This window comes from Pseudochelatococcus sp. (genome assembly GCF_050946405.1).
GTDB lineage: Bacteria > Pseudomonadota > Alphaproteobacteria > Rhizobiales > Beijerinckiaceae > Pseudochelatococcus.
In genome coordinates this window covers 113824-229166 of the sequence record NZ_JBMNUS010000003.1, presented here as the reverse complement: position 1 = coordinate 229166, position 115343 = coordinate 113824, and the positions used below count along the sequence as shown (strand labels likewise).

General features: G+C 67.2%; 98 protein-coding genes (2 of these 98 only partly in view). 33 read left to right on the top strand and 65 right to left on the bottom strand.

Annotated features, from left to right (window positions below; genetic code table 11):
• Both ACOYJQ_RS07405 and grpE read left to right on the top strand, forming a co-directional pair.
• On the top strand, positions 1-2307 hold the 3' portion of the coding sequence (locus ACOYJQ_RS07405; RefSeq protein ID WP_433457503.1) for a [protein-PII] uridylyltransferase. It extends 462 nt beyond the left edge of the window; 2307 of the gene's 2769 nt are visible here — the last part of the coding sequence; its start codon lies off the left edge, out of view; it ends in the stop codon at positions 2305-2307.
• Positions 2308-2607: 300 nt separating this feature from the next.
• The gene (gene grpE / locus ACOYJQ_RS07400) at positions 2608-3216 is read left to right on the top strand and encodes a nucleotide exchange factor GrpE (protein ID WP_433457397.1); all 609 of its coding nucleotides are present in this window, start codon (positions 2608-2610) and stop codon (positions 3214-3216) included.
• Between the two features lie 201 nt (positions 3217-3417).
• On the opposite strand, the gene ACOYJQ_RS07395 is transcribed toward grpE, so the two are convergent.
• From ACOYJQ_RS07395 to dnaK, 8 genes are all read right to left on the bottom strand, one after another.
• Complete coding sequence (locus ACOYJQ_RS07395; protein WP_433457396.1) at positions 3418-4446, bottom strand: hypothetical protein; 1029 nt, start codon at positions 4444-4446, stop codon at positions 3418-3420.
• 50 nt (positions 4447-4496) lie between these two features.
• Positions 4497-5117, bottom strand: coding sequence for a 2,3-bisphosphoglycerate-dependent phosphoglycerate mutase (locus tag ACOYJQ_RS07390; RefSeq protein WP_433457395.1), 621 nt, complete (start codon positions 5115-5117; stop codon positions 4497-4499).
• Positions 5118-5163: 46 nt separating this feature from the next.
• Positions 5164-5979, bottom strand: a complete 816-nt coding sequence (gene dapB / locus ACOYJQ_RS07385; RefSeq protein WP_433457394.1) for a 4-hydroxy-tetrahydrodipicolinate reductase — start codon at positions 5977-5979, stop codon at positions 5164-5166.
• 25 nt (positions 5980-6004) lie between these two features.
• A complete protein-coding gene (locus tag ACOYJQ_RS07380; RefSeq protein ID WP_433457393.1) occupies positions 6005-6295 on the bottom strand; it encodes a DUF1330 domain-containing protein in 291 nt (96 codons plus the stop codon).
• 54 nt (positions 6296-6349) lie between these two features.
• Positions 6350-7078 carry an orotidine-5'-phosphate decarboxylase gene (gene pyrF, locus ACOYJQ_RS07375; protein WP_433457502.1) on the bottom strand — a complete coding sequence of 243 codons (729 nt, stop codon included), beginning with the start codon at positions 7076-7078 and terminating at the stop codon, positions 6350-6352.
• Entirely contained in the window at positions 7062-7658 is a 597-nt protein-coding gene (locus tag ACOYJQ_RS07370) for a class I SAM-dependent methyltransferase (RefSeq protein ID WP_433457501.1), read from the bottom strand. Before ACOYJQ_RS07370 ends, pyrF begins: the two co-directional genes overlap by 17 nt.
• Before the next feature lie 226 nt (positions 7659-7884).
• A complete protein-coding gene (gene dnaJ / locus ACOYJQ_RS07365; protein ID WP_433457392.1) occupies positions 7885-9024 on the bottom strand; it encodes a molecular chaperone DnaJ in 1140 nt (379 codons plus the stop codon).
• Between the two features lie 141 nt (positions 9025-9165).
• Positions 9166-11088: a molecular chaperone DnaK gene (dnaK, locus tag ACOYJQ_RS07360; protein ID WP_433457391.1), complete on the bottom strand. Its 1923-nt coding sequence runs from the start codon at positions 11086-11088 to the stop codon at positions 9166-9168.
• A gap of 632 nt (positions 11089-11720) precedes the next feature.
• Here dnaK and ACOYJQ_RS07355 point away from each other — a divergent pair.
• On the top strand, positions 11721-12620 hold the full coding sequence (locus tag ACOYJQ_RS07355) for a hypothetical protein (protein ID WP_433457390.1): 900 nt from the start codon (positions 11721-11723) through the stop codon (positions 12618-12620).
• 8 nt (positions 12621-12628) lie between these two features.
• Here the strand turns inward: ACOYJQ_RS07355 and ACOYJQ_RS07350 are convergent, their stop codons facing one another.
• The gene (locus ACOYJQ_RS07350; RefSeq protein ID WP_433457389.1) at positions 12629-12946 is read right to left on the bottom strand and encodes a hypothetical protein; all 318 of its coding nucleotides are present in this window, start codon (positions 12944-12946) and stop codon (positions 12629-12631) included.
• Between the two features lie 140 nt (positions 12947-13086).
• Here ACOYJQ_RS07350 and ACOYJQ_RS07345 point away from each other — a divergent pair, with 140 nt between their 5' ends.
• The 3 genes from ACOYJQ_RS07345 to ACOYJQ_RS07335 all read left to right on the top strand — a co-directional run bounded on the left by ACOYJQ_RS07345 (position 13087) and on the right by ACOYJQ_RS07335 (position 18175).
• Positions 13087-15465, top strand: coding sequence for an ATP-dependent helicase (locus ACOYJQ_RS07345; protein ID WP_433457388.1), 2379 nt, complete (start codon positions 13087-13089; stop codon positions 15463-15465).
• A gap of 39 nt (positions 15466-15504) precedes the next feature.
• Entirely contained in the window at positions 15505-16419 is a 915-nt protein-coding gene (locus tag ACOYJQ_RS07340; RefSeq protein ID WP_433457500.1) for a 50S ribosomal protein L11 methyltransferase, read from the top strand.
• Positions 16420-16558: 139 nt separating this feature from the next.
• Complete coding sequence (locus ACOYJQ_RS07335; RefSeq protein WP_433457387.1) at positions 16559-18175, top strand: hypothetical protein; 1617 nt, start codon at positions 16559-16561, stop codon at positions 18173-18175.
• 3 nt (positions 18176-18178) lie between these two features.
• Here the strand turns inward: ACOYJQ_RS07335 and kdsA are convergent, their stop codons facing one another.
• The 12 genes from kdsA to exbB all read right to left on the bottom strand — a co-directional run bounded on the left by kdsA (position 18179) and on the right by exbB (position 32197).
• A complete protein-coding gene (gene kdsA, locus ACOYJQ_RS07330) occupies positions 18179-19036 on the bottom strand; it encodes a 3-deoxy-8-phosphooctulonate synthase (protein ID WP_433457386.1) in 858 nt (285 codons plus the stop codon).
• A gap of 19 nt (positions 19037-19055) precedes the next feature.
• On the bottom strand, positions 19056-19457 hold the full coding sequence (locus ACOYJQ_RS07325) for a DUF350 domain-containing protein (RefSeq protein WP_433457385.1): 402 nt from the start codon (positions 19455-19457) through the stop codon (positions 19056-19058).
• Between the two features lie 81 nt (positions 19458-19538).
• Positions 19539-21167, bottom strand: a complete 1629-nt coding sequence (locus ACOYJQ_RS07320; RefSeq protein WP_433457384.1) for a CTP synthase — start codon at positions 21165-21167, stop codon at positions 19539-19541.
• A gap of 263 nt (positions 21168-21430) precedes the next feature.
• Positions 21431-21832 carry a preprotein translocase subunit SecG gene (secG, locus tag ACOYJQ_RS07315; RefSeq protein WP_433457383.1) on the bottom strand — a complete coding sequence of 134 codons (402 nt, stop codon included), beginning with the start codon at positions 21830-21832 and terminating at the stop codon, positions 21431-21433.
• 260 nt (positions 21833-22092) lie between these two features.
• On the bottom strand, positions 22093-22854 hold the full coding sequence (gene tpiA, locus ACOYJQ_RS07310) for a triose-phosphate isomerase (protein ID WP_433457382.1): 762 nt from the start codon (positions 22852-22854) through the stop codon (positions 22093-22095).
• Positions 22855-23210: 356 nt separating this feature from the next.
• A complete protein-coding gene (locus tag ACOYJQ_RS07305; RefSeq protein WP_433457499.1) occupies positions 23211-24092 on the bottom strand; it encodes a 4-(cytidine 5'-diphospho)-2-C-methyl-D-erythritol kinase in 882 nt (293 codons plus the stop codon).
• Between the two features lie 26 nt (positions 24093-24118).
• On the bottom strand, positions 24119-26149 hold the full coding sequence (locus ACOYJQ_RS07300; protein WP_433457381.1) for a tetratricopeptide repeat protein: 2031 nt from the start codon (positions 26147-26149) through the stop codon (positions 24119-24121).
• A 140-nt stretch (positions 26150-26289) separates the two neighbouring features.
• Positions 26290-27624 carry a glycolate oxidase subunit GlcF gene (gene glcF, locus ACOYJQ_RS07295; RefSeq protein WP_433457380.1) on the bottom strand — a complete coding sequence of 445 codons (1335 nt, stop codon included), beginning with the start codon at positions 27622-27624 and terminating at the stop codon, positions 26290-26292.
• 20 nt (positions 27625-27644) lie between these two features.
• Positions 27645-28844: a glycolate oxidase subunit GlcE gene (gene glcE, locus ACOYJQ_RS07290; protein ID WP_433457379.1), complete on the bottom strand. Its 1200-nt coding sequence runs from the start codon at positions 28842-28844 to the stop codon at positions 27645-27647.
• Between the two features lie 20 nt (positions 28845-28864).
• Complete coding sequence (locus tag ACOYJQ_RS07285) at positions 28865-30304, bottom strand: FAD-linked oxidase C-terminal domain-containing protein (protein ID WP_433457378.1); 1440 nt, start codon at positions 30302-30304, stop codon at positions 28865-28867.
• Between the two features lie 139 nt (positions 30305-30443).
• Positions 30444-30962 carry a TonB system transport protein ExbD gene (exbD, locus tag ACOYJQ_RS07280; protein WP_433457377.1) on the bottom strand — a complete coding sequence of 173 codons (519 nt, stop codon included), beginning with the start codon at positions 30960-30962 and terminating at the stop codon, positions 30444-30446.
• A gap of 5 nt (positions 30963-30967) precedes the next feature.
• The gene (gene exbB / locus ACOYJQ_RS07275; protein ID WP_433457376.1) at positions 30968-32197 is read right to left on the bottom strand and encodes a tonB-system energizer ExbB; all 1230 of its coding nucleotides are present in this window, start codon (positions 32195-32197) and stop codon (positions 30968-30970) included.
• Between the two features lie 506 nt (positions 32198-32703).
• Here exbB and ACOYJQ_RS07270 point away from each other — a divergent pair.
• Positions 32704-32871, top strand: coding sequence for a hypothetical protein (locus ACOYJQ_RS07270; protein ID WP_433457375.1), 168 nt, complete (start codon positions 32704-32706; stop codon positions 32869-32871).
• A gap of 101 nt (positions 32872-32972) precedes the next feature.
• Here the strand turns inward: ACOYJQ_RS07270 and ACOYJQ_RS07265 are convergent, their stop codons facing one another.
• The 4 genes from ACOYJQ_RS07265 to ACOYJQ_RS07250 form a co-directional block, all read right to left on the bottom strand.
• Positions 32973-33557: an NUDIX domain-containing protein gene (locus ACOYJQ_RS07265; protein WP_433457374.1), complete on the bottom strand. Its 585-nt coding sequence runs from the start codon at positions 33555-33557 to the stop codon at positions 32973-32975.
• Between the two features lie 17 nt (positions 33558-33574).
• Complete coding sequence (gene ilvD, locus ACOYJQ_RS07260) at positions 33575-35434, bottom strand: dihydroxy-acid dehydratase (RefSeq protein ID WP_433457373.1); 1860 nt, start codon at positions 35432-35434, stop codon at positions 33575-33577.
• Positions 35435-35612: 178 nt separating this feature from the next.
• Complete coding sequence (locus ACOYJQ_RS07255; protein WP_433457372.1) at positions 35613-36410, bottom strand: SIMPL domain-containing protein; 798 nt, start codon at positions 36408-36410, stop codon at positions 35613-35615.
• Positions 36411-36484: 74 nt separating this feature from the next.
• A complete protein-coding gene (locus tag ACOYJQ_RS07250) occupies positions 36485-36631 on the bottom strand; it encodes a hypothetical protein (RefSeq protein WP_433457371.1) in 147 nt (48 codons plus the stop codon).
• 68 nt (positions 36632-36699) lie between these two features.
• On the opposite strand from ACOYJQ_RS07250, the gene ACOYJQ_RS07245 reads away from it, so the two are divergent.
• The gene (locus ACOYJQ_RS07245) at positions 36700-39402 is read left to right on the top strand and encodes a bifunctional acetate--CoA ligase family protein/GNAT family N-acetyltransferase (RefSeq protein WP_433457370.1); all 2703 of its coding nucleotides are present in this window, start codon (positions 36700-36702) and stop codon (positions 39400-39402) included.
• Between the two features lie 116 nt (positions 39403-39518).
• Here ACOYJQ_RS07245 and ACOYJQ_RS07240 read toward each other — a convergent pair whose 3' ends face one another.
• From ACOYJQ_RS07240 to ACOYJQ_RS07190, 11 genes are all read right to left on the bottom strand, one after another.
• A complete protein-coding gene (locus ACOYJQ_RS07240) occupies positions 39519-40538 on the bottom strand; it encodes a VOC family protein (RefSeq protein WP_433457369.1) in 1020 nt (339 codons plus the stop codon).
• Between the two features lie 42 nt (positions 40539-40580).
• Positions 40581-41453, bottom strand: coding sequence for an alpha/beta fold hydrolase (locus ACOYJQ_RS07235; protein ID WP_433457368.1), 873 nt, complete (start codon positions 41451-41453; stop codon positions 40581-40583).
• Between the two features lie 46 nt (positions 41454-41499).
• Positions 41500-42543, bottom strand: coding sequence for a 4-hydroxy-2-oxovalerate aldolase (gene dmpG, locus ACOYJQ_RS07230; protein WP_433457498.1), 1044 nt, complete (start codon positions 42541-42543; stop codon positions 41500-41502).
• On the bottom strand, positions 42543-43484 hold the full coding sequence (locus tag ACOYJQ_RS07225; protein WP_433457367.1) for an acetaldehyde dehydrogenase (acetylating): 942 nt from the start codon (positions 43482-43484) through the stop codon (positions 42543-42545). Before ACOYJQ_RS07225 ends, dmpG begins: the two co-directional genes overlap by 1 nt.
• 48 nt (positions 43485-43532) lie before the next feature.
• On the bottom strand, positions 43533-44234 hold the full coding sequence (locus tag ACOYJQ_RS07220; RefSeq protein WP_433457366.1) for an ABC transporter ATP-binding protein: 702 nt from the start codon (positions 44232-44234) through the stop codon (positions 43533-43535).
• Positions 44227-45009 carry an ABC transporter ATP-binding protein gene (locus ACOYJQ_RS07215; protein ID WP_433457365.1) on the bottom strand — a complete coding sequence of 261 codons (783 nt, stop codon included), beginning with the start codon at positions 45007-45009 and terminating at the stop codon, positions 44227-44229. Before ACOYJQ_RS07215 ends, ACOYJQ_RS07220 begins: the two co-directional genes overlap by 8 nt.
• Entirely contained in the window at positions 45006-46136 is a 1131-nt protein-coding gene (locus ACOYJQ_RS07210) for a branched-chain amino acid ABC transporter permease (protein WP_433457364.1), read from the bottom strand. Before ACOYJQ_RS07210 ends, ACOYJQ_RS07215 begins: the two co-directional genes overlap by 4 nt.
• Positions 46133-46999, bottom strand: coding sequence for a branched-chain amino acid ABC transporter permease (locus ACOYJQ_RS07205; RefSeq protein WP_433457363.1), 867 nt, complete (start codon positions 46997-46999; stop codon positions 46133-46135). The genes ACOYJQ_RS07210 and ACOYJQ_RS07205 overlap by 4 nt, the downstream gene beginning before the upstream one ends.
• An 85-nt stretch (positions 47000-47084) precedes the next feature.
• Positions 47085-48281: an ABC transporter substrate-binding protein gene (locus tag ACOYJQ_RS07200; protein WP_433457362.1), complete on the bottom strand. Its 1197-nt coding sequence runs from the start codon at positions 48279-48281 to the stop codon at positions 47085-47087.
• Positions 48282-48318: 37 nt separating this feature from the next.
• Positions 48319-49134 (bottom strand): 2-keto-4-pentenoate hydratase, encoded by an 816-nt coding sequence (mhpD, locus tag ACOYJQ_RS07195; RefSeq protein WP_433457361.1) that lies wholly within the window; start codon positions 49132-49134, stop codon positions 48319-48321.
• Positions 49135-49168: 34 nt separating this feature from the next.
• Entirely contained in the window at positions 49169-50908 is a 1740-nt protein-coding gene (locus ACOYJQ_RS07190) for a bifunctional 3-(3-hydroxy-phenyl)propionate/3-hydroxycinnamic acid hydroxylase (protein ID WP_433457360.1), read from the bottom strand.
• Positions 50909-51238: 330 nt separating this feature from the next.
• On the opposite strand from ACOYJQ_RS07190, the gene ACOYJQ_RS07185 reads away from it, so the two are divergent.
• Together ACOYJQ_RS07185 and ACOYJQ_RS07180 are read left to right on the top strand one after the other, a co-directional pair.
• A complete protein-coding gene (locus ACOYJQ_RS07185) occupies positions 51239-52060 on the top strand; it encodes a DNA-binding transcriptional regulator (RefSeq protein WP_433457359.1) in 822 nt (273 codons plus the stop codon).
• Between the two features lie 407 nt (positions 52061-52467).
• The gene (locus tag ACOYJQ_RS07180; RefSeq protein ID WP_433457358.1) at positions 52468-53487 is read left to right on the top strand and encodes a hypothetical protein; all 1020 of its coding nucleotides are present in this window, start codon (positions 52468-52470) and stop codon (positions 53485-53487) included.
• Positions 53488-53682: 195 nt separating this feature from the next.
• On the opposite strand, the gene ilvC is transcribed toward ACOYJQ_RS07180, so the two are convergent.
• Positions 53683-54702, bottom strand: coding sequence for a ketol-acid reductoisomerase (gene ilvC, locus ACOYJQ_RS07175; protein ID WP_433457357.1), 1020 nt, complete (start codon positions 54700-54702; stop codon positions 53683-53685).
• 260 nt (positions 54703-54962) lie between these two features.
• On the opposite strand from ilvC, the gene ACOYJQ_RS07170 reads away from it, so the two are divergent.
• Positions 54963-55520: a DUF924 family protein gene (locus ACOYJQ_RS07170; protein ID WP_433457356.1), complete on the top strand. Its 558-nt coding sequence runs from the start codon at positions 54963-54965 to the stop codon at positions 55518-55520.
• 99 nt (positions 55521-55619) lie between these two features.
• Here ACOYJQ_RS07170 and ilvN read toward each other — a convergent pair whose 3' ends face one another.
• The 4 genes from ilvN to ACOYJQ_RS07150 all read right to left on the bottom strand — a co-directional run bounded on the left by ilvN (position 55620) and on the right by ACOYJQ_RS07150 (position 60227).
• Positions 55620-56153, bottom strand: a complete 534-nt coding sequence (gene ilvN / locus ACOYJQ_RS07165; protein ID WP_433457355.1) for an acetolactate synthase small subunit — start codon at positions 56151-56153, stop codon at positions 55620-55622.
• Between the two features lie 158 nt (positions 56154-56311).
• Positions 56312-58072, bottom strand: a complete 1761-nt coding sequence (locus ACOYJQ_RS07160) for an acetolactate synthase 3 large subunit (RefSeq protein WP_433457354.1) — start codon at positions 58070-58072, stop codon at positions 56312-56314.
• A gap of 251 nt (positions 58073-58323) precedes the next feature.
• On the bottom strand, positions 58324-59073 hold the full coding sequence (locus tag ACOYJQ_RS07155) for an RlmE family RNA methyltransferase (RefSeq protein WP_433457353.1): 750 nt from the start codon (positions 59071-59073) through the stop codon (positions 58324-58326).
• Complete coding sequence (locus tag ACOYJQ_RS07150; RefSeq protein ID WP_433457497.1) at positions 59070-60227, bottom strand: Ppx/GppA phosphatase family protein; 1158 nt, start codon at positions 60225-60227, stop codon at positions 59070-59072. Before ACOYJQ_RS07150 ends, ACOYJQ_RS07155 begins: the two co-directional genes overlap by 4 nt.
• 396 nt (positions 60228-60623) lie before the next feature.
• Here ACOYJQ_RS07150 and ACOYJQ_RS07145 point away from each other — a divergent pair, with 396 nt between their 5' ends.
• The 3 genes from ACOYJQ_RS07145 to ACOYJQ_RS07135 are packed head-to-tail and all read left to right on the top strand — an operon-like array spanning position 60624 to position 68381.
• Positions 60624-61991 (top strand): MdtA/MuxA family multidrug efflux RND transporter periplasmic adaptor subunit, encoded by a 1368-nt coding sequence (locus ACOYJQ_RS07145; protein WP_433457352.1) that lies wholly within the window; start codon positions 60624-60626, stop codon positions 61989-61991.
• A 16-nt stretch (positions 61992-62007) separates the two neighbouring features.
• Entirely contained in the window at positions 62008-65136 is a 3129-nt protein-coding gene (locus tag ACOYJQ_RS07140) for an MdtB/MuxB family multidrug efflux RND transporter permease subunit (protein ID WP_433457351.1), read from the top strand.
• On the top strand, positions 65133-68381 hold the full coding sequence (locus ACOYJQ_RS07135; protein ID WP_433457350.1) for an efflux RND transporter permease subunit: 3249 nt from the start codon (positions 65133-65135) through the stop codon (positions 68379-68381). Before ACOYJQ_RS07140 ends, ACOYJQ_RS07135 begins: the two co-directional genes overlap by 4 nt.
• Here the strand turns inward: ACOYJQ_RS07135 and ACOYJQ_RS07130 are convergent.
• Together ACOYJQ_RS07130 and ACOYJQ_RS07125 are read right to left on the bottom strand one after the other, a co-directional pair.
• Positions 68363-69142, bottom strand: a complete 780-nt coding sequence (locus ACOYJQ_RS07130; RefSeq protein ID WP_433457349.1) for a gamma-glutamyl-gamma-aminobutyrate hydrolase family protein — start codon at positions 69140-69142, stop codon at positions 68363-68365. The genes ACOYJQ_RS07135 and ACOYJQ_RS07130 overlap by 19 nt on opposite strands.
• Positions 69143-69165: 23 nt before the next feature.
• Entirely contained in the window at positions 69166-69816 is a 651-nt protein-coding gene (locus ACOYJQ_RS07125; protein WP_433457348.1) for an exopolysaccharide biosynthesis protein, read from the bottom strand.
• Positions 69817-69937: 121 nt separating this feature from the next.
• On the opposite strand from ACOYJQ_RS07125, the gene ACOYJQ_RS07120 reads away from it, so the two are divergent.
• Positions 69938-71110: an O-antigen ligase family protein gene (locus ACOYJQ_RS07120; protein ID WP_433457347.1), complete on the top strand. Its 1173-nt coding sequence runs from the start codon at positions 69938-69940 to the stop codon at positions 71108-71110.
• Between the two features lie 71 nt (positions 71111-71181).
• On the opposite strand, the gene rpsD is transcribed toward ACOYJQ_RS07120, so the two are convergent.
• From rpsD to ACOYJQ_RS07105, 3 genes are all read right to left on the bottom strand, one after another.
• A complete protein-coding gene (gene rpsD, locus ACOYJQ_RS07115) occupies positions 71182-71799 on the bottom strand; it encodes a 30S ribosomal protein S4 (protein WP_433457346.1) in 618 nt (205 codons plus the stop codon).
• A gap of 175 nt (positions 71800-71974) precedes the next feature.
• Entirely contained in the window at positions 71975-72841 is an 867-nt protein-coding gene (murI, locus tag ACOYJQ_RS07110; protein WP_433457345.1) for a glutamate racemase, read from the bottom strand.
• 137 nt (positions 72842-72978) lie between these two features.
• The gene (locus ACOYJQ_RS07105) at positions 72979-73782 is read right to left on the bottom strand and encodes an RNA methyltransferase (protein WP_433457344.1); all 804 of its coding nucleotides are present in this window, start codon (positions 73780-73782) and stop codon (positions 72979-72981) included.
• A gap of 344 nt (positions 73783-74126) precedes the next feature.
• Here ACOYJQ_RS07105 and ACOYJQ_RS07100 point away from each other — a divergent pair, with 344 nt between their 5' ends.
• Positions 74127-75851, top strand: coding sequence for a glucan biosynthesis protein (locus ACOYJQ_RS07100; RefSeq protein WP_433457343.1), 1725 nt, complete (start codon positions 74127-74129; stop codon positions 75849-75851).
• Between the two features lie 41 nt (positions 75852-75892).
• Positions 75893-78118, top strand: a complete 2226-nt coding sequence (mdoH, locus tag ACOYJQ_RS07095) for a glucans biosynthesis glucosyltransferase MdoH (RefSeq protein ID WP_433457342.1) — start codon at positions 75893-75895, stop codon at positions 78116-78118.
• 86 nt (positions 78119-78204) lie between these two features.
• Here mdoH and ACOYJQ_RS07090 read toward each other — a convergent pair whose 3' ends face one another.
• The gene (locus tag ACOYJQ_RS07090) at positions 78205-78789 is read right to left on the bottom strand and encodes a L,D-transpeptidase (RefSeq protein ID WP_433457496.1); all 585 of its coding nucleotides are present in this window, start codon (positions 78787-78789) and stop codon (positions 78205-78207) included.
• A 505-nt stretch (positions 78790-79294) separates the two neighbouring features.
• Between ACOYJQ_RS07090 and ACOYJQ_RS07085 the strand changes: the two genes are divergently transcribed.
• Positions 79295-80509, top strand: a complete 1215-nt coding sequence (locus ACOYJQ_RS07085) for an NADP-dependent isocitrate dehydrogenase (protein WP_433457341.1) — start codon at positions 79295-79297, stop codon at positions 80507-80509.
• A 356-nt stretch (positions 80510-80865) separates the two neighbouring features.
• Here ACOYJQ_RS07085 and ACOYJQ_RS07080 read toward each other — a convergent pair whose 3' ends face one another.
• Positions 80866-81018 (bottom strand): hypothetical protein, encoded by a 153-nt coding sequence (locus ACOYJQ_RS07080; protein WP_433457340.1) that lies wholly within the window; start codon positions 81016-81018, stop codon positions 80866-80868.
• A gap of 414 nt (positions 81019-81432) precedes the next feature.
• Here ACOYJQ_RS07080 and nudC point away from each other — a divergent pair, with 414 nt between their 5' ends.
• The 4 genes from nudC (at position 81433) to ACOYJQ_RS07060 (ending at position 84977) form a co-directional block, all read left to right on the top strand.
• The gene (gene nudC / locus ACOYJQ_RS07075; protein ID WP_433457339.1) at positions 81433-82410 is read left to right on the top strand and encodes an NAD(+) diphosphatase; all 978 of its coding nucleotides are present in this window, start codon (positions 81433-81435) and stop codon (positions 82408-82410) included.
• Positions 82411-82497: 87 nt separating this feature from the next.
• Positions 82498-83175 (top strand): tetratricopeptide repeat protein, encoded by a 678-nt coding sequence (locus ACOYJQ_RS07070; protein WP_433457338.1) that lies wholly within the window; start codon positions 82498-82500, stop codon positions 83173-83175.
• Positions 83176-83254: 79 nt separating this feature from the next.
• Positions 83255-84634 (top strand): ribosome biogenesis GTPase Der, encoded by a 1380-nt coding sequence (gene der / locus ACOYJQ_RS07065; protein WP_433457337.1) that lies wholly within the window; start codon positions 83255-83257, stop codon positions 84632-84634.
• A 64-nt stretch (positions 84635-84698) separates the two neighbouring features.
• Positions 84699-84977 (top strand): hypothetical protein, encoded by a 279-nt coding sequence (locus ACOYJQ_RS07060; RefSeq protein ID WP_433457336.1) that lies wholly within the window; start codon positions 84699-84701, stop codon positions 84975-84977.
• A 110-nt stretch (positions 84978-85087) separates the two neighbouring features.
• Here the strand turns inward: ACOYJQ_RS07060 and ACOYJQ_RS07055 are convergent, their stop codons facing one another.
• From ACOYJQ_RS07055 to guaB, 3 genes are read right to left on the bottom strand one after another with little or no spacing between them, the layout of a single operon-like run.
• Entirely contained in the window at positions 85088-85594 is a 507-nt protein-coding gene (locus ACOYJQ_RS07055) for a shikimate kinase (RefSeq protein WP_433457335.1), read from the bottom strand.
• Between the two features lie 6 nt (positions 85595-85600).
• On the bottom strand, positions 85601-86923 hold the full coding sequence (locus tag ACOYJQ_RS07050) for an RsmB/NOP family class I SAM-dependent RNA methyltransferase (protein ID WP_433457334.1): 1323 nt from the start codon (positions 86921-86923) through the stop codon (positions 85601-85603).
• A 37-nt stretch (positions 86924-86960) separates the two neighbouring features.
• The gene (gene guaB / locus ACOYJQ_RS07045) at positions 86961-88454 is read right to left on the bottom strand and encodes an IMP dehydrogenase (protein WP_433457333.1); all 1494 of its coding nucleotides are present in this window, start codon (positions 88452-88454) and stop codon (positions 86961-86963) included.
• A 377-nt stretch (positions 88455-88831) separates the two neighbouring features.
• On the opposite strand from guaB, the gene ACOYJQ_RS07040 reads away from it, so the two are divergent.
• Together ACOYJQ_RS07040 and ACOYJQ_RS07035 are read left to right on the top strand one after the other, a co-directional pair.
• Positions 88832-90667 carry a hypothetical protein gene (locus tag ACOYJQ_RS07040; protein ID WP_433457332.1) on the top strand — a complete coding sequence of 612 codons (1836 nt, stop codon included), beginning with the start codon at positions 88832-88834 and terminating at the stop codon, positions 90665-90667.
• 174 nt (positions 90668-90841) lie between these two features.
• A complete protein-coding gene (locus ACOYJQ_RS07035; RefSeq protein WP_433457331.1) occupies positions 90842-91507 on the top strand; it encodes a LuxR C-terminal-related transcriptional regulator in 666 nt (221 codons plus the stop codon).
• Positions 91508-91587: 80 nt separating this feature from the next.
• Here the strand turns inward: ACOYJQ_RS07035 and ACOYJQ_RS07030 are convergent, their stop codons facing one another.
• On the bottom strand, positions 91588-92574 hold the full coding sequence (locus tag ACOYJQ_RS07030) for an alpha/beta hydrolase (protein WP_433457330.1): 987 nt from the start codon (positions 92572-92574) through the stop codon (positions 91588-91590).
• Between the two features lie 207 nt (positions 92575-92781).
• On the opposite strand from ACOYJQ_RS07030, the gene ACOYJQ_RS07025 reads away from it, so the two are divergent.
• Complete coding sequence (locus ACOYJQ_RS07025; protein ID WP_433457329.1) at positions 92782-93057, top strand: DUF6460 domain-containing protein; 276 nt, start codon at positions 92782-92784, stop codon at positions 93055-93057.
• On the opposite strand, the gene ACOYJQ_RS07020 is transcribed toward ACOYJQ_RS07025, so the two are convergent.
• Positions 93051-93926, bottom strand: a complete 876-nt coding sequence (locus ACOYJQ_RS07020) for a transporter substrate-binding domain-containing protein (RefSeq protein WP_433457328.1) — start codon at positions 93924-93926, stop codon at positions 93051-93053. The two genes, ACOYJQ_RS07025 and ACOYJQ_RS07020, sit on opposite strands and share 7 nt — an antisense overlap.
• Positions 93927-94183: 257 nt before the next feature.
• Here ACOYJQ_RS07020 and ACOYJQ_RS07015 point away from each other — a divergent pair, with 257 nt between their 5' ends.
• Positions 94184-96028, top strand: coding sequence for a glycosyltransferase (locus ACOYJQ_RS07015; RefSeq protein WP_433457327.1), 1845 nt, complete (start codon positions 94184-94186; stop codon positions 96026-96028).
• On the opposite strand, the gene ACOYJQ_RS07010 is transcribed toward ACOYJQ_RS07015, so the two are convergent.
• From ACOYJQ_RS07010 to recO, 8 genes are all read right to left on the bottom strand, one after another.
• The gene (locus tag ACOYJQ_RS07010) at positions 96015-96614 is read right to left on the bottom strand and encodes an SCO family protein (RefSeq protein WP_433457326.1); all 600 of its coding nucleotides are present in this window, start codon (positions 96612-96614) and stop codon (positions 96015-96017) included. The two genes, ACOYJQ_RS07015 and ACOYJQ_RS07010, sit on opposite strands and share 14 nt — an antisense overlap.
• Positions 96615-96782: 168 nt before the next feature.
• Positions 96783-97637, bottom strand: coding sequence for a metallophosphoesterase (locus ACOYJQ_RS07005; protein ID WP_433457325.1), 855 nt, complete (start codon positions 97635-97637; stop codon positions 96783-96785).
• A 113-nt stretch (positions 97638-97750) separates the two neighbouring features.
• Positions 97751-99007, bottom strand: a complete 1257-nt coding sequence (locus tag ACOYJQ_RS07000; protein WP_433457324.1) for an FtsX-like permease family protein — start codon at positions 99005-99007, stop codon at positions 97751-97753.
• Complete coding sequence (locus ACOYJQ_RS06995) at positions 99004-99708, bottom strand: ABC transporter ATP-binding protein (protein ID WP_433457323.1); 705 nt, start codon at positions 99706-99708, stop codon at positions 99004-99006. Before ACOYJQ_RS06995 ends, ACOYJQ_RS07000 begins: the two co-directional genes overlap by 4 nt.
• Positions 99708-100193 (bottom strand): hypothetical protein, encoded by a 486-nt coding sequence (locus ACOYJQ_RS06990; RefSeq protein ID WP_433457322.1) that lies wholly within the window; start codon positions 100191-100193, stop codon positions 99708-99710. The genes ACOYJQ_RS06995 and ACOYJQ_RS06990 overlap by 1 nt, the downstream gene beginning before the upstream one ends.
• Before the next feature lie 231 nt (positions 100194-100424).
• Positions 100425-102173, bottom strand: a complete 1749-nt coding sequence (locus tag ACOYJQ_RS06985) for an alkaline phosphatase (protein WP_433457321.1) — start codon at positions 102171-102173, stop codon at positions 100425-100427.
• A 213-nt stretch (positions 102174-102386) separates the two neighbouring features.
• Positions 102387-104648, bottom strand: coding sequence for a DNA topoisomerase IV subunit A (gene parC / locus ACOYJQ_RS06980; RefSeq protein WP_433457320.1), 2262 nt, complete (start codon positions 104646-104648; stop codon positions 102387-102389).
• 174 nt (positions 104649-104822) lie between these two features.
• Positions 104823-105563 carry a DNA repair protein RecO gene (gene recO, locus ACOYJQ_RS06975; RefSeq protein WP_433457319.1) on the bottom strand — a complete coding sequence of 247 codons (741 nt, stop codon included), beginning with the start codon at positions 105561-105563 and terminating at the stop codon, positions 104823-104825.
• Between the two features lie 99 nt (positions 105564-105662).
• On the opposite strand from recO, the gene ACOYJQ_RS06970 reads away from it, so the two are divergent.
• Positions 105663-106904, top strand: a complete 1242-nt coding sequence (locus ACOYJQ_RS06970; protein ID WP_433457318.1) for a TIGR03862 family flavoprotein — start codon at positions 105663-105665, stop codon at positions 106902-106904.
• On the opposite strand, the gene chpT is transcribed toward ACOYJQ_RS06970, so the two are convergent.
• Entirely contained in the window at positions 106905-107555 is a 651-nt protein-coding gene (gene chpT, locus ACOYJQ_RS06965; protein WP_433457317.1) for a histidine phosphotransferase ChpT, read from the bottom strand.
• A 203-nt stretch (positions 107556-107758) separates the two neighbouring features.
• Here chpT and cysQ point away from each other — a divergent pair, with 203 nt between their 5' ends.
• The 3 genes from cysQ to ACOYJQ_RS06950 all read left to right on the top strand — a co-directional run bounded on the left by cysQ (position 107759) and on the right by ACOYJQ_RS06950 (position 110103).
• On the top strand, positions 107759-108691 hold the full coding sequence (gene cysQ / locus ACOYJQ_RS06960) for a 3'(2'),5'-bisphosphate nucleotidase CysQ (RefSeq protein WP_433457316.1): 933 nt from the start codon (positions 107759-107761) through the stop codon (positions 108689-108691).
• A 112-nt stretch (positions 108692-108803) separates the two neighbouring features.
• Complete coding sequence (locus ACOYJQ_RS06955; protein WP_433457315.1) at positions 108804-109487, top strand: DUF1134 domain-containing protein; 684 nt, start codon at positions 108804-108806, stop codon at positions 109485-109487.
• Positions 109488-109515: 28 nt separating this feature from the next.
• Entirely contained in the window at positions 109516-110103 is a 588-nt protein-coding gene (locus tag ACOYJQ_RS06950) for a hypothetical protein (protein ID WP_433457314.1), read from the top strand.
• A 42-nt stretch (positions 110104-110145) separates the two neighbouring features.
• Here the strand turns inward: ACOYJQ_RS06950 and ACOYJQ_RS06945 are convergent, their stop codons facing one another.
• Positions 110146-110565: a methylglyoxal synthase gene (locus ACOYJQ_RS06945; protein ID WP_433457313.1), complete on the bottom strand. Its 420-nt coding sequence runs from the start codon at positions 110563-110565 to the stop codon at positions 110146-110148.
• 254 nt (positions 110566-110819) lie between these two features.
• On the opposite strand from ACOYJQ_RS06945, the gene ACOYJQ_RS06940 reads away from it, so the two are divergent.
• Complete coding sequence (locus ACOYJQ_RS06940) at positions 110820-111866, top strand: CorA family divalent cation transporter (protein WP_433457312.1); 1047 nt, start codon at positions 110820-110822, stop codon at positions 111864-111866.
• Positions 111867-111922: 56 nt separating this feature from the next.
• Here ACOYJQ_RS06940 and cmk read toward each other — a convergent pair whose 3' ends face one another.
• Together cmk and aroA are read right to left on the bottom strand one after the other, a co-directional pair.
• Complete coding sequence (cmk, locus tag ACOYJQ_RS06935) at positions 111923-112546, bottom strand: (d)CMP kinase (protein ID WP_433457311.1); 624 nt, start codon at positions 112544-112546, stop codon at positions 111923-111925.
• Entirely contained in the window at positions 112543-113901 is a 1359-nt protein-coding gene (gene aroA, locus ACOYJQ_RS06930; RefSeq protein WP_433457310.1) for a 3-phosphoshikimate 1-carboxyvinyltransferase, read from the bottom strand. Before aroA ends, cmk begins: the two co-directional genes overlap by 4 nt.
• A gap of 192 nt (positions 113902-114093) precedes the next feature.
• Between aroA and ACOYJQ_RS06925 the strand changes: the two genes are divergently transcribed.
• Positions 114094-115326, top strand: a complete 1233-nt coding sequence (locus ACOYJQ_RS06925) for an argininosuccinate synthase (protein WP_433457309.1) — start codon at positions 114094-114096, stop codon at positions 115324-115326.
• 1 nt (position 115327) lies between these two features.
• A protein-coding gene (locus ACOYJQ_RS06920; protein ID WP_433457308.1) for a YgfZ/GcvT domain-containing protein crosses the window boundary here: on the top strand, positions 115328-115343 show its 5' portion. Its footprint extends 905 nt past the window's final position; 16 of the gene's 921 nt are visible here — the first part of the coding sequence; it begins with the start codon at positions 115328-115330; the stop codon falls past the right edge of the window.

Sequence of the window (115343 nt, the reverse complement as noted above, 5' to 3'; positions counted from 1 at the left end):
GGCCATGCCACCCGCTCCGTGGACGAGTCGCTGCACGAGGCGCGAGGCGACATGACCATCCGCACCTCGCTGCTGGAGATGCGCTTTCTGGCCGGCGAGCGGGCGCTCGTCGACGAATTGACGCGCCGCTTCACGGATGGCGTCGTGGCCGGCACGGAACAGGAGTTCGTCGCGGCCAAGCTCGCCGAGCGCGATGCGCGCCTCGCCCGCGCCGGTGCGTCGCGCTATGTGGTGGAGCCCAACGTCAAGGAAGGCAAGGGCGGGCAGCGCGATCTCAACACGCTGCTGTGGCTGGCGCAATACGTCTACGGCGCGCGCACGCCGGATACGCTGGTCAAGGCGGGGCTGTTCGACAACGCGGAGGCGGCCATGTTCCGCCGCTGCACCGAGTTTCTGTGGCGTGTGCGCTGCCATATGCATTTCGCCGCCGGGCGGGCGGAGGAGCGGCTGTCGTTTGGCCTGCAACCCACCGTGTGCGAGCGCATCGGCTATGCGCCCCGCGACGGCATGTCGTCGGTCGAGCGTTTCATGAAGCGCTATTTCCTCGTCGCGAAGGATGTCGGCGATCTCACGGCGGTGGTCTGCGCCGCGCTGGAGGAGCGTCACGCCAAGCCCGAGCCGGTGCTCGACCGCTTCATGCGCCGCCTGCGCCATCCGCGCGGCGCGCGGCTGGGCGCCGAAGGGTTTCGCGTCGACAACAACCGCATCACCATCACGGGCGACGACGTGTTCAGCCGCGATCCGGTCAACCTGATCCGCCTGTTCCAGCTCTCCGACCGGCATTCCCTCGCCATCCATCCCGACGCCACGCAGCTCGCGCGCCGCTCGCTCAAGCTGATCGACGCCTCGGTGCGTGAGTCGCCGGAGGCCAACCGGCTGTTTCTCGACATCCTGACCTCGCGCAACGCGCCCGAAACGGTCCTGCGGCTGATGAACGAAGCCGGGGTGCTCGGCCGTTTCATCCCCGATTTCGGCCGCATCGTCGCGCTGATGCAGTTCAACATGTACCATCACTATACGGTGGACGAGCACCTCATCCGCACGCTCGGCGTGCTGGCGCGGATCGACGCGGACGAGATGGAGGGCGAGCATCCGCTCTCGCACCAGATCATCCACACCATCCAGCACCGGCGCGCGCTCTACGTCGCCGCGTTCCTGCACGATGTCGCCAAGGGGCGGCCGGAGGACCACTCCATGGCGGGCGCGAAGATCGCGCGCACGCTGGGGCCGCGCCTGGGGCTCGACGCCGCCGAGACGGAGACCGTGGCCTGGCTGATCGAGAATCACCTCGTCATGTCGAATTTCGCGCAAAGCCGCGATCTGGCGGACCCCGAAACGATCCGCACCTTCGCCGCCGGCGTGCAGACGCTGGAACGGCTCAAGCTGCTGTTGCTACTCACCGTCTGCGACATCAAGGCGGTGGGGCCGGGCGTGTGGAACGGCTGGAAAGGCGAACTGCTGCGCACGCTCTATTATGAGACCGAGCCGCAGCTTACCGGCGGCCATTCGGCCATTTCCTCCCACCAGCGCGTCGCGCACGCGCAGGCCGAATTGCGGCGTGCGCTGGAAGATTGGGACGACGCCGCATTCGACGCCTACAAGGCACGCCACTATCCGCCCTACTGGCTGAAGGTCGACGTCTCGCGCAAGATCAAGCACGCCCGCTTTATTCGCGATACGGAGGCGTCGGGGCAGACGCTCGCCGTCGCCGCCGAGACGAACCGGTTCCGGGGCGTCACGGAGCTGACGGTGCTCGCGCCCGACCATCCCCGCCTGCTGGCGGTGATGACGGGAGCCTGCGCGGCCGCGGGCGCCAACATCGCGGATGCGCAGATTTTCACCACCACCGACGGTCTCGCGCTCGACGACCTCTACCTGACGCGTGCGTTCGACGACGACGACGATGAATTGCGCCGCGCGCAGAAAATCGCCCGCACCATCGAAAGCGCCCTGAAAGGGCAGTTGAACATCGCTCATGTGGTGAGAGAGCGCCGCCCGCGCACACCCAAGCGCCCCTTCACGGTGCCCACGGAAGTCATCATCGACAACAGCCTGTCGAAAAACTACACCGTGCTCGAAATCTCCGGCCTCGATCGGCCGGGCCTTCTCTACGACCTTACCGCGGCGCTCGGCGGTCTGAGCCTGAACATCGGATCGGCGCACATCGCGACCTTCGGCGAAAAGGCGGTCGACGCGTTCTACGTCACCGATCTTCTCGGCGCCAAGATCAGCCTGCCCGCCAAACAGGAGGCGGTGCGCGCAGCGATCGTGGCCGTATTCGACGGAGCCGGGGACGGGCCGGCGTGATCCGGCCGGCCTCAGGCGGATTTTGTCGAGACGCCGCACGGGCTTCGGGGCGATGCCGCAACCGTTCCCGCTACCCGTCCCTTGCCCTTGATTTTCGTGTCGCACGAGATGATATCGTTGCCTGAAGCGCTTTCGGGATAAAGTGGTATTCGCTTTTCCGATTCGGAAGCGCGATAAACCTTGAGCCGGAGACTTCCGGCCGTGTCGATGACGACCGGCGGGAAGCGTTTCGGCGCTTTCCGTGCGAGCATTCGGAAAGTCCTCCGCTATTGGCCTTGTCACACCTGGTATTGATGGACCATGACACAGAACATCAACGAACCGTCTGCGGACGCAGCGATCCCCGGCGACGCCGCCGGCACAGAAACCGCTTCCGAGCAGACGATTGACGCCGGACAAATCGCCCGGTTCGAGGCGGAGAATGCGGATTTGAAGGACAAGCTTTTGCGCACGCTGGCGGAGATGGAGAACCTGCGCCGGCGCACCGAGCGCGAGGTCGCCGACGCGCGCGCCTACGGCATTACCTCTTTCGCCCGCGACGTTTTGAGCGTCTCCGACAACATTCGCCGCGCCCTCGAGGTCATTCCCGCCGATCAACGCGCCGCGGACGGGGCGCTGAAAGCCTTCGCCGAGGGTATCGAGCTGACCGACCGCGAATTGTTGAAAACACTCGCGCGCCACGGCGTGAAGGAAATTTCGCCGCAGGGCGAGAAGTTCGATCCCAATCTTCACCAGGCGATGTTCGAGGTGCCGGATGCATCGGTGCCCAACGGCACCGTCGTGCAGGTGGTGCAGACGGGGTTCACGATTGGCGAGCGCGTGCTCCGTCCCGCTCTCGTCGGCGTTTCCCGCGGCGGCGCAAAGACCGCGCCCTCGCCGACGCTGGATGACGATACGCCGGTCGTCTGACCGGACCCGCCCCGGCAAACACCGCGACCGATTCGCAAACGACCAATCCCGAACGATATCGGGGTTGGCTCGCCGCGATCGTCAGCGGCGAGACTGGCTCCAGAGCAACTTGCGTTCAAGCCGCTTCATCGACTTGAACGCAAGTTGCGGTAAACCATGGAATTTAGAGCGGGAGGCGGTTCAAGCCGATCGCATCCCGCTCTAATCCGTCGTTTCGGAGCGGGCCTGCACCGTCTCGCGCAAGTGCTTGAAATAGGCCGCCGCTTCATCCCAGGCGCCCTGCCGGGCGACGACGACGAAGCGGATGAAGCGGGTGCGGTCGAAGCGGATGGCCTGCATCACCCGCACGCGGGCGCCGGTTCCCTCGTCCTGCGCGTCGGCCTCGATCTCATGCCACGCGACGCCGCCGTGCGTGACGCCTTCCCCGCGGCGGATCTGCATGTTGCGGATGCTCGTCAGACCCGCGAAAGCCTGCCGGGCGAAACGATCCTGCTCCAGCGCGCCGGCGATGGCCGCCGTGCCGCCGCCGATCACGATCACCGGCTGTTCCGCGCCCTGCACCAGATCTTTCGGCCCCAGCGTCAGCATCGCGGAGTTGTTGGCGATGACGCGCGATACGCGGAACGCGGGACCGTCGGCGGGCGGCTGCCCGATGACGAAAGGCAGCGTGGCAAGTTCCGCCTCCAGGGCGGCCGCATCGCGCAATGCAAGGGAGCGCAGGGTCCGCAACACGACGTCATCCGTGTAGACGTCGCGGGCCTGCTCCGACACCTGAAACGTCACGGCCGCCGCAGCCGCCGCCGTGCCCCGCGCCAGCACCCACTTATACACGGTCTTGCCGTCGATTTCCTGCCGGCCTTCGACCAGCAGGCCCTTGCCACCCTCCACCGGCCAGGCCTCGCGCCGCAGCAGCGTGAAGCCGTCCGGCTCACGTTGGGGATCGCGAAGATCCCTTTCAACGCCGGCATACATTTCGGGCGGCATTTCCACCAGCATGATGGCGGATTCGCGCGCCTCGTCCTCGAAACCGGGAAAGCGCTGCGACAGCGCCATGTCAGCCGGCGGCACGACGCCGATGCCGATGCCCTGCGGAAACACGCGTTCCCGCACCTCCTGCGCCATCGCCGGAGCGGAGGCGAACACGGAGCCCGACACGACGCCCGCGCCGCAAAGGAGCGCCAGCGCCAGCAAGCCCGCAGCGCTCAGGCCCGTTCTTCCTGTCGTCTTCATATGCGCCCCCTTTTCGCGCTCCGATGAACGAGGCGCATCGGCCTTCGACATCACGCGCCCAGAACGGCCTTCGACTCCACCGTGCTGTCCGCCTTGAGATGATAGACCAGCGGCACGCCGGTGGCGAGTTCCACGGTCGGGATGGTTTCCGGCGTCAGCCTGTCGAGCACCATCAGCAGCGCGCGCAGCGAATTGCCATGCGCCGCGACAAGCACGTTCTCGCCGCGCAGCACCGCCGGCAGGATGTTCCGGATGTAATAGGGCAGCACGCGCGCCGCCGTATCCTTCAGGCTTTCGCCGCCGGGCGGCGGCACGTCATACGAGCGGCGCCAGACATGCACCTGCTCCTCGCCCCAGCGCGCGCGCGCATCATCCTTGTTGAGTCCCGAGAGATCGCCGTAGTCGCGCTCGTTCAGCGCCAGATCGCGCGTGACCGGCAGATCGGCCTGCCCGAGTTCCTCCTGGATCAGCGCCAGGGTATGCTGGGCGCGCAGGAGATCGGACGTGAACGCGCGATCGAAGGCGATGCCCTGTTCCTTCAGCCGCTTGCCGGCCGCGCGCGCCTCGGCGACGCCCGCTTCGGTCAGATCGGGATCTTTCCATCCCGTAAACAGATTTTTCAGGTTCCACTCACTCTGACCGTGACGGACGAGGACAAGAAGGCGCGACATCAGCAATCTCCCCAGCAGACAGGAATCGAAAACACGACAAGCCTTATCATATATCTGCAATGCCGAGGACATCGGCCATCGTATAAAGTCCCGGCGGGCGCCCCTTGCCCCAGAGCGCGGCCCGCACCGCGCCGCGCGCGAAGATACCCCTGTCCTCGGCCCTGTGCGACAGCTCGATGCGCTCACCGGCGCCGGCAAAGACGACGCTGTGTTCGCCCACCACCGTGCCGCCGCGCAGCGCGGCGAAACCGATCTCGCCGGGCACGCGCGGGCCGGTATGTCCGTCGCGCACGCGCCGGCCGTGCGTATCGAGCGCCACGCCGCGCCCGGCCGCCGCCGCCTCCCCGAGCAGCAAGGCCGTGCCGGACGGCGCGTCGACCTTTTGCCGGTGGTGCATTTCGAGTATCTCGATGTCGAAATCTTCATCGAGCGTCGCGGCGACGCGCCGCACCAGCGCGGCGAGCAGGTTGACGCCGAGGCTCATGTTGCCGGAGCGCACGATAACCGTCTCGTGCGCGGCCGCGTCGATCGCGGCGAGTTCCTCCGGCGAAAAGCCCGTGGTGCCGATGACATGCACCAGCCCGGCCCGCGCCGCCTCCCGTGCGAAAGCCACCGACGCCTGCGGCGAGGTGAAATCGAGCACGCCGTCCGCGCCGGCGAACGCGGCCGGCACATCGTCCGTAAGACTTATCCCGCAATGGCCGACGCCGGCGAGTTCGCCGGCATCCTGCCCCAGCCCCGCCGCGCCGGAAGGCCCGACGGCGGCGGCCAGCGTCACGCCCTTCGCTTCGAAGATCGCGCGCACGAGCGCGCGGCCCATGCGCCCGCCCGCCCCGACCACGACAAGCCGCAAATCGCCCATCGGTTCACTCCCGCAGTCGACAAGATCAGTCAACGCCCTCGACCACGACGAACTCGGCGACGCCGGCGCCCTCGCGTTCCTTCTTCGCCGCCTGATAATCGTCCGAATGGTAGTAATCGCGCGCCTTCTCGAAGCTGTCGAATTCGAGCACGACATTGCGCTCGCGCTCCTCGCCCTCAAGAATTTCGAAGCGGCCGCCGCGCGCCAGCGGCTTCGCGCCGTGCTTCTGGCTCGCCGCCGCGGCGAGCTTGGCGTAAACGGCGAACTGCGCCGGATCGGTCACCCTGATGCGTGCGATGAGATAGCCCTTGGCCATTGTTTTCTCCCTTTGCCGCCCGCCCCCGACAGCGGCCGGGAGACGCGGCGGCCGTTACGATGCAGGCGACGGCGCGTCAGTGGCGGCCTGGACGATGTCGTCGACGATCGCGACCGCCGCGCGGCGCGGATCCGCCGCCGCCGTCACCGGACGGCCGACGACAAGATAATCCGCCCCCGCCCGGATCGCGTCGGCCGGCGTCACGATACGCTTCTGGTCGTCGGCGTCGGCGCCCGCCGGGCGAATGCCGGGCGTCACCAGCAGCAGATCGGGGCCGAGAAGCGCCCGCAGTTGCGCCGCCTCCGCGGCCGACAGGATGATGCCGTCGGCGCCGGCGGCGAGCGTCTGCCGTGCGCGTCTTTCGACCATCTCGTTCACCCCGGCGATATAGCCGGCAGCCGCGAGATCGCTATTGTCGTAGGAAGTCATCACCGTGACGCCGAGAATCTTCAGCGGCGTCCCCGTCCGGCCGGCAACCGCGGCGGCAAGCGTCTGCGGATAGGCGTGGACGGTAAGGAACGTCGCGCCGAGACGCGCCACCTGCGCCGTGGCCCGCTCCACCGTCGTTGCAATGTCGTGCAACTTGAGATCGAGGAAGACCTGCTTGCCTTCGCCGACCAGCCGACGGGCAAGGTCCAGCCCGCCGCCGTAGACGATTTCCATGCCGAGCTTGTAGAACGACACGCTGTCGCCCAGTTCCGTGACGAGCGCGCGCGCGCGCTCGACATCAGGCACGTCGAGAGCGACGATGAGCCTGCTGCGCGGATCAATGGCCACGGCGATAGACCCAGACGCGTGCCGGCGGCAGGTTCCACCACACGCGGCCGGAAGGCTTCGCGGTGTAGTTGCCGCCGTCCTTCGGGATGGGCGGCACGACGGCATAAGTGAACTGGATGAACGGCGCACCGGGATGCATCAGGGAAAACGCATCCTCAAGCAGCCCCTCCCGCTGCGGCAGCGGCTTGGTAAACAGCGGCAAGCTGGACACGACGCCCGCCGCGGGAGCGCGCACGACGCCGCGCAGCGTCTCGCCGAGACCGTAGGCATCGCCCTGAATGACGTTGACGCCCGGAAAGCGCTGCCGCAGCAGCGCGCAGAAATCAGGATTGAACTCCACCAGCACCAGCCGTTCAGGCGCGATGCCACGCCGCAGCAGCGCCTCGGTCACAGGCCCGGTGCCCGGCCCCAGTTCGACCACCATGCCCGAGAGCGCGGGATCGACGTAGCCCGCCATCGTGCGCGCCAGCGCCCGCCCGGAAGGCTTGACGGCGCCCGTGACGAGCGGATGCTCGACCCACGATTTCAGGAACCGGGCGTCGTCGCCAATGCCCTGCTGCCGGTCGCGCCCGTTCGCGAACGAAATGCCGGATGCGGTCTTCTGCACGGCGGATTTGGGAGAAAGCGGATGGTCGGGAATGGGTTGCTCAGACACGGGTGTGACTTTCCTCACGTGTGGAGGTTACTCGGGCGCACCCGCATGGATACACCCTTCCGCCTTGAAGTTGCATTCTACCGATTCGAAATCCAACAAAAACAGCCGCAAATAACGGCATTTTTGCAGCCGTCACGGCCGTTTTTTTACGGATTCGTCATGAGGCGCCGCCCAACCCTTCGAAAAAATCCTTCACCCGCGCGAGAAAACCGGCGCTTTCGGGATGCGTATCGCGGGAGGATTCCTTGTCGAACTCGGCCAGCAATTCCCTCTGGCGACGCGTCAGGTTCTGGGGGGTCTCGACGACGACCTGGATGTAGAGATCGCCGAAATCGCGCGAGCGCAGCACGGGCATGCCCTTGCTGCGCAGACGGAACTGCTTGCCCGTCTGCGTGCCCTCGGGCACCTGCACGCGCACTTCCTGCCCGCCGAGCGTCGGCACGTCCAGCGCGCCGCCGAGCGCCGCCGTCACCATGGAGATCGGCACCCGGCAGAACAGGTCCGCCCCGTCGCGCTGGTAGAGCTCGTGCGGGCGCACGGACAGGAAGATGTAAAGGTCTCCCGGCGGTCCGCCGCGCAGGCCCGCCTCGCCCTCGCCGGTCAGACGGATACGCGTGCCGTCCTCGACGCCGGGCGGAATGTTGACGGAAAGGGAACGGGTGCGCGTGACCCGGCCGGTGCCGGAGCAAACGCCGCAGGGATCCTCGATGATCTGGCCCCGCCCCTGGCAGGTGGGGCAGGTGCGCTCGATGGCGAAGAAGCCCTGCTGGGCGCGCACGCGGCCCGCGCCGCCGCAGGTCGGGCACTGGCGCGGCTTCGAGCCGGGCTTCGCGCCGGAGCCGCCGCATGCCTCGCACACGATGGAGGACGGCACCTCGATGGTTTCCTCCTTGCCGGAGAAAGCATCCTCAAGCGATATCTCGAGGTTGTAGCGCATGTCCGCGCCACGCTCCCGCCCGCCCGCGCCGCGCTGCCGCGCGCCGCGCGTGTCGCCGAAGAACGTGTCGAAGATATCCGTCATGAAATCGGAAAAATCATTGCCGAAGCCGGGCCCGCCCGGCCCTGCGCCCTGTTCGAAGGCCGCATGGCCGAAACGATCGTAGGCGCCGCGCTTCTGCGGATCCTTCAGGATCTCATAGGCTTCGTTGATTTCCTTGAATTGCGCTTCCGCTTGCACATCACCCGGATTCCGGTCGGGATGACACTGCATGGCCAGTTTGCGAAAAGCCGCCTTGATTTCCGCGTCTCCCGCGCCGCGCGAAAGTCCGAGCGCCTCGTAATAGTCCCGTTTGGCCATCAGTTCCCGCCTTCGATGACCGAACCCTGCCGTTTCGTCGGTCCTGCCCGCCCCGACGAATCAGGGATCTCCTGCAAATCACGTTATCGACAACACGAATGGACGACCGGCCCGGCGCTGCCGCCGGGCCGGTCGTCGCGATCAGGCGCGCTTCTTCTTGTCGTCGTCGACTTCCTGGAAATCGGCGTCGATCACTTCCTCGCCGGCCTGGGCGCCCGCGCCCGTCTCGGCCTGTTCGGCACCGGCGGCGCCGTCGGTCTGGCCCGCCTTGTAGATGGCCTCGCCAAGCTTCAGCGACGCCTGCATCAGGTCGTTGGTGCGCGCCTTGATCGCCTCGGCGTCCTCGCCCTCCACCGCCTTGCGCAGATCGGCGATCGCCGTCTCGATGGCCGTCTTTTCGGCGGCCCCCACCTTGTCGCCGTACTCCTCAAGCGACTTCTGCGTGGAATGGATCAGGCCCTCGGCCTGATTCTTCGCCTCGACCAGATCGCGGCGCTTCTTGTCTTCGGCGGCATGCGCCTCCGCGTCCTTGACCATCTTGTCGATGTCGGCGTCGGACAGGCCGCCCGAAGCCTGGATGCGGATGGTCTGCTCCTTGTTCGTCGCCTTGTCCTTGGCCGACACGTTGACGATGCCGTTGGCGTCGATGTCGAAGGTCACTTCCACCTGCGGCACGCCGCGCGGCGCCGGCGGAATGCCGATCAGGTCGAACTGGCCGAGCAGCTTGTTGTCCGCCGCCATCTCACGCTCGCCCTGGAATACGCGGATGGTGACGGCCGTCTGGTTGTCGTCGGCCGTGGAGAACACCTGGCTCTTCTTGGTCGGGATCGTCGTGTTACGGTCGATCAGGCGCGTGAACACGCCGCCCAGCGTCTCGATACCGAGCGACAGCGGCGTCACGTCGAGCAGCAGCACGTCCTTGACGTCGCCCTGCAACACGCCCGCCTGCACGGCCGCGCCGATGGCGACGACCTCGTCGGGATTGACGCCCTTGTGCGGCTCCTTGCCGAAGAACTGCTTGACGATCTCCTGCACCTTGGGCATGCGCGTCATGCCGCCGACGAGCACCACCTCGTCGATGGCGCCGGCCGCGAGGCCCGCATCCTTGAGCGCCTTGCGGCACGGCTCGATGGTGCGCTCGATGAGATCCTCGACGAGCTGCTCGAACTTGGCGCGCGAGAGCTTGATCGCCAAGTGCTTCGGCCCGGAGGCGTCAGCCGTGATGTAGGGCAGGTTGATTTCCGTCTGCGCCGCCGAGGACAGCTCGATCTTGGCCTTCTCCGCCGCTTCCTTCAGGCGCTGGAGGGCGAGCTTGTCCTTGCGCAGGTCGATGCCCTGCTCGCGCCTGAATTCGTCCGCCAGATATTCCAGCAGGCGGTTGTCGAAGTCCTCGCCGCCGAGGAACGTATCGCCGTTCGTCGACTTCACCTCGAACACGCCGTCGCCGATTTCGAGAATCGACACGTCGAACGTGCCGCCGCCCAGGTCATAGACCGCGATGGTGCCGGAGGATTTCTTGTCGAGGCCGTAGGCGAGCGCCGCCGCCGTGGGCTCGTTGATGATGCGCAGCACCTCCAGCCCGGCGATCTTGCCGGCGTCCTTGGTGGCCTGGCGCTGGGCGTCGTTGAAATACGCGGGGACGGTGATCACCGCCTGCGTGACGGGCTGGCCGAGATGCGCTTCCGCCGTCTCCTTCATCTTCTGGAGCACGAAGGCGGAAATCTGCGACGGCGAGTAATCCTTGCCGTCCGCCTGCACCCAGGCGTCGCCGCTGCCGGCGCGAATGATCTTGTAGGGAACGAGATCGATGTCCTTCTGCGTCAGCGGATCGTCGTATGCACGGCCGATCAGGCGCTTGATGGCGAAGAACGTGCGCTCGGGATTCGTCACCGCCTGGCGCTTGGCCGGCTGGCCGACGAGGCGCTCGCCGTCGTCCGTGAAGGCGACGATGGAAGGCGTCGTCCGCGCGCCTTCCGCGTTTTCGATGACCTTCGGCGTTGTCCCGTCCATGACGGCGACACAGGAATTGGTAGTGCCGAGGTCGATACCGATAACCTTACCCATGGAGATCCCTCAACTTTCAAGCAGACCGCCCACCCGGACCCCGCAGCGATCCGGCCAATGGCTTGACTGAAACCGAACAACCGGCGCGCCCGCGAGGAGCCCGCCGACGCTATGCCTTGCATCGGTGGCGTATATAGAACCGCCCCGACCGGCCCGCAAGTCCGAACCTGTCGCTGCGAATCCGCCGCCCGCCGCGATGGTGGCGCCGCGTCTGTCAGTTCAGGTGGTTCCTTTCCGATCGCTTCGCAAGTGTCCGATGCACTTGCCGCCAAAACATTTTTCGCCCGGCCCGCCTCGCAAGCGCAAACGTTAGCCTAGCGTTTATGGAAGGCTGATAAACTGCCCGGACCTGTTGCGCAAGCTCTGGCATATCGAACCGGAAGATGCGCGCCGTTCCTCGGGACAAGTTTGATGCGAAAACAAACAGCCGAAGCAAGATTCCGGTTCGGATCGAATACACTTTTCTCTGGAGCGCATTCGGTTCAAGCGGAATCGTTTGAACCGAATGCGCTCATTCTGGAGCACTTTCAAGCGGAGCGGATGCCGCTTTTCGTAAAGAAAACATGTTAAATCAAAAAGATAGAGTATTTTTGCGCTTCAACGAAACGTAGGAATTCTCTTGTGGGGGCCGTATGATCGCAGTCTCAATCATCGCAAGGACATCCATCCTGCTGGCGCTGGCGGCTGGCGCCATCTCCGGCGCGCGAGCGCAAACGGCGGGTCCGCTCGTGCTGCCTGGCGCGGTCGGCCGGCCTGCGGAGGAGGCACCGCGTCAACCCGCGAGACCGGTGCAGCGCGTGCCTTCTCCCGCTTCCGATGCACCGGCCGGCGCGCAGCCGGCCGCCCCGCGCGCCGCCAAACCCGCCGCCAAACCCGTGGCCCCCCTTCCCGAAAAGATATTCGGGCAGGATTTCCGCCGCCACGGCAAGCCGCCGCACGAGGGCGGCCGGCTGATCGTCACCGCGCGGCAGCCGGATGTTCCGGGCCTGCAACTCCATGTCTTCGGACATCTGATTTCCGACCGCACGACGCAATGCGCCATCGAACTGGGCGCCGATGAGCCGGTGCCGATGCTGCGCATCGAGGAACCCTACAGCCAATCGCGCTATCGGCTGCAATCGCCCGTCTGTCCGCTTGTGGTGGAGTTCCTGCCCCATTCGGTGCGCGTCTCGCTGCCCGATGGCGAATGCGCCTTTCCGCAAGCCGATTGCCGGCTGGAGCCGGAAGGGCTGTGGGGGCCGGACGGCGACGAACTCATCGGCCGCACCCCCACCATCGAGCGCCAGCGCGGCAGGGCCGACCGCGAGATGCGCGAGGTTTCGCGCAAGCTCCTGCGGCGTCTCTCCGGCGCGGAGCAGCGCGAGGCGGCGGCCGAACAGGCCGCGTTCTCATCGGAACGGACGATGATCTGCCGCGATTACAGCCAGGAAGAGAAACACGGCTTCTGCGCCGCGGAGCTGACGGCGGCGCGCGTGGAGCGACTCGACAACCGCTACGCGCTCACGCCGGAACGCACGACGCGCGGCCGCTGACGTCTTCCTCACCGGCGGGGAGCCGAAGGCGCGACGACGGGCGGGGGCAGCGACGGGAACTGTTGCTGCCGCAATTGCTGGTCGCGCATCTGATTGAGACGGAACTGCAATTGCTGGTCGCGCTGCTGCGTGTCGAGCTGCTGCCGCAGGTCGCGATCGGTATTTTCCATTTGCCGCTGCTGGCGCGTCTGCTGCGCGCCGGCCCCGCTTGCCGCGAGCAAACCGACGGCCACGACGGCGAGCGCCCCGAGGCGGCCCGTTTTACGTTGACGCGCGCGCTTCGCCCGATTACCCGTTGCGCCCATGGCGGCGAACTCCTTCGACAAACGCTTTCCCCAGCGCCTATATTACATATAGGCTGCTGCGCGGCCATGCGCGATCCTTTTCGCGCCGCCGTCATGCCCAGAGACGAAGATTGCGCCGCCCGCCCGAGCGCGGGCCGGCCCCGAAGGTTGAACGCACGTCCGTGAACGATCCGCACTCCGACAAACCAGCCCCCGCCCCCGTTCTGTCGCTCAGCGAACGGGCGAGACGCGCCGCGCGGCCGCAGGCCGGTTCCTATCTCGCCGGTCTGAACGCCGAACAGCGGCGCGCCGTCGAGACGCTCGAAGGGCCGCTGCTCGTGCTCGCGGGCGCGGGCACCGGCAAGACGCGCGTGCTCACCACCCGCATCGCGCATCTCATCGCGACAGGCAGCGCCTTTCCCTCGCAGATTCTCGCCGTCACCTTCACCAACAAGGCGGCGCGGGAAATGAAGGACCGCATCGCCGCTCTCGTCGGCCCGGAGGCGGAGGGCATGCCATGGCTCGGCACCTTCCACGCCATCGGTACGAAGATCCTGCGCCGTCATGCCGAACTCGTCGGCCTGAAAAGCGACTTCACCATTCTCGACACCGACGACCAGATCCGTCTGCTGAAACAGATCGTCCGGGCCGAGAACATCGACGACAAGCGCTGGCCTGCCCGCCAGCTCGCCGCCCTCATCGATGGGTGGAAGAACCGCGCGCTCACGCCCGACAAGGTTTCCGCCGGCGAGGCGCAGGGCTTCGCGGGCGGGCGGGGCGCCGCGCTTTACAAGCTCTATCAGGAGCGCCTCAAGGTGCTCAACGCCGTCGATTTCGGCGATCTGCTGGTCGAGAGCATCCGCCTGTTCCGCGAGAACCCGGACGTGCTGGCCCGCTACCACGAACGCTTCCGCTACATCCTCGTCGACGAGTATCAGGACACCAACGTCGCGCAATACCTGTGGCTGCGCCTGCTGGCGCAAGGACGACCCAGCGGACGGCAGAACCTGTGCTGCGTCGGCGACGACGACCAGTCGATCTACGGCTGGCGCGGGGCGGAGGTCGACAACATCCTGCGCTTCGAGCACGATTTTCCGGGAGCCGCCGTCGTGCGGCTGGAACGCAACTACCGCTCCACGGCGCACATTCTCGGCGCCGCCTCGCATCTTATCGCCCATAACGAGGATCGGCTCGGCAAGACGCTCCACACCGAGGACGCCGCCGGCGAGCGGGTGACGATCACCGGCGCGTGGGATTCGGAGGAGGAAGCGCGCCAGATCGGGCAGGCCATCGAGACGATGCAGGCGGAAGGCCGCCGCCTGTCGCAGGTCGCCGTGCTGGTGCGCATTTCCGCCCAGATGCGCGAAATCGAGGACCGCTTCGTGCAGCTCGGCCTGCCCTATCGCGTCATCGGCGGGCCGCGCTTCTACGAACGGCTCGAAATCCGCGACGCGCTGGCCTATTTCCGCTGCGTCGTCTCGCAGGCCGACGACCTCGCCTTCGAGCGCATCTTCAACACGCCCAAGCGCGGGCTCGGCGACGCCACCCTGCAAACCCTGCACGCCTATGCGCGCCATGCCGGCGTGCCGCTGATGCACGCGGTGCGCGCGCTCGTCGAGACCGAGGAACTGAAGCCCCGCCAGCGCACCGTGCTGCGCGAGCTCATCGGCGCCTTCGACCGCTGGTCGCGGCAACTGGAAAACACGGCGCACACGGAACTGGCCGAGACCGTGCTCGACGAATCGGGCTACACGGCCATGTGGCAGAACGACCGCTCGCCGGAGGCGGCGGGGCGGCTCGACAACCTCAAGGAACTCATCCGCACGCTGGAGGAGTTTCCCGACCTGCCCGCCTTTCTGGAACACGTCTCGCTGGTCATGGACGCCGCCGGCGACGACACCAACGAGCGCGTCTCCATCATGACGCTTCATGCCGCCAAGGGGCTCGAATTCGACACCGTCTTTCTGCCCGGCTGGGAGGAGGGGCTGTTCCCCAACCAGCGCGCGCTCGACGAGCAGGGCCGCGCCGGGCTGGAGGAGGAGCGCCGCCTCGCCTATGTCGGCATCACGCGGGCGCGCAAGTCGGCACGCATCATGTTCGCCTCGAATCGCCGCATTCATGGCCTGTGGAACGCGACCGCGCCGTCGCGCTTCATCGACGAACTGCCCGAGGCCCATGTGGAAGTAACGGAGGCGCCGGCCGCCTTCTCGCAGGGCGGCTCTTTCGGCGGCTACGCCCGCAGCCGGTTCGATCAGGGCGGCCGATCCTTCGGCTCCACCTACGACACGCCCGGCTGGGCCCGCGCGCGCCAGAACAATCCGTCCGGCTTCGCGCCGTCCGGCGGACGCGGCGGCCAGAGTAGCGGCGGCTTCGGCCGCGTCATCGAAGGCGAGATCGTGGCGCGCGCCGCCGCCGCCTCATCCTTCAAGATCGGCGACCGCGTGTTTCACCAGAAGTTCGGCCCCGGCAGCGTGGCGTCGGTCGACGGCAACAAGCTCGCCATCGATTTCGACAAGGCCGGACGCAAGACCGTGGTCGACAGTTTCGTCAAACCCGCGTAAGCGGGACCGCCGATCCGATGTGAGAAGACCGATATGCCGATGTACGAGGGCCTGTTGCCGCCCAACCCCACCCACGTCCTGCGCTTCGATACGAACGAGAACGCCGCCCTGTCCATGACGGCGCTGCTGGGCGAGATGTTCGACCCGACGGAGACGGCCGTCGCCGCCTTCGAGACGGATGACGGCCGGTGGCATGTCGAGGCCTATTTCGCCCATGCCCCGGACGAGGAAGCCGTGCGCGGCCTGCTGCGGCTCGTGATCGGCGCCGACGCCGAGGCGGTGACATTTTCCGCCATCGGAGAGCGCGATTGGGTGAAGGCCAGCCTCGACGGGCTGAAGCCCGTGCGCGCCGGCCGCTTCCTCGTGCATGGCAGCCATGACCGCGACGCGGTGAAGGCGAACGACATCGCCATCGAGATCGACGCCGCGCTCGCCTTCGGCACCGGCCATCACGGCACGACGCTCGGCTGTCTGCTGGCGCTGGTCGACGAGTTGCGCCGCCGCCGCCCGCACCGCATTCTCGATGTCGGCACCGGCACCGGCATTCTGGCGCTGGCCGCCGCGCGCGCCGTGCGCCGCACGGTCGTCGCCGGCGACATCGATCCCGTGGCGGTGGCGGTGGCGAAGGCCAACGCGCGCCTCAACGGCGCGGGCGACCTCATCCGCTATTATGCCGCTCCCGGCACGCGCCATGCGCTTGCCGACAGGGCGCGTCGGTTCGATCTCGTCTTCGCCAATATTCTGGCGAAGCCCCTGCGCCAGCTCGCGCCCGCCATCGCCCGCGTGCTGACGACACGGGGCACGCTCATCCTCTCCGGCCTTTTGCCGCGCGACGTGCCGGGCGTGCTCAGCGCCTATGCCGCGCAGGGCCTGCGCCTGAAGAAGCGCACCGACCGCGAGGGATGGTCGACGCTGGTGCTCGCCCGCGGCGGCATCGCGCCGCGGCCGCGGTGAGCAAGGGTGGCGGAAGCGCCGCCATATTCGTCGCACCGATTGACATGAGAGACATTCGCGCTATACTGCGCCAATAGTTTGATATGCTTTATGGTTATGTATTGTTCGTTTTTTCGATTAATTGTGAAAGGTTATATTGATGGTAGATCTTGGCTCGTCCGTTTCTGCCGCAGGAAGTGGCGCTTCCTCAGCTGCAACCTCGTACAACCCCGTTGCCGATCAGGTTGACGCCGATTTGGAGGACGTGGATGTTCTTTATCGGGTCGTCGCGGCCCTTGACGACGCCGACTGCATTCGCTCGCTCGAGGAAATGGCGACAAGAACGGATGCCGTCGGCGAGAAGGCAAGGAATGCTCTTTGTCGCCTCTCGGCCTCCGACAAGCCTAACGCCAAGAATATTCATACGCACACCATCATTGCGCAGCAAACGGATGCTCTTTGTCAGCGTGCGGCTACCGGCGACGCCGACTGCATTCGCACCCTCGCCGCGGTCGCGACGAGAACGGATGCCATCGGCGAACGGGCTGCGAATACCTTGTTCAGGCTGTTCTCGGGCGCGCATGAGGTTGACGAGACGGTTGGCAAGACAATCGCCGATACAATCGCGGCACAATGCAAGGAAGAGTTCAAGGAGCGCTTCTCGCAGGGAGGTATTCCGAACAACCTCAACCCCAAGTTCGTCTACATGGCGGGAGCGGCCATAAGTCGGACAGATAATTCAGATCTTCACGGGGCCGCGACTGATGCCATAAAGCGGGAGAATGCACTCGGCAGCGCGCTGGATTCGCGTGATGAAGACCCGTGGGACAGGGGAAAGTTTCTGACCGGGGAAGAAGTGGATGCCGGCCTCGAGGCAGTCAGGCGGCAGGCTACGGCGCAGGGAAAGGACATTCTCATCCTGGATGCTGCCGTAGGCACCCTTGCTCTCCAAGTTCCTGAAGCGCTGACGGAAGAGCAACGGAGGGCTTCCATACTGTTCATTCCCTTTCAGATCAACCCTGCCGATCCCGACAACGGTCACTGGCAAAGTCTTGTTATCTACACAGATGCTGATGACGGTAAAAGAAAAGCCGTTCTCTTCGACTCGGACCGACGTACAGGCGGGACATCTTATACGAATCAAAACCTAGACAGATTGCTGGCGCTTGCCGGGGTAGACGAAGGGGAGTTTTCCCGCGTTGAGAGATCCCTGCAAGAGGGCGGCGCCCCCAACGCCTGCGGCGCTTATACGGTAGAAGCGGCCAGGCTTGCGGTTTCGGCTGCCAATCCGAAAACTGCATTGGAGACGTTCGCTGAAGGCCTTGAGGAGCAGAGAGAGGCTCAGGCCATTTTCAACCTCGGCGCACGCCGCCAGCTTCACGGTCATGTGCTCGACCAACAACGGGAAAAACTTGGCCCCGCCGCAGAGCCTGCGGGATTCTCCGACAGGCTCGCCCTGTCGCCCGAATTCCTGATGGTAGAGGAAATCGCCGAAAACGCGGAAAGATTTGCCACGCCTGCCGACAACCTTGCCCCCCTGCCACAGGGAGCCTTGGCGACGGCAGCAGCAACGGAAAGTACAGAGACACTGGAAGAGCCTGCGCCGCCGGAACTCCCGCAAACTGATCGTGCGGAAGAGCCCCAAAGAAACGCGGAAGCTTCAGGATGGAGCGCGGTATGGCGTTCGATCTCGTCTTTTTTCTCTCCCGTGTCCACTCCTGTGGCTTCCTTCTTCTCTTCCGTATTCTCCCGGATTTCCGCGCGCTGGCCGTGGTGAAGCTCACGCCCGTTGCTTGACCACCGCATCGAGCGCCTGCAACTGCCGCAGCAGCGGCTCAAGCTGGCCAAGCGGCACCATGTTCGGCCCGTCCGATGGTGCCGCATCCGGGTTCTCGTGGGTTTCGATGAACACGCCGGCGACGCCGACCGCGACCGCCGCGCGCGCCAGCACCGGCACGAAGCGCCGCTCGCCACCGGACGACGCGCCCTGCCCGCCCGGCTGCTGCACGGAATGGGTGGCGTCGAAAATCACCGGCGCGCCCGTCGTCTCCGCCATGATCGGCAGCGAACGCATGTCGCTGACCAGCGTGTTGTAACCGAAGGAAACGCCCCGCTCCGTCACCAGCACGTTCGGGTTGCCGCTTTGCGTGATCTTGGCGGCGACGTGGCGCATGTCCCACGGTGCGAGGAACTGGCCTTTTTTTACGTTCACCGCCCGCCCGGTTTGCGCTGCGGCGACCAGCAGATCCGTCTGCCGGCAGAGGAAGGCCGGAATCTGGAGCACGTCCGCCGCTTCCGCCACCGGCGCGCATTGCTCCGGCAGATGCACGTCGGTGAGCACCGGCAGGCCGAGCCGCTCGCGGATCTCGGCGAAGATCGGCAGCGCCTGCCGCAAGCCCACGCCGCGCGCCGCGCCGATCGAGGTGCGGTTGGCCTTGTCGAACGAGGTCTTGAACACGAGCCCGATGCCGAGCCGGCCGGCGATTTCCTTGAGCGCGGCGGCCATTTCGAGCGCATGGTCGCGGCTTTCGAGCTGGCACGGCCCCGCGATCAGCGCCAACGGCAAATCGTTGCCGAAACGCACCCCTCCGCCCACGGCCACCACCGCCTGTTCCACCCGCGCTTGCGTCTCGCTCAATGTCCCGCTCCCCGGTTCGTCAGATCGTCATGCACGCCGAATTGGCGATGCCGGCCGTCAGCGACACCGCGCCGAGAAAGGTCGCCGCCCCGATCTCGCCGTCCGCGATGCGGCGGGTCAGATCGGGAATGACGACCCGCGCGAAGAAATAGGCCAGGATTTGCACCACGATGGCGATCAGCCCCCACACGACCAGATCGACCACCGTGCCCGTGTTGACAACGGCGCTCGACAGCGGCAACGCGAACCCGATCAGGCTGAGGCCGAGCGACAGCGCCGCCGAGACGACATTGCGCCGGATCAGTGCGAATTCGTTGTGGGCCGTGGCGAACGTATATATCAGCAGGTACAGCCCGACGAGAAACGTCGCGATGATGAAATCGATCAGAAAATCGATGAACTGCCCGAATGTCGTCTCCATCGCTGCAAATCCCTTCGCTTGCGGATATCCGAACACCATAATACCGACGCTCCCGGTCTCCGACCGAAGGCACGGGTTTCGTTACACCAGCCGGCTTTGCTTCAGCGCCGCCGCGACGAAGCTGCTGAACAGCGGATGCGGCGCGAAGGGGCGCGACTTCAGCTCCGGGTGGAACTGGACGCCGACGAACCACGGATGATCCGTGCGCTCGACGATTTCCGGCAGCAGCCCGTCCGGCGACACGCCCGAGAAGCGCAGACCCGCCGCCTCCAGTCTCTCGCGATAAGTCATGTTGACTTCGTAGCGATGACGGTGACGCTCGGAAATGCCGGTCGCGCCGTAGATCCGCGCCACGCGGCTGTCGGGCGCGAGTTCCGCCCGATAGGCGCCCAGCCGCATCGTGCCGCCGAGATCGCCCCCCGCCCGGCGCAACTCGCGCTCGTTGCCCCGCGCCCATTCCGTCAGCAGGCCGACGACGGGCTCGCGCGTCGGCCCGAACTCGGTGGAACTGGCTTCCGCGATGCCGGCCAGCGAACGCGCCGCCTCGATGACCGCCATCTGCATGCCGAAGCAGATGCCGAGATAGGGCACGTTATGTTCGCGCGCGAAGGTGACGGCCTTGATCTTGCCCTCCGCGCCGCGCAGCCCGAAACCGCCGGGCACGAGAATGCCGTTGACGTGCTCCAGAAACGGTGTGGGGTCCTCGCGCTCGAAGATCTCGCTTTCGATCCAGTCGAGATTGACCTTCACACGGTTGGCGATGCCGCCGTGGATCAACGCCTCGCTGAGCGACTTGTAGGCGTCCTTGAGGCCGGTATACTTGCCGACGATGGCGACCGTCACCTCACCCTCTGGATTCCTGATCCGCTCGGCGATCGCGGTCCAGCGGCCGATGTCGGGCTCCGGCGAGCCCTCCATCCCGAAAGCCGCCAGCACCTCGTTGTCGAGCCCTTCCCGGTGATAGGCGATCGGCACGTCATAGATGAAGGCGGCGTCGCTCGCCTCGATCACGGCGCTTTCGCGCACGTTACAGAACAGCGAAAGCTTGCGTCGCTCCTCGATGGGAATCGGCCTGTCGGTGCGGCACAACAGGATATGCGGCTGGATGCCGATGGAGCGCAATTCCGCGACGGAATGCTGCGTCGGCTTGGTCTTCAGTTCCCCCGCCGCCGGAATGTAGGGCAGCAGCGTCAGGTGCAGGAACACGGCGTGGTTGCGCGGCAGTTCCTGCCCCAACTGGCGAATCGCCTCCAGGAACGGCAGGCTTTCGATATCGCCGACCGTGCCGCCGATCTCCACCAGCACGAAATCCACGTCCTCGTTGCCGGAGAGCACGAAATCCTTGATGGCGTTCGTCACATGCGGGATGACCTGGATGGTTGCGCCCAGATACTCGCCCCGGCGCTCCTTGGTCAGGATGTCGAGATAGATGCGGCCGGTGGTGATGTTGTCGTCACGCGTGCAGGGGCGGCCGGTGAAACGCTCGTAATGGCCGAGGTCGAGATCCGTCTCCGCACCGTCATCCGTCACGAAGACCTCGCCGTGCTGGTAAGGGCTCATCGTGCCGGGATCGACATTGAGATAGGGATCGAGCTTGCGCAGCCGCACGCGATATCCCCGCGCCTGCAACAGAGCGCCGAGCGCGGCGGACGCGAGCCCTTTTCCCAGAGAAGAAACAACCCCGCCTGTAATGAAAACGTAGCGCGCCATGGAGACTCTCATCCCCTCCCGTCAAAAAACCGGCAAGCGTAACATCTTCTCCTGTCACGCCCCATAGCAGCCCGCATTCGACCCGATCATCGGGCGGAAAGCAAGTTGCGGAAAAAACATGGAAAATAGCGCAATCAGCACAGCCGCCCCCGATCAGGCAACAATGCAGACCGCCCTATCATGCATACCGGACGGCATCCAAAGAGAAAGGGCCGGAACCACCGGCCCTCCCGTATCGAGGCTCCCGCTTCCACGGCCAGCCGTCATTCGGCATTGGGAACCTGCGGTCCGGCCGGAACGGCAGGCGCCGGAGCCACGGGCGCGGACGGCGCCTCAAGCTGCTGCAATTGCTGAAGCCGCTGGAAACCGCTGTCGCCGCTCGGGCCGCCCGCCGGCGCGGTGGCGCCGCCCGTTGCGCCGTCGAAGATCGACCGCGGCCCGCTTTCGCGGCCGGCCAGAATTGTCAGGGCAATGCTCGTCACGAAGAACAGCGCCGCCAGCACCGCCGTGGTGCGCGTGAGCACGTTGGCCTGCCCGCGCCCGGTCATGAAGCCCGCGCCTCCGCCGCCCATGCCAAGGCCGCCACCCTCCGAGCGCTGCAACAGCACGACACCGACAAGGGCGAGCACAATAACAAGATGAACGACGATCAGAACGCTTTGCATGTTAAAATCCAGACGGGGCACTTTTCAGCCGTTCGGTTTCCCTGCCCGCGAAGGCCCATGGATGTCCGAACGACGCCCTATAGCAGCTTGCATCCCGTTTGGGCAACAAATAGAATGCAGGTTGCGGAAAAACATAGAAACTGGAGCAACTTGCGCAACAGCTTCCGATTCATGACCTATATGGTCCACTTTAACATAAACATTCCATAGCCGCAAAGGAAGGGGCGCGGGCAATGCCGGCCGCCTCGCCCGATCGCACGTCAGCGGTAATATTCGGCGATGCCGAGAAAATCGGTGGCCTCGAGGCTGGCGCCGCCTACCAGCGCGCCATCGACATCGCTCACCGACAACAGGTCGAAGGCATTGCCGGGCTTGACGGAACCGCCGTAAAGAATGCGAATCGCCTTGCCCGCGTCGCCGTAGCGGTCGACGAGAAACGCGCGGATCGCCGCATGCACTTCCCCCACCTGCGAGGGCGTGGGCGTGAGGCCGGTGCCGATGGCCCAGACAGGTTCATACGCCACCACCAGATCGCCGCCGTCAGCGGTTTCGGGCAGCGAGCCGGCCAGTTGCGTGCGCACGACGTCGAGCGCGTTGCCGCTCTCCCGTTCGGCGCGCGTCTCGCCCACGCAGACGACGGGCGTCAGCAGCGCGCGGCGGGCGGCGAGCGCCTTGGCTTGCACGATCGCATCCGTCTCGCCGTGGTCGGCGCGCCGTTCGGAATGGCCGACGATCACGTAGGTCGCACCGGCGTCGGCGAGTTGTTCCGCCGCGACATCGCCCGTATGCGCGCCGGACGCCGCGGCATGGCAATCCTGCCCGCCGATGGCGACACCCGAGCCCACCGCCACCACGCCGAAGGTGACGGCAAGCGTCGCGGGCGGGCAGACGAGCAGTTCCACCTTCGCGCGCAACGCGGAATCATAGCCCTGAATGATCGCCGCAAAGACCCGCGCCGACATCTTGTTGCCGTTCATCTTCCAGTTACCCGCCACGAGCGGGCGCAGGCGCGCCGATGTCATGCCATCCCTCTTCTACGTTTCCGAAAATACGTTTCTTCCAGCGGCATCAATCGCGAAAACGCCCCAGGACGCAAGCTTTCCGCGTCAATACCCCGGAGCGGGATGCGATCAGGCTGAATCGCCATCCCGCTCTCAGCTCCATATTTTACCGCAACTCGCGTTCAATTCGACGGATCGGCTTGAACGCAAACCGCTTTATAGCATCAGGCCGAAAAGTGTATGCTCTTTTCGGAAAAACGCGATGCGTAAACAAATGGATAGAGCGGCGGAACATTTCCGTTTGAATGTCCGTCGCTCCAATCCGCATCTTATCCGCGAGGATCGCGCGGCGTCGTCCTGTATAGCGAGCCGGCGCTTTATCGCAAGAGCGTCGCGCATATCCACCAGCCGGGGAACCTGCGCCGGAGCGCTCCGCTCGCGGCTGCGGCGAGACTGCGGGTATCGAAAAGGCCGAACACCGTCGCGCCTGAGCCGGACATGCGCGCCAGCCGGCACCCCGGCAGCGCGCGCAGCGCCGCCAGCACCTCGGCGATCACCGGCGCGAGGCGCAACGCCGGCGCTTCGAGATCGTTTCGCGTCGATTCGAGCAGCGTCCACAGCGCCGCCGGCGCGAGCGCGGCGGCAAGCGGCGGATGCGCGTTGCCGGCAAGGCTCTCGCCCGCGCCGAGGCCCAGCGCACGAAAGACATCGGGCGTCGGCACCGCCACGCGCGGATTGACCAGAACGGCACACAAGGGAGGCAGTTCGAGAACCGGGCCGACAGTCTCGCCCGCGCCCGACATCCTGCGCGCCCGCGGATCGAGACACACGGGCACGTCCGATCCGCTCGCACGGGCCGCGGCGATCAGGTCGGGATCGTCGGGCGCAATGCCGTTGAGACGGGCCAGAAGACGCAGCGCCGCCGCCGCGTCGGACGATCCGCCGCCGATCCCCGCCGCGACAGGCAGCCGCTTCGTGAGATGAAACGCGCCGACGCGCAACGCCCCGCGCCGCTGTTGCAGCGCGCGGGCGGCCCGCAACACCAGGTTGCCGGCAATGTCGCCGGCCTCGCCCGCCGTCGGACCGTCGACGGACAGGGAAAGCGCGCCGCCGGGCAGCAGACGCAGCGTGTCACCGAAGCCCGAAAACGCCACGAGGCTGTCGAGCACATGAAAACCGTCCTCGCGCCGCCCGAGAACGTGCAGCGTGAGATTCACCTTGGCGGGAGCCCGCGCGACGAGCGCCTCGGAACGCGGCATGCCCGCCACCGATCCGGCCAGCCCGTTCACCTGTCGGGATTCTCGCCGGCGGGATCGCTTTCCACGGGAGCGCTTTCCACGGGAGCGCCATCCTCCGAAGGAGCATCCTCCGCCGGAGGGTTCTCCACCGCAGGCTTGCCGGCAGGGCCGTTCTCGGCCGGCTTCGGGCTCTCTTCCCTGGGAGTGAGTTCCTTGGGAGCCGTTTCCTTGGGAGCGGTTTCCGCAGGGGCCGCTTCCTTGCCGGCCTTCGCCGCCGCCTCCGCCTTGCGCACCTTGTCGTCCTTCGCCGGCGCGGCGGCGTCGGACGTGCTGCCGTGCTTGTCGTCCGGTAGCCCGTTCCTGATCTTGTCGAGGATCCTGGGCAGTTCCTCCGGCTCCGGGTCGAGATCGCGCGCGTGGTTCCACTGGAACACGGCTTCGATGCGCCGGCCCACGCGCCAATAGGCGTCGCCCAGATGATCGTTGATGACGGATTCGGATGGCTTGAGTTCGATGGCGCGCTCCAGCTCCTTCACCGCCTCCTCGTAGCGGCCGAGCTTGTAATAGGCCCAGGCGAGGCTGTCGGCGATGTAGCCGTCGCGCGGCTTCAGCTCGACGGCGCGCTTGAGCATGTCGAACGCCTCGTCGATATTCTGGTTGCGGTCGACCCACGAATAGCCGAGGTAATTGAGCACGAGCGCCCTGTCGCTGCCCATGTTCTCGCCGCCGAGTTCCAGCGCTTTTTTCAGATCGGCCTCGGCCTTCGGCCATTCCTTGGCCCGCTCGTAAGCGACGCCGCGAAAGTAATACAGCATCCAGTGGCTCGAATCGGGGTTGCTCACCTGCTCGATGGCGCGCGTGTAGGTGGCTGCCGATTCCGTGAAGAGCTTGCGCGCCTGCTGGATGCCGCCCAGCGCGGAGAGCACGTCCACGTCGTCGGGCTGGCGCTCGAGCACCTTCTTCAGATAGGCGATCGCGTCGTCATGACGTTCCAGCGCGTTGAGCGCGCCGGCGATCTGGATATCGGCGCTGGTGCGCAGCGGCGATTTTGCCGGCACCTTGTCGAAAGCGTCGATCGCCGCCTCGTGCTGCTTGAGGCGCGTCAACAGGTCGCCGCGCGTCATCGACGCCAGCGCATGGTCGGGGTCGAGATGCAGGGCGAGGTTGAGGTAGATCAGCGCCGCCACCTCGTCGCCCTGCCCGTTGCCCGCGGCGCCGAGACCATAGAGCACCTCCGCCGCGCCCTGCTGGGGCGTGGTGACGAGCGGCGAAAGCTTGCGCCCGGCCGCCAGCTCGCGCAGCGCCTGGCGCACGACGGGATGGCGCGGCAACAGCGAATCGAATTTTTCGTAGACGGCCTTCGCTTCGTCCTGCTTGCCGCGATGCGACAGGATGCGGCCGAAGGCGTCGACCACCCGCAGCGTCGTGCCTTCGGCGCCGTGGGCGGCGCGAAGCCGCTCCTCGCCCTGCCGGGTGCTGCCGAGAAGGGTCGCGATCAGGCCGGCGTGGAAATCGCGGAAAACGTTATAGATGCTTTCGCCGGTGAGATTGTCGACGGTGCCGACCGCTTCGGGAAAGTTCTTCGATCCCGCCCAGCTCCATGCGTTCAGCAGCGTCGCGGTGATGTCCGCCGCCTGCCCGCGCCCGCCCCGGTTGAAGAAACGGCGCGCGGTGACATACTGCTTCTTGCGCAGGGCGTCGACGCCGAGCACGAGTTGCGCCAGCCCGTTGTTGCGGTCGCCGCGCGCGATGTCGCGCGCCAGCGACACGGCCTCCGGCAGCGTGCCGTTGGCCAGGAAGGCGACGAAGCCGCGCTCGCGCAGTTCCGGGTTGCGCGGATCGTTCGCCAGCGCCTCCCGAAAGTAGACCGCCGCCGCGCGGGTGTTGCGCGATGCGCCGGCAATGATCGCGGCGAGAAAATTGCCGTCCAGCGTTTCGGCGGGAACGTAATCCGGCAGAATGTCGTCGATGACGGACGTGCGCGCGAAAGACGGGGCTGCGCCGATCCCCGACAATGCGAACGCGAGCACAGCGAAACGCGCAACGCCTGCAAGGCGCGCGATAGACCTGAAAGCCACCGGCAATTTCCCCGATCGCGAATCCGGCGTGACGCCGATCCGAACACTCCTCGCCAGAATGGACTTTTCCGGCCGCGCGGGCAAGACATCGCCGGGGCAAAGCACGAAATTGTGGTGAGCGCGTCTTTAACGCGGCGCATTCATGCGGGCAGCGGCATCTTTTCCGGCAACGGGCCGCCGTTCGCCCAGTCGAGCAGTTCCACCGTATGCACCACCGGCATGCGCACCCCGGCGAGCGCGGCGCCCTGCCCGATCTGCGTCATGCAGCCGAGGTTGCCGGTGGCGACGATTTGCGCGCCGGTCTTTTCGATATTGCCGACCTTGCGGTCGCGCAGCCTGCCGGCGATTTCCGGTTGCAGCATGTTGTAGGCGCCGGCCGAGCCGCAGCAGATATGCCCTTCCGGCACATCCTTCACGGTGAAGCCCGCCCGCCTGAGCAGGTCCTTCGGCTCATCGCGGATTTGCTGTCCATGCTGCATCGAGCAGGCCGAGTGATAGGCAACCGTCAGTCCTGCGGCCTGCCGCGTCCAGTCGATGTCGAGCGTCGCGAGATATTCCGTGACGTCCTTCGCCAGCGCCGACACCGCGGCCGCCTTGCCGGCCCATTCCGGCTCATCCCGGAACATGAAGCCGTAATCCTTGATCGTGGTGCCACAGCCCGAGGCGGTGACGACGATGGCGTCGAGCTCTCCGGCAGCGATCTCGCGCGTCCATGCATCGATGCTTGCGCGGGCGAGCGCGTGCGCCTGGCCCTCGCGCCCCATGTGATGCACGAGCGCGCCGCAGCAGCCCTCCCCGGCGAGCACGACCTCGACGCCGTTGCGCGTCAGCAACCGCACCGCGGCGGCGTTGATGCCCGGATCGAGCACCGGCTGCGCGCAGCCGCCGAGCAGCGCCACACGGCCTTTTCGCTCTCCTTCGGCCGGGATGACGCGCCGCGCCTGCGCCAGCCTTTGCGCCTGCGCCGCCGGCAGGCGGGCGGGTGCGAGCGCCAGCATGGCCGCGAGCCGCTCGCCGACGCCGGGCAGGCGCGCAATGAGGCCCTTGAGCGGGCGCGCGAGCGCCGCCGCCCGCAAGGCGAGACGGAAACGGTCGCGGTAGGGCAGAACGGCGGCGATCAGCGCGCGCACGAACCTGTCGGCCGGCGGACGCTTCCATGTCGCCTCCACATGCGCGCGGGCATGGTCCACCAGATGCATGTAATGCACGCCCGAGGGGCAGGTCGTCATGCACGACAGGCAGGAGAGGCAACGGTCGAGATGCGTGACCACCGGCGCGCTGGCCGGCTTGCCGCTCTCCAGCATCTCCTTGATCATGTAGATGCGCCCGCGCGGCGAATCCGCCTCGTCGCCGAGCAGCAGATAGGTCGGGCAGGTGGCCGTGCAGAAGCCGCAATGCACGCAGGAGCGCAGGAGTTTTTCGGACTCCCGCATCTGCGGCGTATCGAGCTGTTCCGGGCGGAAATGCGTCTGCATCGTTCAAACTCCTGCGGCCATCAAACGCCTGCCACCATCCGGCCCGGCTCCAGCACGCCGGCGGGATCGAACGCCCGCTTGAGATCGCGGCCGATTCGCGCCAGCGCCGCCGCCTGCGGCTGGAACACCGGCACAGACGCGCGCACCTCGACCGGCGCGCGCACGAGCGTGGCGTGCCCGCCGGCCTGCGCCACCGCCGCGCGGACGACGCTTTCGCCCGCATCGCCGCCGGCAGGCGTCGACAGCCAGACGAGCCCGCCGCTCCAGTCGTAAAAATGGAGTGCCTCGCGCGCCGCCTTCACCGCCGCCACGACATCCGGCCCGCGCGAGGGCGCCGTGGAGATGCGCCACACGGCCCATTCCCCCGGCTCCGCCACCGGCGCGGCGTCGCGCACGCGCGACCACACGAGGCGGCTGTCGTCTTCCTCGATCAGCGAATGACCGCCGAAGCCGGCCAGCCGCCCGCCCAGCGCCTGGGCGCGGTGGCGCACCGAAAACGCCGACCCCTCCAGCCGCAGCAGCGTCAGCGCGGGCTGCTTCCCGCCGCCGTCGCGCCAATCCCGCGGCAGATGCGCCGCCCCGCTCACGCCCCAGGGCGAGCCCATCGCGACGCACAGCGCCTCGACGCCCCGCCTGTCGTCGAGATCCGAAAGCGCCAGCGTGATCTCCGCCTCGGGGGCCGGCAGCACCTTGAACGTCACTTCGAGAAGAAAGCCGAGCGTGCCCCACGATCCCGCCAGCAGCTTCACGAAATCGAGGCCGGTAACGTTCTTCATCACCCGCCCGCCGGATTTCACGCTTTCGCCGCGCCCGTTGACGAAGCGCACACCGATCAGGCTGTCGCGGCAGGCGCCGGCCGCGATCCGGCGGGGACCGGACCAGTTCGCGGCCACGATGCCGCCGATGGTCTGCTCGCCGCCCGCGCCCGTCAGCAGCGCCGGCTCCGGGGGCTCGAACGTCAGCCGCTGCCCGCGCGCGGCCAGCACGCGCGCCACCTCCGAGAGTCGCGTGCCGGCGCGGGCCGATATCACCATCTCCGACGGCTCGTAAAGCGTAATGCCCTGAAGCCCGAGCGACGTGAGGCAATGCGCGGCGCCACCGGACTGGCCGATGCCCGCCTTCGTGCCGCTTCCGGCGAGCGCCAGCGGCGTGCGCGCCGCCTGCGCCTGCCTGATGATATCCGCCGCCTCCGCCTCGGATGCGGGTGCGAAAACCGTCATGCGTTCCCCCGCTGCATGGGTTACGGCCCCGTTATCCGCCCTTCCAGCGGGAAGACCTTGGCCGGGTTGAGCAGCCAGCGCGGATCGAACACCGCCCGCGCCCGCATCTGCTGGTCGAGATCGGTGCGGCTGTACTGATAGGTCATCAGGTCGCGCTTCTCGATGCCGACGCCGTGCTCGCCCGTCAGGCAGCCGCCGGCGTCGACGCACAGTTTCAGGATCTCGGCACCCGCCTTCTCCGCCCGCTCCAGATCGCCGGGCTTCGCCGCGTCATAGAGGATGAGCGGATGCAGGTTGCCGTCGCCGGCGTGAAAAATGTTCGCGACGCCGAGGCCGTTTTCCGCGCAGATTTCGGCGATGCGCCGCAGCACCGGCGAGAGCTGGCCGGTGGGGATGGTGCCGTCCATGCACAGATAATCCGCGATGCGGCCCATCGCGCCGAAAGCCGACTTGCGCCCCTTCCAGATCGCCGCGCTTTCGGCCGCCGAACCGGAAACCCGGATGGCCAGCGGCTCGAACGTGCGCGCGATCGCCTCGATCCGCGCGAGTTCCTCCGCGATCTCCTCTTCCGACCCTTCCACCTCGACGATCAGCATCGCCTCCGCCTCCACGGGATAGCCGGCGCGCGCGAAATCCTCGCAGATGCGGATGGCCGGACCGTCCATGAACTCAAGCGCCACCGGCACGATACCGGCGGCGATGATGGCGGTGACGCAGGCCCCGGCGGTCTCGGACGACGCGAAGCCGATGAGCAGCGGCCGCGCGCCCTCCGCCTGCGGCAGAATGCGCACCGTGGCCTCCGTGACGATGCCGAGTTGCCCCTCCGCGCCGGTGACGAGGCCGAGCAGGTCATAGCCCTCCGCATCGAGGTGATCGCCGCCGATATCGACCACGGTGCCGTCCATCAGCACCAGGCGCACGCCCGTCAGATTGTTGGTGGTGACGCCGTATTTCAGGCAATGCGCGCCGCCGGAGTTCATGGCGATGTTGCCGGCGATGGTGCAGGCGAGCTGGCTCGACGGATCGGGCGCGTAGAAAAAACCTTGCGGCCCCACCGCCTCGCTGACGGCGAGGTTGGTGATGCCGGCCTCCACGCGCGCCGTGCGGTTCACGTAATCCACCGCCAGCACGCGGCGCATCTTCGAGACGCCGATCACCACCGCATCGGGGGCCGGAATCGCGCCCCCCGCCAGCGAGGTGCCCGCCCCGCGCGGCACGACCTTGACGCCCTCGCGGTTGCAATAGGCCATCACCGCCGCGACCTCCTCCGTGGAAGACGGCAGCACGACGGCAAGCGGCACCTGCCGGTAGGCGGCCAGCGCATCGGTCTCGAACGCGCGCCGCTCATCCTCGCTGATGATCAGCGCATCCGGCGCGACGAAGCGGGCAAGATCGGCCCAGATCTCCTCACGGCGCGACAGAATCGCGGGATCGGGTTCAGGAAAGGCAATCGAGGCCATGACAGTTCACCGCTTCCGCGTAGGGCAGACAAGATCGTCGGATTCAAGTCTGGAACGCTTCTACAATGAACAGCGCCCGGCCGCACAAGTCAATGCGCGGCCGGGCAAAGCACCGTTGACAAGAAAAGCGGCTGTCGTTTCAGGGGGCAGGCGCGGGAGCGGGCGCAGAAGCAGGCGCCCCGGCAGCGGGCGCGGGTGCCCCGGCAGCGGGCGCGCCGACGGGAGCGGCAGCGGCAGCCCCGGCCGGAGCGGCTTCCATGCCGACGAGGGCTATCTTGAGGTAGCCGGCCGCGCGCAGGAGGTTCATCACCTCCATCAGTTCGCCGTAGGCGACTTCCTTGTCGGCGCGCAGGAAGATGCGTTCCTCGCGGTCGTTCTCGGTGAAGCGGTCGAGCTCCGCCTGCAACGCCTCGCGCGAGACGGTCTGCTCGCCGACGGACAACGTGAGATCGCCCTGCACCGTCAGATACAGCGGCTTGTCGGGGCGCTGCTGCGGCGTCGCATTGGAGGCCGGCAGATCGACCTGCACGTCGACCGTCGACAGCGGCGCCGCGACCATGAAGATGATCAGCAGCACGAGCATGACGTCGATGAACGGGGTGACGTTGATCTCGTGATTCTCGGAGAGGTCGTCCCCCTCCTGCATGCGTCCGGCCATGGCGACTACTCCGCGGCCGGGCGCAGCGACGCGACATGCACGTTGCCGAGCTTTTCACGCGGCCGCCCCTGCGCCGCGTTGCGGTCGAGATCGCGCGAGAGATGCCGCAGCACCTCGGCGGCGGCGTCGCCCAGCAGCGCCTTGTAGCCGGAGATCGAGCGCGCGAACACGTTGTAGATGATCACCGCGGGAATTGCGGCCACGAGGCCGATGGCCGTCGCCAGCAGAGCCTCCGCGATACCGGGGGCCACGACGGCGAGGTTCGTCGTGTTCGACTTCGCGATGCCGATGAACGAGTTCATGATGCCCCACACCGTGCCGAACAATCCGATGAACGGCGCCGTGGAGCCGATGGTCGCGAGAATGCCGGTGCCGGCGCTCATCTTGCGCCCCGCGCCGGCCTCGATGCGCGACAACAGGATTTCGGTACGCTCCTTGATGCCGGCCGCCGGCAGATCGCCCGACCGCTGCGCCTCGTCCAGCGCGCCGCGCACGAACCGCGCCACGGTGCCGTTGCCGCCACGGCCGACGCGGAAGGCCGCTTCAGCCTCGCCCAGCGATTGCGACCGCTTCAGGATCTCATGGCCGGCGCGCACCCGCCGACGCGAGAAGAACAGTTCGAGGCTCTTCGCCACCCACACGGTCCACGTCACCAGCGATGCGAGGGCGAGGCCCGCCATCACCGCCTTCACGACGATATCCGCCTGCAAATACATGCCCCACGGCGAAAGATCGTGAAGGGCTTCCTCACCCCCCGGCGGGGTGAGAGACGGCAAATTCGGCAACAGATCGTTCAGCAGCAGGCTGCCGCCCTCCTCCGCCGCGCCGGCCGGCGGCTGGGTCCCGGAGACCGGAGAAGCATCGCCAGAAAGGTTTTCGACCGGAAACGTTCCGGCCGGCGAAGCCCCGGTCGCGGGCGGGGCCACGGGAGAAATCGGCATCGGCTGCGCGCCCGCGGGACCGGACGCGGCTTCGGCGGGAGCCGCATCGGGAACGGCGGCGGGCGCGGACTGCACCGGCGCCGCCGGCTGCGGCGCAGGCGCCCCCTGCGGCGTTTGGCCGCCGGGCGCGGCGCCCTGGGAAACCGTTTCGGACACCGGCGTCTGCGCCATGACCGGAGACACCTGCGACGGCAGGACATGCAGCGCCGACGCGATCGCCATCATCGGGACGAGACGGTACAGCACCGTCATTTTGCGGGAAATGGAGGTGCGCAAAGCCGGAAGGGTAGCCATCGGGTCGGTTCTCACTTTGTCAATCGGAAGGCGGCGGAACGCCTCCGCAACACAAAGAGCGGTCCCGATCGCTTGCGCGACGGGCCGCTTCTTCTGTTCAGCGTCTTGAAACTCGGTCTCTGAGGTCCACATGGGCGCTTTGTACGCTTCATGTGCATTTCATTCAACAACGATCTATTTTAACTATTCCAATATAAAATTAGAGCTGAATGTTCAGTCGCCGCATCTTTGCTTTCAGAAAGTATTTAACGGAATAAACCCATAATTTATATTGAAAATATACTTATAAAAGTACCCTTGCAGCCATATTTCATTGAAATCGAGAGGCGTAAAATAAAATCGAACGTATAAAAGCACGAACGTGACACGATGAACCGGAACATGCTCCGTACGCGATATCGGCACGTCATGCGCTCCCGGCCGGAAAGTGGGATCCGAATGTTGTTTATTCCCTGATATAAATACTCTATAAGCGCGCGTCGTCACCCTTGACCGGATCGATCATCATGCATCGTCTCATTACGCTGTTTTCGCTTGCCCTCGTCGCGGGCTCCCTCGCCGGCTGCGCGGGCATGACGCTTACGCCGCAGCAGCGCGCCGAACGCCAGATGGGCGTGCCCGAATACGTGCAGGTGCAGACACGCCGGCAACCGATTTCAAGCTCGTTCCAGTAGATTTCCGATCAGCCCCTGCCGCCGGCGGGGCGGAGCGCCTTTCGACCGGGAAGCGTCCCTGCCGCACCGCCGATTTCAGAATCCGATGTATCGACCGGAAATCATTTCGCATCCGCGTGCGGGGCGAACAATTCCGGCCGTTTCAGCCGCAGCGCCTGTATGGCGGCGTAACTTTTCATGTCGGCGAGGCTTCCGCCGTCCGCCATGGCGGCCAGTTCGGCGAGCGGCAACTCCACCACCGTGATGCCCTCGTGCTCCTCCGCCAGCCCGCCGCCCGCCGCCACCCTGTCGGCCTGTGAATAGGGGGCGAGATAGAGCGCGATGCGCTCCGTGGAGATGCCGGGCATCGGCCATGCCTCGACGAGGGGTTCCAGCGCGCCCAGCCGGACGCCGCCTTCCTCCATCGCCTCGCGGCGCACGCATTCCTCCTGCGTTTCATCCTCCAGCCCGCCGGCGATGATCTCGAGCAGCGCCGGCTCGCCCGACACCATATGAACGGGCGGCCGAAACTGGCTGACCAGCAGCGCGACCTTGCGCGCGGGATCGTAGGCGAGCACAGCGACCGCCGCGCCGTGATCCTCGATTTCACGGCGGATGACCTGACCGTCGGGAAGCCGGATGGTGGCCACCATGAAGCGGCCCCATCCCTCATGAACGATTCGCGTATCGACGATCTCGAACGGCATCTGCGACTTCCTCCGTATCAGCGCCGCCGGGCCAATGCTCCGTCGACATCGCGCACCGCGCCGCGCGCGGCGGAAGTGGCCATTGCTGCATAGGCCCTGAGTGCGGCGGAGACATGACGCTTGCGCGGCCCCGGCTGCCATGCCGCATCGCCGCGCGCCTCCATCTCCGTGCGGCGGCGGGCGAGCTCCTCGCCGGATACGGCGAGGTGGATGCGGCGGTTCGGAATATCGATCTCGATGGTATCGCCCTCTTCCACGAGCCCGATCGCGCCGCCTTCCGCCGCCTCCGGCGAGACGTGGCCGATGGAAAGCCCCGAGGAGCCGCCCGAGAAACGCCCGTCGGTGATCAGCGCGCAGGCCTTGCCGAGCCCCTTGGATTTCAGATAGCTCGTCGGATACAGCATTTCCTGCATGCCGGGACCGCCGCGCGGACCCTCATAGCGGATGAGCACGATGTCGCCCTTCACGACGCGCCCGCGCAGGATGGCGTCGACCGCCGCATCCTGACTCTCGAATATCCGCGCGGGGCCGGAGAATACGAGGATCGACTCGTCGACGCCCGCCGTCTTCACGATGCAGCCGTCTTCCGCGAGGTTGCCGTAGAGCACGGCCAAGCCGCCATCCTGCGAGAACGCATGTTCGGCGCTGCGGATGACGCCGGTCTCGCGGTCGGCGTCGAGTTCCTCCCAGCGGCTCGCCTGGCTGAATGCCGTCTGCGTGCGCACGCCGCCGGGCGCGGCGCGGTAGAACTCCCGCACCGATTCGCTGTTGGCGCGGGCGATGTCCCAGCGGTCGATGGCCTGCGCCAGCGTCGGGCTGTGAACCGTGGGTCCGCCGGTCTCCAGCAGTCCGGCGCGGTCGAGTTCGCCGAGAATGCCGAAAATGCCGCCGGCGCGGTGCACGTCCTCCATGTGCACGTTGCCCACGGCGGGGGCCACCTTGCACAGCACCGGCACCCGGCGCGACAGCCTGTCGATGTCGGCCATGGTGAAATCGACGCCCGCCTCGTTGGCGGCGGCGAGCAGGTGCAGCACCGTGTTGGTGGAACCGCCCATGGAAATGTCGAGCGTCATGGCGTTCTCGAACGCCGCCATCGTCGCGATGGAGCGCGGCAACACGCTGTCGTCGTCCTGCTCGTAGTAACGGCGCGCGAGATCCACGACGAGATGCCCCGCCTCCACGAACAGCCGCTTGCGGTCGGCGTGGGTGGCGAGCGTCGAGCCGTTGCCGGGCAGCGACAGGCCGAGCGCCTCCGTGAGGCAGTTCATGGAATTGGCCGTGAACATGCCGGAGCACGAACCGCAGGTCGGGCAGGCCGAGCGCTCGATGGCCTGCACGTCGTCGTCGGAGATGCTGTCGTCGGCGGCGGCGACCATGGCGTCCACGAGGTCGAGCGCCTTCACCTTGCCGCCGAGCACCACCTTGCCGGCTTCCATCGGCCCGCCGGAGACGAAGACGGCCGGGATGTTGAGCCGCAGCGCCGCCATCAGCATGCCGGGCGTGATCTTGTCGCAGTTGGAGATGCACACCATCGCATCGGCGCAATGGGCGTTGACCATGTACTCGACCGAATCGGCGATGATCTCGCGCGAGGGCAGGCTGTAGAGCATGCCGTCGTGGCCCATGGCGATGCCGTCATCGACGGCGATGGTGTTGAACTCCTTCGCGACGCCGCCGGCCTGTTCGATCTCCCGCGCGACGAGCTGACCCAGATCCTTGAGATGGACGTGTCCCGGAACGAACTGCGTGAACGAGTTGACGACGGCGATGATCGGCTTGCCGAAATCGCCGTCCTTCATGCCCGTGGCGCGCCACAGCCCGCGCGCGCCCGCCATGTTGCGGCCGTGCGTGGTGGTGCGGGAACGATATGCTGGCATCCTGACCCCTTCAAGGCAAACCGGCGCGCCGGCGGGCGGGACCGGAAACTTTATTCCTTACATTATTTCTACGTATAACGGAACGGCGCGAGTGAACACAACACCCGCGCATGACGGCCATGCGTTTCGCTGCGCCGTCCGTTTCCTTTTCATTTATTGCGCCGGCGCGAGGGGTGGATCAGTCCGCCACTTCCCACGTCACCGTGACCGAAGCGCGGAAATCCTGCTCGCCCGCCTCGACGGGCACCGGCGCCCTGGCCACGAAGGCGTCGGCGCGGGCGGCCAGCGGCACGGCGCGCGGCTGCGGGCGGCCGAAGGAGCCGCCGTCGATCGCCAGCACCTTGCCGAGCTTCACGCCCGCGGCCTGCGCGAAGATTTCCGCCTTGCGCCGTGCGTCCGCGACAGCCTCGGCGCGCGCCTTGTCGAGCAGCGGGGCCTCGTCCGCCACGCCGAAGCTGATGCCGCCGATCTGGTTGGAGCCGGTGGCGATGGCGGTGTCGAGAACCTCGCCCAGCTTCGCGAGGTCGCGCACGCGCACGGTCAGAGTGTTGCGCACCTCGTATCCGTCGATGCGCGGCGGCTCGTCGCCGCCGTTCTTCGGATAGACGTAGCGCGGCTGCACGGAAAAGCCGCTGGTCGTCAGGTCGCGCGGCTCGATGGCCGCTGCCTTGAACGCCGCGATGACGGCGCCGGTGGCCGTGGTGTTCTCGCCGGCCGCGTCGCGGGCCGTCTTGCCCTGCGTCACCACGCCGACGATCACGCTGGCGATGTCCGGCGTGGCCTGCACGACGCCCTCGCCGGAGACGGTGACGACGCGCGGGGCCTCGCGCCCGGCGGGCGTCTGCGCCTGCGCGGCGAGCCCCAGCAGCATGCCGCCGGCGAGAGCGCCGCCGGCGATAACGCAGCCCAGCCGCGCCGCCAGCGCCGCCCCCCGCCTGCCGCCACGGCCTGCATCACGCTTTTGAGAAAAGGTCATGGTTCATCCTTTCTGGGAATACGCCGACGCCCGGACACCCGGTCCGTGCATCGTCGCGCAAAAAGATCACCGCTTCATTGCGCAAGACGCAGCGCAAGACGCAAATCGGCCTTCGACGCCAGCATGCGCGGCAATGGGGCGGCGATGTGGCGCAGGAAGCTTCTCCGTTTACTGCCGGTTTCTCCGTTTACCGCCGCCAGCTTGCCGGCAAACGGGTGCATCGGCAACCAAATCGTGGCATGGATGGAAAACGAACGACGCCGCGCCCGCCCTTGCCCACGGAACGACGATGAGCACCTACCGACTCGAACGCCTGCTTGCCCCGCAATCGATCGCCATCGTTGCGGAGCCCGACGCCGACGCCGGCGTGATCTGCCGGATCGCCGGCAATCTGGAAACCTGCGGATTTGCCGGCAAGCGGGGCTTCGCCGGCCGGCCGGCGCCCGACGCCCTTCCCGGCTTCGAGAGCGCGCCGACGCTCGCCGACCTGTCCTTCACGCCGGATCTCGTCATCATCGTCTCCGGGCGCGCCGCGGTGCTGGAGCGGGTGCGGGAAGCGGGCGAACGCGGCGTCTGCGGCGCCATCATCGTCGCCGAGGGCTTCGATGCCGACGCGCAGGGGAAGGCGCTTCTGGCGGAGATCGAGGCGACGGCCCGCCGCTACAGCCTGCGGCTGATCGGGCCGAACAGCATCGGCGTCCTCGCCCCCCACGCCAAACTGAATGCGAGCCTCGCCGGCAGCCCGGCGCAGCCGGGCGATCTCGCCCTGATCACGCAATCTGGCGCGCTGGCGGCGGGCGTGATCGAATGGGCGCATCAGCACGCCGTCGGCTTTTCCGGCGTCGTCTCCATCGGCGACCAGATCGACGTCGATTTCGGCGACGTGCTCGATTACTTCGCGCTGGAGCGGCACACGCGCGCCATCCTGCTCTATGTCGAGGAGGTCGCGGATGCGCGCAAGTTCATGTCGGCGGCGCGGCTCGCGGCGCGCGCCAAGCCGGTTGTCGTCATCAAGTCCGGCCGTCACAAGCAGCATCCGCACGCCGCCGAGACGCACACGGCCGGCCTCGCCCGCCCGGACGACGTATACGACGCCGCCTTCCGGCGCGCGGGGCTGCTGCGCGTCATCGACCTCGACGAGCTGTTTTCGGCCGCCGAAACCCTGGGGCGCGTGCGCCCCTTCCCCGGCAAGCGGCTTGCCATCGTCACCAACGGCGGCGGCATCGCCGCGCTCACGGTCGACCGGCTGATCGATTTCGGCGGCGTCATCGCGCCGCTGTCGCCAACGACCATCGCCGCGCTCGACGCCGTGCTGCCGGGCCGCTGGTCGCGGACCAATCCGATCGATCTCGGCGGCGATGCGGACGGGGAGCGCTACGTCGCGGCGCTCGAACAGGCGCTCGCCGACCGCGCCAACGACGGCGTGCTGGTGCTCAACGTGCCGATGGGGCCCGCGTCGTCGCTCGACGTCGCCCGCGCCGTCACCACGGCGGCGGCGGCCTATCGCCGCCAGCGCCATTCGACAAAGCCCGTGCTCACCGTATGGTACGGCGACGGCGCGGAAGTCGGCAAGATGTTCGACGCCGCGCGCATCCCCAACTATTCCAACGAGGCGGAGGCCGTGCGCGGCTTCACCCATCTCGTGCGCTACCGCGAGGCGCTCAACGAGCTGATGGAGACGCCGCCGAGCCTGCCGGCCGATTTTCAGCCGGACACGCAGGCCGCGCGCGCGCTCGTCGCCGGCGTGCTCGCCTCGGGCCGCGCGTGGCTCGATCCGCTGGAGGTGGGGCGGCTGTTCGACGCCTACCAGATTCCGATCACGCCCGTGCGCCTGGCGCGCGACGCCGAGGAGGCCGTGATCGCGGCCGAACACTTTTTCGCGCAGGGGCTGCCGGTGGCGGTCAAGATCCTGTCGCCGGACGTGGTGCACAAGTCGGACATCGGCGGCGTAAGGCTCAACCTCGCCAGCGCGGCGGCGGTGCGCGAGGCGGCGAGCGAGATTCTGGAGCGCGCCGCGCGCCTGCGCCCCGACGCGCGCCTCATCGGCGTCACGGTCCACCCGATGATGATCCGCCCCAAGACGCGGGAGCTGATCGCGGGCCTTGCCGACGATCCCGTGTTCGGGCCGGTGATCGTGTTCGGCCGCGGGGGCACCGCCGTCGAGGTGATCAACGACAAGGCGCTGGCGCTGCCGCCGCTCGATCTGCGGCTGGCCGAGGATCTCATCGCCCGCACGCGCGTCTCGCGCCGCCTGAAGGCCTATCGCGACGTGCCCGCCGCCGACGAGCAGGCGGTGGCGCTCACGCTCGTGAAGCTGGCGCAGCTCTCGGCCGATCTGCCGGAGGTGCGGGAAATCGACATCAATCCGCTGCTGGCCGATCATACCGGCGTCATTGCCGTCGACGGGCGGGTGAAGGTGGCGGCCGTCGCGCAGGCGAAGGGGCCGTCGGGCCATCCGCGCTTCGCCATCCGCCCCTACCCGCAGGAGCTGGAGCGGCGCACCACGCTGTCCGACGGCACGCCGATCCTGCTGCGTCCCGTGCGCCCGGAGGACGAGGAGATGTTCCGCACGTTCTTCACGCGCGTGACGCCGGACGATCTGCGGCTGCGCTTCTTCACGCCGATCAAGGACTTCAGCCACACGTTCATCGCCCGCCTGACGCAGCTCGACTACGGTCGCGCGATGGCTTTCGTGGCCATCGAGAAAGCGACGGGCGACATGCTGGGCGCCGTGCGCCTGCATGCGGACGCCAATTACGAAGCCGGCGAATACGGCATCATGACCCGCACGGACATGCGCGGCAAGGGGCTGGGCTGGCTGCTGATGACCTCGATCATCGACTATGCGAAGGCCGAGGGTCTCAGGGCCATCGAGGGGCAGGTGCTGCGCGAGAACACGATGATGCTCGCCATGTGCGCGCAACTCGGCTTCACCTCCCGCCCGGACCCGGACGACGCGGGTGTGCGGCTGGTGCGCCTCGAAGTGGCATAGACCGCCCGCTCGATACGAAGGCGCGCGCAATCAGGAACGCGGAGACTTCCGGCGTTGGAGACTTCCGGCGTTTCAGCGAAAAGCCGGAAGTTTGCAGGGCGTTTCCGTATTGACGATCAGGCCGTGACGGGCTTGCGGTGCAGCCCGGCGGAGCCGGTGGTGTGACGGCCGCGGCTGCCGGTGGTGGTGTCGATGGGATCGCCGTACCACGTCATGCCGTCCGGGAAGTCGGCCGGCTTCCACTCGATCGCCTCCCAGTCGGGATCGAAGATCAGGTAGCCGCCGGCATAGAGTTCGACGCGGTGGTCGGAACCGGGATCGTGGATGTAGAGGTACATCGCCTGGCCGATACCGTGCTTGCCGGGGCCGACGCCATAGGAAACGTCGAGGTCGCGCAGGATGTCGGCGGCGGTGAGCGCGTCGGAAAAGTCCTGGAGATTGAACGCGACATGGTGCAGTTGCGCGGATTTCTCCTGGCCGTTGGCGACGATGGCGAGATCGTGCATCTGCGGCGTCACCGACATCCACGACGCCATGATCGTGCCGGGGTTATGGGGCAGACAGGCGAATTCGCGGCGCTTGAACCCGAGCGTGTCGCGCGCCCATTGCTCGGCCTGGTTGATCGTCGACGGCGAGGTCTGGACATTGAAGTGATCGATGCGCCGCACGCCGAGCCCGCGCCGCCTGGAGCTGTTGGAGGGCAGTCGCGAACGCAGCGCCTCGGGCGCGGGCGGCTTGTCGATGTCGTAGTAAAGCTCGAACGGGTGGCCGCCGCCGGGCAGAAGAAAGCGGATCGCCGTGCCGCGGCCCGCTTCGGCACCGGCGGGCACCTCGACCACCTCGATCTCCTGCCGCTTCAGCTCTTCGTAGAACAGCTCCACGTCCTGCGGACGCCTGACGCGGAAGCTGTAGGAGTTGACGATCGCCTCCTCCTGCTGCGTCAGCACGAGCGAATGATGGCCGAGTTCCTGATAGCAGCGCAGGTAGGCGACATTGCCGTGGCGCTCCACCTCTTCCATGCCGAGTGTGTCGCGGAAGAAGAAGAGCGACTTTTCGATATCCTTCGTGCCGAGGTTGATGGTGCCGCACTGGGCGACCTGCGGTCCGGGATCGAAACGATCGGAAAGTCGTGACATGAATGGTTCCTCCAGTGTTTTGGATTTTGGATGGTGCCGGCGTCAGTCGTTCGCCAGCAGAAAGTCGAGGTGGATGCGGTTGAAGATGTCCGTCTGCTCGTACTGCGGCCAGTGGCCGGCGTTCTCGATGACGGCGAGCCGGCCGCCGGGAATGAGCGAGGCGATGCGCCGTCCCTCGTCGACCGGCCCGGAGGGGTCCTTCGTCGTCCAGATGACCAGCGCCGGCGCGGCGATGGCGCGCAGATCGTCGTCGGAGAGCATGTTGCGCCTGCGGATGTCGAGGTTCTGCAAGGCCATGTTCATCTCGCAGGCCATTTTCCAGTCGGGCTGCTCGAAGATCGCCTGGCGCGTGCGGATGAGGTCGTCCGTGACCATGGTCGGATCGGCCATCAGCCATTCGAGACGCGCCTTGACGCGCTCCCAGCTCGGATCGTTCGCCGCCTCGATGGACAGGGTGTAGATGCGTTCCATCACCTGCGGATTCGCCATCGTGCCGCCCATGGTGTTCAGCACGATGCGGCCGACCTTTTCAGGATGGAGCTGCGCGAAGCGCGCCGACACCCACCCCCCCAGCGACTCGCCGGAGAAATGCGCGCGCTCCGCGCCGATGGCGTCGAGGAACTTCAGCACATGGTCGATGTAGTGGGGGATTTCGAGCGGATGCGCGGGCTTGCTGCTGTAGCCGTGGCCGATCAGATCGATGGCCCAGACATCGAAATGCTCGCCATGGGCGGCGAGGTTGCGCACGTAGGCTTCGGCATGCCCCGTCACGCCGTGCAGCAGCACGAGGGCGGGCTTGGACGAATCGCCCGCGCGCAGGTAGCGGGTCCGGTATCCGCCAGCGTCGATGAAGCCCTGGGAAAAGGAAACCTGGTTGAGATCGTTCCAGATGCTCGTGTAGGGACGTGTGCTCATGTCAATCGCCTTTCGGATCGCGAAACGGGTTGAAGGCGGCGCCTTTTCAGGCGGCGGAACCGTCGGCGCGGGCCTGCTTCAGCAGATCGAGCGCCACGTCGAGGATCATGTCTTCCTGTCCGCCGACCATGCGGCGGCGGCCGAGTTCCACGAGGATGTCGCGCGTGTCGACGCCGTAGACGCCGGAGGCGTTTTCCGCGTGGCGCAGGAAGCTCGAATAGACGCCGGCATAGCCGAGCGCGAGGCTTTCCCGGTCCACCCGCACCGGACGGTCCTGCAAGGGCCGCACGAGATCGTCGGCGGCGTCCATCAGCGCGAACAGGTCGACGCCGGTCTCGATGCCCATGCGGTCGAGCACCGCGATCAGGGCTTCGAGCGGCGCGTTGCCCGCGCCCGCGCCCATGCCCGCGAGCGAGGCGTCGACGCGCACCGCGCCGGCCTCGATGCCCGCCGCCGCGTTGGCGACGCCGAGCGTGAGGTTGTGGTGGGTATGCACGCCGATTTCCGTCTCCGGCTTCAGCGCATCGCGCACCGCCCTCACCCGCTCGGCATAGCCGCCGGGCAGGAGCGCGCCGGCGCTGTCGGTGACATAGACGCATTCCGCGCCGTAGCTTTCCATGAGCTTCGCCTGTTCCACCAGCGTTTCCACCGGGGCCATGTGCGCCATCATCAGGAAGCCCACCGTGTCGAGCCCGAGCTTGCGCCCCTCCTCGATGTGCTGGCGAGACACGTCGGCCTCGGTGCAATGGGTGGCGACGCGCACGGAGCGCGCCCCCGCCTCGACGGCGTGGCGCAGGTCATGCACCGTGCCGATGCCGGGAATGAGCAGCACCGTGATGACGGCGCGCTCGCAGGCGGCGGCAGCGGCGGCGATCCATTCCGCGTCGTCATGCGCGCCGAAGCCGTAGTTGAAGGTGGAGCCGGCGATACCGTCGCCGTGCGTCACCTCGATGGCGTCGACGCCGGCGCGGTCGAGCGCGCGGGCGATCTCCGTCACCTGATCGAGCGTGTAGCGGTGGCGGATGGCGTGCATGCCGTCGCGCAGCGTGACATCCTGGACATAGAGTCTGTTCGGGTCGGGACGCGCCATCATGCGGCCTCCTTCTCAAGTTTGCGGGCGGCCCAGCGGTCGGCGGTGACGAGGGCGGCGGAGGTCATGATGTCGAGGTTGCCGGCATAGGCCGGCAGGTAGTGCGCCGCCCCTTCCACTTCGAGCAGGATGGTGGTCTTGAGGCCGGAGGCGAGGCCGATGCCCGGAATGCGCACCGGCGCGTTGTCGCCGATGACCTCGAACTGCACCTGCTGCTTCAGCCGGTAGCCGGGCACGTAGGCGCGCACCTCTTCCACCTTCCGCGCGATGGAATCCGCGATGGCGGCCGGGTCCCCGCCCTGCGAGAGCGTGAACACCGTATCGCGCATGATCAGCGGCGGCTCGGCGGGGTTGAGGATGATGATCGCCTTGCCGCGTTCCGCGCCGCCCAGCACCTCGATGGCCTTCGAGGTCGTCTCCGTGAATTCGTCGATGTTCGCGCGCGTGCCCGGCCCGGCGGATCTGGAGGCGATGGACGCGACGATCTCGCCGTAGACGAGGCGCCGCGTGGCGCGCTTCACGGCCTGCACCATGGGAATGGTGGCCTGCCCGCCGCACGTCACCATGTTGACGTTGGGCTCGTCGAGCGCCGCCTCGCCGTTGATCGCCGGAATGACGAACGGCCCGATGGCGGCGGGGGTGAGGTCGATCACCTTCTTGCCGCCCTGTTGCAGCAGGGCGTTGTTGTGGACATGGGCGCGGGCGGACGTGGCGTCGAACACGATGTCGATGTCGGCGTAGCCGTCGAGCTTCAGCAGGCCGTCGATGCCTTCATGGGTGACGGGAACGCCGAGCCGCGCCGCGCGGGCCAGGCCGTCGGAGCCCGGATCGATGCCGACCATCGCGCCCATTTCGAGATGCTTCGACGTTCGCATGATCTTGATCATCAGATCCGTGCCGATGTTGCCGGAGCCGATGATCGCGCATTTGATTTTCCGCATGGTGCTTTCCCTCTGCGAAAGGACGGGTGCGCCGTGACAGCGCGGGTTTCAGGACACCGCCACGAGCCGGTGCAGCTTGTCGGGATCGTCGAGCAGATCGGCGCTGGCGGAGGCGTGGACGACGCGCCCGCGGTCGAGCACGATGGCCTGGCTCGTCAGTTGCAGGGCAAGGCGCGCGTGCTGTTCCACCACGATCACGGCGAGGCCGGCGCTGCGCATCAGCTCGCCGATGATGGTCTTGAGTTCCTGCACGATGATGGGCGCGAGGCCCTCCATCGGCTCGTCGAGCAGCAGCAGGCGCGGGTTCACCATCAGCGCGCGGCCGATGGCGAGCATCTGCTGCTCGCCGCCCGACAACTGGTTGCCCATGTTGTTGCGCCGCTCCTTGAGGCGCGGAAAGAAGCGGTAAACGGTGGCCAGATCCCATTCGCCGGGGCGGGAAACCGCCGTCAGATGCTCCTCCACGGACAGCGAGGGAAACATCAGCCGCTCCTGCGGCACCCAGCCGAGGCCGGTCCGCGCGCGCCGGTGCGGCGACCAGCCGGAAATATCCTTGCCCTGGAAGCGGATGGCGCCGCCATGGCGGCGTGTCAGCCCCATCAGCGTCATCAGCAGCGTGGACTTGCCGACGCCGTTGCGCCCGAGCAGCGCCAGGCTGTCGCCGGCGCCGAGCGTGAGCGAGATGCCGTCCAGCACCCGCGAGGGGCCATAGCCGGCGACGAGCCCCTCCACCTTCAGAAGTTCAGCCATGATCCGCCTCCCCGAGATAGACCTCGCGCACACGCGGATCGGACGTGATGGCCTGCGGCGTTCCCTCGGTCAGCACGCGCCCGCCGACGAGCACGGTGATGCGGTCGGCGAAGCGCATCACGAGGTCCATGTCGTGCTCGATGAACAGGATGGTCACATCGGCCGGCAGTTTCGCGATGACGTTGAACACCTCGGTGCTCTCGCCCGCCGGAATGCCGGCCGCCGGTTCGTCCAGCAGCAGGATTTTCGGGCGGGTGGCGAGCGCCAGCACGATCTCCAGCAGGCGCTGCTTGCCGTAGGGCAGCGTGCGCACCTCCTCGTCGAGCCGGTCGTCGAGATGCAGGTCGGCGGCGAGCGAACGGGCTTCCTCGATCTCCTCGCGATAGCGCGCGACAGGCCGGAACCAGTGCCGGGTCAGTTGCTTGCGCTCCAGGATGGCGAGCACGACGCTCTCCAGCACGGTGAGGCCGGGAAACAGGTTGTTGATCTGGAAGGTGCGCGCCAGCCCCTTGCGCACCCGCTGCTCCTGCGACAGATGCGTGATGGCCTCGCCGCCCAGAAACACCTCGCCGCTTGTGGGCGGAACGACACCGGTCAGCAGGTTGATGAACGTCGTCTTGCCCGCGCCGTTGGGGCCGATCAACGCATGGCGCGCGCCTTCGGGCAGTTCCATGTCGATATCGCTGTTCGCCTTGAAGGCTCCCCAGGTGCGCGACAGACCGCGTGTTGCCAGGGCAGGCGTGGCGGAAGCGGGCGTGACGGAAGCGCCGGTCATGGTGCCGCCCTCCTCGCCGCAACGCCTTCCTTCGCCGCCCCGCCTTCTCTCGCCGCCCCGCCTTCTCTCGCGAAGCGCCCGCCCGACAGACGGCCGGCGAGAGCCGCAAAGCCACCGGTGATGCCGCCGCGCGCAAGCATCACCACCGCCATCAGCAGGATACCCATCCAGAACTCCCAGTAGACGGCGTTCACGTCCGACAACAGGTCGTGGGCGATCAGGAACACCGCCGCGCCGACGATCGCGCCGTAGAGCCGGCCCGTGCCGCCGAGCACCAGCATGACGAGAAACTCCGCCGCGCGCGGCACCGACAGCGCGTCGACGCCAACGAACTGGGTCGTCTGCGCCATCAGCGCGCCGGCAAGGCCCGTCACCGCCGCCGACAGGGTGAAGGCGACCCGCAGGCGCCCGTCTACCGCCACGCCGAGCGCCGGCATGCGGCCGACGCCCTCGCGGATGGCGCGCAGGGACAGCCCGAGCGGTGAGTTGACGATGAATTTCAGCGCGACGAAGACGACGAGCAGAACCGCATAGGCGTACCACCATGCCGTCATGCCGTAGAAATCGAACGCGAACACGCCGAACAGCGGGGCGATCTCGATGCCCGACAACCCGTCGGTGCCTCCCGTGACATGGCTCATCTTGTTGGCGAGTTCGTAGACGACGAGCCCGATACCGAGCGTGACCATGAGGCGCGTGAGATCCTTGCCCCTGACCACGAGAAAACTCGCCGCCGCGCCCGCGAGCATGGCCGCGGCGCCGCCGATCAGCAGGCCGGACAGCGGCTCCCGCCAGCCGTGAACGGCAAGCAGCCCCGCCGTATAGGCGCCGATGCCGAAAAAGGCCGCGTGCCCGAGCGAGACGATACCCGCGTAACCGAGCACCAGATCGAGCCCCAGCACCGCGAGCGCGTAGGTCATGATCAGCGCGCCGAGCGCGTAATGGCCCGGAAAGAGGAAGTAGGCGGCGACCGGCGCCAGCCAGAACAGGATTTCAAGCGGCGTGAAGCGCGCGGAGGCGAGGCGATGACCCGGATGACCCATCTGTCGGCTTTCCATCTGTCGGCTTTCCACGGAAGAGGTGCGCGGCGCGATATCCGCCGGCGCGGGAGGGATGGGGCGCGTCATGCCCGCCTCCCGCCGAGACCGGCCGGAAAGGCCAGCAGCAACACGATCATGAGCACGTAGATGATGAAGGAGCCGGCCTCGGGCACGTAATACTTGCCCGCGACATCGCAGATGCCGAGAATGATCGAGGCGTAGAGCGGCCCCTTGATGGTGCCCGCTCCGCCGACCACGACGACGAGCAGGAAGTAAACCATGTATTTCATGGGGAAGGTCGGATCGAGCCCCAGCACCTCGACGCCGAGCGCGCCGCCGAGCCCGGCGAGCCCCGAGCCCAGCGCGAAACACAGGCTGAACACGAGACCGACGTTGATCCCGAGCCCGGCGGAAGCGTCCTGATTATCCACCGCCGCCCGTATCTGCGCCCCGAAACGCGTCTTCGTGATCATCAGGTGCAGCAATATCGTGATGATCGCCACGATCAGGATCAGGAACAGCCGGTAGGTGCCGAGATCGACCCCGAACACCCGCACCTGCCCCTGAAGAGCCTCCGGCATGGTGACGAGTTGCTGGCCGGCGCCGAAGAAATAGGTCGCAGCGGCGATGGAGGAGAAGATGAAGCCGACCGTGAACAGCATCTGGTCGAGGTGCGGCGCGCGGTAAAGCCGGCGGAACAGCAGCCGCTCCGCCACCGCCCCCGCGAGCGCCGTGACGAGGAAGGCCAGCGGCAGCGTCGCCAGGAAAGGCAGCCCGGCGCGGTTCATCGCCAGCACGGCGACATAGCCGCCGGCCATGGCGAACGCGCCGTGAGCGAGGTTGATGAAATTCATCAGCCCCATGGTGATCGACAGGCCCACGCCGATGAGAAACAGCAGGCTGCCGTAGGCGATGCCGTCAAAGAGAATACCGGTCAGATTGGTGATCATCGCGCCTTCCAGCAGCAAACGCGGCAGGGAAGGAAGCCGCCCCGCCCGGAAGCGGATGCGGACGGCTTCCGCTGCGGCTCAGGTGTTACTGCGCCGTATCCCGGCTTTGCGGAAACTCATGGAATTCGACGTTGAAGAGCTTGTCGTCGACCTTCTCGACCTTGCGCACGTAGATCGTCTGCACGATGTCGCGGGTGGCCGTGTCGATCTCGAGCGGTCCGCGCGGGCTTTCGAACCTGATTCCCGCAAGGGCGGCGGTGAACTTCTCGCCGTCGGTGTCGCCGCCCGTCGCTTCCAGCGCCTTGTAGATCGCCGCGATGCCGTCATAGGCGGAGACCGAGAGGAAGTTGGGCCGCTTGTCGTTCGGATAGCTTTCCAGATATTCCTTCACGAAGGTTTCGTTGAGCGCCGACTTGTGCGCCATCGAGTAATGGCCGGTGGTGATGACGCCGATGGCCGGATCGCCGGTCGCCTCGATGGTCAGGTCGTCGGTGAGGTCGCCGGTGCCGAGCATCTCGACGCCTTCCGCCGCCAGGCCGCGCTGGTTGAAGCCCTTGATGAAGCCGATCGTCGCCTCGCCCGGCGGCAGCCAGGTGAACACGGCATCGGGCTTCGCGTCCTTGATGCGCTGGATGAAAGGGGCGAAATCGGGATTCTGGGCCGGCACGCGCACGCTGCCGATCACCTCGCCGCCGCCGGCGGTCAACCCGCGCACGAACGCCTTTTCGGCGTCATGGCCGGCGGTGACGTCGGCGACGAGCACGTAGACGCGCTTGCGGCCTGATTCCGCCGCGAAGCGGCCGGCGGGTTCGGTGATCTGCGGCAGGGTCTGCCCGACACGCACCATGTAGGGATGGGCCGCCGTGATGCCGGACGACGAGGCGTTCGTCACCACCATCGGCGTGCCCGACGACTTGGCGAGTGGCGCGACGGCCAGCGCCGAGGCGGTGAAGGCGAAGCCCGCCAGCACGTCCACCTTGTCGCGCACCAGAAGCTCCTGCGCCGCCTTCTTGGCCTTCTCCGGCGCGATGCCGCCGTCGTCCTTGATGACGAGCTCGATCTTCTTGCCCGCCACTGTATCGCCGTGCTGCTTGAGGAACAGGCGGATGCCGTTTTCCATCTGCCGCCCGTATTCCGTGAAGGTGCCGGACATCGGCAGCAGCAGGCCGATCTTGACCGTATCGCCGGCCGCCTGCGCCGCTGCGGTCATGCCGAGCGCCGCCGCGACGGCGAGCGCCGGCAGCGAAAGCAGGTGGCGGCGCAACATGCATTTGCGATTCATTGGGTGTTTCCTCCGTTTTTGTTGGTGCGCCCGATGCTCAGGCGCTTGCGGTTTCCGTGGCGGCCGGCCGGCCGAAAAGGGCGCGGACAACGCCGAGCCCGCCGATCGTGGCCTCGAACCGGTCGCCGGGGCCGACCTGCGCCATGGGGCCGAGCGCGCCCGTGAGCACGAGATCGCCGGCCTTGAGCGGCGTTCCCAGCAGGGCCATGCGGCGGGCGAGCCAGACGGCGGCGTTGAGCGGATGGCCGAGGCAGGCTGCGCCCGTGCCCGAGGAAACGACGGCTTCCCCGCGCGTCATCGTCATCGGAAGCAGCTTCAGGTCGAGCCCCGCGAGCGGCACCGGCACGGCGCCGAGCACCACGGCCGAGGAGGAGGCGTTGTCCGCCACCGTGTCATTGAAACGGATGTCCCAGTTCGCGATGCGGCTGCCGACGACCTCGACGGCCGGCAGCACGAATTCCACCGCGCGCACGAGATCGACGACGGTCGTGTCGGGAGCGGGCAGATCGCGCGCCAGCACAAGCGCGATTTCCGCTTCCGCCTTGGGCTGCAACAGCAGCGACCACGGAATTTCCTCATCGTCGCCAAAAACCGTGTCGGCGTAGATGACGCCGAAATCCGGCTGGTCGACGCCGAGCTGGCGCTGCACGGCCCTGGCGGTCAGGCCGATTTTCCGGCCCACGACACGCCTGCCCCTGCTCACCCAGTAATCGACATTGGCCTGCTGGACGGCGTAGGCGGTAACGCCGTCATCGTCGGGGATGCGCGAGCGCAGCGGCGCGATCGGCGTGCCGCTCGCCTCGGCCTGCCGCAATTCCCCGGCAAGGGTTTCGATCAGTTCCCGTGAAGCCATGACCATTCTTCCATCTGCATCGGCGGCGGGCGCGTCAGGCGACCTTCCGCCTCGCCTGCCACTCGTCGGAAGTTTCCGTAAACGCCAGCACCCTGACCAGCGCGCGCGACACTTCCGTCACCCGTTGCGGGGTGGCCGTGGCCGCGACCACGCGGTCGGGCCGCAGGAACACGACCGACTCCGGCCATGCGCCGAACCATTCCTTCAGGCGTCCCTGCGTATCGCCGACCTGCACGACGCCCTGGAACGGGTCCGTCCTGAAACCGAGCGCCTCGTCGGGACGCGCGCCGAGTTGCACGTCCGGCTTCACGCTGACGAACACCGCGCCCAACGATTCCCATATCGCCGCCTGATCTTCCGTCATGTACTGGCGCGGATTCGTGCTCCACGCGACGATGGCGAAGTTCGGCCCGATGACGTCGTCCAGGCGCCGGACATCGCCGGCGGCCGTCCTGACGCGGGGCTGGATGAAGAGCTTGCCGACCGGGCTGTTGCCGCGGGCGACGGAGGGCACCACCGCGCCCGCGTCGAACTTCGGCATCGGCTTGAAGCGCATTTCGAGGAAATAGCGCTGCACGGCGGGAAAATGGTTCAGCACCCTGGTCACGGCGTCGCGCAGCGTGCCGAGCCACGGATAGGGCGGGTTGAAGACCTTGCCGACCGTGACCGAAAGATCGATCATGGCCCTGGCATGCGTGCGCCTTTCCGCCTCATAGGTATCCAGCAGCGCGGGGCCGAGCTTGCCGCCCGCGACGAGGGCGAGCTTCCAGCCCAGATTGGCGGCGTCGCGCATGCCGCTGTTGTAGCCCTGCCCCTGCCACACCGGCATGATGTGGGCGGCATCCCCCGCCAGCAGCACGCGCCCCACCCGGAAGCGGCTCGCCAGCCGGGCGTTGTGGTTGTAGATGCGCTGGCGGATGAGCTTCACTTCCTCCGGCTTGTCCACGACCTTGGAGAGCAGCGCCTGCATGACGTCCGGGCGGCTGAAATGCTCCTCCGTCTCGCCGGGCATCACCATGAACTCGAAACGGCGCACCCCGTGCGGCAACGCCGCCGATACGTAGGGCCGCTGCGGATCGCAGCCCAGATAGATGTTCGGCGTGCCGACCGGATCGTTCTCGACATCGATGACGATCCACTGGTTCGGGGCCGTCTCGCCGTCGAACGTCACGCCGAGCGCCTCGCGCACGGGGCTGCGGCCGCCGTCGGCGCCCACAACGTAGTCGGCCTCGATCGTGAACGGGCCTTCCGGGCCGTTCACCGCGAGCGTCACCGTGTCGTCGTTCTGGGAAAGATGCGAGAAGGCCGCCCCGAACAGCGTGCGCACATGGGGAAAGCGCCCCAGGCTCTCGAACAGGATGCGATCCGCCTGCGGCTGGATGAAGGCGTTGCGGCGCGACCAGCCGAATTCGTCGGTGCGCGGCTCGATCGACGCCCAGCACCGCCCGGAGGCAGTCAGAAAGCGCATCCAGTGAAACGGCGTCGTATGAGGCTCGATCCTGTCGGCCACGCCGATGGCCTGCATGGTACGCAGGGCCTCGTCGTCGAGCCCGATGGCGCGCGGATAGTCGATCAGCTTCGGAAGCTGCTCGAGCACGATGGCGTTCACGCCGTAGATGCCGAGAAAATTGGCGATGGTCAGGCCCACGGGCCCGGCCCCCACGATCGCGACTTGCGTTTTCAGGACGGCGCCGGAAGGAGGCGCGCCGTTGCCTGCCGATGCGGCGGTTTTACTGACCACGGGCGTTTCCGGGAGCGGGCTCTCGCTGGACATGGCTCAATCCGTTATTCAAGCAAAGGGCGTCTTCTCCGGCCATCCGAAGCGGCCGGAAGAGGTCGGCGTCGATCGGGCCGACCGGCGGCGCGCACGGCCGGGAACCTGTCTCCCGCGGCCATGGGCGCCCGATGGCCGGCCGGTCGTCAACGGCTGGGGCGAGCGGGGTGCTTCATGCTGAAAACTCCCTGTAATTTCGTTGTCGGCACGCCGTCGGACGTGCGTTATTGATTGGCCGCAACCGTAGCGATCAACGGTTGACCGCACAAACGCTGCTTGCATTGTGTGCACCAGGTGCACCGACCTTTCCGCGCAAGGAACGCCGCCGCCATGACCGGGCAGAACACGGGCGCCTACAAACACGTGCAGGGGTTGAGCCGCGGGCTCGCCATCCTGCGCGCGCTCAACCGCGCGGAGGGCAACTGGGCCTCCATTCGCGAACTCAGCGAAGCCACCGGGCTGCACCGGACGACGGTGCGCCGCCTGCTGGAAACCTTGCAGGCGGAGGGGCTGGTGCGCCGCTCGCCCTCCGACGACAGCTATCGCCTCACTCTGGAGGTCCGGGCGCTGTCCGAGGGCTTCACCGACGACGAATGGATTTCGCAGGTGGCTTCGCCCGTTCTCGGGGAACTGCTGCAAAAGGTCGTGTGGCCATCGGACCTGACGACGCTGGACGGGCTGACCATGCGGATCAGGGAGACCACGCATCGCTTCAGCCCGCTGTCGTTCCACAGGGCCATGGTGCGGCGTTGCCTGCCGCTTCTGACCACGGCGGCGGGCCGGGCCTATCTCGCGTTCTGCCCGGACGCGGAGCGCGAGGACCTGCTCGACAGGCTGGAGGAAACGTTCGGCGGGCTGCCGGAATCGACGGGCGGGAGGCGCGCGCTCGTGACCATGCTGGAAAAATGCCGCGCGGCCGGATATGCGAGCAACCTCGGCGAATGGGAGACCGAACAGAAGTTCGTCGCCCTCGCGGTACCCGTGCTGCGCGGCCGGAAGGTGGCCGGCTGCATCAACATCGTCATGCTGAAACAGGCGATATCCATCGAGCAGGCGAAACGGCAACACCTCGCGACGCTCCAGAACGCCGCGCGCAAGATAGAACGGCATTTGAACGACAGCGACGGCCATCCCGCCGCCGCGCCGGCCTGAGCGCCGTCGAAACCGGGATCATATCACGCGTCGCGAAGTCCAATGCTTTCAATCGCAGGACACAAGTAAAAATGCGCACATGGATGCGGGAACGACATCTGTCAGTCACTCGATACTGAAACAAACATCATAATGGCTTCAGAGACGATTCCGACGCAACTTCATATCGGCAGGCGATCTGGGAAGGGATTCAGGCGCGACAGAAAATACGGCAAAATATGTCTTGCTATCTTTATGTATTTTGATAGTATTCTTCCGTGCTTTCCTATAGCTGACACTTTCCGGGACAGCACATAATTATTATATACATTGATATGCTTTTTCGTGCCACACGGCCGCCTGTTACATGATGTAACTTGCAAATGCGTAGCGCGGGGTCGGTCTTTGCTATAATTGAGGTCATTGAGATGAATATAACCAGTTCTTTTTTGAAGTTCTTTGGATGGCACGCTGAAGCTGCTTCCGGCACGGTACCCGCGAATTCCTCTTCGGACGGGCTGCCTCCGGCATCGGGACGTGTCGCCAAGCTGTACGAGAGCTTGGGCAAGGCATTTTCCATCATTCCCGGCTTCGGGAACAAACCCGGCAAGGCATTGGCCGACCGGGACGTGGAAATGCTGCCGATCAGCCCGAAGCTGGGCACGACGAGCCCCGAAGAACGCGTCGGGTCGCTCATGAGCAGGGCAGAGGCCCTGAGGGAACTCCCCTCCGCTCAAGGAAAGCTGGACTCCAACTACGCCATGAATGCGCTGCGGGTCCTGTCACGGGAATACCAGAACCAGACGGCGACGCCCGCATCTCAGCGGAAGATGATGGACGCCTTTCTCGCGCGTATAGAGGAACAACCGGAATGGAAGACGGCCCTGCTTGAGGCGCACCGGGACAGCCCCCACGATTTCGACGGCAAGTCTTACTTCGACGAGAACGTCTTCGCGAAGGAAGTCTCGGACAAGTACGACTTTGAGAAGGTCAATAAGGACTTGGCGAAAATTGATCCTGCGGACTACCGCGAGAAAGCAGCCGAACTTCTGCGCGCACCGCCGGCGGGTTGGGCTGGTCAGACTCTCGACAATGCGACAGTGACGATAAAAGCATATTCCGGCAATGACACGTTGACCACTGAAGGTGTCATAAGCGCATTGAAGCATATGGCGGAAAAATGCAAAGCTGAAGGCTACACAGACGCCGTTCAGAAATGGGTGGTGAGCGACGTCCTCGCGCAGGTGGAGCAAAGGCCGGAGTGGAAGGAAGCCCTGTTTGCCGCATATGATGACAATCCTGACTTCTTCGAGCAAAATGCTTTCGCGAAGGCGATTTTTGCCGACGTCTCGAAGGCGATAGACGCGAACGAAATCGAGGAAGCCCGGAGGTTGTTCGGCAAGCAAAGCTCAACTAAAAAACTCGAAGATGAAATAAATAAATCTTAAACAAAAATGCCTGCGCCCGCGCGTCTTAGAGCATTTCGGCGTTTCGTTGAAACGCAGAAATGCTCTATCTTATTGAATTGACGCGTTTTCTTAACGCAAAGCGGTATCCGCTTTGCTTGAAAACGCTTTAGTCGACAAAAAGTGGTATCCGCTTTTGCCGAGAGACGCGCGGGCGCGATGCGCCCGCGCGATCCGTCAGTTCTTCGTCTTGTCGACCAGCGCCTTTTCCTGAATCCACGGCATCATGGCGCGCAGCTTGGCGCCCACTTCCTCGATCTGGTGGGCGTTGTTGCGGGCGCGGGTGGCCTTGAACGAAGTCTGGTTGACCTTGTTCTCCAGCATCCAGTCGCGCGTGAACTTGCCGGACTGGATATCCTCCAGCACCCGCTTCATCTCCGCCTTCGTCTCCTTCGTGATGATGCGCGGGCCGGTGACGTATTCGCCGTATTCCGCCGTGTTGGAGATCGAATAGTTCATGTTGGCGATGCCGCCCTCGTAGATCAGGTCCACGATGAGCTTGGTCTCGTGCAGGCACTCGAAATAGGCCATCTCGGGCGCGTAGCCGGCTTCCACCAGCGTCTCGAAGCCGGCGCGGATCAGCTCGACGATGCCGCCGCACAGCACCACCTGCTCGCCGAAGAGGTCAGTCTCGCACTCTTCCTTGAAGGTCGTCTCGATGACGCCCGCACGGCCGCCGCCGTTCGCGGAGGCGTAGGACAGCGCGATGTCGTGGGCGTTGCCGGTCGCGTCCTGCGCGATGGCGATCAGCGTCGGCACGCCGCCGCCGCGCAGGTACTCGGAGCGCACCGTGTGGCCCGGCCCCTTGGGCGCCACCATCAGCACGTCGAGATCCTTGCGCGGCTCGATCAGGTTGAAATGCACGTTGAGGCCGTGCGCGAAGACGAGCGCCGCGCCTTCCTTGAGGTTGTCGCGCAGGCTCTCATTGTAGATATCGGCCTGCAACTCATCCGGCGTCAGCAGCATGACGACATCGGCCCACTTCGCCGCCTCGGTGGGGGTGAGCACCTTGAGGCCCTCGGCCTCGGCCTTCTTCGCGCTGGCGGACCCGGCGCGCAGGCCGACGGCGAGTTCCTTCACACCGGAGTCGCGCAGGTTGAGCGCGTGGGCGTGGCCCTGGCTGCCATAGCCGATGATCGCGACCTTCTTCCCCTTGATGAGATTGATGTCGGCGTCACGATCGTAATAAACACGCATAAGATGCCCTTTCCCTGGCAATATCGTTGTGGCAAAAGCGCCACGCACGGTTACTTTCCTTCCCGCCCCGCTGATAATGAGCGAAGGGCGGCATGGTCAAGCGGATTTCCGCCGCGCGCCGGGGCAATTTGCTCCGGCCGTTTGCTTGTGCATCAAATGTCTCCCGAAAACGGCACCCGTTGTCCGGTTTGATGCGCCATGAAAGCGCGATGCGGATGATGTAGGATGCCGTAGCATTGTTGTTTCACGGAGGAAATGCCATGACGGAAGCCATCGGGACGGTGCTCGCATTCTGGCGCGAGGCCGGCCCTTCCCTGTGGTTCGCGCGCGACGACGCGTTCGACGAGGCGGTGCGCGAGCGCTTCCTCACCCTTTACGAGACGCTGGCGGAAAACGAGCACATCCTCGACCGTCCCCATCCGTGGGAGGCGACGGCGGACGGCGCGCTGGCGCTCGCCATCGTGCTCGACCAGTTTCCCCGCCAGATATTCCGCGGCACGGCGCGCGCCTTCGCCGCGGACCCGCTGGCGCGCGCGGTCGCCCGCCGGTCGCTCCAGGCCGGATACGACCGGCAGGTGCCGGCCGAACTGCGCGGTTTCTTCTATTTGCCCTTCATGCATTCCGAAGACCTCGCCGACCAGGACCGCTGCGTCGCGCTCTACGAAGCGCTCGGCAACGCGGAAGGGTTGGAGTACGCCCGCATCCATCGCGACGCCATCGCCCGCTTCGGCCGCTTCCCCCACCGCAACCCGGCCCTGGGGCGCGAGACGACGCCCGAGGAACAGGCTTATCTCGACGACGGCGGTTTTTCCGGCTAGAGCGGTTTGCGTTCAAGCCGATTGATCGATTTGAACGCAAGTTGCGGTAAAACATGGAATTTGGAGCGGCATGACGATTTCACTTGAGTGCATGCCGCTCTAAAGCGGTTCCGCGCCCCGGCTCAACGCCGCGATGCCGGTGCGCGACACCTCGACCAGACCGCAGTCGGCCATCACGCTGATGAACCGTTCCACCTCTTCCGAGGTGCCGGTCAGCTCGAAGACGAACGAGGTCAGCGTGGCGTCGGCCGTTCTGGCGCCGAACGCCTGCGCCAGCCGCAGCGCTTCGACGCGCTCGTCGCCCTGCCCCGCGACCTTCAACAGCACCAGTTCGCGCTCCACCGCCGCGCCTTCCACCGTCAGGTCGGTGACCCTGTGCACCGGCACGAGGCGCGACAACTGCGCCTTGATCTGCTGGATCACCGCATGCGTGCCCGCCGTGACGATGGTGATGCGCGACAGGTGCGCCTCGTGCTGCGTTTCGGAGACGGTGAGGCTTTCGATGTTGTAGCCGCGTCCCGAGAACAGGCCGGCGATGCGCGCGAGCACGCCGGGCTCGTTGTCGACGATGATCGCGAGCGTGTGACGGGTCTCGGGCGTGGGCGGCGGCGCGTCGGAATAGATCGATGACATGGGAAGGATTCCGGTGGAAGGTTGCGGCGCTGGAGCACTCTCCGATTTCACGAAATCGGACAATGTTCCGCGATTCCTCAGGATGAGCGAATTCCCGTCGACCGGACGAACTCGTCCGGTCGGAAAGCGCTCTGAAGGCGAAAAATGTTTCATGGCGGTTACACCAGCGCCCTGCCCTTGTCGTCGATGACCGAGCCGATATCGGCGGCGGCGTCACCCAGCAGGATTTCGTTGTGCGCCTTGCCCGAGGGAATCATCGGGAAGCAGTTTTCGGCCGGGTCCACGATACAGTCGAAGATCACCGCGCCGGGCGTGTCGATCATGCGCACGATGGCGGCGTCGAGATCGTCCGCCCTGTCGCAGCGGATGCCGGTGGCGCCGTAAGCTTCGGCGAGCTTCACGAAATCGGGCAGCGCGTCGGAATAGCTTTCCGAGTAGCGCCCGCCATGCAGCAGTTCCTGCCACTGGCGCACCATGCCCATATATTCGTTGTTCAGGATGAAGATCTTCACCGGCAGCCGGTATTGCAGCGCCGTCGACATTTCCTGGATGTTCATCTGGATGGATGCCTCGCCCGCCACATCGATGACGAGCGCCTGCGGGTGGGCGATCTGCGCGCCGATGGCGGCGGGCAGGCCATAACCCATCGTGCCGAGCCCGCCCGAGGTCAGCCAGCGGTTGGGCTCCTCGAAATGCAGGAACTGCGCCGCCCACATCTGATGCTGGCCCACTTCCGTGCTGATGTAGCGGTCGCGGCCCTCGGTGAGCGCTTCGAGCCGCTCCAGCGCGTATTGCGGCTTGATGAACTTGCCGTCCTTGCGATAGGCGAGGCAGTTGCGCGCGCGCCAGCGGGCGATGTCCGCCCACCAGGGCGCGTAGCGCTCGCGGTCGATGGCGGGGGCGGTTTCCTTCCACACGCGCACCATGTCGCGCAGCACGTGGGCGCAATCGCCGACGATGCCGATATCGGCCTTCACCGTCTTGTTGATGGACGACGGGTCGATATCGATGTGGATCTTGCGCGCATGCGGGGCGAAGGCGTCCAGCCGGCCGGTGATGCGGTCGTCGAAGCGCGCGCCGACGGCGACGATGAGATCGGCGTCGTGCATGGCGAGATTGGCCTCGTAGGTGCCGTGCATGCCCAGCATGCCGAGGAACTGCGGGCTGGAGGCCGGGAAGGCGCCGAGCCCCATCAGTGTCGACGTCACGGGAAAGCCGGTGAGGCGCGCCAGCTCCCGCAGCAGCGCCGAAGCCTCCGGCCCGGCATTGATCACGCCGCCGCCTGTATAGAAGACCGGCCGGCGCGCGCGCGTCATCAATTCCACGGCGGCATTGATGCGCACGGGGTCGCCCTGCACCTTCGGCCGATAGGTCTTGTGCTGGTTGTCGGCGAGCCGCGCGTAGGCGCCGCTGTCGAACTGGATGTTCTTCGGGATGTCGACCACCACCGGGCCGGGCCGGCCGTGGCTGGCCACATAGAACGCCTCGTGCAGGATGCGCGGCAGGTCGGCCACGTCCTTCACCAGATAATTGTGCTTGGTGCAATGGCGGGTGATGCCCACCGTATCCGCCTCCTGAAAGGCGTCGGAGCCGATGAGGTAGGTCGGCACCTGCCCGGTGATGACGACGAGCGGGATCGAATCCATCATGGCGTCGGTGAGGCCGGTGACGGCGTTCGTCGCGCCGGGGCCGGAGGTGACGAGCACGCAGCCGACCTTGCCGGACGCGCGCGCATAGCCCTCCGCCGCATGCACCGCGGCCTGCTCGTGGCGCACGAGAATGTGACGAACCTTGTCCTGCTGAAACAATGCGTCGTAAATCGGGAGAACGGCGCCGCCGGGATAGCCGAAAATATGCTCGACGCCCTGGTCCTGCAAAGCGCGTATCACCATCTCCGCGCCGGTAATCGTCTCACTCATCGCCTCAACACTCCGTCTTTGCTTGTCGGCTTCTGTTCGGTGGCGATCCGTTTCAGGCAACAAAAAAGGGCCCCGAAGGACCCTTGTGCGCCATCAACCGGACCAGCAGGTCATCCCTGCTCCGTCGATGGCGCCCCCGATACGATAAGGTTCGTGTGCATGATGCCCGTGCCTTCCTTAAAGTTGCTGAAAAACTAGCCCGGACGCAACGATCGGTCAAGCCATCTTCTTCGATTATTGTGCGCGCCCGATCATGCCCCGTCGTCGGGCGTGATGGGTGTCGCCGCCGCGCCGCGATAGCCGGTCGCGAGTACATAAAGCTCGGCCGAATCGCTGCGGCTCGCCGCCGGCTTGACGTGGCGCACCACGGCGAAATCGCGTTTGAGATCGGCAAGCAGCGCGTTTTCCGTGCCGCCCTGCAACACCTTGGCGAGAAACACGCCGCCGGGCGACAGCACCTGGCGCGCGAAATCGAGCGCTGTTTCGGCCAGCCCCATGATCTTCAGGTGATCCGTCTTCTTGTGGCCGGTCGCGTTCGCCGCCATGTCGGACAGCACGATGTCCGCCGGCCCGCCGAGCAGCGCGATCAGCCGTTCCGGCGCTTCGGGCGCGAGAAAGTCGAGCTGGATGAAGTCCACGCCCGGCAGCGGCTCGATCTCCAGCAGGTCGATGCCGACGACGCGGCCCTTGCCGGCGCCCACGCCCACCTTCTGCGCCGCCACCTGCGACCAGCCGCCGGGTGCGGCGCCGAGATCGACGACGCGCTGGCCAGACTTGAGCAGCTTGTATTTCTCGTCGATCTCCAGCAGCTTGAACGCCGCGCGCGAACGATAGCCCTCGCGCCTGGCCCGCGCCACATAAGGATCGTTCAACTGGCGCTCCAGCCAGCGCGCGGAGGCGAGGGAGCGCTTGGCCGCGGTCTTCACGCGCACCTTCAGCGCCCGGGCACCTTCACTCTTGCCGCCGCTCTTGCCGCCGCCCTTCCCGCTGCCTGCGCTCACGCCCGCGGCCTCCTGTTCCACACGTTGTCCTCGCGCATCATGTTGAGGAGAATGCCCTCGCGCAACCCCCTGTCGGCGATGCGCAGACGGCGGCTGGGGAAAGCGCGGCGGATAGCCTCCAGAATGGCGCACCCCGCCAGCACGAGATCCGCCCGGTCGTTCCCGATACACGGATTGGCGATCCGCTCCTCGTAGGAGCAGTTCAGCAGGCTGGCGATGACCTTGCTCACGTCGCGGTCGTTCATCCACAGACCGTCGACCTGCCGCCGGTCATAGCGCGGCAGGTCGAGATAAACGCCTGCGATGGTGGTGACGGTGCCGGAGGTGCCGAGCAGGTGAAACCCCTTCATGCGCGAGGCATCGCGCGCGCGCCAGGCGAACGGGGCCAGGTGGCGCTCCACCTCGCCGACCATCGCCGCGAAGGCGGCCGGCGTGACGTCGACGCCGCCGAAACGCTCCGCCAGCGAGACGACGCCGAGCGGCAGAGATTCCCACGCCCGCACGCCGTGGCCGCCGGCATGCTTGCCGCGGGCGTCGTCGCGACGCGGAGAAGCGCCCGCGCCCGCGTGAGGCTGTCGGTCCCGCCCATGCGCCGCTTCGGCGCGACCGCGGCCCCATCGCCGGCGGACGCTGGTCCAGACGAGTTCCGTCGAGCCGCCGCCGATGTCGAACACAAGAACGCTCTCGGCCTCGGGATCGGCCAGCCCCGTGCAACCGCTGACGGCGAGCAGCGCTTCGGTCTCGCGGTTCACGATCTCCAGCGCGAGCCCCGTCTCGCTCTCGACGCGGTCGATGAAATCCTGCCCGTTGGCGGCGGCCCGGCACGCCTCGGTGGCGATGAGGCGCGCGCGCCCCACGCGGCGGGCGTCCATCTTGGCGCGGCACACCTTCAGCGCGTCGATGGCGCGGGAAATGGCGTCCTCACCCAGCCGGTTCACGTTGGTGAGACCCTCGCCCAGACGCACGATTCGCGAAAAGGCGTCGATCACGCGGAAACTGTCGTAGGTGGGCTCCGCCACCAGCAGGCGGCAATTGTTCGTGCCGAGATCGAGCGCGGCATAGGTGCGGGCGCCGCGCTCGCTTTCCTTCTGCCACAGGGGCGTGCGAGCACGGGTTGCGCGGGCCATGCCAGCACCCGCGCCGGCCGGCTCCATCAGCACCGCCGCGCCGTTGATCGCCGCGCTCTGCATCCCCGCGCCATGCCGCTGATACCCATCAGTCAGCTCGGCCGTGGCCCTGTTATAGCTGCCCACAGCTTCATCGTTGACCGTCACGGCCCTGTTCCTGTCGGAATGCCTCCGGCGCGGTCAGCCAGTGCCGCGCGGCGCCGGATCATCCCGGTATTACTCGTTACCGTCACACTAGCAGCCCACGCATCGCATTGCCAAGCCCCATTTCTGCCCCGCTTGCGGCCGCATCTCGCGGCAAGATGAGCAAATCTTAATCTTGCCGAAACCGGAAAAGCCTTGATCGAACAAGCGGCCCGAGGCCATAGCTCTTGCGCGGGACAAGCGGTCCCGGCCGGACGGAAGCGATTGGGAGAGCGAGGAATGCTGTCACCCGCAGGGCCGCAGCAGCAGGAGGCCGATGCGCGGCATGCCGCGCACCTTGCCGCCGACGCACGCGGCGACGGCCGGCGACGGCCGTGGCTCGTGCGCATCGTCTGGCTGCTGCTGCTCGCCGCCGCGACAGGCGCGATCGTCTTCTTCCTGCGGCCAGCCGAGGACGCGCGCACCGCGGGCGCCCCCTTCGGCCCGCGCTCCGGCCAGCCCGCCGCCATGCCGGTAGGCGCGGCGGCCGTCGCCCGGTCCGATATTCCCGTTACCGTGCAAGCGCTTGGCACGGTCACGCCGCTCGCCACCGTCGTCGCCCGCACGCGGGTCGCGGGTCAGATCACCCGCGTCGCCTTCACGGAAGGGCAACAGGTGGAGAAGGGTGACCTGCTCGCCGAGGTCGACGCGCGCCCCTACCAGATCGCGCTCGATCAGGCGAGAAGCCAGCTCGCGCGCGACGAGGCGGAACTGGCGAACGCGAGGACCGATCTCGCGCGCTATCAGGCGCTGGCGCGCCAGAACGCCATCGCGCGCCAGCAGCTCGACGCGCAGCAGGCCACCGTCCGCCAGCTTGAGGCGACCGTCAAGGCGAGCGCCGCCGCCGTGCGCACGGCCGAACTCAATCTGGAATACACGCGCACCACCGCGCCGATCGCCGGCCGCGCCGGCCTGCGCCAGATCGACGAGGGCAACTACGCCCAGACCGGCGACGCCGGCGGCCTCGTCACCATCACCCAGATGAGGCCGATCTCGGTGCTGTTCAGCGTGCCCGAGGATCAGGCGCCGGCGATCAACCGCCGCCTCGCCGGCGGCGAGGCGCTGCCCGTCGCGCTCTACGACCGCAATCGCACCGGCAAGCTCGCGGAAGGCCGGCTGTCGACCATCGACAACCAGATCGACACGACCACCGGCACGGTGCGCCTGCGCGCCGTCTTCGACAACGCGGACGAAGCGCTGTTTCCCAACCAGTTCGTCAATGTCGAACTGCGCGTCGACACGGTGCGCGATGCCGTCGTCATTCCCGCCACCGCGCGACTGACCGGCAGGCCCGGCACCTACACCTGGCTCATCGACCGCGAGAACCGCACCGTCGCCATCCGTCCCGTCGCCACCGGCTTTTCCACCGCCGATCTGGTGCAGGTTCTCGACGGCCTGCAACCGGGCGATCTCGTCGTGACCGATGGCTCCGACCGGCTGCGCGAGGGCATGCAGGTCGCGTTGCCGGGCGAACGGCCCGCCGCTCCGGCGGCCGCACCCGCCACCGCCCGGACGCGCCAGGGCGGCCCCGGCCCCCGCGGTTCCGGCCCCGGCAATTCCGGCGAAGAGCGGCCGCGCCGCGGGCCGCCCGGCCCGCCGCCCCAGTGAAGCCGGATGTGACGACATGAACGTCTCCCGCCCCTTCATCCTGCGGCCGGTGGCGACGACGCTGCTGATGCTGGCGCTGATGATCGTCGGCGTCATCGCCTTTCGCAACCTGCCGCTCGCGGCGCTGCCCGAGGTCGATTACCCGACGATCCAGGTGCAGACCTTCTACCCCGGCGCCTCGCCGGAGGTGATGGTCGCTTCCGTCACCGCGCCACTGGAGCGCCAGCTCGGCCAGATGCCGGGCCTGCGGCAGATGTCCTCGACCTCGGCGGCGGGCGCGTCCGTCGTCACGCTGCAATTCAACCTCGATCTCGGCATCGACATCGCCGGCCAGCAGGTGCAGGCGGCGATCAACGCGGCCGGCAATCTCCTGCCCTCGGACCTGCCCGCGCCACCCGTCTACGCCAAGGTCAACCCGGCCGATGCGCCGGTGATGACGCTCGCCGTCACCTCCGCCACCCTGCCGCTGACGCAGGTGCAGGACATGGTGGAGACGCGCCTTGCGCAAAAAATCTCGCAGGTGGCGGGCGTCGGGCTGGTGACGCTGGCGGGCGGGCAGCGGCCCGCCGTGCGGGTGCGCGCCAACACGCTGGCGCTCGCCGCCTACGGCCTCAACATCGACGATCTGCGCTCCACCATCGGCAACGCCAACGTCAACACGCCCAAGGGCAGTTTCGACGGCGAGCGGCGCGCCTACGCCATCCAGTCGAACGATCAGTTGCGCGGCATCGACGAGTTCCGCAACCTCGTCATCGCCTACCGCAACAACGCCCCGGTGCGCCTTTCCGACGTGGCGGACGTCATCGAGGGCGCGGAAAACGAGCGCCTCGGCGCGTGGGCAGGCAGTCGGGAGGGCAGCCGGGCGGACGGAAGCGGGGAAAGCCAGCAACCGGCGATCCTGATCAACATCCGCCGCCAGCCGGGCGCGAACGTCATCGCCGTGGTGGACAACGTGCGCGCGCTGTTGCCCGCGCTCACCGAATCGCTGCCCGCCTCCGTCGACGTCGCCGTGATGTCCGACCGCACGGAGACGATCCGCGCCTCGGTGCATGACGTGCAGGTGGAGCTGATGATGGCCATCGGCCTCGTCGTGCTCGTCATCTTCCTGTTCCTGCGCAACATTCCGGCCACGATCATCCCGAGCCTGTCCGTGCCGCTGTCGCTCGTGGGCACGTTCGCGGTGATGTATCTCGCCGGCTTCAGCCTCAACAACCTGTCGCTGATGGCGCTCACCATCGCCACCGGCTTCGTGGTGGACGACGCGATCGTCATGATCGAGAACATCGCCCGCTACATCGAGAAGGGCGACAAGCCGCTCGACGCCGCGCTCAAGGGCGCGGGGCAGATCGGCTTCACCATCATCTCGCTGACGCTTTCGCTCATCGCGGTGCTGATTCCGCTACTGTTCATGGGCGATGTCGTGGGCCGGCTGTTCCGCGAATTCGCCGTCACGCTCGCCGTCACCATCCTGATATCGGCGGTCGTCTCGCTGACGCTGGTGCCGATGCTGTGCGCGAAGATCCTGCGCCGCGAGGCGCGCGTCGAGCGCCGCACATGGTTCGACGGCCTCATCGCCGCCTACGGGCGCATGCTCGACGTCGTGCTGGATCACGGCTGGGTGACGCTTCTCGTCGCGCTCGGCACGCTGGGGCTGACGGTCTGGCTGTACGTCATCGTGCCCAAAGGCTTCTTTCCGGTGCAGGACACCGGCCTCATCGCCGGCGTGTCGGAGGCGGAGCAATCCATATCCTTCACCGGCATGGCGGAGCGGCAGCAGGAGATCGCGCGGATCATCCTCGCCGATCCCGACGTCGCCGGCGTCACCTCGTACATCGGCGTCGACGGCACGAATCTCACCCTCAACACCGGCCGCTTCCAGATCGAGCTGAAACCGCGCGGCGAGCGCGACGCCACCGCCGCCGAGATCGCGCGCCGCATCACGGCGCAGGCGGCCGGGGTGCCGGGCATCGGCCTCTACATGCAGCCGGTGCAGGATCTCACCATCGATTCCACGGCGAGCCGCACGCAATACCAGTTCGTGCTCGACGACGCCGACCCGGAGGTGCTCTCGGAATGGGTGCCGCGCATGGTGGAGGCGCTGCGCACCCTGCCCCAGCTTGAGGACGTGACCAGCAACCTGCTGGAGCGCGGCCTCGCCGCGCAGGTCACGGTGGACCGCGACACGGCGGCGCGTTACGGCATCACCACGGCGACCGTCGACAACGCGCTCTATTCCGCCTTCGGCCAGCGCATCGTCTCCACCATCTTCACGCAGGCGAACCAGTACCGCGTCATTCTGGAAGCCGATCCGGCGCTGCGCTTCACGCCCGCCGCGCTGCGCGACATCTACCTGCCCTCGGCCGGCGGCGGGCAGGTGCCGCTCTCGGCCATCGCCACGGTGACGGAGCGGCTCGCGCCGCTCCAGCTCAACCACCGCAGCCAGTTTCCCACCGCCACCATCTCCTTCAACCTCGCGCCGGGCGCGGCGCTCGGGCAGGCGGTGGACGCGATCCGCGCCACGGCGGCGAACATCGGCCTGCCGCCCGGCGTCACCACGTCGTTCGAAGGAGCGGCGCTCGCTTTCGAAGCGGCGCTCACCAGCCAGGTATTGCTGCTGATCGCGGCGGTCGCGGCGATGTATATCGTGCTCGGCGTGCTCTACGAGAGTTACGTGCATCCGGTGACGATCCTCTCCACCCTGCCCTCGGCGGGCCTCGGCGCGCTGCTGGCGCTCATCTGGATGGAGCGGGAGCTCGACATCATCGGCATCATCGGCATCGTGCTGCTCATCGGCATCGTGAAGAAGAACGCCATCATGATGATCGACTTCGCGCTGGACGCGGAACGCAACCGCGGCCTGTCTGCGCGCGCGGCGATCCATGAGGCGTGCCTGCTGCGCTTCCGCCCCATCCTGATGACGACCTTCGCAGCGCTGTTCTCCGGCCTGCCGCTGATGCTGGGCGAGGGGGCGGGTTCGGAACTGCGCCAGCCGCTCGGCATCACCATCGTCGGCGGGCTCATCGTCAGCCAGGTGCTGACGCTGTTCACGACGCCTGTGATCTATCTGGCCTTCGACAGGCTGGCGCGCGTGCTCGATACGCGGCCGGAACCGGAAGAGGACGAGCCGGAAGAAGCGCGGCCATGAACATTTCCGCGCCCTTCATCCGCCGCCCGGTGGCGACCACGCTGCTGACAATCGGCCTGGCGCTCGCGGGGCTTCTGGCTTATTTCCGACTGCCGGTGGCGCCGCTGCCGCAGGTGGAGTTTCCCACCATCATGGTGTCGGCCTCCATGGCGGGAGCGAGCCCCGAGATCATGGCGACGAGCGTGGCGACGCCGCTCGAACGCCATCTCGGCCAGATCGCGGACGTCACCGAAATCACCTCGTCGAGTTCGCAGGGCTCGACGCGGATCGTGCTGCAATTCGGCCTCAACCGCGACATCGACGGCGCGGCGCGCGACGTGGAGGCGGCCATCGCCGCCGCCCGCGCCGACATGCCCGCCGCCATGCGCGGCAACCCCACCTACCGCAAGGCCAACCCGGCCGACGCGCCGGTGATGCTGCTCGCCCTCACCTCGAAGACGCTGCCGCTCGGCGACATGTACGACGCCGCCTCCACGATCCTGTCGCAAAAGCTGTCGCAGGTGAAGGGCATCGGGCAAGTGGGCGTCAGCGGCAGTTCGCTGCCGGCCGTGCGGGTGGACATCAACCCCACCGCCCTTTTCAACCTCGGCATCGGGCTGGAGGACGTGCGCGCGGCGCTTTCCGCCGCCAATGCCAACAGCCCCAAGGGCGCCATCGAATACGGCGACCGGCGCTGGCAGATCTACACCAACGAGCCCTACCGCCTGGCGGAGCACTATCGCCCCCTCGTCATCGCCTGGCGCAACGGCGCGCCGGTGCGGCTCGGCGATATCGCCACCGTCACGGATTCGGTGGAGAACGTGCGCAACCGCGGCCTGTTCAACGGCGAGCCCGCCGTGCTCATGACGCTGACGCGCATGCCCGGCGCCAACATCATCGAGACCGTCGACGCCGTGAAGGCGCTGCTGCCGCAGTTGGGCGCCGCCATCCCGGCGGGCATCGACCTGTCGGTGGCGCTCGACCGCACCACGACGATCCGCGCCTCGATGGTCGACGTGCAGTTCACTCTCGCCGCCTCCATCGCGCTCGTCATCTTCGTCGTCTATCTTTTCCTGCGCGACTGGCGGGCCACGCTGATCCCGGCCGTCGCGGTGCCGGTGTCGCTGATCGTCAGCTTCGGGGCGATGTACTGGCTGGGCTACAGCCTCAACAACTTCTCGCTGATGGCGCTCATCATCGCCACCGGCTTCGTCGTGGACGACGCCATCGTGGTGCTGGAAAACACCATGCGCCATGTGGAGGCCGGCACGGGGCGCGTGCGGGCGGCGCTGACAGGCGCGCGGGAAGTGAGCTTCACCGTGCTCTCCATGAGCGTGTCGCTCGTGGCCGTGTTCATCCCGCTGCTGCTGCTTGGCGGCCTGCCGGGGCGCATGTTCCGCGAATTCGCGGTCGTGTTGTCGTCGACGATCATCGTGTCGCTGGTGATCTCGCTGACGACGACGCCGATGATGTGCGCGCGCCTTCTCGGCCGCGCGTCCAAATCAGACGTGCCCGGGCCATCGCGCCTGTCGGGCGCGATATTGCGCTTCTACGCCCGCACGCTCACCGCCGCCCTGCGCCATCCGTGGCTTCTGGTGCTGACGCTGCTCGTCACGATCGGCCTCAACGTCCATCTTTTCACCGTGGTGCCCAAGGGCCTGCTGCCGCTACAGGACACGGGCGCGCTCATCGGCGGCGTGCGGGCGGACCAGAGCACCTCCTTCCTCAACCTGCGCGACAAGATCGCCGAGTTCGAGCAGATCGTGCGCGCCGATCCGGCGGTCGAGAATGTCGTGGTGTTCACCGGCGGGCGGGCGAACTCCGCCTTCCTCAACGTCACGCTGAAGCCGCTCGCACAGCGCGACGCCTCGGCGTGGGAGATCGTCAACCGCCTGCGCCCGCAATTCGCGCGCGTCGAGGGCGCGTCGACCTTCCTGTTTCCGGTGCAGGATCTGCGCGTGGGCGGGCGCGAGAGCAGCTCGCAATATCAGTTCACCCTGCAAAGCGACGATCTCGCGGCGCTGCGCGACTGGGCGCCGAAGATCACCGAGGCGCTCAAGCGCGAGCCGTTGCTGACCGACATCGATTCCGACCGCGAGGAAGCGGGGCTGCAAGTGAACCTCGCCGTCGACCGCGACGCGGTGGCGCGCTTCGGTCTCAGCATGAGCCAGATCAACGGCGTGCTTTACGACGCCTTCGGCCAGCGCGCCGTCTCCACCATCTACGACCGGCTGAACCAGTACAGCGTCATCATGGGCCTCGAACCGCGCTATCTGGCCGGGCCCGAATCGCTCGGCGCCATCTACATCAGCGCCAAGGGAGGCACGATCAGCGCCACGCAATTGTCCGGCGCGCTCTCCGGCACCGTATCGGGCGGCGGCGCGGCGGCGAGCGCCGCCGACATCGCCGGCGACCCGGTGCGCAACCAGCTCCTCAACCAGATCGCGGTGACGGGGCGCGGGCAGGCTTCCACAGGCTCGGCCGTCAGCACGGCGAAGCGGGACATGATCCCGCTGTCGGCGGTGGCGAGCCACAGCTTCGGCACCACGCCGCTGTCCGTCAACCATCAGGGGCTGTTCGTCGCGACCACCATTTCCTTCAACCTCGCGGAAAGGGCGGCGCTGAGCGACGCCGTCGTCGCCGTCAACCGCGTGATGGCGGAGCTCAACGTGCCGCGCGCCATCCACGGCAGTTTCGAGGGCACCGCCCGCACCTTTCAGGAGATGTCGTCGTCGATGGCGTGGCTGATCCTCGCGGCGCTCGCCACCATCTACATCGTGCTCGGCATCCTCTACGAGAGCTACATCCACCCGCTGACGATCCTGTCGACATTGCCCTCGGCGGGCATCGGCGCGGTGATGGCGCTGATGCTGGCTGGCATGGAGTTCAGCCTCATCGCGCTCATCGGCGTCTTCCTGCTCATCGGCATCGTGAAGAAGAACGCCATCATGATGATCGACTTCGCCATCCAGGCCGAGCGCGCTCAGGGCCTCGCGCCGGAGGCGGCCATCGTGCAGGCGGCGCTGCTGCGGTTCCGCCCCATCATGATGACGACGCTCGCCGCGATACTGGGCGCGGTGCCGCTCGCGGCCGGGCTTGGCGAAGGCGCGGAAATGCGCCAGCCGCTCGGCGTCGCCATCGTCGGCGGGCTCGTGCTCAGCCAGTTGCTGACGCTCTATACGACGCCCGCCGTCTACGTGCTGTTCGACCGCCTGCAAACGCGCCTGCGCGGAACCGCCGCGCGCGATCAGCGGGCGGCGGCGTAGGCGCGCGCCGCCTCGCCGAAGGCGCGGAACAGCGCCGTCGACAGCGGATCGGCCCACACCCGCCATTCGGGATGCCATTGCACCGCCACCGCGAAGGCGCCGCGCTCGCGGGCGGCGGCGACATGGAACGCCTCGATCAGCCCGTCCGGCGCGTGAGCTTCCGCCACGAGGCCGGGCGCGAGCCGGTCGATCCCCTGGCTGTGGAGCGAATTGACCTGCACCCGCGCCACGCCCGCGAGTTCATGCAGAATGCCGCCTTCCACCAGCGCGACCTCGTGCGCCGGCGCATATTGCGTCGCGAGATCGCCGTCGGGCTCGCGGTGGTCGTTGAAACCGCCGACATCCTGCACATGCTGGTGCAGGGTGCCGCCGAGCGCGGCGTTGATCTCCTGAAAGCCGCGACACACGCCAAGAAGCGGCAACCCCCGCTCCACCGCCGCGCGCACCAGCGGCAGCGACAGGTCGTCGCGATCCCGGTCGAGCAGCTCGTCGGCGAACGTGCGCTCGCCGCCATAGACGGCCGGATCGACGTTCGACGGGCTGCCGGGCAGGAACACGCCGTCGAGGAAAGCCAGCAGCCGGTCGAGATCGGGGCTGATGCTCCGCTCCCCCGCATCGGTGGCGGAGAGGCGGCCGGGCAGGATCACCACCTCCGCATCCGCCCCGCGCGCGACGGCGTAAAGATATTTGTCCTGCACCTTATGCCAGACATGTTTGCGCGACGGCTTCACATCCGCGACGACACCGATGACGGGACGCATGGGCATAATCCTTGGCATGATCGTTACAACACGGCCAGGAGGCCGGAAACGACGGCAACGACGAAACCGGCGCTCAGGCTCACGCCCACCGCGCCGACCGCCAGACCGCAGATGACGACGAGGCCGTCGCGTTCCACAAGCCCGAGCCCGACGAGACAGATCGCGATGCCCGGCGGAATCTGGCCGATGATCGGCGGGGCCGTCAACAGGCTGAAGGCGATGAGCACCAGCGCCACGCCGGTGAGGCGCATGCGCAGGGGCGCGCCGAAGAAGATCAGACGCGGCCGCGACCATTGCTCCAGCCGCCGCACGTAGGGCAACGCCGTTTCCACCGCCCGCGCGACATCCGCCCGCGCCACGGACCGGCCGAGCAGCCGGCGCGGTATCCACGGCGTCGTGCGACCATAGACGATCTGCGCCGAGACGCCGAGCACCAGAAATCCGCAGATGAGCGGGATCGGCGGCGGCATCGGCAGGCAATTGGGCAGACCGAGCACCACGAAGAGCAGCGCGAACGCCTGCGGCCCCAGCGCATCGACGATCTCGCCGAGCGTCAGCCGTTCGCCCGCTCCGTCCCGAAGCGCAATGAGAACCGAAGATGTGCGGGCAACGGAAGGCGACAGGGCGATGATCCGGGGCTGGGAGCGGAAGGGCAGCGGGCTTGCATAGACCATGACGGCCCGCCGGCCAAGCGGGGATATCGGCGCGCGCCGCCGCCGCCCGCGCGAATTAATCCCGCGTGCACCTGAAATCGTCTACAGATCGTGCGGATTTCAGGCATTCCAAAGAGATTCCATGCGCTCCCTCAGCCCCGCCCTCGACCGCGCCGCCCTGATCCTGCTGGCGATCCTGCCGCTGGCGATGGCGCTCGCCAACCGTTCCGCCGCCGCCGTCGTCGCGCTGGCGGGCGTGCTGGCGCTCGCGGCCCGAATCACGGGCGGCGAACGCCTGCCGCTCCCGCCGCGCGCGGCCGCCGCAGCCGCGCTCGGCTTCGTCGCCTTCGCCGCTCTCTCGCTCACCTGGAGCCATGCCCCGGCGACGTCGCTGTTCGTCGCGGCGGAAGCCGGCCTGCCCTTCCTCGGCGGCGCGCTGCTGCTCACCGGCCTGCCGCGCGTGCTCCCGCCCGCGTTCGTGCGCTGGGCGGCGATAGCCTTCGCGAGCGCCTGCGCGCTCATCGTCGCGGAACTCGCCACCGGCCTCGGCGCGCGCGACGCGCTCGGGATGCGGGCGCAATCCTTCATCTTCAACCGGCCGGTCATGACCCTGCTCATCCTGTTCTGGCCGCTCGCAGTGCAGATGCGGCGTCTCGGCTGGGAAAGATGGGCCTGGGGGCTCGGCGTCCTGCTCGTCGTCACCATCGAGCGCGCCACGTCGGGCGCGGCGATGCTGGGGCTGCTGCTGGCGCTGCCGGCGTTCCTCGCGGCGCTGTGGAGCCGGCGCGCGGGCCTGCTGATCGCCGGCGCCATGCTGGCGGGCTGCCTCGCCATCGCCCCCTTCAAGGGCGCGCTTCTGGACGGGCTCATGCCGCCCCGGCTCGTCGAGCGCCTCGAATCCGTGCATGCGGCCGACCGCATCGAGATCTGGCAGGATTTCGCCGCCATCCTGCATCAGCGCCCGCTGACGGGCGCGGGCTTCGGGGTGAGCGCGCGGATGGCGGAAGCGCCCGCCGCCGCCGATATTCCGGCCGGGCGGGGGCGGCTGCTCGCGGCGGGCCACCCGCATGACGGCTTCCTTCAGATATGGGCGGAACTCGGGCTCGTCGGCGCGCTGCTCGCGGCGCTGAACGGGTTCTTCATCCTGCGCGCCATCGCCCGCCTGCCCGCGGACATGACGGCCGCCGCCGTCGCGAGCACCGTCGCCGCGGCGGCGGTGGTGAGCGTCTTTCACGGCGCCTGGCAAGGATGGTGGATCGGCCTGCTGATGGCCGCCGCCTTCTGGTGCAGCCGCCAAACCCGGCGCGCGCCATGAACGCGCGGCGCAAGCCATGAAAAAAGCCGCCCGAAAGGGCGGCTTCTCCGTATTCCGTCCAGCGGAACCGATCAGCGCGAGTAGAACTCGACGACGAGGTTGGGCTCCATGTGCACCGGATAGGGCACGTCGCTCAGCGTGGGCACGCGCACGAAACGGGCGGCGCCCTTGTTGTGATCCACCTCGACATAATCCGGCACGTCGCGCTCGCCGAGCGCCGCGGCTTCGAGCACCACGACGAGCTGGCGGGACGATTCCTTGATCTCGATGAGATCGCCGGGGCGCACGAGATAGCTCGGAATGTTGACGCGACGGCCGTTGACCTTCACATGCCCGTGGTTGACGAACTGGCGCGCAGCGAACACGGTGGGCACGAACTTGGCGCGATACACCACGGCGTCGAGACGGCGCTCCAGCAGGCCGATCAGGTTCTCGCCGGTGTCGCCGCGCAGGCGGGAAGCTTCCACGTAATAGCGGTGGAACTGCTTCTCGGAGATGTTGGCGTAGTAGCCCTTCAGCTTCTGCTTGGCGCGCAGCTGGGTGCCGAAGTCCGACATCTTGCCCTTGCGGCGCTGGCCGTGCTGGCCGGGGCCGTACTCGCGGCGGTTGACGGGGCTCTTGGGACGACCCCAGATGTTCTCGCCAAGACGGCGATCGATTTTATACTTGGCCGAAATTCTCTTCGACATCGCGTGTCCTCTCAAACAGGCTCGACATGAGGAACGCGCCCTCCTCTTCCCCGGTCAGGGAGACGACAGACCCGGCGTTCTCGCAGGAGAACACGGGCCACGGGAGCGCAAAACGCCGACGCGGGCCATGAGGCCCGCGCAGGTGACGGCTTCCTAACCCCGATTCCCGCCGATGTCAAACGGCTGTCACATCCGGCCGCCGATTTTCCCGCCCGTCGGCGGCCGGGCCTTCCACCGCCAGCCCGCGCGCGGCGAGCCCCTGCGCAAGGGCGGCGGATGCGGACCTGCCCGAGGTGAAAACCATCCGCGCAGGTTGCGGCGCGCTCTTCCCCGACGCTTCGCCGATGAGATGCACCATCCGCCGCGCGATGGCCGGCGCGGGATCGATCCACGAAACCGGCCAGGGCGCCAGCTTGCGGAACCGTTCGAGCAGCAGCGGATAATGCGTGCAGGCCAGCACGATCATGTCGGTGCGCGCGCCGTCGCGTGTGACGAAGGCGGGACGGATCTCGTCCCGCAGCGTCGCGTCGTCCACCGGCTGCCCGGCAAGCTCCCGTTCGGCGAAGCCCGCAAGGCGCAGCGAGCCGACGAGATGCACGTTGCACGAATCGGCGAACTTGCGGATGAGGTCGTGCGTGTAGTCGCGCGCCACGGTGCCGGGCGTCGCGAGAATGGTGATCTCGCCGGAGACGGTCTGTTCCGCCGCCGGCTTGATGGCCGGCACCGTGCCGATGAAGGGAATCGCGAACCGCGACCGCAGCGCCGGCAGCACGAGCGTGGATGCGGTGTTGCAGGCGATCACGGCGAGATCGGGCGAGAAGCGGCCGATCAGCCCGTCCATCAGGTCCACGACGCGCGCCAGCAGCGTCTGCGCCTCCATGCCGCCATACGGAAAGCCGGCGTCGTCGGCGACGTAGACGAACGCCGCATCGGGCCGCGCCTTGCGCAGTTCGGAAAAAACCGTGAGCCCGCCGAGCCCTGAATCGAACACCAGCACGCGGGGCGGGCGCGCCTCGCCTTCCGCGACACGATCAGTCGTCATCGAAGACCGCTCCTCACCTGCAACCCGCCGCGATTCCATAGCGTTTTCGAACGAAGCGGACACCGCCCCGCGTGAGGAAAACACATTAACCCGAAAAGACGGACCGTTCCCGCGTTTCAACGAAACGCAGGAACGGTTTAGCCCTCATCCGTTAACGGTTCATCCTGTTTCGCGGCGGGCGGCACCGGCCCGCGCCGCAGCGCCCCGGCCGCGCCGCGCAGCGTCTTGACGTCCTGCTCCGTCATCGAGAGACGCAGCAGGATGTCGCGCAGGTTGCGGATCATGGCAGGCTTCTTCTCCGGCGCGGGAAAGAAGCCGCAGGTATCCAGCTCCGTCTCCAGCCAGCCGAAGAAGGACACCAGCGCCTCCCGCTTCGCCGGCGGCGAGCGCTCCTCCAGATTGAACGGCAATTGCCCGTGCGCCTTCTTGAACCATTCGTAGCCCACGAGCAGCACCGCCTGAGCCAGGTTGAGCGAGGCGTTGGCGGGATCGACGGGGAAGGTGACGATGGCGTCGGCCAGCGCCACCTCGTCGTTGTCGAGCCCCGTGCGCTCGCGGCCGAACAGGATGCCCACGCCCTCGCCGCCGTGCAGGCGGTCCAGCACCTGCGTCAGCGCCTCGTCGGCGTCCAGCACGCGCTTCATCTGCCCGCGCTCGCGCGCCGTGGTGGCATAAACGGCGTTGAGATCGGCCACGGCCGACAGCAGGTCCGGGAAAACCTGCGCCCGCTCCAGCACATGGGCGGCGTTGGCGGCGGTGACGACGGCGCGCTCGTTCGGCCAGCCGTCGCGCGGGTTGACGATGCGCATGTCGGACAGGCCGAAATTCGCCATGGCGCGCGCGGCCATGCCGATGTTCTCGCCCATCTGCGGCTCGACGAGGATGATCTTCGGCCCGCCGGTGAGGGGCGCGAGGCTGTGATTGGTTCCGGCACCGGTCATTCGGTTTCTTTCAACGGATTCTGTCAGGAAGCGCATTCAGGACGAGCTTTTTAGCCCTTTGCCGAAAACCCGCAACCCCCGAACGGCCGCCATGCCGAAGCGTCCCGCTTTGCCCGGACGCCACGATATCGCCAGTTTTAACGACTTTTAAAACAAACGTAAATGAGCCTCACACGGAGCAATTCAGACGTGCTACAAAGCACACGATCCGTTTCAGTTCCGCAAAAAACGTGATGCCGTACCTCACCTTCCGGCTTTTGCATCTTGTCGGCAACCGCAACACCCGTCCCGGTCGGAAAACCGCAGGCGAAGGCAGTTTTTCCAAGAAGGCAGTTTTCCCGCAAATGTCCCACGAAGCCAGACTTTTCGAAATGCTGCCGGAAGCCGCGAAGACGGGCGAGACCGCCGCGCTCGGAAAAGCCGCCCCGCAACACATGGAATCGGACCGTGGCGGCGCATTGACGCGGCGCGGCGCGCTGGCGCTCGGACTTGCCGCCGCGGGCGCGGCCATCGCACCTGTCGGGCCGGCGCGCGCGCAGGAGGCGAACTTTCTCGAGGCGGCGCTGGCGACGGTCGGCGACGGGGAAACGTTCGACCCGGCGCGGCTGCTGCAAATCGCGCGGCTCCTCGCCGGGCGCACCTACGCCGCCGGCGCGACGGACCTTCCCGACGATCTCGCCAGCCTGAGCTACGATCAATACATCGGCATCCGCGCCCGGCCGGAAGCCTACCTGTGGCGCGGCGAAGGGCGAGGTTTCGCGATCGAGCCGCTGCATCGCGGCTTCATCTTCTCCAACCCTGTACGGCTTCACGCCGTCGAGGACGGCAAGGTCCGCCGCATCCGCTATGCGCGCGACCTGTTCGACTTCGGCAAGCCTGCGCCTCCGGCCGCCCAGCCGGCGCGAAACGGGGCGGGCGAGCAGGCGCGGAACGGAACGCCGGACGGCGCCGCCGACGAGCCGCTCGATTTCTCCGGCTTCCGCATCTACACCGATGCGCCCGGCGAAGCGCCGCAGGAAGCCGCCATCTTTCAGGGCGCGACATTTTTCCGCGCCAAGGCGCGCGGGCAGAACTACGGCGTGCACGCGCACACGCTGATGCTGCGCCCGGCCGACGCCAAGGGCGAGGAACTGCCGCAGTTTCGCGGATTCTGGATCGAAAGGCCGCTGGCGGGGGCGGACCTGCTCGTCATCCACGCGCTGCTCGATTCGGAAAGCGTCGCGGGAGTGGTGCGCTTCACCTTCCGGCCCGGCGACACCGCGATCACCGATGTCGAGGCGACGCTGATCCCGCGCGTGCGCCTCGATCATATCGGCATCGGCGGGTCGACGGCCAATTTCCTGTTCGGCCCCATCCGGCCGGCCGGCGTCCCGGACACGCGCGCCGCCGTGCACGATGTCGGCGGCCTACAAATTCACAACGGACGGTCGGAATGGCTGTGGCGGCCGCTGGACAACCCGCAAACGCTGCAAATCTCGGCCTTCCTCGACGTCAACCCGAAAGGCTTCGGCCTGTTGCAGCGCGCGCGCGACTTCTCGGCCTACGAGGATGACGTGCAGCACTTCGAGCGCCGTCCGAGCCTGTGGGTGGAACCCCTTCAGGAATGGGGCGAAGGCGCGGTCCAGCTCATCGAGGTGCCCACGCCGTCGGAGGGCACGCCGAACATCATTTCCTACTGGCGGCCCGCGCAGGCCGTCGAGGTGGGCGCCGAGGCGCGCTTCGTGTGGCGCCTGTTCTGGAGCTGGTCGGTGCCGGGGCGGCCGAAACTCGCCTATGTGCGCGGCACGCGCATCGGCGCGCTGGCGGGCAGCCGCGTGCGCCGCTTCGCCATCTCCTTCGCCGGCGACGAACTCGCCCGGCCCGACATCGCCACCGCCGCGAAAGTGGCGCTCTCCGCCTCGCGCGGCACGGTCGGCAACACGCGCCTGTGGGCCTATCCCGAACGCAAGCTGGTGCGGGTTCTGTTCGATCTCGACCCCGGCAACGAGACCAGCAGCGAATTGAGGCTCGAACTGACGGAAGCCGGCAAGCCGCTGAGCGAAAGCTGGCTCTTCCGCTGGACGCCATGAAGTGCCACACGCCATGAACGATACGCCATGAACGATATATCATGAACGATACGTCCCTTTCTCCCAACGACGGCGGTTGCGCAGGCATCGCGGCGGAAGTGGCGGCATGGCCGCCGGCGACGCCGGACGAGCATCCTCTCGCCATGCCGACGCAATCCCTGCGCCGCTGGCGCAAGGACGAGGAACGCAAGCCCGTCGCCGGCGGCCGCGTCGGCGCATCGCCGGTCGGCATCTGGCTGGCGCGCATCTTCGTATTCGGCGCGGCGCTGGCGCTGACCGCCTACGGCGCATGGCAGATGTATCAGGTGGTGTCGGTGAGCCGCACGACCGTGCTGCAATGGCTGCTGCTGGTGTTGTTCACGATCAACTTCTCGTGGATCGCCCTTGCCTTCACCAGCGCGATTCTGGGCTTCGTCACGCTCCTGCGCCGCCCGGGGCCGAGCGCGCTGCCGACCGCGTTGCGGGAGCGCACGGCCATCGTGATGCCGATCTACAACGAAACGCCCTCGCAGGTGTTCGCCGCCGTCGCCGCGATCCGCGAATCGGTGGAGGCGACGGGGCTCGGCGGGCATTTCGACTATTTCATCGTCTCCGACACGACCAACCCCGACATCTGGATCGCGGAGGAGCGCATGTTCCTCGCGCTGCGGCGGGAGGCCGGCGGAGAGGCGGGCGCGGATGCGCGCATCTATTACCGCCGCAGGCTGAAGAACACCCATCGCAAGGCCGGCAACATCGCCGATTTCGTCACCCGCTGGGGCGGCGCCTATGAGCATATGGTGGTGCTCGATGCCGACAGCCTGATGACCGGCGAGGCGATCGTGCGCCTCACGGCGGCGATGGAGGCGGACCCCGACGCCGGCATCATCCAGAGCCTGCCGCTGATCATCAACCGCAACACGCTGTTCGCGCGCATCCAGCAGTTCGCGGGCCGCATCTACGGCCCGGTCATCGCCAAGGGCCTCGCCGTGTGGTCGGGCCGGGACGGCAATTACTGGGGCCACAACGCCATCATCCGCACGCGGGCCTTCGCCGCCCATTGCGGCCTGCCGGACCTCAAGGGCAAGCCGCCCTTCGGCGGGCACATCCTGAGCCATGATTTCGTGGAGGCGGCGCTCATCCGGCGCGCCGGCTGGTCCGTCTACATGCTGCCCGAGATCGAGGGCAGCTACGAGGAAAGCCCGCCCTCGCTGATCGACGTCGCGGCGCGCGACCGGCGCTGGTGCCAGGGCAATCTCCAGCACAGCCGCGTCATCGGCGCGAACGGCCTGAAGCTCGCCACGCGCCAGCATTTCGCCACCGGCATCATGTCCTATCTGTCCTCGCCGCTATGGCTGACGCAGCTCATCGTCGGCATCCTGCTGGTGCTGCAAACGCATTATGTGCGGCCGGAATATTTCACGCACGATTTCTCGCTGTTTCCCATCTGGCCGCGCTTCGACTCGGAGCGCGCGCTGGCGCTCTTCGCGCTGACCATGGGCATCCTGCTCGCGCCGAAGTTCCTCGGCTTCCTGCTCGCGCTGCTCGACGGAAAGGTGCGGCGGGCCTCCGGCGGCGGCGTCCTGCTGTTCCTGTCCATGCTGTTCGAGGTGCTGACCTCGGCGCTGCTCGCGCCGATCATGATGGTGATCCAGTCGGGCGCGGTGTTCCAGATCCTCGCCGGGCGCGATACCGGCTGGCAGCCCCAGCGGCGCGACGACGGCTCCATCCCGTTGCGCGACATCGTGCGCCGGCATAGCTGGCACGTGCTGCTGGGCGTGGCGACGGGCGTTTCGGCCTTCATGATCGCGCCGTCGCTGTTCGCGTGGATGTCGCCGACGATCCTCGGCCTCGTGCTGGCGATCCCGATCTCGTGGGCAAGCGGCAAGCTCGCCATCGGGCTCGCCCTGCGGCGCGCGGGGCTGCTGCTCATACCGGAGGAAACGACGCGCGCCCCGATCGCCGCGCGCGCGCAGGAAATCGGGGAAAAGTTCGGCGCCCTGAATTATGACGAGGCGGACAGCCTCGCCGTGCTGCACGGCGACGCGTATGTCCGCGCGTGGCACGAGCAGTCGCTGCCGGGAACGCAACGCCGGCGCGGGGAATTCGACCCCGACCGCACCCTGGCGCAGGCCAAGCTGCTGGAGGCGCAGTCGCTGGCCGAAGTCCGCGCCTGGCTGACGCCCAGGGAGCGCGCGGTGCTCTACACGGACCGCGCGCTGCTCGATCTCATGGCGCGCCTGCCAGCGACGGACGACGCCCTGCCCGACGGCAGGAAAGCCGCCTGAACGGGGCGGCGCGCCCGCCGCCCGGAAGTTGCATGATCGCGGGGCGACCGTGAGCGCGCCCCGCGCATGCCGTCATGGCGCGGGAATCAACGCTGGACGACGACGACGGTGCCGACCTTGACGCGCTTGTAAAGATCGATGACGTCCTGGTTCATCATGCGGATGCAGCCGGAGGACACCGCCTGCCCGATGGTCTCGGGTTCGTTGGAGCCGTGGATGCGGTAGAGCGTGGAACCGAGATAGAGGGCGCGGGCGCCGAGCGGATTGTCGGGACCGCCGGGCATGTATTTCGGCAGGTCGGGGCGACGCTTGCGCATCTGCGGCGGCGGCGTCCAGCCCGGCCATTCCGCCTTGCGGGTGACGACCTGCCGGCCGCCCCACTGAAAACCTTCCCGACCGACGCCGATGCCGTACTTCAGCGCCTTGCCGCCGGGCTGCACGAGGTACAGGCGGCGCTCCTTCGTCGAAACGATGATCGTGCCCGGCTTGTGCGGTCCTGCGTAAGTCACCGTCTCACGCGCAATCGCCGAAGCGCGCGGGCCGAAATTTTCCGGCTCCGGCAACAGCTCCTGCGTCAGCGGATCGATCTGGTAAGCGGCGGCGGATGTGGTGGCAGACGCGACGCCAAGAGCGGCGCACAATCCTGCGACAGCGGCAATAAGGCGCATGATGAATTGTCCCGAAATCCCAACCCGAAACGCTGCGAGAAAATCTTCCCGAGAAAATCTTCCCCAGCGTCAGCCACTTGATGTGTGAACCGAATCACGCCCGCGCGCAAGGGCGCGCTCCTGCATGCCAGATCATCCGGCAGGTCGCCCCGGATACGGGAATGAGGCGGATTCATTCAGAGATTCGTATAAATATATGATAAAAATCAATAAAATTATCATTTACCATTTCTTGCAAGATATGTCGCGAATTCTCGGTCGGACTTTCACTAAACCGTGAGGGACCGTCGCGGCGCATTTCCGGGGCGAAAGGCGCATTCCCCCGCGCACCGCGACGGACATGCGCCCTGCCGCCGTTCAAAATTATAATTTTGTCACCGTTTCACCGCTGCCGCAGGTGACATCGACACGAGAAAATGCGTATAGGCAAACTGCCGGTGTGGGTTGCGCACGGGAACCCGCGCCGAGGCCCCCCTACGCTGTTGTCCCGTGCGAGGTGAAGAAACCCATGAGCAAGATCAAGGTGGCGAATCCGGTCGTCGAACTCGACGGCGACGAAATGACCCGGATCATCTGGAAGCTGATCAAGGACAAGCTGATCCATCCCTATCTCGATATCGACCTGAAGTACTACGATCTGGGCATCGAGAACCGCGATGCGACGGAAGACCGGGTCACTGTCGAGGCCGCCGAGGCGATCAAGCAGTACGGCGTGGGCGTGAAGTGCGCCACCATCACCCCCGACGAGGCGCGGGTGAAGGAATTCAACCTCAAGCAGATGTGGAAGTCGCCGAACGGCACCATCCGCAACATTCTCGGCGGCGTCATCTTCCGCGAGCCGATCATCGCCCGCAACGTGCCGCGCCTCGTGCCCGGCTGGACGCAGCCGATCATCATCGGCCGCCACGCCTACGGCGACCAGTACAAGGCGCAGGATTTCCGCGTGCCCGGCCCCGGCAAGCTCACCATCACCTTCGTCGGCGACGACGGCGAGAAGATCGAGCGCGAAGTCTTCACCTTCAAGGGCTCCGGCATCGCACAGGCGCAGTACAACGTGGACGAATCGATCCGCGACTTCGCCCGCGCCTCGCTCAACTACGGCCTGTCGCGCAAATATCCCGTGTATCTGTCGACGAAAAACACCATCCTGAAAGCCTATGACGGCCGCTTCAAGGATATCTTCCAGGAAATCTACGAAGCCGAGTTCAAGGCGGATTTCGAAAAGGCCGGCATCCACTACGAGCACCGCCTGATCGACGACATGGTGGCTTCCTCGCTGAAGTGGTCGGGCGGCTATGTCTGGGCCTGCAAGAACTACGACGGCGACGTGCAGTCCGACACCGTGGCGCAGGGCTTCGGCTCGCTCGGCCTCATGACCTCCGTGCTGCTGACGCCCGACGGCAAGACCGTGGAATCGGAAGCCGCCCACGGCACCGTCACCCGCCACTACCGCGAGCACCAGAAGGGCAAGGAGACCTCTACGAACTCCATCGCCTCGATCTTCGCCTGGACGCGCGGCCTCGCCCATCGCGCCAAGCTCGACGACAACGCAGAACTCAAGAGCTTCGTCGAAACGCTGGAAAAGGTCGTCATCGACACGGTCGAGTCGGGCTTCATGACCAAGGATCTCGCGCTCCTCGTCGGCGCGGACCAGAAGTGGCTGTCCACGACCGGCTTCCTCGACAAGATCGACGAGAACCTGCGCAAGGCCATTAACGGCTAGAGCGGTTTGCGTTCAAATCGATCCGTCGAATCGAATGCAAGTTGCGGTAAAATGTAAAGTTTAGAGCGGCGTGACGATTCCACTTGAATGCACGCCGCTCTGGACCGCTTTCCGATCAAATGGGATCATTTGATCGATCGGAATTCGCTCGAAACAAGGAAATCCAGATTCCATCCCGTTTCAGCTGAAACAGGATGGAATCTGATCGGCGACGCCCCGTCCCGGAAAGCAGCGCCGAAACGACAACGGCGCCGCGGCTGGGGGAATCTCCCCAGCGGCAGCGCCGTTTCCGATCGGCATGATGCCGGAGCAGGCCGCATCGAACATGCATCCTGCTCCGGTTTTCGTTTCCGGCCTCACCGCGTGAAGAACGCGGTGCACCACACTCCCATCACCGGGAGGAATACAAGGACGAGCATGAGCACGAGCAGCCACGCGACGGAACGGTCGGCGCGGGTCTCTTCATAGCTTGCAGCCGTGAGGCTGCGATTGAACTTCGCAGGGGTCATGGGCTCACCTTCCTGTCGATACGGCCGTCAACGGGCCGTCCGGGGTGAGCCTGTCAGAAATCAGGCTGTCCAGAAGGCCGCAGACGGCATACGCGATCGACTTGTACTGTCGCTGGGCATGGTTTCGATTTCCGATGGGTTCCGTCCCGCACCGCTGTGCGACACGGAAGATGAATTCTAAATGAGACTATCCGGCTCGCGCGTCAAGGGAAAAGTGCGATTTCCCCCCTGATGGGAGCCTATGTTTGCGCATACCTGCCATTCACGGATGAAATACCATTTATATCAGCGCCATAAGCCGTCGCCGCGCGGTGTCGATCGGCACTGGCGCGCGGCGGAAAGCGGCCCTACCATCGGCATGCGGGCCTGACGGCGCCGCAACTGATTCTCGCTTCGAAACAGGGATAGGCGGCGATGCCCGATGCTCCTTCCGCGCCTGAACGGCAGCCTTCCGTTGCCGGCGAATTGTCGGCGCGCACCGCCTTCGCCCGCAACCGGCTCAACCGGCATTCGGAGCGGCGCGAGATCGCATCGGAGCTTGAGGCGCTGCGCGTCGATCCCCGGACCCGCACCTTCATCATCGTCGGCGACACGCCTCTCCTCAGGTCGGGAGACGGCGCGGACCGGGCGCGTTTTACTTTTGCGCAGGCGGCGGCGATCGGGCGGCCACGGGAAAGCGCCTATCTCGGCCTGCTGGACGACACGCCCCTTTTCGCGCAGCTTTTACCGGCATCGGATGCACCGGCGCTCGCCGGCCGTTCCGATGTCGTCCTGACGGGCCTGCGCGCGCTCGCGGCCGAAGGGCTGCTGCCGCCCGACGAGCTCGGCCCTCTCGGCGAGGCCAAGGCGCTGATGGACTGGCATCGTCGGCACGGCTTCTGCGCCAATTGCGGCGCGCCCACCGTCGCCTTCACCGGCGGCTTCCGGCGCGACTGCGCGGCGTGCGACGCGCGGCATTTTCCCCGCGTCGATCCGGTCGTCATCATGCTGGTGACGGACGGCGCGCGCTGCCTGCTCGGCCGGCAGCCGCAGTTCGCGCCGGGCATGTATTCCGCGCTCGCGGGTTTCATCGAGCCGGGCGAGACCGTCGAGGACGCCGTGCGCCGCGAGGTCATGGAGGAGGCCGGCGTGCCGGTGGGGGCCGTGCGCTATCTCGCCTCGCAGCCGTGGCCGTTTCCCTCCTCCCTGATGATCGGCTGCATGGCGCAGGCGCTCGCGCCCACCATCGTCGTCGACCGGCTGGAACTGGAGGATGCCCGCTGGTTCACGCGCGACGAAGCCGGCCTGATGCTGGCGGGCGCGCATCCGCAGGGCCTCAGCGCGCCTCGCCCGATGGCCATCGCCCACCACCTGCTGCGCGCTTTCGTCGAAGCGGGAGACGGCGCGGTCTGACGGAGCGGCGCGGCGAACTCGCTTTCGCCGCCGGGATGTGATAACGGTCCGGCTTCGTCCCGTTCCGCTTACCGGTGCCGTTGATCCATGACCGACATTTTCCGCGAAATCGATGAAGACCTGCGCCGCGACCGGTATTCGCAGCTTTTGCGCCGGCTGGCGCCGCTGCTGATCGCCGCCATCGTGCTGATCCTCGCAGGCGTCGGCGGCTGGCAGGCGTGGCGCTGGTTCGGCCGTCAATCGGCCGAGGCGACCGGCGCGCGCTTCGAGCAGGCCTTGCAGGCGGCGCGTGAAAACAATCTCGCGGACGCGGAGCAGGCGCTCACCGCCATCGCGGGCGAGGGGCCGGCGGGATACCGGTTGCTGGCGCGCCTGCGCCTGGCGTCCATCGCCGGCGCGAAGGATGCGCAGGCGGGCGCGGCCGCCTTCACGGCCATCGCCGACGACGGCGGCATGGATGCCGTGTGGCGCGATCTCGCGCGGCTGCGCGCCACCATGCTGCGGATCGACACGCTGTCGCCCGATGAGGCGCAGGCCATTCTGCAACCGCTCGCCGCCCCCGGCCGCACCTGGCGCCTTTCGGCGCTGGAAACGCTCGGCCTCGCCGCCCTGCAAGCCGGAAAGATCGAGGACGCCGGGCGCTGGTTCGACCAGATTCTCACCGACTCCACCGCGCCCGCGAGTCTGCGCCAGCGCGTGGAAAGCGTTTACATGGCACTGGTCGCCGGCGGGCCGGCGCAGGCATCCGCCGCAACCCCGAACTGATCCGCAGCGCCGGGGGCGTTGACCGGCGCACAAAGCTCCATATCTCTTCATCAACGCATCGAACCGGAAGCAACCCGTTTTGTCCGAAGCATCTCTTTCCCCCGTGGTCGCCATCGTCGGCCGCCCCAACGTCGGCAAGTCGACGCTTTTCAACCGGCTGGTGGGGCGCAAGCTGGCGCTCGTCGACGACCGGCCCGGCGTGACGCGCGACCGGCGCGAGGGCGAGGCGACGCTCGGCCATCTCACCTTTCCGGTGTTCGACACGGCGGGCCTTGAGGAAGCAAGCGACGAAAGTCTCGCGGGGCGCATGCGCCAGCAGACGGAAACCGCCATCGACGACAGCGACGTCATCCTGTTCGTGATCGACGCGCGGGCCGGCGTCACCCCCACCGACCGGCAGTTCGCGGAACTCGTGCGCCGCTCCGGCAAGCCGGTGGTGCTCATCGCCAACAAGGCGGAGGGCAAGACCGGCCTCGACGGCGCTTATGAGGCATTCTCGCTCGGGCTGGGCGATCCCGTACCCTTCTCCGCCGAGCACGGCGAGGGCACGGCGGACCTGCTTGCCGCCCTCATGCCCTTCTTTCCCGAGCCCGACGACGAGGCCGGGGAAGACGCCGATGCCGACGAACGGGGCAATCTGCACAAGCCGCTCAGGATCGCCGTCTGCGGACGGCCGAACGCCGGCAAATCGACCCTGATCAACCAGATGATCGGCGAGGACCGCCTGCTGACCGGCCCTGAAGCGGGCATCACGCGCGACTCCATCTCGCTCGACTGGACATGGCGCGGCCACGACATCAAGCTCTACGACACGGCCGGCATGCGCAAGCGCGCACGCATCGATGACAAGCTGGAGAAATTGTCAGTCTCGGACGGCCTGCGCGCCATCCGCTTCGCCGAAGTCGTGGTCGTGCTGCTCGACGCCACCATTCCCTTCGAGAAGCAGGATCTCACCATCGTCGACCTGATCGAGAAGGAGGGACGCGCGCTCGTCATCGGCCTCAACAAGTGGGATCTGGTCTCCGACCAGCACGGGCTGCTGAAGACGCTGCGCGAGGAGGCCGGCCTTCTGTTGTCGCAGGTGCGCGGCGTCTCCATCATCCCGCTGTCCGGGCTCACCGGGCGCGGCATCGACCCGCTGATGGAAGCGGCGATGGAAGCCTATCGCATCTGGAACGAGCGCATTTCCACCGCGCGCCTCAACAAGTGGCTGGCGGACATGGTGCAGGGTCATCCGCCGCCGGCGGTTTCGGGCCGGCGCATCAAGATCCGCTACATCACGCAGGTGAAGAGCCGCCCGCCGCATTTCGCCCTGTTCGGCAACCAGCTCGGCGAGTTGCCGCGCTCCTACACGCGTTATCTGGTCAACGGCCTGCGCGACACCTTCGGCCTCAAGGGCACGCCGATCCGGCTGTCGCTCCGGTCGGGAGAAAACCCGTATGACCGGAAGAAAAGCTGAAACACATTCCGGAAAACGGGCATCCCTACCGAGAGGGTCGGTTTATGGCCCCTGAAATGCACTGATGAGCGACGACGGCAGCAGTGATATCGATGGCGGCGCGGCAGAGGAAAGCCGGCGCAAGGAGGCGACAAGGCGCAGGCTCGCGGCCAAAAGAGTCAACGAACACGTCAAACTGTTTGCCTCCACGATCAATGCAATCGCATTGGCGACTTTCGGCACGGCGGCGATTTTGCCGGCGATAGGAGGAGCCGGTTCGCCGAACTGGGCTTGGATTCCGGTCGCTATTTTACTACATTTAACTGCGCAGGGCGCCTACCGCCTGCTGAAGAGCGAGGATTGACCAATGTTCGAGAACTTCATGGCCGAATGGGGCCTGCCGGTTTTCGGCCTTGCCTTTGCCGCGATAGGTTATCTGTGGCTACACCGTATTTCGACCGATTTCGACCGGCGCTACAAGCACTGAGTGGCGACAAGCGCCGCCACCGCCGCGTCGGGCGGCAGGGTTCCCGTATCCACCGTGGCATCGGCGAAGGTGCGTTCGCCATAACCTTGATCGATCATCTCCGCGATACGCCGCCGTTCACGCGCGTCAAAATCTCGGCCGCGCGCGGGATGAACGATCTGTTCGTAACTCGCCCGCAGATTGATGACCGACAGCGCCACGCCGGCATCGGAAAAGCGACGGCGGTAATAAATCCAGTTGATGCAGCGCAGCGGATACGCCACGACGACATGATCGCCGCGCATCAGCCCGGTCGTGGCGGCATCGACGATTGCCCGGCTCGTGCGCAGGCTTGACGCGTACCAAGGCCGGTTCGGCTGCGCGTGGTCGTCGCCGTCGATGAAGGAGCCGGCCAGCGCCTGCGCGAGCGCGCGTCCCAGCGTGGTCTTGCCCGCGCCGATCGGTCCCGTCAGGAAGATCACCCGCTTGATCATCCGCTTGGCCGCCGCCGGCATGCCGCCCTACCCGGACGCGCCCTTGCGCAGCACCGCCACGTAAAACCCGTCCGTCCCCGTCCTGTGCGGCGTCAGCAGCAAGCCGCCGCCTGTCGTGGCGCACGAGGCCAGTTCCGACACCCCCGCCTGTCGGCAGACCTCTTCCGATGACAGAATCGAAAAATCGTCATGGCGCATCAGGAACGCGGCGATGGCGTCGTCGTTTTCCTCCGGCAGCAACGAGCAGGTGATATAGGCGATGCGTCCGCCGGATTTCACCAGGCCCGCCGCGCGGTCGAGAACGATGGCCTGATCGGCGACGCGCTCCCTCAAGGCGCCGGGACGCAGCCGCCATTTGGCGTCGGGATTGCGCCGCCAGGTGCCGGTGCCCGTACAGGGCGCATCGACCAGCACGAGATCGGCGCCGGCCGCGAGATCGGCCAGCGGATCGGCCACTTCGGGGCGACGTACCGGATCGAAGCGTCCACGCGGCACCCGCAACTGCACGTTGCGCGCGCCGGAGCGCTCCAGCCGCGCGTGAATGGCCGTCAGGCGCTGGGCATCGATATCGGTGGCGTAGATCTGGCCGCGATTGTCCATCTGCGCCGCAAGCGCCAATGTCTTGCCGCCGGCGCCCGCGCACAGGTCGATGACCTGCTCGCCGGCCGCCGCCAGTGTCAGGCGGCTGGCGAGCTGCGAGCCCTCGTCCTGAATCTCGAACAGGCCGTGCAGGAATTCCGGCTCCGCCTGCAAGGCCGGGCCGCGCCCGTCGGCGTCGACATGGAAGCGCAAACCGTCCGGCGCATGCGGCGTAGGCTCGGGCGACAGATGGGCCAGTGTCTGCGCCAGCGCCTCGCGCGACGTCTTGAGCGTGTTGACGCGGATATCGATCGGCGCGCGGTCGGCGAGCGCCTGCGTTTCCACGATCAGCTCGTCGCCGAGGGCGCGCAGGAGCGATTCCTCAACCCATTCGGGAAAGTCGCCGGCGGCGAAAGCCGGCATGTCGGGCACCGGCGCAGCGAGCCGCGCGCGCTCATCCGCGCTCAGGGCCGCGGGAGCGAAGCGCTCGCCCGAAAACAGGCGGGCGATATCGTCCGCCTCAAGACCGCGCCCGAGCCGCAGCATGCCGAGCACCACCGCGCGCGGGGTATCCTCGCCGAGCAGGCAGGCAGCCGACGCCCGCCTGCGCAGGGCGTCGTAAACCAGCGTGGCCACCGCCGCGCGGTCTTTCGAGCCGGCGAAGCGATGCGTCTGCCCCCACTCGCGCAGCGCATCGTTGACCGGGCGGCGGCGGATGTCGAGATCGGCCAGAATGTCGATGGCGGCGGCGACCCGCGCGGCAGGCGTCATGCGGCGGCTCCCGTCCTCGGCGAAGGTGCGTCGCGCATCAGCCGCGCGACGGGTAGTTGGGGCTCTCGCGGGTGATGGTCACGTCATGGACGTGGCTTTCCCGCAGGCCCGCATTGGTGATGCGCACGAATTCCGCCTTTTCCTGCAACTCGGGAATGGTGTGCGCGCCGACGTAGCCCATCGCCGCCCGCAGGCCGCCGGCGAGCTGGTGCAGCACCGCGGCGACGGAGCCCTTGTAGGCCACCTGTCCCTCGACCCCTTCCGGCACGAGCTTCATCGTGTCCTTGATGTCCTGCTGGAAGTAGCGGTCGGCCGAGCCGCGCGACATCGCGCCCACCGAGCCCATGCCGCGATAGGACTTGTAGGAACGTCCCTGCCACAGGAACACCTCGCCCGGCGTCTCGTCGGTGCCGGCGAGCAGCGAGCCGACCATGGCCGTGGAGGCGCCGGCCGCCAGCGCCTTGGCGAGATCGCCGGACACCTTGATGCCGCCGTCGGCGATGATCGGCACACCCGCCTGGTGCGCAGCCGAAGCGGCGTCCATGATGGCGGTGAGCTGGGGCACGCCCACGCCCGCCACGATGCGGGTGGTGCAGATGGAGCCCGGCCCGATGCCGATCTTGACCGCATCCGCGCCCGCGTCGATGAGCGCCTGCGTGCCGGCGGCGGTGGCGACGTTGCCGGCGATGACCTGCACGGCGTTCGACAGCTTCTTCACCCGCGCCACCGTGTCGAGCACGCGCTGGGAATGGCCGTGAGCGGTATCGACCACGAGCACGTCGCAGCCCGCGTCGATCAGCATCTCGCAGCGCAGGAAACCCTCGTCGCCGGTGGTGGTGGCGGCGGCGACGCGCAGCCTGCCCTGATCATCCTTGGCGGCGTTGGGATAGGCGACCTGCTTCTCGATGTCCTTGACGGTGATGAGGCCGATGCAGCGATAATGGCTGTCGACGACCAGAAGTTTCTCGATGCGGAACTGATGCAGGAGCCGCTTGGCCTCCTCCTGCCCCACGCCCTCGCGCACGGTGATGAGGCGGTCCTTGGTCATCAGCTCCGAGACGCGCTGCTCGGGGCTCGTGGCGAAACGCACGTCGCGGTTGGTCAGGATGCCGACGAGCTTGCCGTTGTGGCCGCCCGCGCCCCGCTCCACCACCGGGATGCCGGAGATGGAATGCGCCTTCATGAGCGCCAGCGCATCGGACAGCGTTTCGTCGGGATGAATGGTGACGGGATTCACCACCATGCCGGATTCGTACTTCTTGACGAGGCGAACCTGATCCGCCTGCTGCTCGGGCGTGAGGTTCCTGTGGATGACGCCGAGACCGCCGCTCTGCGCCATGGCGATGGCCATGCGCGCTTCCGTCACCGTATCCATCGCCGAGGCGATGATCGGCAGGTTGAGCGAGATCGAGCGGGTCAGCGCCGTCCGAAGATCGGCCTGCCCCGGCATCACCTCCGAGTGCCCCGGCTGAAGGAGCACGTCGTCGAAGGTCAAAGCTTCACGGATCGTCTTTTCGCGGATAGCCGCCATCGCCAACCTTTCCGAATCATAGGGTTCAGCAGGACCGCAGGGCCTGAGCCGGCGCCTGGCGGATGGCGTGCCGGGAAAGCCGGACGCCGATCGAGCTGAAGCTGAGTTGGCGCTGGCGTTTACCATGTTTTACCGCGCAACGTCGAGTCTCGATTTTTCCCATGCTGCCATCCGCCTGATGCATGACGGCGGAACCCGGCCCGCGAAAGAGCCGTCCCCGAAATGACGGAAAGCTTAACCGCCTGTTTACCGTGAGCGACAAAAGTCACTGACGAAGGATTTTTCCGGGGCCGTTGATTTGCGCGATTCGCCGTCGCGGGCGCGGGCTGCCGTGGAGACGGGTGCCGCCCGATGCAGGAACTGGATGACACCGGATCATGACGAGCCAATCGACGCGCCCTGCGCGGCAAGCGACAGAACCCGCCGCCCCCTCCGCCTCCTGGAGCGTGAAGGGCATTTCCCCGTCGATGCGCGAGGCCGTGAAGGAAGCCGCGCGCCGGGCGGACATGACGGTCGGCGAATGGCTCAGCCTCGCCATCGCGCACCAGGCCGAATCGCCCGCTAAACATCGCGATCCGCAGGACGAGCGCTGGGCCGAGATCGCGGCCCACCTCGCCCGCCTTGTCCGGCGCGACGTCTCTTCGCCGCGCGAACAGGCCGCCCCGCCGCGTGACGCCGCCTCGCGCGCCGGGGCGCTGCCGCTGCCGGCCGTCGAACGGCTCGTGCGCGAGATCGCCGCCCGCAACGAGCAGCGCAACCGCGAGCAGGCGGCCCGCGTCGCCGAGGCGCTGACCGGCCTTGCCCGCTACATCGCCGGCGCCGAGGACCGGCGGCGCGAGGAGGCCCGCCAGATCGCCCTGCGGCAGGAGCAGGAGGCGGAAAGCCTGACGCGCACCCTCGCCCTCGTCGCCCGCCGTGTGCGCCATGTCGAGCAGCGGATGGCGCGGCTGCCGGAAGCGATCGCCGCGCCGATGCAGGACACCGCCCGGCAGCAGGCGGAAGCCATCGCCGCCGCCGAGGAGCGCCTCACGCGGCAGATGCAGGACATTCTGGCCCAGTTGCGCGAGAGCCGCGACCCGCCGCAGGACGGCGGACAGATCGGAGTGGAAGACCGGCTGGCGCGCGCCATCGTCGATATCCGCACCCGGCAGGTGGAACTGGCGCGCATCGAGGCCGGCGAGGAAGACGGCGTTTCGCAACATGTCATCATCGAGCGGCTGGAGACATTGTCCCGCAAGCTCGACGACGCGCTGCGCCCCACCACGGAGGCGCTGCGGCACCCGGCGCTGGACGACGTGCTGACCCGACTCGACCGCATCGATTCGCGGCTGGTCGGCGAGAATGCGCCGGCGGAACTGGCGCGCATCGAGGACATGGTGCGCACCCTGGCGGAGAATGTCGAGGCCCTGCACCGCGCAGGCGACGGCACTGAGCCGCCGCGCTCTCCCGGCGCGGCCGGCCCGATCGACAGCCTCGCGGAGCAGATCAGCCATCTGGCCCAGCGCCTTGACGCCGCCGCGCGGCAGACGTCGGGAAGCGCCTCGAATCCGGTCGATGTCGAGCGGCTGCAAGCGCTGGAGGCCAGCATCGGCGCGCTCTCGGCGCAGTTGCGCGGGCTGCCGCAGGCGGACGACGCCTCGCTGGAGCGCATGGCCCGCGTCGCCGCCCGCGAGGCGCTGGCGGCCCTCTCCTCGCGGGACGACGCCGACGACGGGCGGGCGCGGGAACTGCGGGAACGGGAACTGCGCACCGGCGATACGCTCGACGCGGTGCATAGCACCTTGGAGCGAATCGTTGACCGCCTCGCCCTTCTGGAAGAAGACCTGCGCACGCGTGGGTTGCGTGACATCGTCGCCGAAGAGCCGGAAAAGCGCGCCGCGCAGGCGCTCCTGCGCGCCGGCGCGCCGGCCGGCGGGGCGGAGGTCGAGGGGCCGGAAAACCTGCTGGCGCGGTCGGAAGCCGGACTGACCGAGAATGTCGGCTTCACCGCGAGCTTCATCGCGGCCGCCCGCCGCGCGGCGATGGCAGGCGCCGACGAGACCCGCGGCAAGCCCTCCCGGAGCACGCCCTCGCCGGAAGCGCCTGCCGGCGACGAGGACGGCGCGGCGGCGCGGCGACGGTCGCTGATGATCGGCCTCGGCGCGCTCATCGCCGCCACCGGCGCCGCGCAGATCAGCGCCGCCCTGATGCACGGAGCGGCGCGGCTCTCCTGACGGGGCTGTTATTGACCCGGATCATGCATATGCCGTCGACATTCCTGCTAGTAATCTAATATAGTTCTGAATAATGGGCATTCGGCTTCGCGCAGGTGACAGACTCGGGCGCCACCGCGACGAAACCTTGCCGGCATCCGGGGCCGAACCATAATTTTCAGGGGGGAGAGGTTCTTGAGTGCTGGATCAACGGCACGGATCGTTATAGCGGACGACCATCCATTATTCCGGGGCGCCCTGCGTCAGGCGGTGGAGGGTGTCGTGCCCGAAGCGGCGATTTCGGAAAGCGGCAACTTCGAGGGGTTGCTGGAAACGCTGGCATGCAACAGCGGCGCGGATCTGGCGTTGCTCGATCTCAACATGCCCGATGTGCAGGGCTTTTCCGGGCTCATCTATCTGCGCGCGCAATATCCCGACGTTCCCGTGGCCATTGTCTCGGCCAACGACGATCCGACGGCCATTCGCCGCTCCATCGATTTCGGCGCATCGGGCTTCATTCCCAAATCGCTTGACATGCGCACCATGGGCGACGCCTTGCAGGCCATTCTCGCCGGCCATGCCTGGACGCCGCCCGATATCGATCTCTCGCAGCCGCCGGACCGGGAGACCAACGAACTCGTGCGCCGGCTCTCCAGCCTCACGCCCCAGCAGGTGCGGGTGCTGATGATGCTCTCCGAAGGCTTGCTGAACAAGCAGATCGCCTACGAACTGATGGTCTCGGAGGCGACGGTGAAGGCGCATGTCTCCGCCATATTGCAGAAACTCGGCGTCGAAAGCCGCACGCAGGCGGTAATCGCCGCCGCGCGCATCGCCACGGCCGGCTCGTCGAGCACCACCTGAAGTTGCTCAGGATACGCAGTACCGGAGCATTCGCCGATCCGGTCAGATCGGCGAATGCTCCGGCAACAGGCCGCGACGCCTCAGAGAAAGGTCGCGAGGAAGGATTCGGAGCGCGTCAGCGCCCTGTCGGCGAGCGTGCCCGGAAAGACGATGAAAACATGCGCCCCGCCCGGCCATACCGCCAGTTCGGCCCGGTTTCCGGCAGCGACCCAGCGCGCATGCAGATAGAGCGTGTCATCGACCAGCGGATCGCATGTGCCGATGATGAGATGCGCCGGCGGCAGGCCGGCGAGATCGGCGTAAAGCGGCGAGATATCGGGGTGACGCGGATCGTGCCCGGCCGCATCACCGCCGAGAAAGCTCTCCACGAATTTCTCGATATCGTGCGTATTGAGCACCAGCTTTTCCGCGCCCCAGTGCCGAACGGAGGGCGTGAGGCCGAGATCGAAGCAGCCTGCGGTCAGGACCGCGGCGGCGAACGGCGAAAGACCATGGCGGTCGCGCAGCCGCAGCAGCGTGACAAGCGACAGATGCGCGCCGGCCGATTCGCCGCCGATGAACAGCTTTTCCGCGCCGAAGAGCGCCGCGCCCTCGCGCACCAGCCACAGCGCCGCCGCCTCGCAATCGTCGGGACCGGCGGGATAGGGATGCTCGGGCGCAAGCCTGTATTCCACCGAAATCGCCACGAGCCCGAGATTGTCGGCCAGCCGTTCCAGGCGCGCATCCTGGCCGTCCGCCGTGCCGAAGGTCCAGCCGCCGCCGTGAATGTGCAGGAAGGCGCCGCGCACCGCGCCGCGCGGCTCGACGATGCGCAGCGGAACGGCGCCGCCCGGCCCCGGAATCTCGACGGTGCGGGCGCGCGGGCTGAGCACCGGCGCCGGGAAAGCGCCGCGCCCCTCGGCACGCAGGGCGCGCACCTCGGCGGGCGGCAGGCTCCACTGGTCGGGAGCGGCGTTGATCAGTGCGACGATGGCCTCGTTCAGCTTGCGCGTCTCTGTATCGATCCGTCCGGGATCGAACAACGAAGCGTCGAGTGCGGGCAATGGGTGTGGCGCGGCCCCGGTCATCTTTTCCCCCTGTGACCCGCAAACGCTCCGTCGCGCCGCAGGCATGAAAACGCAGGCTTGTTATCATGCGATTCGGATACAACGTTATGATACCGCACGATGCGTTTCGCGTTACCCCGCATCGAGGTAGGCATGACTGCCGGATTGTGACAGAAAGAAGCGGCGGCCCCACGCGCGGCGGCAGAATCGAGCGACGGAGAGAATACGATGGCGAATGGCTCCCTCAACCGCTTTCTGGGCGGCTCGCCGGGCGGCGTCCTCATCCGGCTGCTGTTTCTCTCGCTCGTCGTCGGCGCCGTGATGTCGTGGCTCGGACTGACCCCGATCGATCTCTACGAGGGAACCGTCGCGCTCGTGCGCGATCTCGTCGACGACGGCTTCGCCGGGCTGCGCCATGTCGGCACCTGGCTCATGTACGGCGCGATGGTGGTGGTGCCCGTCTGGCTGCTGCTGCGCCTGCTGCGCGGCGGCTCGGGTCAGTAGAAGCTCACCGGGAAATAGCGCAGGTAGATTTCCGTGTAAGTGCCGTTTTCCCACAGCTTTTGAAGCGCGTAGTCCAGCGCGTCGCGCAATGCGGTATCGTCGTTTCGCAGGATGAAGCCGACGCCCTCACCGAAAAAGCGGCTTTCCAGATAGGGGCCTCCGGTGAACACGCAGCAATCGCCCGCCGCCGCGCCGTTGAGCCACAAGGCGAGCGACAGACCGTCGGCGAAGAGATAATCGACTTCCCCCTCCTTCAGCGCCAGTTGCGCCTGCGCGATGTCGGCGAACGGCACCCGCATCGCCTGCGGAAAGAAGGCCGTCAGATAGGCCTCGTGCGCCGTGCGCCGCACCACCGCGACCCGGCGCCCCGACAGGAAGATCGGCGAAAAGGGCTCCTCTGCCCGTAGCCCGGCGCGCCGGGTGACGAAGCGCGCCGGCGTGCGGTGATAAGGGCCTGTCACGCTGAACCGCTCATGCAGCGCGGCGCGGATGGGGATGGCGGCGGCCACGACATCGCCGCGCCGGTCGGCCAGCGAGTCGAGCAGCGTATCGAAACGGCGCACCTGTATCGTGCAGCTCATTTCCAGCAGCGTACACGCCGCGCGGGCCAGATCCACGGAAAATCCGCCCGGCTCGCCACCCGCTCCCGCGAAATGCAACGGCGGATATTCGTCGTCGGTCAGGAAGCGGACGACACGCGCGCCCACCAGATCGGGCTTCGCAACGCGCGCCTCCGCGCCCCAGAAGCCGGGAACGGCGACGCCCGCCGGGTCCGCGCGCACCGGCGCGCACAGAAACGCCCATGCCGCCGTCAACAGCAGAGCTGAAACATGACACAGGCACCGGGACCGGATAGATGAGTGCTGCATTGCGACAAGCACCTTATATCGAATATATTATGGTGGAAACCGATCTTGTTATCCGAACCGACAGGAACTCGCCGCGCATACGCTGAAAACGGCGGCGGGTCCGAAGCGCCGGCCTCTATAGCATTTCCAGCTTCCGTTGAAACGCAGAAATGCTCTATCCTTTTGCTCGACCATAATCTTTTCCCGGAAAGCGGTCTCCGCTCCCCGGAATCGTGCTTTGGCGGGTCCGTCTTCCGTTTCGCGCCGGCCGGCGGCCGATGAGCGGCCCCCGCACCGACGAGCAGGGCAGTATCCCGGCGGATATCGTCTTTCTGGCCCGGCACGGCGTCGCTCCCCGCCTTCTCCGTTACGCGGCATCATGGGCGCGCCATTGGCGGGTGCCGGCCGCCGACGCCGTGCTGGCGCTGGAACTGATTTCCGAGGACGATCTTTACCGCGCACTGGCGAGCGAGCTCGACCTGCCCTTCATGCCCGATGGCCTGCATGCGGGCGCGGAAGCTCAATTCCCCGAAGCGCTTCGCGCCAGCACGGTCCCGCTCGCACCGAACCGGCACGGCCTTCGCTACGCCATCGCGCCGGACGGCGAGACCATCCGGCTTCTGTTTCAGCACCGCTATCGTCTGAAGGCGTTCGATTTCGCGCTGACGACGCCCCGTCGCCTCGCCGCGCTTGTCGAAGGCCGGTTTCAGGATGACATCGCCCACGAGATCGCCTACGGGTTGGCCCACCGCATGCCGCACTTCTCCTACTTCAGCGGCCTGCACCAGTATCAGCACATCGGCCTGCTGGTGGCTTGCGGCCTGCTGCTGACGGGGTTCGTGTTCCATCCCTTTCGCGCGCTGGAAGGGATGATGCTGGGCGCGGCGTTCGTCTTTCTGGCGATGGAGATCACCCGCATCGCCTGTTGCCTTGAGCTTCCGCAATGGACGGCGCGCACACCGATGCCGCCCTCCCTCACCGATGCGCAGTTGCCGGTCTATTCGGTGATCGTGCCGCTTTATCACGAGACGCGGATCGTGCCGCAACTGTTGCACGCGCTGCTGTCGCTGGATTATCCGCCGCCCAAGCTCGACATCATCTTCGTGCTGGAAAAGGACGATGCCTGCACCCGCCGGGCCATCGAGGCGTGCGATCTGCCGGCCCATTTCCGCATTCTCGTCGCGCCCCGGGGGCTTCCGCGCACGAAGCCGCGCGCCCTCAACATGGCGCTCGCGGTGGCGCGCGGCAGCCGCGTCGTGGTCTACGACGCGGAAGACATTCCCGATCCCCGGCAACTGAGGCTTGCGGCGGCGCTGTTCAGCGCCTTTCCCCATGTCGCCTGCCTTCAGGCGCGGCTGGTGATCGACAACGAACGCGACGGCCTGCTGCCGAGCCTGTTCGCCGCCGAATACGCGGCGCTGTTCGACGCGGTGAATCCGGGGCTCACGGCGACGGGAATGCCGATGCCGCTCGGCGGCACCTCGAACCATCTGCGCACGGCCGTGCTGCGCCGCGTCGGCGGCTGGGACGCCTGGAACGTGACCGAGGATGCCGATCTCGGCATTCGTCTGGCGCGGCTCGGGTGGTGCGTCATGGATCTGCCCTCCGCCACGCGGGAGGAAGCGCCGATCGGCCTGCGCGCCTGGGTTCGTCAGCGCGCGCGATGGATGAAAGGATGGATGCAGGTCTGCATCACGCACGCGCGCCATCCGCGCACCGCCTGGCGCGAACTGCGGCCGGCCGGCTTTCTGATCGCCTCCACGCTGATCTTCGGCACCGTGATCGGCGCGCTGGCCATGCCGGTCTTCGTGCCCGTCTCGATCTGGATGCTTCACGAGGCGCTGGGCGAATCGCAACCCTGGCCGCGCGCGATCGTACTTGGCTTTTCGTGCGCGGTATGGGTCGGCGGCCTGCTGGCGCTGCTGCTTCCCATCGTCGTCGGGCTATGGCGGCAGCGCAGGTTGCGGCTGCTGTGGGTGGTGCCGTTCCTGCCGCTATATCTGCTGCTGCTGTCTTTCGCTGCCTGGCGGGGGCTCGCGGAACTGGTGACGGAGCCGCACCGCTGGCACAAGACCGGGCACGGCTTCTCGCGCAGGCGCACCGCGCCGTTCACAAGCGGCTGATCAGATCCCGCGCGGCCGCCTCGGGCGGCCGCTTCAGGTCGAAAGCGCCGACGAAACGGCCCTGCTTGTCCATCAGATAGACGATGGCCGTGTGGTCCATGGTGTAGTCGTCCGGCGCGTCGCCGGTCGGCACCTTTTTCGCATAGACCTTGAAAGCCTTGATGATGGCGTCCGTCTGCGCGCGATCGCCGCTCAGGCCGATGATGCGGGAATCGAAGCTCCCCAGATAATCGCGCAGCAAGGCCGGCGTGTCGCGCTCGGGATCGACGGTGACGAACAGCACGCGCACGCCGTCCGCCTGTGAATCCGCGGCCCGCAGCACCTCGGACACCTCGAACAGCGTGGTCGGGCAGACGTCGGGACAATGCGTGAAACCGAAGAAGATCAGCGTCGGAGCGCCCAGAAAATCCTTTTCCGTGACCGTCCTGCCGTTATGATCGGTCATGGTGAACGGCCCGCCGACCGTGGAGGGAGCCGGGGCATCGGCTCCGCCGCGCAATTGCAGCAGGATCGCACCGCCCAGAACAAGCAAGCCGGCGACAAAAACGATCAGGGGCAGGGCCCGGCGCAGATTTCCCGTTGCCATGTCACATTCTCCCGATACCGATCGCCCCCGCACGCCGACCCTTCAGCACCGGAGCTTTCGTCAGGCACTCTTAAAGGCCGGCGAACGCCCGCACAAGCGACACCTCCCGCCACGCGGCGCGACCGCATGCGGCAAAGCGCGGCAGCCGGCAGCCCGGCGGGGCAGGCCTCACGCCGGCGTGTCGATCCAGTCGACGGGCTGCGCGCTGAAGCGCACGCCCGCCGCCTCGTCATCCGCGATCGCCGCTTCGTACAGCGACAGTTCGTTGCCGACGAAACGGGCCATGCGGGCGCGGCCGGTGCTGTATGAGCCGCCGTCGAGATTGATGCGGTCGCGCGCGATCTGCGCCCCGGCGCCCGTCGCGATGTCGAGATGGCCTTGCAGATGGCCATGCGCTACGAACACGCCCTGATGTCCGCGCCGCCCCTCCTGCCGGGGCTCGAAACGGGCGAAAGTATAGCGTATCCAGGCCCAGTGCAGGTCGTAATCGAGTTTCGCGATATCGACCTCCACGGGCGCGAGCAGAAACGCCGCCAGCGGAATGCGCGGATTGACGCCGCCGTGCACGAAAAGCACATTCCCGGAGCGGAAATGCGGCTTCAGCCCGATGAACCACGCAAGGCGCTTCTCGCCCAATGCGTTCGCCAGGGCGAACGGAGATTCGATGCCGAGTTCCGCCAGGAACCCCGGTCCCCCGTGTTCCATCCACAATGCGCGCGCGCTGATGCAGCGGGGATCGTGTGCGGACAGCATCGCAAGACGCACCATCTGCTCGTGATTGCCCCACAGGCCGACGATCTCGTCCGCGCCCGTCCGCTCGCGCGCAGAGGCCGCGAGATCGAGCGAGCGGAGGGACTGCGGCCCCCGGTTGATGAGATCGCCCAGAAACACCACGATGCGCCGCCGGCCGGCCAGCCGCGGCGTCTGCGCGATCCGCTCCAACAAGGCTTCCAGCAGGGGAGCGTGGCCGTGAATGTCGCCGATGGCGAAGATTTCGGCATCTGGCGCGACGGCAAATGTCAATGTCGTGTGATACATCGAACCCGAACAACTGAAAACAATGGCGGAGCCCCCGGCCCCGCCACTGCATTATAGGCATAATCCACGCATCGGGTCCCGAATTACCGGCAGGGCTGTCACGCCCTCAGCGCAGCCGCGGGCGGCTGACGGTAGGCGAGCCATGCGGGCACGAGCGCGATGACGGCGGCGACCAGCAGCAGCAGACCGGCGAAGCCGATGTCGCCCGCCTCCAGCGTCACCGGCAGGACGATGCCGCTTTCCCGGGTGAAGACGGAAGCCGCGACCTTCGCGCCGACATAGCCGAGCCCCACGCCCAACCCCACACCGAGGCCGATAAGCAGCAACAGTTCCACCCACACCACGCCGAAGATGGCCCCGCGCGGCGCGCCGAGCGCGCGAAGGGCGCCGATTTGCCGCCGGCGCTGGGACAGATGCACCACGGACACCAGCACGACCGCCGCGCCGACGAGCGCCTGCGTGCCGATGGCGATCGCCGTCAACACCAGCCGGGCATCGCCGAGCGTCGCATAAAGGCGCGTGAGCACCTCGGCCGGAAACACGCCGACCGTCGTATCCGCGCGATATTCCTGCCGGATCTGGTAGGCGTTGGCGATCGATCGCGGTTTCACGATGATGGCGGGCACGCCGGGAATGTCATCGTGCCACGGCGGGCCGAGATGATCCGCCGCCGCGTGGTCCTGCGCGCCATCGTGGTCATGGTCGTGGTCGTCCGCTTCCGCGGTTCCCGCGCTTGCCGGCGCTCCCATGCCGTGAATGCTCCAGACGGTCTCGATGGGCACGAGAATCGCCCGGTCCCACGGCGTGCCGGTGGGCGCGAGGCGGCCTGTCACGGTATAGGCGAGTTCGTCGTGGCTGTGCCCGCCCTCGCCGGGCTGGCCATGGATGGGCTTTACCGTGTCGCCCTGCCGCAGATCGACCAGCGCGCCGATCACGGCGTCCGTCCGTCCGCGGAAGATCTCGCCCTCGGCGAGCGGGCGCTGGCCCTTGTCGGTCAGAAACTCGTTCGTGGTGCCGACGATGGGCGAGCCCTGAAACGAATCGCCGAACCCCACCGGCGCAGCCCAGGCGACGCGCGGATCCTCGGACAACTTCTTCAGCACCGCGCCCGGCAGCAGCGTGAGCGGAGCCGGCTGGAGGAACACCGAACTCAGCACGAGCTGCGTCTCGCTGCCGGCCGCGCCGACGATGACGTCGAAACGATCGGCGGCGCGGGCGCTGCCAAGGCGCAGGGCGCGCTCCTGAATGCCGACCGCGATACCGAGCGCCGTCGCAAGGCCGATCAGCAGCACGATCACCAGCGAGCCGGCCCAAAGACGGCGCAGATCGGCCAGAATGAAACGAACCGGAATCATGGCGTCACCTGCTCCTGCTGCGCGGCCTGGGTCGTATCCTCGACGATGCGCCCGGCGACCAGCCGCAGCCGGCGCGGCAGGCGCGCGGCAAGGCGCGGGTCGTGCGTGACGGCGATCAGCGTGGCCTTCTCCTCGGCGGCGAGCTCCGTCAGCAAATCGCCAACCACGGCGCCGCTCGCGACGTCGAGGCTCGCCGTGGGTTCGTCGGCAACCAGCACGGCCGGCTTGCCGAGCAGCGCACGCGCCACCGCGACGCGCTGCATCTCGCCGCGCGACATGGTTTCGATGCGCTGGCCGTGCCGTTTCAGCCCGACGCGCTCCAGCAGCGCCGCGGCGCGCTGCCGCAGCGCGGCCGGCACCGACAGCACGCGGAAGCGAACCGGCAGCAGCACGTTCTCGATGGCGCTGAGGCCCGGAAACAGGTGGAACTCCTGCATGACGAGCCCGACATGCGTGGCGCGCCACGCATCGCGCTGCGATTCGGAAAGGCGCGCGAGATCGGTGTCTCCCCACCGCACGATACCCCGGTCGGGCTTTTCGAGGCCGGTGATGACATTGATCAGCGTCGTCTTGCCGGACCCGGACGGGCCGGTGACGACGACGTTCTCGCCGGGCGCGATCTCGAGTTTCGCGATGTCGAGCACCGGTGCGTCGAGGCCCGGAAAGCTCACCCTCACGTCGGAAAGGAACAGCGCGGTCATCAGATGGACCTGAACCTGGCCTGCGTCAGACGCAGCTGGCTGACGAAGCCGGTTTCGGGGTCGGTCCACGACCCGATCTCCAGCGTGCCCGTGACCTCGATGGTCTGGTTGGACTGCACGAAGGTCTGCTTGTCGCCCAGATAGACGACAACGATGTCCTCCGGCCAGTCGGCATCCGACGAGCAGAAGGGGCACAGCGCCATCGGCATCTTCGTGAGCACGAAGAACTTGGATTCGGCCTTCAGCGGCGGCGCCATGAAACCGCGCATCGATACCCGCTTGCCCGTGAACGTCTTGACGCGCTCTGAAAACTCCAGCCCCAGGGCCGAGAATTTGCCGTAGAGCTGCTCGAACGTCAGCGTATTGTCATCCGCGCGGGCGGGAGCCAGGAAGCCCGGCAAGGCGAGCGCGGCGGCCGCGCCCAGCCCCGCGCGCACGACATCGCGCCGCGACGGTTGACCGTATATTGATGACGAAAGTTTCATGCCAGCCTCCGATAGCCATCCCGCACCGATGCCGGAAAAGCCGATGCCTCTCGCGGGCAGATGTCGGACAACCGCAACGGAACGTCCATTCAATTCTCGTTTACCCATCACAGAAAAGCGGAAACAACACATTGCGACAACGCAACATCATTGCGCCCTAGCGTTTTCGCCATTCCCACAATACAAAATCCGGGCGGTTTCCCGCCCGGATCGAAACGCGGTATCGCCTGATTACTGCTTGGCGCCGAGCGCGAGGGCGTCGACAACCACGCGGTAAACGTCCGAGTTCTCCATGTAACCCTTCAGGTTCTCGGAGCCGGGACCCTGCGACTGCAGCACCACGTCGTCGACGGCATGCACGCCGGTGTCGCCGTCACGCGGGATGTTGCCGATGCGCAGCACGGCGCCGGGGATGTCCTTGTACTGCTCGTTGGCGACGTACTGGTCCTTCTCGTTCTTGATCGCGGGAACGAAGGGGCCGTCGAGCTTCGGACGCCACGTCTCGTAGTAGTCCGGGAAGTTGTTGGCGAAGATGGCGAGACGCTTGCTGACGTTGATGTCGTCAGGATAGGTGTCGCCGTCCTTGTCCTCGTAGTTCGGGAAGCCGGCGTCCTGATAGGTGCCGACCTTCTCGCGCATCTCCTCGCCCGGCTTGTTGTCGTCGATCGTGCCGATGAGGGCAACGCCGTGGGTGTGGTCGGCGGTGACGATGATCAGCGTGTCGGGGTTCTTCTCGGCGAACTCGCGCGCAACGCCGATGGCGTTGTCGAACTCGATCGTCTCGACGACGGCGCGGTCCCAGTCGAGCGGGTGCGACATCTTGTCGACGGAAGCGCCCTCGACCATCAGCACGAAGCCGTCTTCGTTCTTCGACAGCACGTCGAGCGCCGCCTTCGTCATGTCCACGAGACCGGGCTGGTTCGGGAACTTGCCGACCGAACCCTTCTTGAGGAACTGACGGTCGAGCAGCGTATCCATGTTGCCGGTGTGGAACAGGCCGAGGACCTTGCCGGAGTTCGTCTCGGCGGCGGCCTTGATCAGCTCGTCGCGGTCGGTGGCGACGGCGAAGCCTTCGTCACGGAACTTGGCGATGTAGTCGATGTCGTCCTTGCGCTTGGAGCCGGGCGTGGACTGCGGCAGGAAGTAGGCCGAGCCGCCGCCGAGCAGCACGTCGGGAAGCACGGCGAAGTGCATGCCGACGATCTTGTCCTTGTCGGCGCGCTTGCGGGTGTTGGAGACGAGCGCCGCCGGGGTCGCGTCTTCCACCTCGGCGGTGGTGACGATGCCGAGCTTCTTGTTCGGCGCGGCGCGGCGCAGCGCCTGGCCCAGGGTTTCCTGCTTCGGATGCTCGAGCGAGTCCTTGGCGCGGCTGAGATAGACGCCGAGCGCGTTCACCGCCGACTTGTGGCCGGTGAAGTAGGCGGACGCCGTGTTCGCGCTGTCGGCGGCGATCGAGTCGGTGCTCGACGTGCCGATGAAAGCGAGGTTCGGCAGGTAGTCCATGTTCAGCTTGGCGTTCGCCTTGCCCTCGGTGTTGCCGCGCGACATGACGCGGGCAGCCGTGCGGTGGGCGACCGACATGCCGTCGGCGATGAGGAAGATCACGTTCTTCGCGACGGGCGTCTCGGCGGTGCCGTAAACTTCCCACGTCACGGTCTTCGCGGGCGCGCCGGCGACGCTGGCCTCGATCTTGTAGGTGCCGGGCTTGGTGATGACGACGTCGTCCAGGCGGACGGCCGAAGCATCAGCGTCCTTTTCCTTCTCGATGAACTCGGCCTTCTTGCCGAGAACCGAGGCATAATCCTCGCCGTTCACCAGAATCTTGACGTCGGCTTCCTTCACGACCTCGGGAAACTCGACCTTGAAATCGAACTTCGAGCCGGAAAGGATCGTCGCGCGATCGATCGGATAGATCGTCTGCGCACCAGCGACGCCCGGCACAAGCGCCACGGCCGTCGCGACCAACCAATAATGTCGCATGCTGAAATTCCCCGCGTTTGCAGAAACACTTAGCCTATCCGCGCCGACACGGCGTCACGCACGGCGGCATTGCCGGGACAGTAGAAATGCCGCATGTCAGGCAGATGACCGAATGCGAAAAAGCGGAGAAATACTTTACATTCCAACATGGATACATAATAACGTTTCATTATGAAATGTTATTACATTAAGCACCCTGCAAGGCCGCCACGATTACTGAAACCTGTTGTTGCGCGGAAAGCCCTTCGGCGGCAGGCGGCCGCCATCGGCGCGGTTGCCGAGCCAGGCGCGGATATCGGCTTCCGGCACGGTCCATGTCCGGCCGGAAGTATCCGTCCACGTCAAGCCGTCCGCAAGGTTGAAGACGCGCGCATCGGCGATGCCGCCGTCGCCGTAACGTTGCAGGCGCACGCCGCGGCCGCGCGCCATTTCCGGCACCTGCGTCAGCGGAAACACGAGGAGCTTCCGGTTTTCGCCGACGACGGCGACGTGATCGCCGCGCACGGGGACGCACAGGCGCGCACGGTCCTTGCCGGCGGCGTCGAGATTCAGCACCTGCTTGCCCTTGCGGGTGTTGGCCACGATGTCATCCGCCGGCGCGACGAAACCGCGCCCGTCGGAAGCGACCAGCAACAGTTTCTCGCCCGGAACATACGGAAAAGCGGCGACGATGCCGGCATTCTCGTCGATATCCGCCATCAGCCGCAGCGGATCGCCGACGCCGCGTCCGCCCGGCAGCTTCGCGGCGTCGAGGGTGTAGACGCGCCCGTCATCCGCCAGCACCAGGATGCGCGCCGTCGTCTCCGTCGCGAACGACAGGAACAGCCCGTCGTCGCCTTTGAACTGAAGGCTTGACAGATCGACACCGTGCCCCTTCAGCGCCCTGATCCAGCCCTTGACGGACAGCACGACCGTGATCGGCTCCCGCTCGACCATCGCTCCGGTCAGATCGACGTCGGCCGTTTCCGGCGCCTCGGCGAAGGTGGTGCGCCGCTTGCCGAGCGCGGTTTCCGGGCCGAAAAGCTTGCGCACCTCGCGCACCTCGCCGGCCACGACCTTCCATTGCTTTTCGTCGGAAGCGAGCAGCGCCTCGATGCCGGCGCGTTCCTCCGTCAGCTTTTCGTGCTCGCGGCGCAGTTCCATCTCCTCCAGCTTGCGCAGCGAGCGCAGGCGGGTGTTGAGAATGGCCTCCGCCTGCATGTCGGTCAGCGAAAAGGCCGCGATCAGCGCAGGCTTCGCCTCGTCCTCCTCGCGGATAATCCTGATCACGCGGTCGAGATCGAGATAGATGATCAGCAGGCCGTCGAGAATTTCGAGGCGGCGCACGATCTCGCCCAGCCGGAAGCGGGAGCGGCGCAGCAGCACCTCGCGGCGGTGGCCGAGCCATTCGCGCAGCACCTCGGCGAGATCGAGCACCTTCGGTATCTGCCCGCCTGCCAGCACGTTGAGGTTGAGCGGCAGGCGCGATTCGAGTTCCGTCAGCCGGAACAGCGACTCCATCATCAGCACGTCGTCGACGGCCCTGGTGCGCGGCTCGATGACGATGCGGATGTCCTCCGCCGATTCGTCGCGGATATCGGCGACCAGCGGCAGCTTCTTCGCCAGCAACAGATCGGCGGTCTTCTCGATGAGCCGCCCCTTCGTCACGCCGTAGGGAATCTCGGTGACGACAGCCAGCCACTGGCCGCGCGCGCCCTCTTCCCGCGACCAGCGGGCGCGGACGCGAAAGCCGCCCCGCCCCGTGCGGTAGGCCTCGGCGATGGTGGCGCGATCGTCGACGATCACGCCGCCGGTGGGCAGGTCCGGCCCCTGCACGAAGGTCAGCAGGCTGTCGACATCCGCCTGCGGGTGCGCGATCAGGTAAAGCGCGGCGTCGCACAGCTCGGCCGCGTTGTGGGGCGGAATGGACGTCGCCATGCCGACCGCGATGCCCTGCGCGCCGTTCGCCAGCAGGTTGGGAAACGCGGCCGGCAACACGATCGGCTCGCGATTCGTTTCGTCGTAGGTATCGCGAAAATCGACGGCGTCCTCGTCGATGCCCTGCAACAGCAACTGGGCGACGGTGGTGAGCCGCGCCTCGGTATAACGCATGGCGGCGGCGTTATCGCCGTCGATATTGCCGAAATTGCCCTGCCCCTCGATCAGCGGATAGCGCTGGGCGAAATCCTGCGCGAGCCGCACCAGCGCGTCGTAGATCGACTGGTCGCCATGCGGATGGAACTGGCCCATGACATCGCCCACGACGCGCGCGGACTTCTTGAACCCGGCGCCCGGATCGAGCCGCAGCAGCCGCATGCCGTACAGAATGCGCCTGTGCACGGGCTTGAGGCCGTCGCGCGCATCCGGCAAGGCGCGATGCATGATGGTGGAGAGCGCATAGGCGAGATAGCGCTCCTCCAGCGCGGCGCGCAGGGCGACTTCCTCCACGTTGCCGTCATGGCCGCCCGCCGGCGGCAGATCCGCTTTCTTGCCCATCGAATCCCTGAAACCCGCCCCGATCCCGCACGCGAGCACGCCGTCATGTCACGGAAACGACGGCATGCTCCAAGTTGTCGATTGCGGGCACATCCCGATCGATCGGATGATTCCATCCGACCGAAATATGCCCGGCGCGAACATATACCGAACGATATCCGCCGCCGCAAGCCGTCATTCCAGCAGGGCGAGGAAGCGGGCGCGCGCGTCCGGCAACGGCGCATCGCGCGGGGCGAAGAGATGACGCGCGAGGAAGTGGCCGGTGAGCGCAAAACCCTGCCGCACGGCGTCAACGCCGGGATGGCCCGCGCCCGCCATGAAGCCCCGCCCGCTGTCGGCATCCCGCAGGAAGGCGGGCAGCGGCAGCAGCCTGTCATGGTAGGACGCGCCCGCGCGCAGCGACACCGCCCGGCCCGATCTTGGCGACACATAGACCAGTTCCTGCGTCGCGCCGGTGACGGCGCATTGCGCCAGATCGAGGCCGAAGCCGAATTCCGCCAGCAGCGCCAGTTCGAAGCGCACCAGCAGAACCGGGGCGACGTGCGGATCGTCGAGATGATCGAGCACCACCAGGGCGGCGTCGTAGAGGGCGGGATGGGGATCGTGCTCCGGCAGCAGCCGCAGCAGCGCGGCGAGCAGGCCGAGGCCGTTGAGCGACAGCGGCGAATCGAGAAAGCGCGCCGCGCGCGAGACCGTGCCCTCGACGCGGTAGTGCCCCAACTGGTTCTCGATGCGTCCCTGCCACGCGGCCGCGACCGAATTGCCCGGCTGGAGCACGGGTTGCAGGCGCGGCGAACGGCCGCCCCGCACCAGCCCGGCGTGACGGCCGCGCGCGCGCGTCAGCAGATCGAGGATGACGCTCGTCTCCCCGTGCCGCCTGATGCCGAGCACGATGCCTTCGTCCTGCCATTGCATGCCGCTTCATAACATGAATCGTGCGCCGCGCCGCGCCGTGCTATGGGGCATGCTCGACTCTGGGGGCTTTTGGGCGGCGTTTCCGCCGTGGAGTGAAAATTGTCGCCTGACAATCATGCGAAAAAAATCGTCGCCGTCGTCGGCGCCGGCCCGGCGGGGCTGATCGCGGCCGAGGAGCTGGCGCGCGCGGGGCATGCCGTCACCGTTTTCGAGCGCATGCCCTCGCCGGCGCGAAAATTCCTGATGGCCGGGCGCGGCGGCCTCAACCTGACCCACGCCGAACCGCTGGAGCAATTCCTGCGGCGCTACGGAGAGGCGCGCGCCTGGCTCGAACCCGCGATCCGCGCCTTCTCGCCCGCGCGCCTGCGCGGCTGGAGCGCGGACTTGGGCGAGCCTACCTTCGAGGGATCGAGCCGGCGCGTCTTTCCGCGCTCCTACAAGGCGACGCCCCTGCTGCGTGCGTGGCTCGGGCGGCTGGAAAAGCTCGGCGTCGCCTTCGCCTTCCGTCACCGATGGCTCGGCTTTGCGGATGACGCGGGCTCACACTCCGGGCTGCTCTTCGCCACGCCGGAGGGCGAACGCATCGTCGCCGCGGATGCCACGCTGCTCGCGCTCGGCGGCGCGTCGTGGCCGCGTCTGGGATCGGATGGCGGCTGGGTCGGGACGCTGCGCGACATGGGCGTCGCGGTCGCCGATCTGCGCCCGGCCAATTGCGGTTTCACGGTTGCCTGGTCCGATGTCTTCCGCGCCCGCGCCGAGGGCGAGCCGCTGAAGCGCGTCGCGCTCCATGCGGAAGGGCTCACCGCCAACGGCGAGGCGATGATCACGGCGAGCGGCATCGAGGGCGGCGCGGTCTATGCGCTGTCGGCGGCGCTGCGCGACGCCATCGACCGCGATGGCGAGGCCGTTCTGACCATCGACCTGCAAACCGGCATGAGCGTGGCCGAACTCGCCTGGCGGCTGGAGCGGGCGCGCGCGGGCCAATCGGCATCGACCACCCTGCGCAAGGTCGCCGGCCTGTCGCCGGCGGCGGCGCTGCTGGTGCGCGAGCCCGGCCCGCTGCCCGCCTCGCCGCAGGCGCTCGCAGCGCTCGTCAAGGCCGTGCCGCTGCGCCTCACCGGCACGCAGCCGCTGGCGCGCGCCATCTCGTCGGCGGGCGGCGTCCGCATGGCGGAACTCGACGACGCCTTCATGCTGCGCCGGAAGCCCGGCGTGTTCGCCGCCGGCGAGATGCTCGACTGGGAAGCGCCGACCGGCGGCTATCTGTTGCAGGCGACATTCGCCACCGGCCACGCGGCGGCATGCGGCATCCTGCGGTATCTGGCGGGCGCGACCGCCTGATCAGACGGCGGGATCGGCGCTGATGGTGACGATGTCGCCGTCGATGGCGAAGCTCACGTCGAGCCCCGCCGCCCTGGCCACGAGCCCGGTGTAGAACGCCTGAATGCCGTGGGCGTCCACCTCGCCGGTGGCGGAGCGCCCGGCGACGAGTTCCTGCGCGTTGACGGGAATGCGCGCCTGCGGCCCCTGCGCCGTGACGGTGAAGCGCGTTTCGGCGGTCGAGGCGCCGAAATCGATATCGACCGTGATGCGCCCGCCGCGCGGAATGGCGTTGGTCGCCACCAGAATGAGGTTGAGCAGCAGCTTGACCTTGTTCTTGGGCAGCAGGCGGCGCTCGGCGTTCCAGCCCAGCGACAGCTTGTCGTCGTGAATGAAGCCCTTGGCGACCTGCTCGGCGTCGCCCAGATCGATCTCCGCGCCGGCGGACCCGGCCGCGCCGAAGGCGAGCCGCGCGAACTGGAGGCGGGCGGAAGCCTGACGCGCGCTCTTCTTGATGAGATCGAGCGCGAACTCCTTCATCGAGGCGTCGTCTTCGTCCTCCAGCACTTCGAGACCGTTGACGATGGCGCCCACCGGGCTGATGACGTCGTGGCACACCCGGCTGCACAGCAAGGCGGCGAGGTCGAGTGCGTCGAGGTTGACAGAAGTCATGGGAGCTCCGCGAGCGAGAAAATCCGTTGCCGTTCCGATAGCCCGGGCGTGCGGCGATGTGGCGCGCGGCGACAAGGCGGCTCCCGAACCGGCAACGTGCGAAAAAACCTGTTACACGGCCCTGCCAGACTTGAAAAGCAGCCGCAGCCCACGCTAACCAAATCAGGTTAACAGATCGTCAGGCCAACCGGATGGAACCGCCCGTGCCCGCGCCCACGTCCTCGAACAAGCCCGCCCTCCCCGATCCGCGCGATTTCCCGCCCGACGACGCCACGCGCGACGTTCTCCGGTGGCGCGAGCCCGATATCCGCGACCGCCTCGCCGACCATCTCGGCGAGATCGCGCGCCTTGCCGGCGGCCTCATCCTGGCGGCGGTCGCGCGCGGCTTCAACGTCTACACCAAACCGGACGGCTCGCGCTACACGGATGCGGACGTGGAGGCGGAGCGCTACATTCTCGATGCGCTGGCAGCGCATTTCCCCGACGTGCCCGTCATCGCCGAAGAAGACACGGCGGCACGCGCCGAAACCGGCGAGAGCCCGCGCGACGTGGCGGCCGGCCGGGCCTTCTTTCTCGTCGATCCGCTCGACGGCACGCGCGACTTCACCACCGGCGGCCTCGAATACACGGTCAACATCGCGGCGATCGTCGACGGCGCACCTGTCGCGGGGGCGGTCTACGCGCCGGCCAGCGGCCTGCTGTGGATCGGCGGCGCCCATGCGGCCGCCACGAAGCGCGCGCCGCACGAGCCGCGCCCGGCGCGGGGCGACTGGCGCGCCATCCACACCCGCAAGGCGCCCGCCGGGGGGCTGACGGCGCTCGCGAGCCGGCGTCACGGAGACGGCCGCACCGAGGATTTTCTGGCGCGCCTGCCCGTGCGCGAACGCCGCTCCGCTTCCTCGTCGGTCAAGTTCTGCGTCGTCGCGCAGGGCGAGGCGGACGTCTATCCGCGTTTCGGCCCCACCATGGAATGGGATACGGCGGCGGGAGACGCCGTGCTGCGCGCGGCGGGCGGCATCGTCACCGATGCGGCCGGCAACCCCTTCGCCTACGGGTGCCGGCACGAGGGCCATGTTAACGGACCATTCATCGCATGGGGCGATTGTAGCTGCGTCGACATCTTCATCCGGCCGTGAAAGAAGCGCGACGGCGATCGCCTCGTGACAGCCACAGTCGACATGAATACTGCTCCGGCCGTCGCAGACCGGCGGCAGGGGCCGACCGGCGACGCCTCAGGAGGAACAGCGCATGGATACGTCATCGCGCGACACGAAGCGGCGGGGTTTCGCGCGGCCGGATGTCACACGGCGCACGATGCTCGCCCTTTCGGCGAGCGCCGGCCTCGCGGCGCTGCCGACCGGCCGCACGGCCCTCGCCCAGCAACCGCCGCCCGGCTTCCAGCCCGCGCCCGAGGGCGGCGAAACCTTCAACGTGGAGGAGATCGTCGATTCGGGGCATCGCTTCTTCGGCTCGGCCTCGCGCGGGCTGGCGCTCGCGGTGCAGGACGTCTTTCAGCGCTGGGGCAGGCCCAACGGCTACATTCTGGGGCAGGAAGCCGCCGGCGCCTTCTTCGGCGGGCTGCGCTACGGCGAGGGCAAGCTCTACACGCGCGGCATCAACACGGGCGGCGCGGGCGAGCGGAACGTTTTCTGGCAAGGCCCCTCGCTGGGGTTCGATTTCGGCGGCTCCGGCAACAGGACGATGATACTCGTCTATCACCTGCCGTCGATCGACCATATGTTTCAGCGTTTCGCCGGCCTGGACGGTTCGGCCTATCTGGTCGCCGGCTTCGCCGTTTCGGCGCTCGGCGGGCGGGGAGAAAACGGGCAGGACGTGCTGCTCGTGCCGATCCGCACCGGCGTGGGGTTGAAGCTCGGCATCAACATCGGCTACCTCAAGTTCACGCCGCAGGCCACCTGGAATCCGTTCTGACATGCAGTCCCGAGGATGACGTCCTGACGTGCTTGAAACCATCCTGATCTTCGCGGCCGGCTTCCTGACGGCCGCCGTGCTGGCGCTGATGATCCTGCCCGGCATCAACGCGCGGGCCGCTCGTCTCGCGCGGCGACGGCTGGAGGCACAGTTTCCCGTCTCCACCGACGAACTCACGGCGCAGATGGACTACATCCGCGCCGAAGGCGCGGTGGCGCTGCGCAAGGCCGAGCGCCTGCTCGAAAAGGAACGCGAGGCGCGCGCGCGGCACCGGACGGAAGCGGGCGCCATCGAGGCGACCCTGCGCCGGCAGACGCTTGCCGACGCCGCGACGCTGGAAACGCTTCGGCAGGACAACGAGACCCTGCGGCGCGAGGAAGAGCGGTTGACGGCGGAACTCGACGCCGTGACCGAAGACCGCGACGCCAGACGCATCGCTATCGTCGACCTCGAAACCCGGCTCGCCATCCTCGCCGCCAATCCCGTCACGCAGGAAAACGCGCTGCTGCGCCAGCGGATCGCGACGGTCGCGGATCAGATCATGGCGCTGACGAAGACGGAGGAAGCCGGGCCGGAGGCCGAGGCCGCCGCCGAGAAAGACGCGCTCCCCGCCTGAAAACCGAGAACAGGCCGCCCGCTCGCGCCCGTGCCTGCCGGCTCACGCCCGCCCGCCTGCCTCTGCCTCGACGGCGGACCCTTCCCCGCGCGCCAGCCCGGCCAGCACCATTTCGGCGCTGGCGCGGTTGAGAGCCATCGGCACGTCGTAAACGAGCGCCACGCGCATCAGCGCCTTCACATCGACATCGTGCGGCATGGGCGAGAGCGGATCGACGAAAAAGATCAGCGCGTCGATGCCGCTCTCGGCGATCAGCGCGCCGATCTGCTGATCGCCGCCATAGGGACCGCTCTTCAGCCGTCTGACGTCGAGTTCCGGGCAGCGCTCCATGATTCGCAGCCCGGTGGTGCCGGTCGCGAACAGCGTGCAATCGCCGAGAAAGGTCCGATGGCGCTCCGCGAAAGAGGCCATCTCGTCCTTCTTGGCATCGTGGGCGACAAGCGCCAACCTCACGGCAGTCATAGACCGGTTCCCATGCAGTCCGCCTTCTCCATCCGAACAACCTCGATAACCGCCTCGATTCACACTACAACAGGCGTTTGAAGGCAGCATAGCGCTTTTTCGGCGCAGGCGGCGAACCGTCGGCGCGACGATCGGCGCGGCAGCCGTCATTCGCGTGTCGGACATTGCGCGGACAAGAAGTTCCGGCGACCATTTGGAAGCCTTCGACGGGATCAGCCGGACTTCGCTCCGGCAGGCGACACAGAAGTTAGACCATGCAGCAACAACCTCTGGCGACCATTACCAACGACACGCGCGATACGATGTGGCTGTGCCGTTTCGACGTCGACGGACTCGCGCACTGGATCGGCGTGCGGGAGGAGCACCCGCCGGCCATCGACCTCGACACGTTTGTCAGCCCGGAAACGGAAGACGGCGCGCGGGGCTTCGTGTGGATTCACGTCGATCTCGTCGACACGCGCGCGCGCAACTGGATCGGCAGCCAGCCCTTCGTGCCGGAGGCGCTGCGCCAGCGCTTCATCACCAGCTCGGCCCGCCGCTCGGTGATCAGCCAGGAGGGCGTGCTCAGCTTCAGCCTGCCCGACAGCGCGCTGGACTTCGACACGCCCACCGACGAAGTGACCTTCCTGCATTGCCTGCTGGGCGAAAATTTCCTCATCACGGGCAGACGGCGAAAGATCGCCGCCATCGCCGCGATCATCGCCGCTACCGATCGCGGCGAGCGCTACATGGGGCCGTTCGCGCTTGTCGGCGCCATCGTCGGACAGATTGTGCAGCGGCTGGAGGACATCGGCGCGGAGGCGTCCGACGAGCTGGACGACATCGAGGACCATGTGCTCGGCGAACGGATGAAAAACGATACCGCGCAGTCGCTCGGCCCCCTGCGCCGCGGCGTCGCGCGCCTGCATCGCCATACGCTGATGCTGCGGCAAACGCTGTTCCACGTCGAGCGCGCGGAAGCGATCACGTCCTTCAAGCACCGGCGCAAGGCGCTTCAGACATATGTGGAGCGCCTTGAGGCGCTCGACCACGACACGATCGCCGAACAGGGGCGCGCCAAGATCCTTCAGGACGAGATATCCACCCGCATCGCCAACGAATCGAACCGCAGCCTGTACATCGTCACCATGATGACGACCTTCTTCATGCCGCCGGCGCTGATCGCCGGCATCTTCGGCATGAACGTCGCCAGCCTGCCGCTCGACGAAACCCCGGGCGGCTTCTGGTGGAGCATGCTGCTGCTGGGGGGCAGCATCGCCGCCACCTACTTCGTGCTGCGCCGCTTCGTGAAAAACCGTTAGAGCGGCGTGCATCCAAGCGGAATCGTCACGCCGCTCCGGATTTTACATTTTACCGCTTACCGCAGCTTGCCTTCGACGATCGCCAGCGCCGCCGCGACGACGCCGGCGACGTCGAGCCCGGACGTATCGAGCATCACGGCGTCGGCGGCCATCGTCAGAGGCGCTGCGGCGCGTTGCGCGTCGCGCGCGTCGCGCTGGCGGATTTCCGCCAGGATCGCGGCCTCGTCGACAGCCTCGCCCCGCGCCGCGAATTCCAGCGCGCGCCGGTGCGCCCGCACTTCCGGCGTGGCGGTGATGAACAGCTTGATGTCTGCGTCGGGGCAGATCACCGTGCCGATGTCGCGCCCGTCGAGCACCGCCCCGCCCGGTTGCCGGGCGAAGGCGCGCTGGAGCGCGAGCAGCGCTTCGCGCACCGGCGGATGCGCGGCGACGATGGAAGCCGCCTCGCCCATGTCCCGCCCGCGCAGCCGCTCGTCGTCGTCGGAGCCGGGCGTGAACGCCTGCGCGAATTCCGTTGCCGCCCCGGCGTCGTCGAGCGGCGCGCCCGCGTCCAGCATCCGCCGCGCCACGCCCCGATAGAGCATGCCCGTGTCGAGATACGGCAGGCCGTAGTGCGCCGCGAGGCGCTTCGCCAGCGTTCCCTTGCCCGAGGCGGCCGGGCCGTCGATGGCGACGATCACCGCCCCGCCCCGTCGAGGTCTTCGGCGATATCGCCGCCGAGTTCGCGCATCAGCGGCACGAAGGACGGGAAGCTCGTGGCGATCATCGCCCCGTCGTCGACGCGCATGCCCTCGCGCGCCGCAAGCCCCAGCACGAGGAACGACATGGCGATGCGGTGGTCGAGATGCGTCGCGGCCACGCCCCCGCCCCGCACGCCGCCGCCGGTGACGACGAGATCGTCGCCCTCGATGCGCGCCGTGACGCCCGCCGCGGCAAGGCCGTCCGCCACCGCCTGAAGGCGGTCCGATTCCTTCACGCGCAGTTCGTGCAGGCCGCGCATGCGCGTCTCGCCCTCGGCGAAGGCCGCCGCCACCGCCAGCACCGGATATTCGTCGATCATCGAGGGCGCCCGTTCCGCCGGCACGTCGACGCCCTTCAGGGCGCTCGCGCGCACGCGCAGGTCGGCCACCGTCTCGCCGCCCTCCTCGCGCGCGTTCAGCTCCTCGATATCCGCGCCCATTTCGCGTAGCGTGGTGATGAGGCCGGTGCGCAGCGGGTTGGTCATCACGCTTTCCAGCACGATGTCGGAACCCGGCACGACGAGCGCCGCCACCAGCGGAAACGCGGCGGAAGAGGGATCGGCCGGCACGGCGACGGGCGCGGCGCGCAGCACCGGCTGGCCGGTGAGCGTGATGCGCCTGCCGTGCGCGCCGTGCGGCTCCACGACAACCTCCGCGCCGAAGTGGCGCAGCAGGCGTTCGGTATGGTCGCGCGACGCCTCCTTCTCGATCACGGTCGTCTTGCCCGGCGCATTGAGCGCGGCGAGCAGCACGGCCGACTTGATCTGCGCCGAGGGCACCGGCGTTTCGTACACGATCGGCGCGGGCTCGCGCGGGCCGCGAATCGTCAGCGGCAGCCGCCCGCCTTCAGCCTCCGAAACCACCTCCGCGCCCATCAGCGCCAGCGGATCGACGATGCGCCGCATGGGCCGCTTGCGCAGCGAGGCGTCGCCGTCGAACGTCGCGGTGATCGGATGCCCGGCGGCGACGCCGATCGTCAGCCGCGAGCCGGTGCCGGCATTGCCGAAATCGAGCACGCCCTCGGGCTGGCTCAGACCGCCGACGCCGACGCCCACGACGCGCCACTCCCCGTCGCCGAGCCGCTCCGCGACGCCGCCGAGCGCGCGCACCGCATCGGCCGTGCGCAACACGTCCTCGCCTTCGAGCAGGCCGGAAACATGTGTTTCGCCAATGGCCAGCAGGCCGAACAGCAGGGCGCGGTGGGAGATGGACTTGTCGCCCGGCACGCGCACCCGGCCCTTGAGCGGGCCGGACGGGCGGGCGGCGACAGGCGCGGGATGCGGGGCGGCGGACATGAGCGGCGTTCCTTCGGCAGATGGTTTCGAAGCGTCCTAACAGAGACCGCCGCAAAGGTCATCTTTCATGTTGCCGGACGCGCGACGATGGAGGGTTGCGCGGCGCGCCCGCGTTACTATAGTCACCGGATCGCAATGCAAGGCCGGGGGCCGCCGTCGGATCGCCGATCCTCCCGCCGTATGGACCTGACGATGACAGACAAGCGCGTGAAGAAAGTGGTGCTCGCCTATTCCGGCGGCCTCGATACCTCCATCATCCTGAAGTGGCTGCAAACCAATTACCAGGCGGAGGTCGTCACCTTCACCGCCGATCTCGGCCAGGGCGAGGAACTGGAGCCCGCCCGCCAGAAGGCGCTGCTGCTCGGCATCAAGCCGGAAAACATCTTCATCGAGGACCTGCGCGAGGAATTCGTGCGCGATTACGTCTTCCCGATGTTCCGCGCCAACGCCCAATATGAAGGGCTCTATCTGCTCGGCACCTCCATCGCCCGCCCGCTGATCGCCAGGAAGCAGATCGAGATCGCCGAAAAGACCGGCGCCGACGCCGTTTCCCACGGCGCGACCGGCAAGGGCAACGATCAGGTGCGCTTCGAACTCGGCTATTACGCGCTGAAGCCGGACGTCACCGTGATCGCGCCGTGGCGCGAGTGGGATCTGACCTCGCGCACGAAGCTGATCGAATTCGCCGAGCAGAACCAGATTCCGATTGCCAGGGACAAGCGCGGCGACGCTCCCTTCTCGGTGGACGCCAACCTGCTGCACACCTCCTCCGAGGGCAAGGTGCTGGAGGATCCGGCCGAGGAAGTGCCGGAATACGTGTTCTCGCGCACCGTCTCGCCCGAGGCCGCGCCCGATACGCCCACCACCATCGCCATCGACTTCGAGAAGGGCGATGCGGTCGCCATCGACGGCGAGAAGCTCACGCCCGCCGCGCTGCTGACGAAACTCAACGCGCTTGGCGGCGCCAACGGCATCGGCCGGCTCGATCTCGTCGAGAACCGCTTCGTGGGCATGAAGTCTCGCGGCATGTACGAGACGCCCGGCGGCACCATCCTGTGGTACGCGCACCGCGCCATCGAGCAGGTCACGCTCGACCGCGGCGCGGCGCACCTCAAGGACGAGCTGATGCCCAGATACGCCGAGCTGATCTACAACGGCTTCTGGTTCTCGCCCGAGCGCGAGCTGCTGCAAAAGCTCATCGACGCCAGCCAGGAGTTCGTCACCGGCCGCGTGCGCCTCAAGCTCTACAAGGGCGGCGTGCATATCGTCGGCCGCGAGAGCCCGTTCTCGCTCTACGATCAGGATCTCGTCACCTTCGAGGACGGCGCGGTCGCCTACGATCACCGCGACGCGGAAGGGTTCATCCGCCTCAACGCGCTGCGGCTGCGCACGCTGGCGCAACGCCGGCGCAAGCTCGGACTCTGACATGCCGAAAACCTTCC

Excerpts from the sequence above, each read along its gene's own strand:
- grpE (WP_433457397.1), top strand. The coding sequence starts at position 2,608 with ATGACACAGAACATCAACGAACCGTCTGCGGACGCAGCGATCCCCGGC.
- ACOYJQ_RS07395 (WP_433457396.1), bottom strand. The coding sequence starts at position 4,446 with ATGAAGACGACAGGAAGAACGGGCCTGAGCGCTGCGGGCTTGCTGGCG.
- ACOYJQ_RS07390 (WP_433457395.1), bottom strand. The coding sequence starts at position 5,117 with ATGTCGCGCCTTCTTGTCCTCGTCCGTCACGGTCAGAGTGAGTGGAAC.
- dapB (WP_433457394.1), bottom strand. The coding sequence starts at position 5,979 with ATGGGCGATTTGCGGCTTGTCGTGGTCGGGGCGGGCGGGCGCATGGGC.
- ACOYJQ_RS07380 (WP_433457393.1), bottom strand. The coding sequence starts at position 6,295 with ATGGCCAAGGGCTATCTCATCGCACGCATCAGGGTGACCGATCCGGCG.
- dnaJ (WP_433457392.1), bottom strand. The coding sequence starts at position 9,024 with ATGGCCAAACGGGACTATTACGAGGCGCTCGGACTTTCGCGCGGCGCG.
- dnaK (WP_433457391.1), bottom strand. The coding sequence starts at position 11,088 with ATGGGTAAGGTTATCGGTATCGACCTCGGCACTACCAATTCCTGTGTC.
- ACOYJQ_RS07355 (WP_433457390.1), top strand. The coding sequence starts at position 11,721 with ATGATCGCAGTCTCAATCATCGCAAGGACATCCATCCTGCTGGCGCTG.
- ACOYJQ_RS07340 (WP_433457500.1), top strand. The coding sequence starts at position 15,505 with ATGTACGAGGGCCTGTTGCCGCCCAACCCCACCCACGTCCTGCGCTTC.
- ACOYJQ_RS07335 (WP_433457387.1), top strand. The coding sequence starts at position 16,559 with ATGGTAGATCTTGGCTCGTCCGTTTCTGCCGCAGGAAGTGGCGCTTCC.
- ACOYJQ_RS07325 (WP_433457385.1), bottom strand. The coding sequence starts at position 19,457 with ATGGAGACGACATTCGGGCAGTTCATCGATTTTCTGATCGATTTCATC.
- ACOYJQ_RS07320 (WP_433457384.1), bottom strand. The coding sequence starts at position 21,167 with ATGGCGCGCTACGTTTTCATTACAGGCGGGGTTGTTTCTTCTCTGGGA.
- secG (WP_433457383.1), bottom strand. The coding sequence starts at position 21,832 with ATGCAAAGCGTTCTGATCGTCGTTCATCTTGTTATTGTGCTCGCCCTT.
- tpiA (WP_433457382.1), bottom strand. The coding sequence starts at position 22,854 with ATGACATCGGCGCGCCTGCGCCCGCTCGTGGCGGGTAACTGGAAGATG.
- ACOYJQ_RS07305 (WP_433457499.1), bottom strand. The coding sequence starts at position 24,092 with ATGCCGCGTTCCGAGGCGCTCGTCGCGCGGGCTCCCGCCAAGGTGAAT.
- glcF (WP_433457380.1), bottom strand. The coding sequence starts at position 27,624 with ATGCAGACGCATTTCCGCCCGGAACAGCTCGATACGCCGCAGATGCGG.
- glcE (WP_433457379.1), bottom strand. The coding sequence starts at position 28,844 with ATGACGGTTTTCGCACCCGCATCCGAGGCGGAGGCGGCGGATATCATC.
- ACOYJQ_RS07285 (WP_433457378.1), bottom strand. The coding sequence starts at position 30,304 with ATGGCCTCGATTGCCTTTCCTGAACCCGATCCCGCGATTCTGTCGCGC.
- exbD (WP_433457377.1), bottom strand. The coding sequence starts at position 30,962 with ATGGCCGGACGCATGCAGGAGGGGGACGACCTCTCCGAGAATCACGAG.
- exbB (WP_433457376.1), bottom strand. The coding sequence starts at position 32,197 with ATGGCTACCCTTCCGGCTTTGCGCACCTCCATTTCCCGCAAAATGACG.
- ACOYJQ_RS07270 (WP_433457375.1), top strand. The coding sequence starts at position 32,704 with ATGCATCGTCTCATTACGCTGTTTTCGCTTGCCCTCGTCGCGGGCTCC.
- ACOYJQ_RS07265 (WP_433457374.1), bottom strand. The coding sequence starts at position 33,557 with ATGCCGTTCGAGATCGTCGATACGCGAATCGTTCATGAGGGATGGGGC.
- ilvD (WP_433457373.1), bottom strand. The coding sequence starts at position 35,434 with ATGCCAGCATATCGTTCCCGCACCACCACGCACGGCCGCAACATGGCG.
- ACOYJQ_RS07255 (WP_433457372.1), bottom strand. The coding sequence starts at position 36,410 with ATGACCTTTTCTCAAAAGCGTGATGCAGGCCGTGGCGGCAGGCGGGGG.
- ACOYJQ_RS07250 (WP_433457371.1), bottom strand. The coding sequence starts at position 36,631 with ATGCACCCGTTTGCCGGCAAGCTGGCGGCGGTAAACGGAGAAACCGGC.
- ACOYJQ_RS07245 (WP_433457370.1), top strand. The coding sequence starts at position 36,700 with ATGAGCACCTACCGACTCGAACGCCTGCTTGCCCCGCAATCGATCGCC.
- ACOYJQ_RS07240 (WP_433457369.1), bottom strand. The coding sequence starts at position 40,538 with ATGTCACGACTTTCCGATCGTTTCGATCCCGGACCGCAGGTCGCCCAG.
- ACOYJQ_RS07235 (WP_433457368.1), bottom strand. The coding sequence starts at position 41,453 with ATGAGCACACGTCCCTACACGAGCATCTGGAACGATCTCAACCAGGTT.
- dmpG (WP_433457498.1), bottom strand. The coding sequence starts at position 42,543 with ATGGCGCGTCCCGACCCGAACAGACTCTATGTCCAGGATGTCACGCTG.
- ACOYJQ_RS07225 (WP_433457367.1), bottom strand. The coding sequence starts at position 43,484 with ATGCGGAAAATCAAATGCGCGATCATCGGCTCCGGCAACATCGGCACG.
- ACOYJQ_RS07220 (WP_433457366.1), bottom strand. The coding sequence starts at position 44,234 with ATGGCTGAACTTCTGAAGGTGGAGGGGCTCGTCGCCGGCTATGGCCCC.
- ACOYJQ_RS07215 (WP_433457365.1), bottom strand. The coding sequence starts at position 45,009 with ATGACCGGCGCTTCCGTCACGCCCGCTTCCGCCACGCCTGCCCTGGCA.
- ACOYJQ_RS07210 (WP_433457364.1), bottom strand. The coding sequence starts at position 46,136 with ATGACGCGCCCCATCCCTCCCGCGCCGGCGGATATCGCGCCGCGCACC.
- ACOYJQ_RS07205 (WP_433457363.1), bottom strand. The coding sequence starts at position 46,999 with ATGATCACCAATCTGACCGGTATTCTCTTTGACGGCATCGCCTACGGC.
- ACOYJQ_RS07200 (WP_433457362.1), bottom strand. The coding sequence starts at position 48,281 with ATGAATCGCAAATGCATGTTGCGCCGCCACCTGCTTTCGCTGCCGGCG.
- mhpD (WP_433457361.1), bottom strand. The coding sequence starts at position 49,134 with ATGGCTTCACGGGAACTGATCGAAACCCTTGCCGGGGAATTGCGGCAG.
- ACOYJQ_RS07190 (WP_433457360.1), bottom strand. The coding sequence starts at position 50,908 with ATGTCCAGCGAGAGCCCGCTCCCGGAAACGCCCGTGGTCAGTAAAACC.
- ACOYJQ_RS07185 (WP_433457359.1), top strand. The coding sequence starts at position 51,239 with ATGACCGGGCAGAACACGGGCGCCTACAAACACGTGCAGGGGTTGAGC.
- ACOYJQ_RS07180 (WP_433457358.1), top strand. The coding sequence starts at position 52,468 with ATGAATATAACCAGTTCTTTTTTGAAGTTCTTTGGATGGCACGCTGAA.
- ilvC (WP_433457357.1), bottom strand. The coding sequence starts at position 54,702 with ATGCGTGTTTATTACGATCGTGACGCCGACATCAATCTCATCAAGGGG.
- ACOYJQ_RS07170 (WP_433457356.1), top strand. The coding sequence starts at position 54,963 with ATGACGGAAGCCATCGGGACGGTGCTCGCATTCTGGCGCGAGGCCGGC.
- ilvN (WP_433457355.1), bottom strand. The coding sequence starts at position 56,153 with ATGTCATCGATCTATTCCGACGCGCCGCCGCCCACGCCCGAGACCCGT.
- ACOYJQ_RS07160 (WP_433457354.1), bottom strand. The coding sequence starts at position 58,072 with ATGAGTGAGACGATTACCGGCGCGGAGATGGTGATACGCGCTTTGCAG.
- ACOYJQ_RS07150 (WP_433457497.1), bottom strand. The coding sequence starts at position 60,227 with ATGGAGCCGGCCGGCGCGGGTGCTGGCATGGCCCGCGCAACCCGTGCT.
- ACOYJQ_RS07145 (WP_433457352.1), top strand. The coding sequence starts at position 60,624 with ATGCTGTCACCCGCAGGGCCGCAGCAGCAGGAGGCCGATGCGCGGCAT.
- ACOYJQ_RS07140 (WP_433457351.1), top strand. The coding sequence starts at position 62,008 with ATGAACGTCTCCCGCCCCTTCATCCTGCGGCCGGTGGCGACGACGCTG.
- ACOYJQ_RS07135 (WP_433457350.1), top strand. The coding sequence starts at position 65,133 with ATGAACATTTCCGCGCCCTTCATCCGCCGCCCGGTGGCGACCACGCTG.
- ACOYJQ_RS07130 (WP_433457349.1), bottom strand. The coding sequence starts at position 69,142 with ATGCGTCCCGTCATCGGTGTCGTCGCGGATGTGAAGCCGTCGCGCAAA.
- ACOYJQ_RS07125 (WP_433457348.1), bottom strand. The coding sequence starts at position 69,816 with ATGGTCTATGCAAGCCCGCTGCCCTTCCGCTCCCAGCCCCGGATCATC.
- ACOYJQ_RS07120 (WP_433457347.1), top strand. The coding sequence starts at position 69,938 with ATGCGCTCCCTCAGCCCCGCCCTCGACCGCGCCGCCCTGATCCTGCTG.
- rpsD (WP_433457346.1), bottom strand. The coding sequence starts at position 71,799 with ATGTCGAAGAGAATTTCGGCCAAGTATAAAATCGATCGCCGTCTTGGC.
- murI (WP_433457345.1), bottom strand. The coding sequence starts at position 72,841 with ATGACGACTGATCGTGTCGCGGAAGGCGAGGCGCGCCCGCCCCGCGTG.
- ACOYJQ_RS07105 (WP_433457344.1), bottom strand. The coding sequence starts at position 73,782 with ATGACCGGTGCCGGAACCAATCACAGCCTCGCGCCCCTCACCGGCGGG.
- ACOYJQ_RS07100 (WP_433457343.1), top strand. The coding sequence starts at position 74,127 with ATGTCCCACGAAGCCAGACTTTTCGAAATGCTGCCGGAAGCCGCGAAG.
- mdoH (WP_433457342.1), top strand. The coding sequence starts at position 75,893 with ATGAACGATACGTCCCTTTCTCCCAACGACGGCGGTTGCGCAGGCATC.
- ACOYJQ_RS07085 (WP_433457341.1), top strand. The coding sequence starts at position 79,295 with ATGAGCAAGATCAAGGTGGCGAATCCGGTCGTCGAACTCGACGGCGAC.
- ACOYJQ_RS07080 (WP_433457340.1), bottom strand. The coding sequence starts at position 81,018 with ATGACCCCTGCGAAGTTCAATCGCAGCCTCACGGCTGCAAGCTATGAA.
- nudC (WP_433457339.1), top strand. The coding sequence starts at position 81,433 with ATGCCCGATGCTCCTTCCGCGCCTGAACGGCAGCCTTCCGTTGCCGGC.
- ACOYJQ_RS07070 (WP_433457338.1), top strand. The coding sequence starts at position 82,498 with ATGACCGACATTTTCCGCGAAATCGATGAAGACCTGCGCCGCGACCGG.
- ACOYJQ_RS07060 (WP_433457336.1), top strand. The coding sequence starts at position 84,699 with ATGAGCGACGACGGCAGCAGTGATATCGATGGCGGCGCGGCAGAGGAA.
- ACOYJQ_RS07055 (WP_433457335.1), bottom strand. The coding sequence starts at position 85,594 with ATGCCGGCGGCGGCCAAGCGGATGATCAAGCGGGTGATCTTCCTGACG.
- ACOYJQ_RS07050 (WP_433457334.1), bottom strand. The coding sequence starts at position 86,923 with ATGACGCCTGCCGCGCGGGTCGCCGCCGCCATCGACATTCTGGCCGAT.
- guaB (WP_433457333.1), bottom strand. The coding sequence starts at position 88,454 with ATGGCGGCTATCCGCGAAAAGACGATCCGTGAAGCTTTGACCTTCGAC.
- ACOYJQ_RS07040 (WP_433457332.1), top strand. The coding sequence starts at position 88,832 with ATGACGAGCCAATCGACGCGCCCTGCGCGGCAAGCGACAGAACCCGCC.
- ACOYJQ_RS07030 (WP_433457330.1), bottom strand. The coding sequence starts at position 92,574 with ATGACCGGGGCCGCGCCACACCCATTGCCCGCACTCGACGCTTCGTTG.
- ACOYJQ_RS07025 (WP_433457329.1), top strand. The coding sequence starts at position 92,782 with ATGGCGAATGGCTCCCTCAACCGCTTTCTGGGCGGCTCGCCGGGCGGC.
- ACOYJQ_RS07020 (WP_433457328.1), bottom strand. The coding sequence starts at position 93,926 with ATGCAGCACTCATCTATCCGGTCCCGGTGCCTGTGTCATGTTTCAGCT.
- ACOYJQ_RS07015 (WP_433457327.1), top strand. The coding sequence starts at position 94,184 with ATGAGCGGCCCCCGCACCGACGAGCAGGGCAGTATCCCGGCGGATATC.
- ACOYJQ_RS07010 (WP_433457326.1), bottom strand. The coding sequence starts at position 96,614 with ATGGCAACGGGAAATCTGCGCCGGGCCCTGCCCCTGATCGTTTTTGTC.
- ACOYJQ_RS07000 (WP_433457324.1), bottom strand. The coding sequence starts at position 99,007 with ATGATTCCGGTTCGTTTCATTCTGGCCGATCTGCGCCGTCTTTGGGCC.
- ACOYJQ_RS06995 (WP_433457323.1), bottom strand. The coding sequence starts at position 99,708 with ATGACCGCGCTGTTCCTTTCCGACGTGAGGGTGAGCTTTCCGGGCCTC.
- ACOYJQ_RS06990 (WP_433457322.1), bottom strand. The coding sequence starts at position 100,193 with ATGAAACTTTCGTCATCAATATACGGTCAACCGTCGCGGCGCGATGTC.
- ACOYJQ_RS06985 (WP_433457321.1), bottom strand. The coding sequence starts at position 102,173 with ATGCGACATTATTGGTTGGTCGCGACGGCCGTGGCGCTTGTGCCGGGC.
- parC (WP_433457320.1), bottom strand. The coding sequence starts at position 104,648 with ATGGGCAAGAAAGCGGATCTGCCGCCGGCGGGCGGCCATGACGGCAAC.
- recO (WP_433457319.1), bottom strand. The coding sequence starts at position 105,563 with ATGCAATGGCAGGACGAAGGCATCGTGCTCGGCATCAGGCGGCACGGG.
- chpT (WP_433457317.1), bottom strand. The coding sequence starts at position 107,555 with ATGACTTCTGTCAACCTCGACGCACTCGACCTCGCCGCCTTGCTGTGC.
- ACOYJQ_RS06955 (WP_433457315.1), top strand. The coding sequence starts at position 108,804 with ATGGATACGTCATCGCGCGACACGAAGCGGCGGGGTTTCGCGCGGCCG.
- ACOYJQ_RS06945 (WP_433457313.1), bottom strand. The coding sequence starts at position 110,565 with ATGACTGCCGTGAGGTTGGCGCTTGTCGCCCACGATGCCAAGAAGGAC.
- ACOYJQ_RS06940 (WP_433457312.1), top strand. The coding sequence starts at position 110,820 with ATGCAGCAACAACCTCTGGCGACCATTACCAACGACACGCGCGATACG.
- aroA (WP_433457310.1), bottom strand. The coding sequence starts at position 113,901 with ATGTCCGCCGCCCCGCATCCCGCGCCTGTCGCCGCCCGCCCGTCCGGC.
- ACOYJQ_RS06925 (WP_433457309.1), top strand. The coding sequence starts at position 114,094 with ATGACAGACAAGCGCGTGAAGAAAGTGGTGCTCGCCTATTCCGGCGGC.